This window comes from Pedobacter sp. (assembly GCF_041645105.1).
In the GTDB taxonomy this organism is placed as follows: Bacteria; Bacteroidota; Bacteroidia; order Sphingobacteriales; family Sphingobacteriaceae; genus Pedobacter.
In genome coordinates, this window is sequence record NZ_JBAZQQ010000005.1 from 346,030 (window position 1) to 461,372 (window position 115,343).

Annotated in this window: 85 protein-coding genes (2 of these 85 only partly in view); 66 read left to right on the top strand and 19 right to left on the bottom strand. The window is 37.1% G+C overall.

Annotated elements, in window-relative coordinates:
- On the bottom strand, nucleotides 1-715 hold the 5' portion of the coding sequence (locus WC623_RS17365) for a murein L,D-transpeptidase catalytic domain family protein (protein ID WP_372853385.1). Its footprint begins 35 nt before the window's first position; 715 of the gene's 750 nt are visible here — the first part of the coding sequence; the start codon lies at nucleotides 713-715; the stop codon falls past the left edge of the window.
- 331 nt (nucleotides 716-1,046) lie between these two features.
- Between WC623_RS17365 and WC623_RS17370 the strand changes: the two genes are divergently transcribed.
- The 8 genes from WC623_RS17370 to WC623_RS17405 all read left to right on the top strand — a co-directional run bounded on the left by WC623_RS17370 (nucleotide 1,047) and on the right by WC623_RS17405 (nucleotide 10,744).
- Nucleotides 1,047-2,003 carry a GDSL-type esterase/lipase family protein gene (locus WC623_RS17370; RefSeq protein WP_372853387.1) on the top strand — a complete coding sequence of 319 codons (957 nt, stop codon included), beginning with the start codon at nucleotides 1,047-1,049 and terminating at the stop codon, nucleotides 2,001-2,003.
- A 112-nt stretch (nucleotides 2,004-2,115) separates the two neighbouring features.
- Entirely contained in the window at nucleotides 2,116-2,715 is a 600-nt protein-coding gene (locus WC623_RS17375; RefSeq protein ID WP_372853388.1) for an RNA polymerase sigma factor, read from the top strand.
- A gap of 58 nt (nucleotides 2,716-2,773) precedes the next feature.
- Nucleotides 2,774-3,700, top strand: a complete 927-nt coding sequence (locus WC623_RS17380) for a FecR family protein (RefSeq protein ID WP_372853390.1) — start codon at nucleotides 2,774-2,776, stop codon at nucleotides 3,698-3,700.
- Nucleotides 3,701-3,843: 143 nt separating this feature from the next.
- Entirely contained in the window at nucleotides 3,844-7,275 is a 3,432-nt protein-coding gene (locus WC623_RS17385; protein ID WP_372853392.1) for a TonB-dependent receptor domain-containing protein, read from the top strand.
- A 19-nt stretch (nucleotides 7,276-7,294) separates the two neighbouring features.
- A complete protein-coding gene (locus WC623_RS17390) occupies nucleotides 7,295-8,083 on the top strand; it encodes a hypothetical protein (RefSeq protein ID WP_372853394.1) in 789 nt (262 codons plus the stop codon).
- Between the two features lie 15 nt (nucleotides 8,084-8,098).
- Nucleotides 8,099-8,845, top strand: a complete 747-nt coding sequence (locus WC623_RS17395) for a hypothetical protein (protein ID WP_372853396.1) — start codon at nucleotides 8,099-8,101, stop codon at nucleotides 8,843-8,845.
- Nucleotides 8,846-9,039: 194 nt separating this feature from the next.
- A complete protein-coding gene (locus WC623_RS17400; RefSeq protein ID WP_372853398.1) occupies nucleotides 9,040-9,636 on the top strand; it encodes a DUF1080 domain-containing protein in 597 nt (198 codons plus the stop codon).
- A gap of 22 nt (nucleotides 9,637-9,658) precedes the next feature.
- Nucleotides 9,659-10,744, top strand: coding sequence for a Gfo/Idh/MocA family protein (locus tag WC623_RS17405; RefSeq protein ID WP_372853400.1), 1,086 nt, complete (start codon nucleotides 9,659-9,661; stop codon nucleotides 10,742-10,744).
- A gap of 10 nt (nucleotides 10,745-10,754) precedes the next feature.
- On the opposite strand, the gene WC623_RS17410 is transcribed toward WC623_RS17405, so the two are convergent.
- The 6 genes from WC623_RS17410 to WC623_RS17435 are packed head-to-tail and all read right to left on the bottom strand — an operon-like array spanning nucleotide 10,755 to nucleotide 16,736.
- Complete coding sequence (locus WC623_RS17410; RefSeq protein WP_372853402.1) at nucleotides 10,755-11,726, bottom strand: formylglycine-generating enzyme family protein; 972 nt, start codon at nucleotides 11,724-11,726, stop codon at nucleotides 10,755-10,757.
- Nucleotides 11,727-11,737: 11 nt separating this feature from the next.
- Nucleotides 11,738-13,039: a Gfo/Idh/MocA family protein gene (locus WC623_RS17415; RefSeq protein ID WP_372853404.1), complete on the bottom strand. Its 1,302-nt coding sequence runs from the start codon at nucleotides 13,037-13,039 to the stop codon at nucleotides 11,738-11,740.
- Nucleotides 13,040-13,089: 50 nt separating this feature from the next.
- On the bottom strand, nucleotides 13,090-14,187 hold the full coding sequence (locus WC623_RS17420) for a dipeptidase (protein ID WP_372853406.1): 1,098 nt from the start codon (nucleotides 14,185-14,187) through the stop codon (nucleotides 13,090-13,092).
- Nucleotides 14,184-15,176 carry a 3-hydroxyacyl-CoA dehydrogenase family protein gene (locus WC623_RS17425; protein WP_372853408.1) on the bottom strand — a complete coding sequence of 331 codons (993 nt, stop codon included), beginning with the start codon at nucleotides 15,174-15,176 and terminating at the stop codon, nucleotides 14,184-14,186. The genes WC623_RS17420 and WC623_RS17425 overlap by 4 nt, the downstream gene beginning before the upstream one ends.
- Before the next feature lie 2 nt (nucleotides 15,177-15,178).
- Nucleotides 15,179-15,574 (bottom strand): RidA family protein, encoded by a 396-nt coding sequence (locus WC623_RS17430; protein ID WP_372853410.1) that lies wholly within the window; start codon nucleotides 15,572-15,574, stop codon nucleotides 15,179-15,181.
- A 52-nt stretch (nucleotides 15,575-15,626) separates the two neighbouring features.
- Nucleotides 15,627-16,736 (bottom strand): D-TA family PLP-dependent enzyme, encoded by a 1,110-nt coding sequence (locus tag WC623_RS17435; protein WP_372853412.1) that lies wholly within the window; start codon nucleotides 16,734-16,736, stop codon nucleotides 15,627-15,629.
- Between the two features lie 180 nt (nucleotides 16,737-16,916).
- Between WC623_RS17435 and WC623_RS17440 the strand changes: the two genes are divergently transcribed.
- The 15 genes from WC623_RS17440 to WC623_RS17510 all read left to right on the top strand — a co-directional run bounded on the left by WC623_RS17440 (nucleotide 16,917) and on the right by WC623_RS17510 (nucleotide 34,968).
- Nucleotides 16,917-17,789, top strand: coding sequence for an AraC family transcriptional regulator (locus WC623_RS17440; RefSeq protein WP_372853414.1), 873 nt, complete (start codon nucleotides 16,917-16,919; stop codon nucleotides 17,787-17,789).
- Nucleotides 17,790-17,852: 63 nt separating this feature from the next.
- Nucleotides 17,853-18,779 carry a DUF4886 domain-containing protein gene (locus tag WC623_RS17445; protein WP_372853416.1) on the top strand — a complete coding sequence of 309 codons (927 nt, stop codon included), beginning with the start codon at nucleotides 17,853-17,855 and terminating at the stop codon, nucleotides 18,777-18,779.
- Nucleotides 18,780-18,945: 166 nt separating this feature from the next.
- A complete protein-coding gene (locus tag WC623_RS17450; RefSeq protein ID WP_372853418.1) occupies nucleotides 18,946-19,530 on the top strand; it encodes an RNA polymerase sigma factor in 585 nt (194 codons plus the stop codon).
- Nucleotides 19,531-19,656: 126 nt separating this feature from the next.
- Nucleotides 19,657-20,865, top strand: a complete 1,209-nt coding sequence (locus WC623_RS17455) for a FecR family protein (protein ID WP_372853420.1) — start codon at nucleotides 19,657-19,659, stop codon at nucleotides 20,863-20,865.
- A 197-nt stretch (nucleotides 20,866-21,062) separates the two neighbouring features.
- On the top strand, nucleotides 21,063-24,458 hold the full coding sequence (locus tag WC623_RS17460) for a SusC/RagA family TonB-linked outer membrane protein (RefSeq protein WP_372853422.1): 3,396 nt from the start codon (nucleotides 21,063-21,065) through the stop codon (nucleotides 24,456-24,458).
- A gap of 9 nt (nucleotides 24,459-24,467) precedes the next feature.
- Nucleotides 24,468-25,901 (top strand): SusD/RagB family nutrient-binding outer membrane lipoprotein, encoded by a 1,434-nt coding sequence (locus tag WC623_RS17465; RefSeq protein ID WP_372853424.1) that lies wholly within the window; start codon nucleotides 24,468-24,470, stop codon nucleotides 25,899-25,901.
- A gap of 9 nt (nucleotides 25,902-25,910) precedes the next feature.
- Entirely contained in the window at nucleotides 25,911-27,203 is a 1,293-nt protein-coding gene (locus WC623_RS17470; RefSeq protein ID WP_372853426.1) for a DUF5689 domain-containing protein, read from the top strand.
- Between the two features lie 17 nt (nucleotides 27,204-27,220).
- The gene (locus WC623_RS17475; protein ID WP_372853428.1) at nucleotides 27,221-28,597 is read left to right on the top strand and encodes an IPT/TIG domain-containing protein; all 1,377 of its coding nucleotides are present in this window, start codon (nucleotides 27,221-27,223) and stop codon (nucleotides 28,595-28,597) included.
- Between the two features lie 125 nt (nucleotides 28,598-28,722).
- Nucleotides 28,723-29,505 carry a helix-turn-helix domain-containing protein gene (locus tag WC623_RS17480; RefSeq protein ID WP_372853430.1) on the top strand — a complete coding sequence of 261 codons (783 nt, stop codon included), beginning with the start codon at nucleotides 28,723-28,725 and terminating at the stop codon, nucleotides 29,503-29,505.
- A 65-nt stretch (nucleotides 29,506-29,570) separates the two neighbouring features.
- Nucleotides 29,571-30,104, top strand: coding sequence for a dihydrofolate reductase family protein (locus tag WC623_RS17485; RefSeq protein WP_372853433.1), 534 nt, complete (start codon nucleotides 29,571-29,573; stop codon nucleotides 30,102-30,104).
- 44 nt (nucleotides 30,105-30,148) lie between these two features.
- Nucleotides 30,149-30,601, top strand: coding sequence for a DUF2059 domain-containing protein (locus tag WC623_RS17490; protein WP_372853435.1), 453 nt, complete (start codon nucleotides 30,149-30,151; stop codon nucleotides 30,599-30,601).
- A 103-nt stretch (nucleotides 30,602-30,704) separates the two neighbouring features.
- Nucleotides 30,705-32,042 carry a BNR-4 repeat-containing protein gene (locus WC623_RS17495; RefSeq protein WP_372853437.1) on the top strand — a complete coding sequence of 446 codons (1,338 nt, stop codon included), beginning with the start codon at nucleotides 30,705-30,707 and terminating at the stop codon, nucleotides 32,040-32,042.
- Nucleotides 32,043-32,161: 119 nt separating this feature from the next.
- Nucleotides 32,162-33,019, top strand: coding sequence for an NEW3 domain-containing protein (locus tag WC623_RS17500; protein ID WP_372853439.1), 858 nt, complete (start codon nucleotides 32,162-32,164; stop codon nucleotides 33,017-33,019).
- Nucleotides 33,020-33,022: 3 nt separating this feature from the next.
- On the top strand, nucleotides 33,023-33,970 hold the full coding sequence (locus WC623_RS17505; protein ID WP_372853441.1) for an ABC transporter ATP-binding protein: 948 nt from the start codon (nucleotides 33,023-33,025) through the stop codon (nucleotides 33,968-33,970).
- A gap of 5 nt (nucleotides 33,971-33,975) precedes the next feature.
- On the top strand, nucleotides 33,976-34,968 hold the full coding sequence (locus tag WC623_RS17510) for an ABC transporter permease (protein WP_372853443.1): 993 nt from the start codon (nucleotides 33,976-33,978) through the stop codon (nucleotides 34,966-34,968).
- A gap of 20 nt (nucleotides 34,969-34,988) precedes the next feature.
- Here WC623_RS17510 and WC623_RS17515 read toward each other — a convergent pair whose 3' ends face one another.
- Nucleotides 34,989-35,768: a DUF4846 domain-containing protein gene (locus WC623_RS17515; RefSeq protein ID WP_372853445.1), complete on the bottom strand. Its 780-nt coding sequence runs from the start codon at nucleotides 35,766-35,768 to the stop codon at nucleotides 34,989-34,991.
- 130 nt (nucleotides 35,769-35,898) lie between these two features.
- Here WC623_RS17515 and WC623_RS17520 point away from each other — a divergent pair, with 130 nt between their 5' ends.
- Complete coding sequence (locus WC623_RS17520; RefSeq protein ID WP_372853447.1) at nucleotides 35,899-36,582, top strand: phosphoribosylaminoimidazolesuccinocarboxamide synthase; 684 nt, start codon at nucleotides 35,899-35,901, stop codon at nucleotides 36,580-36,582.
- Nucleotides 36,583-36,656: 74 nt separating this feature from the next.
- On the opposite strand, the gene WC623_RS17525 is transcribed toward WC623_RS17520, so the two are convergent.
- Entirely contained in the window at nucleotides 36,657-36,980 is a 324-nt protein-coding gene (locus WC623_RS17525) for a phosphoribosylpyrophosphate synthetase (RefSeq protein ID WP_372853449.1), read from the bottom strand.
- Between the two features lie 120 nt (nucleotides 36,981-37,100).
- Between WC623_RS17525 and WC623_RS17530 the strand changes: the two genes are divergently transcribed.
- Complete coding sequence (locus tag WC623_RS17530; protein WP_372853451.1) at nucleotides 37,101-37,268, top strand: hypothetical protein; 168 nt, start codon at nucleotides 37,101-37,103, stop codon at nucleotides 37,266-37,268.
- 24 nt (nucleotides 37,269-37,292) lie between these two features.
- Nucleotides 37,293-37,778 carry a YdeI/OmpD-associated family protein gene (locus WC623_RS17535; protein ID WP_372853453.1) on the top strand — a complete coding sequence of 162 codons (486 nt, stop codon included), beginning with the start codon at nucleotides 37,293-37,295 and terminating at the stop codon, nucleotides 37,776-37,778.
- A gap of 16 nt (nucleotides 37,779-37,794) precedes the next feature.
- Here the strand turns inward: WC623_RS17535 and WC623_RS17540 are convergent, their stop codons facing one another.
- Nucleotides 37,795-38,253, bottom strand: coding sequence for a hypothetical protein (locus tag WC623_RS17540; RefSeq protein ID WP_372853455.1), 459 nt, complete (start codon nucleotides 38,251-38,253; stop codon nucleotides 37,795-37,797).
- 91 nt (nucleotides 38,254-38,344) lie between these two features.
- Between WC623_RS17540 and WC623_RS17545 the strand changes: the two genes are divergently transcribed.
- From WC623_RS17545 to WC623_RS17565, 5 genes are all read left to right on the top strand, one after another.
- Entirely contained in the window at nucleotides 38,345-38,926 is a 582-nt protein-coding gene (locus WC623_RS17545) for a tRNA-(ms[2]io[6]A)-hydroxylase (RefSeq protein WP_372853457.1), read from the top strand.
- A gap of 84 nt (nucleotides 38,927-39,010) precedes the next feature.
- Nucleotides 39,011-40,009 carry a DUF1080 domain-containing protein gene (locus WC623_RS17550; protein WP_372853459.1) on the top strand — a complete coding sequence of 333 codons (999 nt, stop codon included), beginning with the start codon at nucleotides 39,011-39,013 and terminating at the stop codon, nucleotides 40,007-40,009.
- A 119-nt stretch (nucleotides 40,010-40,128) separates the two neighbouring features.
- Nucleotides 40,129-41,529, top strand: coding sequence for a DUF6794 domain-containing protein (locus WC623_RS17555; RefSeq protein ID WP_372853461.1), 1,401 nt, complete (start codon nucleotides 40,129-40,131; stop codon nucleotides 41,527-41,529).
- 71 nt (nucleotides 41,530-41,600) lie between these two features.
- Nucleotides 41,601-41,810, top strand: coding sequence for a hypothetical protein (locus tag WC623_RS17560; protein ID WP_372853463.1), 210 nt, complete (start codon nucleotides 41,601-41,603; stop codon nucleotides 41,808-41,810).
- Between the two features lie 304 nt (nucleotides 41,811-42,114).
- Nucleotides 42,115-43,134 (top strand): OmpA family protein, encoded by a 1,020-nt coding sequence (locus tag WC623_RS17565; RefSeq protein ID WP_372853465.1) that lies wholly within the window; start codon nucleotides 42,115-42,117, stop codon nucleotides 43,132-43,134.
- 68 nt (nucleotides 43,135-43,202) lie between these two features.
- Here the strand turns inward: WC623_RS17565 and WC623_RS17570 are convergent, their stop codons facing one another.
- Nucleotides 43,203-44,603 (bottom strand): alkaline phosphatase, encoded by a 1,401-nt coding sequence (locus tag WC623_RS17570; protein ID WP_372853467.1) that lies wholly within the window; start codon nucleotides 44,601-44,603, stop codon nucleotides 43,203-43,205.
- Between the two features lie 208 nt (nucleotides 44,604-44,811).
- On the opposite strand from WC623_RS17570, the gene infC reads away from it, so the two are divergent.
- On the top strand, nucleotides 44,812-45,378 hold the full coding sequence (gene infC / locus WC623_RS17575) for a translation initiation factor IF-3 (protein ID WP_372853469.1): 567 nt from the start codon (nucleotides 44,812-44,814) through the stop codon (nucleotides 45,376-45,378).
- 29 nt (nucleotides 45,379-45,407) lie between these two features.
- Here the strand turns inward: infC and WC623_RS17580 are convergent, their stop codons facing one another.
- Nucleotides 45,408-46,256 carry a prephenate dehydrogenase gene (locus WC623_RS17580; protein ID WP_372853471.1) on the bottom strand — a complete coding sequence of 283 codons (849 nt, stop codon included), beginning with the start codon at nucleotides 46,254-46,256 and terminating at the stop codon, nucleotides 45,408-45,410.
- A gap of 30 nt (nucleotides 46,257-46,286) precedes the next feature.
- Nucleotides 46,287-47,432, bottom strand: a complete 1,146-nt coding sequence (locus tag WC623_RS17585; RefSeq protein WP_372853473.1) for a pyridoxal phosphate-dependent aminotransferase — start codon at nucleotides 47,430-47,432, stop codon at nucleotides 46,287-46,289.
- 216 nt (nucleotides 47,433-47,648) lie between these two features.
- On the opposite strand from WC623_RS17585, the gene msrA reads away from it, so the two are divergent.
- A complete protein-coding gene (msrA, locus tag WC623_RS17590) occupies nucleotides 47,649-48,140 on the top strand; it encodes a peptide-methionine (S)-S-oxide reductase MsrA (protein WP_372853475.1) in 492 nt (163 codons plus the stop codon).
- On the opposite strand, the gene WC623_RS17595 is transcribed toward msrA, so the two are convergent.
- The 3 genes from WC623_RS17595 to WC623_RS17605 form a co-directional block, all read right to left on the bottom strand.
- Nucleotides 48,137-48,730 (bottom strand): pentapeptide repeat-containing protein, encoded by a 594-nt coding sequence (locus tag WC623_RS17595; RefSeq protein WP_372853477.1) that lies wholly within the window; start codon nucleotides 48,728-48,730, stop codon nucleotides 48,137-48,139. The two genes, msrA and WC623_RS17595, sit on opposite strands and share 4 nt — an antisense overlap.
- A 113-nt stretch (nucleotides 48,731-48,843) precedes the next feature.
- Nucleotides 48,844-50,796, bottom strand: coding sequence for a heparin-sulfate lyase HepC (hepC, locus tag WC623_RS17600; RefSeq protein ID WP_372853478.1), 1,953 nt, complete (start codon nucleotides 50,794-50,796; stop codon nucleotides 48,844-48,846).
- Nucleotides 50,797-50,809: 13 nt separating this feature from the next.
- Nucleotides 50,810-52,018: a glucuronyl hydrolase gene (locus tag WC623_RS17605; protein ID WP_372853480.1), complete on the bottom strand. Its 1,209-nt coding sequence runs from the start codon at nucleotides 52,016-52,018 to the stop codon at nucleotides 50,810-50,812.
- A 231-nt stretch (nucleotides 52,019-52,249) separates the two neighbouring features.
- Between WC623_RS17605 and WC623_RS17610 the strand changes: the two genes are divergently transcribed.
- The 10 genes from WC623_RS17610 (at nucleotide 52,250) to WC623_RS17655 (ending at nucleotide 68,819) form a co-directional block, all read left to right on the top strand.
- Complete coding sequence (locus WC623_RS17610; RefSeq protein ID WP_372853482.1) at nucleotides 52,250-53,896, top strand: sulfatase; 1,647 nt, start codon at nucleotides 52,250-52,252, stop codon at nucleotides 53,894-53,896.
- Nucleotides 53,897-53,906: 10 nt separating this feature from the next.
- A complete protein-coding gene (locus WC623_RS17615; RefSeq protein WP_372853484.1) occupies nucleotides 53,907-55,403 on the top strand; it encodes a sulfatase in 1,497 nt (498 codons plus the stop codon).
- Between the two features lie 7 nt (nucleotides 55,404-55,410).
- Nucleotides 55,411-56,805: a sulfatase gene (locus WC623_RS17620; protein ID WP_372853486.1), complete on the top strand. Its 1,395-nt coding sequence runs from the start codon at nucleotides 55,411-55,413 to the stop codon at nucleotides 56,803-56,805.
- A 10-nt stretch (nucleotides 56,806-56,815) separates the two neighbouring features.
- Nucleotides 56,816-59,443, top strand: coding sequence for a DUF4962 domain-containing protein (locus WC623_RS17625; RefSeq protein ID WP_372853488.1), 2,628 nt, complete (start codon nucleotides 56,816-56,818; stop codon nucleotides 59,441-59,443).
- A gap of 11 nt (nucleotides 59,444-59,454) precedes the next feature.
- Nucleotides 59,455-63,519, top strand: coding sequence for a two-component regulator propeller domain-containing protein (locus tag WC623_RS17630; protein ID WP_372853490.1), 4,065 nt, complete (start codon nucleotides 59,455-59,457; stop codon nucleotides 63,517-63,519).
- A gap of 101 nt (nucleotides 63,520-63,620) precedes the next feature.
- Nucleotides 63,621-64,538, top strand: a complete 918-nt coding sequence (locus WC623_RS17635) for an ROK family protein (protein WP_372853492.1) — start codon at nucleotides 63,621-63,623, stop codon at nucleotides 64,536-64,538.
- A 16-nt stretch (nucleotides 64,539-64,554) separates the two neighbouring features.
- Entirely contained in the window at nucleotides 64,555-65,808 is a 1,254-nt protein-coding gene (locus WC623_RS17640; RefSeq protein ID WP_372853494.1) for an MFS transporter, read from the top strand.
- 150 nt (nucleotides 65,809-65,958) lie between these two features.
- Nucleotides 65,959-66,603 carry a hypothetical protein gene (locus WC623_RS17645; RefSeq protein WP_372853496.1) on the top strand — a complete coding sequence of 215 codons (645 nt, stop codon included), beginning with the start codon at nucleotides 65,959-65,961 and terminating at the stop codon, nucleotides 66,601-66,603.
- Between the two features lie 141 nt (nucleotides 66,604-66,744).
- Nucleotides 66,745-67,398 carry a hypothetical protein gene (locus WC623_RS17650; RefSeq protein WP_372853498.1) on the top strand — a complete coding sequence of 218 codons (654 nt, stop codon included), beginning with the start codon at nucleotides 66,745-66,747 and terminating at the stop codon, nucleotides 67,396-67,398.
- Between the two features lie 80 nt (nucleotides 67,399-67,478).
- A complete protein-coding gene (locus WC623_RS17655; protein WP_372853500.1) occupies nucleotides 67,479-68,819 on the top strand; it encodes a S8 family peptidase in 1,341 nt (446 codons plus the stop codon).
- An 85-nt stretch (nucleotides 68,820-68,904) separates the two neighbouring features.
- On the opposite strand, the gene WC623_RS17660 is transcribed toward WC623_RS17655, so the two are convergent.
- Nucleotides 68,905-69,330 (bottom strand): lipocalin family protein, encoded by a 426-nt coding sequence (locus WC623_RS17660; protein ID WP_372853502.1) that lies wholly within the window; start codon nucleotides 69,328-69,330, stop codon nucleotides 68,905-68,907.
- 168 nt (nucleotides 69,331-69,498) lie between these two features.
- Here WC623_RS17660 and WC623_RS17665 point away from each other — a divergent pair, with 168 nt between their 5' ends.
- The 7 genes from WC623_RS17665 to WC623_RS17695 all read left to right on the top strand — a co-directional run bounded on the left by WC623_RS17665 (nucleotide 69,499) and on the right by WC623_RS17695 (nucleotide 83,655).
- Nucleotides 69,499-70,182: a response regulator transcription factor gene (locus WC623_RS17665; protein ID WP_372853504.1), complete on the top strand. Its 684-nt coding sequence runs from the start codon at nucleotides 69,499-69,501 to the stop codon at nucleotides 70,180-70,182.
- Between the two features lie 159 nt (nucleotides 70,183-70,341).
- The gene (locus WC623_RS17670) at nucleotides 70,342-73,080 is read left to right on the top strand and encodes an alpha-glucuronidase family glycosyl hydrolase (protein ID WP_372853506.1); all 2,739 of its coding nucleotides are present in this window, start codon (nucleotides 70,342-70,344) and stop codon (nucleotides 73,078-73,080) included.
- Entirely contained in the window at nucleotides 73,080-74,624 is a 1,545-nt protein-coding gene (locus WC623_RS17675) for a glycosyl hydrolase family 65 protein (RefSeq protein ID WP_372853508.1), read from the top strand. Before WC623_RS17670 ends, WC623_RS17675 begins: the two co-directional genes overlap by 1 nt.
- 22 nt (nucleotides 74,625-74,646) lie before the next feature.
- Nucleotides 74,647-76,254 carry a glycoside hydrolase family 28 protein gene (locus WC623_RS17680; protein ID WP_372853510.1) on the top strand — a complete coding sequence of 536 codons (1,608 nt, stop codon included), beginning with the start codon at nucleotides 74,647-74,649 and terminating at the stop codon, nucleotides 76,252-76,254.
- Nucleotides 76,255-76,297: 43 nt separating this feature from the next.
- Nucleotides 76,298-79,093, top strand: a complete 2,796-nt coding sequence (locus tag WC623_RS17685; RefSeq protein WP_372853512.1) for a glycoside hydrolase N-terminal domain-containing protein — start codon at nucleotides 76,298-76,300, stop codon at nucleotides 79,091-79,093.
- A complete protein-coding gene (locus WC623_RS17690) occupies nucleotides 79,090-82,608 on the top strand; it encodes a malectin domain-containing carbohydrate-binding protein (RefSeq protein WP_372853514.1) in 3,519 nt (1,172 codons plus the stop codon). The genes WC623_RS17685 and WC623_RS17690 overlap by 4 nt, the downstream gene beginning before the upstream one ends.
- Before the next feature lie 114 nt (nucleotides 82,609-82,722).
- Nucleotides 82,723-83,655 carry a dihydrodipicolinate synthase family protein gene (locus WC623_RS17695; RefSeq protein ID WP_372853516.1) on the top strand — a complete coding sequence of 311 codons (933 nt, stop codon included), beginning with the start codon at nucleotides 82,723-82,725 and terminating at the stop codon, nucleotides 83,653-83,655.
- Here WC623_RS17695 and WC623_RS17700 read toward each other — a convergent pair whose 3' ends face one another.
- Nucleotides 83,656-84,528: an AraC family transcriptional regulator gene (locus WC623_RS17700; protein ID WP_372853518.1), complete on the bottom strand. Its 873-nt coding sequence runs from the start codon at nucleotides 84,526-84,528 to the stop codon at nucleotides 83,656-83,658.
- Between the two features lie 241 nt (nucleotides 84,529-84,769).
- On the opposite strand from WC623_RS17700, the gene WC623_RS17705 reads away from it, so the two are divergent.
- From WC623_RS17705 to WC623_RS17720, 4 genes are all read left to right on the top strand, one after another.
- The gene (locus WC623_RS17705; RefSeq protein WP_372853520.1) at nucleotides 84,770-85,507 is read left to right on the top strand and encodes a DUF3826 domain-containing protein; all 738 of its coding nucleotides are present in this window, start codon (nucleotides 84,770-84,772) and stop codon (nucleotides 85,505-85,507) included.
- Nucleotides 85,508-85,809: 302 nt separating this feature from the next.
- Nucleotides 85,810-88,953, top strand: a complete 3,144-nt coding sequence (locus WC623_RS17710) for a SusC/RagA family TonB-linked outer membrane protein (RefSeq protein ID WP_372853522.1) — start codon at nucleotides 85,810-85,812, stop codon at nucleotides 88,951-88,953.
- A gap of 10 nt (nucleotides 88,954-88,963) precedes the next feature.
- Nucleotides 88,964-90,841, top strand: coding sequence for a RagB/SusD family nutrient uptake outer membrane protein (locus tag WC623_RS17715; protein ID WP_372853524.1), 1,878 nt, complete (start codon nucleotides 88,964-88,966; stop codon nucleotides 90,839-90,841).
- 41 nt (nucleotides 90,842-90,882) lie between these two features.
- Nucleotides 90,883-91,845 (top strand): hypothetical protein, encoded by a 963-nt coding sequence (locus WC623_RS17720; RefSeq protein ID WP_372853526.1) that lies wholly within the window; start codon nucleotides 90,883-90,885, stop codon nucleotides 91,843-91,845.
- A 68-nt stretch (nucleotides 91,846-91,913) separates the two neighbouring features.
- Here WC623_RS17720 and WC623_RS17725 read toward each other — a convergent pair whose 3' ends face one another.
- Nucleotides 91,914-92,804, bottom strand: coding sequence for an RNA polymerase sigma factor RpoD/SigA (locus WC623_RS17725; protein ID WP_372853528.1), 891 nt, complete (start codon nucleotides 92,802-92,804; stop codon nucleotides 91,914-91,916).
- Nucleotides 92,805-93,384: 580 nt separating this feature from the next.
- Between WC623_RS17725 and WC623_RS17730 the strand changes: the two genes are divergently transcribed.
- The 12 genes from WC623_RS17730 to WC623_RS17785 all read left to right on the top strand — a co-directional run.
- Nucleotides 93,385-96,474: a SusC/RagA family TonB-linked outer membrane protein gene (locus tag WC623_RS17730; RefSeq protein WP_372853530.1), complete on the top strand. Its 3,090-nt coding sequence runs from the start codon at nucleotides 93,385-93,387 to the stop codon at nucleotides 96,472-96,474.
- 11 nt (nucleotides 96,475-96,485) lie between these two features.
- The gene (locus WC623_RS17735) at nucleotides 96,486-98,264 is read left to right on the top strand and encodes a RagB/SusD family nutrient uptake outer membrane protein (RefSeq protein WP_372853532.1); all 1,779 of its coding nucleotides are present in this window, start codon (nucleotides 96,486-96,488) and stop codon (nucleotides 98,262-98,264) included.
- Nucleotides 98,265-98,399: 135 nt separating this feature from the next.
- Nucleotides 98,400-99,020: a porin family protein gene (locus WC623_RS17740; protein WP_372853534.1), complete on the top strand. Its 621-nt coding sequence runs from the start codon at nucleotides 98,400-98,402 to the stop codon at nucleotides 99,018-99,020.
- Nucleotides 99,021-99,636: 616 nt separating this feature from the next.
- Complete coding sequence (locus tag WC623_RS17745) at nucleotides 99,637-101,292, top strand: polysaccharide lyase (RefSeq protein WP_372853536.1); 1,656 nt, start codon at nucleotides 99,637-99,639, stop codon at nucleotides 101,290-101,292.
- Nucleotides 101,293-101,294: 2 nt separating this feature from the next.
- Nucleotides 101,295-102,923 carry a polysaccharide lyase gene (locus WC623_RS17750; protein WP_372853538.1) on the top strand — a complete coding sequence of 543 codons (1,629 nt, stop codon included), beginning with the start codon at nucleotides 101,295-101,297 and terminating at the stop codon, nucleotides 102,921-102,923.
- 40 nt (nucleotides 102,924-102,963) lie between these two features.
- On the top strand, nucleotides 102,964-106,149 hold the full coding sequence (locus WC623_RS17755; RefSeq protein ID WP_372853540.1) for a DUF6298 domain-containing protein: 3,186 nt from the start codon (nucleotides 102,964-102,966) through the stop codon (nucleotides 106,147-106,149).
- Between the two features lie 13 nt (nucleotides 106,150-106,162).
- Nucleotides 106,163-107,593 carry a glycoside hydrolase family 140 protein gene (locus tag WC623_RS17760; protein WP_372853542.1) on the top strand — a complete coding sequence of 477 codons (1,431 nt, stop codon included), beginning with the start codon at nucleotides 106,163-106,165 and terminating at the stop codon, nucleotides 107,591-107,593.
- On the top strand, nucleotides 107,593-108,531 hold the full coding sequence (locus WC623_RS17765; RefSeq protein WP_372853544.1) for a glycoside hydrolase family 43 protein: 939 nt from the start codon (nucleotides 107,593-107,595) through the stop codon (nucleotides 108,529-108,531). The genes WC623_RS17760 and WC623_RS17765 overlap by 1 nt, the downstream gene beginning before the upstream one ends.
- 2 nt (nucleotides 108,532-108,533) lie before the next feature.
- A complete protein-coding gene (locus WC623_RS17770) occupies nucleotides 108,534-110,381 on the top strand; it encodes an exo-alpha-sialidase (RefSeq protein ID WP_372853546.1) in 1,848 nt (615 codons plus the stop codon).
- 4 nt (nucleotides 110,382-110,385) lie between these two features.
- Complete coding sequence (locus tag WC623_RS17775; RefSeq protein WP_372853548.1) at nucleotides 110,386-111,831, top strand: sialate O-acetylesterase; 1,446 nt, start codon at nucleotides 110,386-110,388, stop codon at nucleotides 111,829-111,831.
- Nucleotides 111,832-111,843: 12 nt separating this feature from the next.
- Complete coding sequence (locus WC623_RS17780; RefSeq protein ID WP_372853550.1) at nucleotides 111,844-114,630, top strand: glycoside hydrolase family 2 TIM barrel-domain containing protein; 2,787 nt, start codon at nucleotides 111,844-111,846, stop codon at nucleotides 114,628-114,630.
- Nucleotides 114,631-114,695: 65 nt separating this feature from the next.
- Nucleotides 114,696-115,343, top strand: the 5' end (the start) of a protein-coding gene (locus WC623_RS17785; RefSeq protein ID WP_372853552.1) for a family 78 glycoside hydrolase catalytic domain. The gene runs 2,076 nt beyond the window's last position; 648 of the gene's 2,724 nt are visible here — the first part of the coding sequence; it begins with the start codon at nucleotides 114,696-114,698; the stop codon falls past the right edge of the window.

A 115,343-nucleotide genomic window follows, 5' to 3' on the forward strand; every position in this document is an offset into this window, starting at 1 on the left:
TAAGGTATTTTGAGGTATAGAACTGCGATGTATTATTGATGAATAATACTGTTTTTCCTTCCATAGCAGTAACCACTGTTTTAACAAGGTGCTGGGGAACTGCAGGACAACCCTGGCTGCGTCCTAATCTGCCAAGTACAGCGATTGTTTTCTGACTGACATAATCTGCACCGTGCACTACAATTGCTCTTTTTCGTGCATTTGAATTAAAATCCTCATCCATACCATCCAATCTTAAAGAAAGACCATGTTTGCCATAATACTTCTCACCTGTGACATAAAAGCCGATGCTGCTTTTTAAAGATTGTATTGCATTGGAGAAATGTGATGCTATATCACCACCGCTAAACTCACCATGTGCAACCCAGGTATTAAGAATCAATTCCTTTTTGTCCAGATCAATGATCCATAATCTTTTCTCAGTGCTGTTTTGGTCAAAATCTACAATGGATAAAACCGATTTATTTATTGTCGCTTTGCCATCGTTTCTTAAATTATAAAATCCATTTACAGCTTTTTCAAAAAGAGCGTAGGTAAGACCGGTTTCTGATAATCCAATACTATCATAGATTGGTTTAAATGATTCGTTTGTTGTTGAATCTGATGATGTGAAAGCGTATGGTGACGTTTCTTTTTCGATAGGTTTCCAGCTAATCAAGGTAAAGGCAAACACAATTGTAACTAATCCTACTCCTCCTAAAATTCTTCTCCCCATAAGTTATTTTTGGTGCTCTTGTTTATGATTTAACTTCTATTTGTTTAATGTTAATGTTTTAATCTTACACAAAGGTAATCTTAATAATTTTAAAATGTATTCATTTACAATGTATTACGTTTTTATGACTAAGTGGATCTTTTAAAAATGGATATGGTGATGATTCTGTTAGGTTAAGAGGTTTAATCATAAATTAGAAAAATGTATTTACCTGAAGCTTATAAAAATCTCAAATAAAAGAAAAAAATAATGTGTGTTGAAGAGATGATAAGGCACTATGATAAGTACCTGGAATAAATTATTATACAAACATTTTTAAAAAATAAATATAATGAAACATCAAATCAGATTACTATCAACACTTCTTCTATTATTATTTACCACGCAATTATATGCACAGCAAAGACTTTCTTTGAATTATTATTCCGATGAAGTATTAAATAAATTACAAGCTTCGGGAGCTCAAAAAGCTAATATTAAAGATATACGTTCTGAGCTTGATTTAAAATTGTCTGAAATTAAAAATAATCTTGATTTAGCTACAGAAGACAGGGCTCTTAAAAACCGAGAAGCATATAATAAAGCTTTCACAAAATATAATGCGACGCTTTCTGCGGAACAACAAGTAATTATTAAAAAGCTATTATATGATATTCAGGTTGAAAATGTGAAAAATGGTTTTGGAACATTTCATGAGAGTGCGCACTTTAAGAAGAGAATGGAGATTTTTAAGAATGATCCATTATCTAAGGGAGGTATTGTTTTTCTAGGAAATAGTATAACGGAGCAAGGAAATTGGAAGAATTTATTTCCCAATAAGAATGTTTTTAACAGAGGTATAGGTGGGGATAATACTTATGGCGTATTGGCTAGACTTGATGAGGTTATTTCCAGTAAACCTGAGAAAATATTTCTTATGATTGGCATAAACGATTTAGGAAGTCGTCAATGGGAGACTTCAGTAATTTTAGATAATTACAATAAAATAGTAGATAAGATTAAAAAGGGTACGCCTAAAACTAAATTGTATGTTCAGTCTATACTTCCATTAAATGATAATCTTTTAAAAGCAGGAACTTACAAAAACAAGGCGGACACTATTATAAAATTAAACAAGTCTTTAAAAAGTATAGGGAATAGTAAATGTGCTGGCTTTGTTGATGTTTATAATATATTTCATACAGGAGACAATGTGCTGAATGCCAAGTATACAAAAGATGGTATACACTTGCTTCCAGACGGATATCTCATATGGAAAGAGTTTCTAGAAAAGAATAAATATCTTTAGATATATTCCAGAAAATGACGTCCCCAAAAATAGTGTTAAACTCTCTTTGGGAGGCGTTTTTGTTTATCATAAATTAACAAAATGGTAACCTGAATGATGGTAAATTTGGCGTGTGAGCGAACGACTACTTACCGATCAGGATTTAATCAGTTCCATGAAAAGTGGCGACCATAAAGCCTTTGAGGAGTTGTATGGACGTTATTGGCCGGAAGTGTATACCATGATTTACCGGCGAATTGGCGACAGGGAGATAACGAAGGATATCGTGCAGGATATATTTATTAACCTTTGGCGTTATCGGGATAGGATTATTGCGGAAAGGTCATTAGCACCCTGGTTAAATGTTATTGCTAAAAAGCAAGCCATTTCATGGTATAGAAAACAGGTTGCAGGCAGACAAAGGGATCAGTTGTATCAGGAGAATGAGGCAATAGTAGTACCACCGACAACAGCACTTGAAACTAAGGAGCTTCAAGACTTGTTAGATCGAGAAATTGATCAAATGCCAGTTAATATGAAGCTGTCCTTTAGACTAAGTCGCTATGAAAACAAATCAATTAAAGAGATTGCAGCCGAGCTTTCTCTTTCCGAACAAACAGTAAGGAACAATATATCGATGGCTTTAGAACGCCTTAGACTACAAACACGTAAATTCTATGCTGAGCCAGCAAATCTTGCTGTAGTGATAGTTGTCTTGTTAATAAATACTTAACTTAATCATAGCTTTTTCTTAAAGTACATTTTGTCTTTCGCTGCGAAGAGCTTTATGTATGGCAAAGAAAAATGTATTCGCCGAAAGGCGCAAAATAAACCAACAAGCTGAAGCTTGGTTTAATCGCACAAACGATAGCATTCCTTTTGAAGCTTTTAATGATGAGGAAGAAAAAATAAGTACAGGAGAAAAAATGCTTGGCGAAATTCGTCGTAAGATTAACAAGCAGAAATTTTACAGACTTTGGTTAAACATTGCTGCGACTGCAGTAATTATTATTTCTGTAGGTACCTTCAGTTATCGGAGCTACATCAATTCTAGGGTTGAAAACACTGAGCATATCTGGCAGCATTATGTTACCCAGAAAGGTGAAATTAAACAAATTATATTACCAGATAGTTCCATTCTTCATTTAAGACCAGGTTCTAAAATAGCTATCACACATCCTTTTGTACAACAAACACGTCAGGTAAAGCTTGAAGAAGGTGAAGTATATTTTGAGGTGAAGCATGATCCAGAACACCCTTTTTTAGTAAAAACTTCACAAATTATAACAGAGGTATTAGGTACGAAATTTATCATTAACAATGACCCTTTAAGACCAGATATCCATGTGTCATTGTTGAGTGGAAAGGTATCCGTACGGAATCAAAAGGCCCATTTAGGTGTTTTATTGCCTAATCAACAGCTGTCTTTTAATAGAATTAGGGAGACCGTGAAGCTGGAAAACAACAGTGCTTATTCATCCGAAAATTGGCTGAATGGCGAGTATATATTAGAAGATGTACCATTGAAATCATTTGCAAAAACATTTGGTAATGCCTTTTCTATGGAAATCAAATTTAAACAAAAAGAGTTTGAAAACTTACACGTTTCTATTCAGTTTAATCGAGGTGATTACCCTAAAACAATTCTAGACCAACTGAAGCTCATTCACGGACTTAATTATCAAATCAAAGACAAGGAGGTAATATTGATGAGATAGTCTACTAAAGCAAAAACCGGCACCTATTGGATAGATACCGGATATTAAGGCTTTGCTAGTTGACAAAGAATTTCCGCTTCCTAGTCATCATCATTGCAAACGCCAGGTTCAACTTGTAAACACTATAAAAGTATTAAAAATTAATGTCTATAATTAAAATAGGTGTGAAAATATTACTAATCCTATATTTCATCTCCATCAATATCATGACTTCGCTGTTTGCCAGTGAGGCTCATTCACAAGTTCTGGAAACAAAAGTTGATGTCCGCTTTAAAGAAGGACAACCTTTATCCGTAGCATTACAGCAATTACGCTCTAAAACCAAAGTAAGATTTGCTTACGATCCTTTGCTTGCTAAAAACATATCAGTTAAGGCCGCAAATTATCATGAAGAAAAGCTAAAAAATATTCTTAACCAATTGTTGCAGCATAGTAATATAGCTTTTAAAGAGCAGGGTAGCGCCGTGGTGTTGTATACAAAGGAACATGAGCCAACCAAAGTTTCCTCGCAACAACCTGGTCGTGTTGGCGGTAAAATTATCGATGACCGCGGCGAGCCTCTCCCTGGTGCTAATATTAAGCTGATCCAAACAGGACAGAGTACCCAAAGTAAGGTGGATGGCAGTTATATCTTTAACCTCGCTGCGGGCTCATATACGCTGGAAGTTAGTTTTATCTCTTTTCAAACTAAACGCATTGCAGAAATAGAAGTAAAATCAGGGCAATTAACCAGCCTTGATGTGGTATTGAAACCTGTTACCAACAGCTTAAATCAAGTGGTAGTTACCGGAACTTTTAAAACAGAAAGCATCAATGCTTTGTATGCCCGACAAAAAAATGAGGCCAATATTTCAAATGGAATTAGTCGCGAACAGATTTCGGCGCTACCAGATAAGAACATTGGGGAGACCTTGAAACGCATTTCGGGAGTAAGCACGACTGATAATCGACGTGTAGTTATCAGGGGGATTGCCGAACGCTACAATCTGGCGATGATGGATGGAGCTGCGTTGCCTAGTACCGATGTGCAGGTACGGGATTTTGAGTTCGACATCATTCCAAGCAACCTGGTAGATAATGTAGTCGTGTATAAAACAGCCTCGCCCGATATGAGTTTTGGTTTTGGTGGCGGACTGGTACAAATGAACACCATGGCCATCCCTAACCAGAATTTCACTTCTTTAAACATTGGCAGTAAGTACATCAACGGAAGTACTGGAAAAGATTTCCTGGGGTATCAGCGTGGGAAGTATGATTACCTGGGCTTTGATGATGGCAGCAGGAGCCATTTTCCTAAGGACCTGGTCATTTTTACACAGTCAAATTACAATCCTACCAATCCATCCAACACTTTGCCGCCTCCAGGGGTTCCAAAGATTACTCCAGAAATGATTGCGGAACAAAACAAAAGGATAGGTGGTTTGGAGAGATTGGGTACCCGGACCTACCAAACTGCTCCCGGACAAAACTATCAGTTTAGCTTAGGTAGAACTTATGGTTTAAAGAACAGTCGTTTTGGTTTTGTAGGTTCGCTAAGCTACCGGAATGAACAGTCGATAGACAACATTTCTCATTTTGAACGTGGGGACTTTAACAAACTGTCTAACAACTTTTACGACCCGGCAACTAATAAGGAGCTCCAGGAAACAGCAGCCAGTAAGTATAATTTTACCACGAGTTTTGGCGCCTTGATCAACATGGGCTGGAATGATAAAAACCACAAGGTTACCCTACGTAATTTTTATTCCAGGGTATTTGCTAATCAGTTTTTCCGCATTTCCGGCTGGGGTGAGGATATCGGCTATGACGATAATCCAGCAGTCAACGAGTATGATCGTCCTAAATTTATTGACCTGTTACAGAATCGTGTAGCAGCTGAGCATACTTTTAGCAAGTTTAAGTTAGATTGGAGCATCGCCCGTAATAGCGTAAGCAACCATGAAAAGGATGCGGTAGATGCAAATCTGGCACCTGTTACTACGCTAAATGGTACGAGTTACATTTATCAGTTGGGTAATTTTACCAATAACCCCGGACCATTAAGTCGCTCTTCTTATAAGTATGTAGAAACTAATTGGACTGGAGATGCCGCATTAAGCTATAAGTTCAATGTCGGAAAACAAGGACAAGTAGTTAAGGCTGGTTATCAGTATTTAGAGAAGAAAGGCAACTTTGTCTGGAGCGTTTTACCTGTCGGAGTGGCTGCTAGTTTTAGCGATGGTTACAAGCGTATACAACAATGGAATATTGATTTTAAAGACCCATTGCATAATCTGTTCTATTATCCTTCAGATTTCAATAACAATAACTATACGGGAAAGAACAACAACCAGGCCTGGTATGGGATGATGGATAACCGTTTCAACAGCTGGCTTCGTTTGGTATGGGGGATGAGGGGAGAGTATTACCGGTACGACAAGATAAAGGATTCTGCTGCGGATAAGATAGCAAAATCTGAAATGCAGAATCTGGAAAAGAACCGTTATGTAGATCCGGAAACCGGTAATCTGGTCCACCAAACCCGTGATGGCAGTGCTGATGAAAAAAGATGGCTATACATGCCATCTGCGAACCTGACCCTCACACCTGTTAGCAATTTGAACATTCGTGCTTCCTATGCTAAATCGGCCATTAGGCCTGCGTTAATTGAAAACTCCAGTTTTGCACGTTACAATTATATGTATGGTCGGATACAACGTAATACTGGTGTGGTTTCCACCATCATTTCTCATTATGATTTAAGAGTAGAATGGTATCCCTCTGCCGGTGAGGTAATTTCAGCCGGCTATTTCAAAAAACATTTCAAAAATCCTGTTGAGATGTATTTGGATATCACCAATTCAAGTGGTAAGGTAGAGCTGCTTACAGCTAACTCAGATTATGCAGATGTGATCGGTTGGGAGTTCGATTTACGTAAGAATCTTGGGTTCATTAACGAGAACTGGAAATTTCTTGGAAATATATACTTCAGTGGTAACCTAACCTTGCAAAATTCAGAAGTACAGGCCAGCGCTTTCCGCTATAGTACGATGGGAGCAGGAGAGGATAAAGAAGGTAAAAAATATGCCTATAAAAACAAAACTTATCTGCGGGAGAAACGCCCCTTATATGGACAGGTGCCGATATTGTACAATGTTGCCATGCAATACGTAGGAAATCGTTTAAGTGCCAATGTAGCCTTTAACTATTCGGGATATAAGACTTTCACGGTAGGGATGCAGCCTCAATACTCAGAGATGGAAAGGCCACGTAACCAGTTGGATGCCCAGCTAAGTTATAAACTGCTAAAAAGTAAAAAAATGGAAGCCAAACTGAACATGAGCAATCTGTTAAACAGTCCTTACCGTTTCTTCATCAACTCTAAAGAAACTTATAAAATCAAGCCAGGTAGTGAAAGCATGACGATGAAGTTGTGGTCTGATGTTTACGAATGGAAAGATGGTTTTACGGATAAATATGAGGAAGGTTATTTTGAACCAACAGAAGATGGAAAAGTTAGGCGCATCGGTGATACGGATACTTTTATTCGTAAGGTGGGTAGCTCATTCAGTCTGAGCTTATCTTATAATTTTTAATAAAGATTTAAAACATTAAATGATGAAAACGAATAAACTATTCCTGGGCTTTATGAGCTTTATGCTGCTGGCACTGGCCGCCTGTGAGAAGTCAGAACAATTTTATAAAGATGAGCTGTATGGGATTAATCTTACCGGTTACAACGGCAGCGGCGATACCCTGATTACAAAACTGGGCGATATTACTTTCCCTGATGGAATATTACCCAATGCCAGATTTGAGCAAAATAATGCCTATATGTTCAAATCAGTTGAAAATAAAATCAAGCTTAAGGTGCTGGAAAAAGCTTCTGGAAAAGTCGTGTTAGAGAAAGAACTTCATAAAGAAGAGGGTGGCGCAAAGGTGAATTTTCTATATATGGATGGAAAGGTTGGTCCTATGCCAGATAAACCAGAGGTGGAAAAGGATAAAATTAGCCTGGTGTATATGTTCCAGCCAACCTTGACCAATTACACGGAACCCGTTGATTTTGTGATCGGGAAATACTTTGTGACTCCACAGGTTTTTGAAGAGCTTGCCAGATTGAAAAACGTAAAACCTTACGAATTTAGTACAGCGGTTAGTATTCCTACATTTTCTACAGCCAGACAAGAGTACAATGGGGTATTGACTTCAGTGTTCTTTAGTGTGCGTATTTGTAAAGCGGGTACCAATGTGCCTTACATTGATGGCACCAGCTATACCTGGAATGCATTAAACTCTACTGCGCCGAAACCTTCAGCATCTGCAGCATCGTCCAAACTTTACATCTTCTCTGAAAGTCCTTTGGGAAATATCATGAGATTCTCTACCCGATTAGAATTATAAAAAATGAAAAAAAACATGATGAATATAAAAAGATTAGCGCTTTTTACCGCGTTGGTAATGGCCCTTTCGGCCTGTAACAAAGACGAGCTAAGTACCAGGGCAGTAAGCGTACAGGTTAGAGGTTATAACATTGGCAATAGTGAATTAGAGATTGCCATTGATACTGTGGTTTATGATAAGTTTAAAACTGGCCCCAACACTTTGTTGAACTTTGGTAAGGTTTACACTTATTCTTCCAGCAAGGAACAGGCTTTGTTAAAGATCAAAGATGCTACGACAGGAAAAGAAGTATACCAAAGCCAGCTTGAACTCAATGCAGGAGGATTGGAACAGTTCTTCCCCTTTGTATATATCAATGGGGCTACTCTAGAGATCAAAGCTCCAGCAGCAGATCCTTCAACCAACAAAATGGCATTTTATATCTATTATCCGCAAAGTAATGATCCCATGGATATTTACATGAAGAATAAAAATGGAGATATTGTTTATATCGCCAAAAATGTTGTACCGGGTACCTGGGGCTATTCAGATTATGTAACTACAACGGGTTTTACGAGTGCCGAGGATAATTATGATTGGTTTTTTGTGAAAGCAGGCACTACAAATCAATGGGCCTTTAATGATAGCGAATGGATGAGCCAGTTTTCTACCGGTACACTTTTTATCCCTAAAAAAAGCGAAAAGGGTAGGGTTCAAACTTATTTTGTGACCCCGGCAAGTAATCAGTTGGATGTGGTTAGCTTGTTTAAAGGTATAAACTAAAAAGTTTGTATTTTTTATTCAGAGTCCTCAAACTTTATGATGGGGGCTCTGAATAGACCTTATTCCCAGTAAGATAGTACGGGTTATTTGAGAAATAGTACTATATTCATATTTCAGGTTTACCTAACTTAGGTTTTTAGTTATGTATTCTCAGTGATCATAATTTGTAACCTTGAAGGATAAAAAACAGAAGTATGAAAAAATACATTGTGATCATTTTGATATTTATAATTACTACTGAGGCTTATGCGCAGGGATATCAGAATTTGTTTAATGGCAAAGATTTAGCCGGCTGGACTATTCATGGTACAGAAAAATGGTATGTAGATGCTGGTGAATTGGTTTGTGAAAGTGGTACTGATAAAGCTTATGGTTATCTTTCAACCAATCAAACTTATAAGAATTTTATTCTTGACTTAAAATTTAAACAGGAAGCAGATGGTAACAGCGGAGTTTTTATACGTTCTGATATTGACGGTGTAAAGATCAAAGGCTGGCAAGTAGAGGTTGCGCCTCTTAACCTACATACCGGAGGAATTTATGAATCATATGGACGAGGTTGGTTAATCAAACCAGATCCAAAGGATGAAGTAATGTTAAAAGAAGGAGAGTGGAATCAATTAAAAATCCAAGCACAAAATGGAAAAATTACTACCTGGTTAAACGGGAAACAGATGGTGAATATTGATGACGAGAAAATAGGTGCTGCTAATGGTTTTATTGCTTTGCAAATTCACGATGGTGGTGGAATTAAAGTGAGATGGAAAGACATTAAAATTAAAAAGATATAGCAAATTCAAATTGTTAAATTCAATGGATGAAAATAAAAAAAGCATAAAGGTTTTAGTTGTTGGCTGTGGAAATATGGGAAGTTCTCACGCCTTAGCCTATCATGCTATGCAAGATAAGTTTGAAATCTGTGGATTGGTTTCAACAGGGAAGAGTAAAGAAGTTTTAAATGATCGACTAGGGAATTCTTATCCTTTATATGAAGATTACGAAAAAGCTTTGAATGATACAAACCCAGATGCAGTTTGTATCTCTACTTATCCCGATACTCATGAACAATATGCCATTAAAGCTTTTGATAAAGGTTGCCATGTGTTTGTTGAGAAACCCCTAGCAGATTCTGTGGAAGGTGCTGAACGGGTGGTTGAAGCAGCTAAAAAGGCAAATAAAAAATTAGTCGTTGGGTATATATTACGTCACCATCCCTCTTGGGAGAAATTTATTGAATTAAGTCAGGATTTAGGGAAACCTCTGGTGATGAGGATGAACCTGAATCAACAAAGCGACGGTAAAATGTGGACTTTACATCGAAATTTAATGAAAAGTTTAAGCCCAATTGTAGATTGTGGTGTGCATTATATAGATGTGATGTGTCAAATGGCCCGATCTAAACCTATACAGGTTTATGCAATTGGTGCACGATTAACTGAAGATATTCCTGAAGAAAATTATAATTATGGTCAGCTACAAATTCGTTTTGAGGATGGATCTGTAGGTTGGTATGAAGCTGGATGGGGGCCAATGATGAGTGAAACAGCTTTTTTTGTAAAGGATGTGATCGGACCAAAAGGTGCCGTGTCTATCGTAGCTAAAGATGCTGGTGGTGAAGGAAAATCAGATTCTATTGAGGCGCATACTAAAACAGAATCTTTACGGGTACATTATGCTGATTTAAATTCCGGGGAAAAATTTGCAAAGGAAGATACCTGGATTGATTTAAAAGATGAGCCAGATCATCAAGAACTTTGTAATAGGCAACAACAGTACTTTTATAAATCTATTTTGGAAAATATAGATTTAGATAATCACATGCAGGATGCGGTGGATAGTTTAAAGATTGCTTTTGCTTGTGATAAATCCGTTAAAACTGGCGAAATAGTCAGATTGTAGAACATTATTTTTAATAATCTGGAATTGGTTTGATCGCGTAATATTCATCAATCTCCTTTTTTGAAGGCTCTACTAATGGTCTAACTATCCTAAGACCAACATAAGGCTCTGTTAACCACCAGTTACTTTTTGGAGTTTGAGGATCCAGGCGTTTCCAGTCTGGAGAAGAAGCATTTCTACTTGCTGACCTTAACTTAGATGCATCTTCTTTGAAAGATCCACCACGTACAGAATGGGGGTATAGCTTTTTGGGAATCACTATTGGATTGTCAGCAAGTTTTCCTTTATTTTTTTGGTAAGTATCTGGAGAATATTGGTCAAATGTCCATTCTGATACATTTCCATACATATCATATAAGCCCCAGCTATTTGGTTTTTTTGTACCAATTGGATGTGTTTTGTTATTACTATTGACAGCATACCAGGCATAATCTTTAAGCATATCTTCATCATTTCCGAAATGATAAATTTCCTTTGCACCTGATCTACTTGCGTATTCCCACTCAGCCTCCGTAGGTAAACGGTAAAAATTACCAGTTCTGGAATATAACCATTTGCAGAACTGAATAGCATTATATTGAGTCATACCTACTGCTGGATGGTTTTGTTTTCCCATTCCGAAAGTCATGTCGAGATAAGGTGAGGTAGGACGTGTAACTCCATCTAGCTTATTATTTTGTCCATTATTCCGAGTTGGATCTAGAGAATCAAATACAAATAACTCGTAAATGTCCCATGGAATTTCGTACTTCCCCATCCAGAAAGCATTTAGTTTTACCGGGATTTGTGGTCCCTCATCATTTTTCCTGTTTTTTTCCTCTGCAGGACTTCCCATGGTAAAAGTTCCAGAGGGAATTGCTATCATTTCTATTTTAACGTCTACTTGAGGAATTGCCTGACTGTAATTTTTGAAATCTGGATTTTGACCATAACTGAAAAAGGAACTTAACAGTAGAAAACTTGAAGAAATTGTTATTCTCATTTTGAAGGATCTTATAATAATTTAGTAATTCCCGGCACTGCGATAGGAGCGTTCTTCCATTCTAAGTCCCAGTTATAGTCTGCTATATTTGGACCAATAGAGTGTTCTGAATTAAAAGCTTGCTCCCAGCTAACTTCTTGACCTGTATATGCAGCTAACGTGCCTAAAATACCTATCATAGTACTGTTTGCCATTCTCTCTCCATCATTAAATGGCTTTCCTGACCGGATAGAAGCAAAAAGAATATCATGTTCAGTTTGAAACATATTATTTTTTTCGCCAGTGTATTCCCAAGGGTTTTGCCCGGTTATGATATGCGATCTCCCCATGGTCATACTCGCATCTCCTTTTGTTCCAGCTACCTCTACTGTGTTTCGACTAGTTGTACCAGATTGCTGACGACAAAAATGAAAGCCTTTTGCGCCATTGGCATATTGGTATTCAATAGCAAAGTGATCATAGATATTTCCGAATTCTTCGCCCACCCGCACCTGTCTGCCGCCTGTTCCTATAGCCTTAATTGGCAGCTGATCATTCATTGCCCAACTCATCATATCTATACTGTGGACAGCTTGTTCAGTTAGCATATCTCCTGATAACCAATTTTGATAATACCAATTACGTAGTTGATGAGCAATTCCTTTTTCGCCACCTCTACTATATTGAGCTGATAATTCACCTCCATTTCTGAATGTTGTCACTGTTTTTATATCCCCAATTTCACCATTAATAATTTTGGAGAACGTAGCCATATTAGCAAAATCATGTCGGAAACAAAATCCAGATACTAAAGAGAGGTTTTTATCTTTTGCAAGCTTTGCTGCAGCTAATACCTTTCTTACTCCAGGAGCATCTACTGCTACAGGTTTTTCACAAAAAATATGCTTTCCGGCATTTACAGCATAAGTTAGGTGATCAGGTCGAAATGCTGGTGGAGTAGCTAATAGTACAACATCCACTCCTGAGTCAATTACTTTTTGATAGGCATCGAAACCAATAAATTTATGCTTAATCTTTGTCTGATCTGGAGCAACTTGTATCAAAGCCTTATAGGTTCCTTCTAATCGATCTTCAAATGCATCACCCAGCGCGGTGATAATTACATCTGGATCTGCTTTTAGAGCTTGTAATGCTGCACCAGTTCCTCTTCCTCCACAACCAATGAGGCCTATTTTTAATGTCTTTTTTCTATTTGCAAATGCTTCAGAAGGGAAACCTAGATTGTAAACAAGTGCACCGCCTAGCATTGCAGTTCCGGTGGTCTTTAAAAATGAACGTCGGTTGGTCAAGTCGGGTTTTAAAGTCTTTTTCATTGGAATATAGTTTGTTTTATGTTGTGTGCTATTTATCTTTTAGATAAGTTTTAACTCCAGGATTTTCTTAAAAACCTTAGCCAGTTTTTGTAATGTATATTTTCAATATCCTGAGAGGTATATCCACGTTTTGCTAGCATTCCCTTTAGCTTTTGTAAATCTGAAATAGTTTCTAAATCATAGGGAGATTGCTCTTTTCCATAACCTCCATCCAGATCACTACCAATTGCAATATGATTACTATTGCCAGCGAGTTGACATATATGGTCATAATGATCAACAATTTTCTCTAGATTTACGCCTCTTTCAAAAGGGTCATGAATTCCCCTTTTCCAGTCATTTGTAAGCATCCAGGTATCAAAAACCCCACCTATTACACTGCCTCTTTCCAACAGGATTTTAATCTGATCATCTTTTAATTGTCTTTGATTATCTACTAATGCACGACAATTATGATGACTTGCCCAGATAGGTCCTTTATACATTTTTGTAGCTTCCAAAAAGCCCTCATCTGTTAAATGTGTTACATCCAGAATCATGTTTAACTCATCCATTTTTTGAAGAAGTGCTTTACCTTGGCTAGTAAGGCTGCCAGTTATTCCCGTCCCAGGGGCATATCTGCCAGGGCCATAGTGGGCCGGACCACAAGCGCGCAAGCCGTAATCATATGCTTTTTCCAAATAGGAGAGGTTTACTAGAGAATCTGCTCCTTCTAAACTTAGGATATAGCCGATGGCTTTGTCAGATGAAGGAATAGAATCATCAAGCCAATAGTTAATATGATTATCTAAGGCAGCGCTATTATTAATCTGAATCATTTCGCCTTGTTCTTCCATCGCCCGGTACCAGGCTAACTGAGCCTGAGTTATCCCCCATGCAATTTCAGGAGAGTTCCAACCAGATAAGGCACTTCCAGGCTCAACATATCTTGCAATCTGAGTCGCAACTACCAAACCAATATTTCCTTTTCTCAGTTCAGGGATAGCTACAGTTCCTTTTCCTCTATCCAGTTTATCAGTCTTACCTTCTTCCATTTTCCGGATTTCTAAAACAGATTTCCGTAAATCTCTATTCCATTCAATGGCATTCATCGCTAAGTCGAGGTGTGCATCTATAATGAAAACGGGCGATTCCTCTACTTTAGTCATGCTTTTTCCTCCATTTTCCTTTTTACAACATCGGCTGGATATTTCAAAGCTAAACGACGTATGTCGTAGCTGAATTCTTCAAAAGTTTCCTTCCAAAGCTTAGCTTCTTCTGGTGTATAGTCATAAAAACCATGGGCATTTGATATTCCTTTAGCTCCGTTTTTTACTAAATCGTCAATCAGTTTCGGAACTTCAGTCTGGTTATTAAGTGTCGGAAAAAGATCTTTCATTACATTATGATAGGCTGGTACTCCAGTTAAATCCATCCACCTGAATATGCCGGCTATAGTCATCCAATATCCTGCATTATTTCGACAAGCTCTGTCAACATCCTCTACACTCGCGTAGCCATTTTCCACCAAGTGAAAAGCTTCCCTATATAAGGCATACATTAATCTGTTTGTTATAAAACCGCGAATATCTTTTCTAACTAAAGTTGGCTCTTTTCCCCAGAAATGTGATAGCTCATAAAGCCATTCAGCTTGAGACAAATCACTTTCATCACCACAAATTATTTCCAGAAAACGCGTCGTATGGGACGGTTCTGACCAATGTAAGCCTAAAAAACGAGAGGGAATTCTAACTTGTTTTTGCAATATACTTATAGGTATTGCCGAAGTATTACTGGTTATAATAGTTTCTTTAGAAATTTCATTCTCAATTTTATGATATACTTTTTTCTTTATCTCAATGTCTTCAATCGTACACTCAATTACTAACTTACAGTCTTTTAAAAAAGAGTAATCTTCAGTTATGATCAGATTGTTCAATACAACTGAGGGAGTCTGATTAGTTAACCCTTCCTGTAAAGACATTTTTAAATGTTCAGTGACTCTTGGCTCAGCCGTATCAATATCAGAAGGTATAGGAGCTATAGCAATTACTTTATGACCAGCCATTAATAAGCATGCAGTAATACTACAACCCATTAATCCTAATCCAATAACGGCTACATTTATCTCCCCGGGTTTTATAAGAGGGTTCTTCATAACTATTTGTTAGGGATTTTTGCAATAGCATCAATTTCAATCTTAATTCCATGTCCCAGACCAGATTGTACAGTAGTACGAGCAGGTCTGATGCCTTTGAAATATTCTGAATAGACGACATTATATTTATCGAAATCTTTCATGTCACTTAAATGAACTGTACATTTTACAATGTCATCTAGAGTACAACCTGCAGCTTCACATATTCTTTGAATGTTATGCATGGTAAGCTTCGTTTCGCTTTCTATAGTTCCTAATATAAATTTGCTACTCTTAAAATCAATGGCAGCCTGTCCGCTTACATATAACCAACCATCAACTGCAACACCGGCTGAATAGGCTCCTGTAGTAAAACCATCATCCACTTTATCCGGATGTCGTATTTCTTTTTTATTCATAATAACCCTTTCTAAATTTAAGTTTGATTGTATTCTGGTTTAACAGGTTGATTTAATAGTTTCTTTCTCTTGCAGTTACCTCCCAAAAATTTTCAACTCTATTTTTATTGACTACAGCCATTTTATTATAAAGTGCAACTGTAGGACAGATATGGTGGGGAACTGCATATAGTACGTCCCCAATTTTGTAAGTATGATCAGGACTAATATTTATTGTCATATGCTCTTCACTGTGGGATTTTATGGTCGCATCAGGTGCATTTAAGAAAATGGCTCTTTCTCCTAATGGCATTTCCGAAGCAATTGCTTTGTGTCCTAAATCAATACAAGCAGTAGTTTCGTCAAGCAAAGAAATAATTCGGGTAGCAATCACAGCTCCACAATCAAAATCTTGTTCATGAAGGATATTCTTATAACCTTTATCCCAAAAAATAAAAGTACCCGGACTACATTCAACATTGTCTCTTTTCACATGGATCGGAAAAGTAGGGGAACCGCCAACGACTATTTTTAGATCTTTTTTATTGATCTGATAAAGGAGGTTCTTAGTTTTTTCAAGTGAATCAAATGCTGAATCACATTTTATTTTTCGCTCTTTAAAATCTTTATCGTTGATATGTCCGTCGTAAGCATGAAGACCTATTATTCTAATACCTTTTAGATTTAGGCATTCCTTATATAGTTCAGCAGCATTAGTACCTGGAAGTACGCCAGTGCGGTTCATTCCAATATTGATATCCAGATATACATTTAATATGATGGAATTGTCAATTGCAGTTTTTGAAAGATCTTTTGCGGCTTCCAGATTATCTATCAGACAAGAAAATTCAGTAGAGTTGTACTTTTTAATTAAGGAAACAAGTCTGTTTACTTTAGGACCTACTGGCTGATATGCTAATAAGACATCGGGTACTAACAATGCTCCTAACATCTCTGCTTCGGAAATAGTGGCGCATTTAAACTTTTGAATGCCTTCGTTCAAAAACAATTTGGTTATGTCAGAGGATTTATGAGTTTTAACATGGGGGCGTAATACACTTACATTGGGAAGGTCATTTTTTATGGTTTTGATATTCTCGTTTATTCTCTCATTATATATTAATAAGGCAGGACTGTCTATTTCATCAATATTTTCTACCAGATACCAGGCGATGTGTTCCATTTTTTTTATTTAAAAAATCATTAGCTCTTTGAATTTTAAATCTATCAATACCTTCATGATATAAACATTACTTTTATTCCTATTGTCAGTACTATCTTTCAGAAATTAGATTTTAGGAAACATCATATATATTAAGAATATGTCTTATTATGTATCTTAATCTCATCAAGCAAAGAAACTATGAAGGCTGTTGAATATCGCTTACCTCAGGATTTAGATAAATCGTTTATTGTTTTTCAAGAAAAAGCTACATTTTTTCCATGCCCATGGCATTATCATCCCGAATATGAAATAGTACTAGTTAATAAAAGTTTTGGACGTAGGATGGTAGGAGATCATATTGGTTATTTTGAGGAAGGTGAAATTGCCATCATAGGGCCAATGTTGGCTCATGTATGGGTTAATGATCCTCATTATTTAAGTGGAAAGGCAGATGGTCTGGCAGATGCAACAGTTATCCATTTCCTGGATGATTTTCTCGGCAAGAATCTAGCTAAAGTCCCAGAAATGGAATCTCTTAAAGATGTCCTGAATCTCAGCAACAGGGGATTGGTAATTAATGGGGAAGCAAGAAAAAAGATTGCTGAAGTTATGAGCAGTATGTTGGATGCAAGCGGTTTAGTAAGATTATCTGGCTTGTTTATGATATTTGATATTTTAGCTAATACAAAAGAGTACAGTATTTTGGCAAGTCCAGGTTATGCTGAACATAATCAATTAAATACAACAGATCGATTTGATAAAATCAATACATACATTATCAATAATTTTGATAGAGAAATCTCTCTTCCTGAAATAGCCTCAATTGCTAATATGGGCATAACAACATTCTGTAACTTCTTTAAAAAGCATTATAGGGTCACTTTTATAGAATATGTAAATTCAATTAGGATTGGATACGCTTGTAGATTTTTAAGTGATAAGAATAAAAACGTAGCAGAAATAGCATATAGCTGTGGCTTTAGGAACTTGGTGAACTTCAATCGTCAGTTTAAGAAATTTAAGAATATGACTCCTTCTGAATTTAGAAAGGATATCACAGTCGAAATGTAAAAGTTTTGGCAGAAATCAAAGATAATATGCATTTTGCGGTAATTCAATTAAATTGAGCTCCACATGTTGAAACGAATTATGAGAAAAATTGCTTTAAATAGATTCAAGAGGATTTGTATACTAGTTTTATCAATTGCTGTTTTATTAGGCAACAATGACGCATTTGCTTTTACGCCGATACAGGGAAAGAGCCTGACTCGAATAAATAAAGACAGTGTGATTAGGATCCTGGCGATCGGGAATAGTTTTTCAGACGACGCCATTGAACATTATCTATATGGATTGGCAAAAGCTGGAGGCTATCGGGTAATCATTGGGAATTTATATATTGGTGGGGCACCACTAGATTTGCATTGGAAAAATGCCGAAGGCAACAAAGCAGCTTACAGCTATAGGAAGATTGGTCTGGATGGACAGAAAGAAATAAAGGCGAAGACATCCCTGGAAAAAGCATTGGCAGACGAAAAATGGGATTTTATCAGTCTCCAACAGGCAAGTCCTAAATCCGGACAGTTTGAAACTTATGTAGTGCCGCTTCCTTTGGTACTCAATTACGTTAAGCAAAGGGCAAGAAATCCAAAGGTAAAATATGTATTTCACCAAACCTGGGCATATGCGCAGAATTCAAATAATAAGAATTTCAGTAATTACGGGAATGACCAGATGAAAATGTACACTTCAATTATGGAAGCCTCGAAAAAAGCAAAAGCGCTAGGTAAATTTGATGTACTTGTGCCATGTGGTACAGCAATTCAAAATGCTCGTACTTCATTTATAGGCGATAACCTTTGTCGAGATGGTTATCATCTGAATTTGGATATTGGTAGATACATTGCTTCTTGTACCTGGTATGAGGCTATTTTTGGTAAAAGCCCTATCGGTAATCTTTACAGACCTGCTAAAGTTTCAGAAGAAGAGGCTAAGATTGGTCAATTGGCCGCTCATAAAGCCATTAAAAAGCCTTATAAAGTTACCAGGTTAAGCAAATAGGATAGGTGGTTTTGGTTAATTTACTAATACAAAGCTAATATATACTTAACATTATATCTGTTATTTTGCCGATGGTAATTTTTTATTACATTTACTAATGCAGAACGGTCTCAAAAGAAAGTTAATGGCAGTAAAATAACAAATCAAAATTTGAGTCTTTAATAATATGCTTCCTTTTCGAACTTTAAGTAATGAGCTGATACAGAGTTATCGAGAAGGAGATGAAGCTGCCTTTAAGGAAATTTATCAACTGTATGCACCCAGGATTAATAGGTTTGCTTACAGTTTTTTAAAAGATAAAGCACAAAGCGAAGAAATTGTACAAGAAACGTTTATTAGTCTTTGGGAAAACAGACAAAAGTTCAATCAGGATAAAGCGCTAGAACCCTACTTGTTTACAATCTGTAAGCGTTTAATCTTAGATGGTTTCCGGAAAGTAACCAGCACAAATGTATTAAGGGAAAAGTTACTGTTGAAAATCTCTCAGACACATAATGATACCGAAGATGGGATTATACTCTCTGATTTAATGGTATTCGCTGAAAGTGCAATCAAAGAATTACCAAAACAACAACAAATTGTTTTTCGGTTGAGCCGTTTTGAGGAGCTTTCCTATGAGGAAATTGCTGATCGTTTAAACTTGTCAAAAAATACGGTTAAAAATCATTTAGTAGTTGCAGTAAAAACACTTAGAGCTCAGTTCAGTAATCAGGAAATTATTTATCTGCTGTTTTTTTTATTGTTTTATTGAAATTATATATTTGATTGTTAGTGTTTTATGTGTTTTTTTTAAAAAAAAAGATAAAGAACTAGTCTTAAATTCTTCCTCGCACGTATTCTTATTATAAAGCTCTAATTGGAGAGCTTGAAAACCATTATGAACTTGGAAAATCATAGGCTGCAATTTCTTTTGAAATCGCTTGTAGATAATACAATTAGCAAGGAAGAACTAGATGAACTTGCTGAAATGTTGAATCAATCTGGCGATAACACTGATGTTCATTCTGAAATGAAGAGCATTTGGGAGGAAATGGATTCCTCAAACAACAATATCAATGAGGACCTTTATGCAAGTATTGTTTCTAATCCTCGATTTTTAAAATCTACTGAAAAGAAGGGTGTTAAAATTTTAGGGTTAAACCGTAATAATTTTATCTATTATGCTGCGGCTATACTGCTGGTATGTAGCTTTGGTTTAGGTCTTTTTTTCTACAAGTATCAAGCTTCCGACAGTGCTACAAAACATTATACTGCTAATTCCGGAGATAAGAAAGAGTATAATACAGAACATGTGGTATTAACACTTTCCAATGGAAAAAAAATAATCTTAGATCAAGCTGTGGATGGACAATTAACTAAGGATGATAATGCGGTAATTTCTAAAGTAAACAATGGACAAGTTATTTATAATCTGAGCAACCTGAATAATGAAAATAAAGATGGTAAATTAGTTTATAATACGATATCCACCCCCGTTGGTAAAAATTATCAACTCATTTTGGCCGATGGAACAAAAGTATGGCTAAATGCGATGTCTTCACTTAAGTTTCCTGTTTCATTTACGGATAAAGAAAGAAATGTAGAGTTGATAGGAGAAGGATATTTCGAGGTGGCTAGCGATAAGACGAAACCGTTTATGGTTGCAGCTAAAAGCATGAAAATACAGGTGCTCGGTACTCATTTTAACGTCTCTGCATACCCTGAAGATAACCTTGTGGAAGCAAGTTTGGTAGAAGGAGCTATTAAAGCTGATAATGGCACTTCTTCTCTTATTTTAAAACCGGGTCAGCAAGCTATACTTCGAAACGCATCTGGACAAATGAAAGTGCAAGGTTTTAATTCTGAGGAAGTGACGGATTGGAAAAGCGGCTATTTCATATTTAGGAATGAGCCTATTGATGAAATCATGAAGAAGATTAGCAGATGGTATAATATAGATGTTAAGTATCAAGGTGTTTTGACTGAAGAAGCTTTTGGAGGGAAGTATTTGAAGAGCAATTCACTTTCCGAGTTGTTAAGCAGTTTAGAGCTCACTGGTACCGTGAAATTCAAAATTGATGGAAGGAGGGTAACTGTAATGCAATAATTCTACTACCAAAAACAGTTACAACAAAATCAGGAGAGCTTGGACCCTCTCCCGATTAATTCAAAGCATGAAATGCTTTCAGGTAACTAAACTGAAACGAGAAGAGACAGATTAATTAAACCCGTATTCAAATGTATCAAAAATATACTTTTTTAATGCGTAGAATTTTCTATGCGCCCACAAAAATATTGCTCATAATGAAACTAACTCTTGTTTTATTACTTACGTTAGGTTTGCAAGTAGCTAGTGCAACTAGCTTTGCTCAGCAAATTACCCTAACCAAGACCAATGCAAAACTAGAAAGTGTACTTGCTGAACTGGAAAAACAAACAGGTTATAATTTTATTTATAACTCTGGGATGATTGCCAAAATTAACAACGTTACGCTATCCGTAAAAAATGCATCATTAACAGAAGTTCTTAATAAAGCTTTAGAAAATCAATCATTAAGCTTTACCATCAATGGAAATACCATTGTCATTTTAGAAAAACCGAAAGGTCAGAAACAGTTAAGAATTACCGGAACTGTGGTAGACAGAGACAATTTGCCTATGCCGAGTGTTTCGGTAATGATTAAGGGAACAAAGATTGTTGAACAAACAAAAGCCGATGGAAATTTTAGTATAACAGTGCCAAATGGCGATGCTATTTTAGTATTTAGCTTTTTAGGTTTTGAGACAGTTGAAGTTAAAGTTGGAAGTCAGACTAAATTAAGAGTTGTATTAAAAGAAGATGTAAAAGCCCTAAGTGAAGTTGTTGTTACAGCATTAGGTATCAAGCGTGAAGAAAAATCTTTGGGCTATTCGGTTACTCAGGTAAAAGGAGAAGAGTTAATGGACGCGGTTTCTAATAACTGGACTGACGCTTTAACTGGTAAGGTTGCAGGTTTAAATATGATTAAATCTGGTGGCGGACCTGCAGGATCAAACAAAATTATCTTAAGAGGGGAAAGTTCATTGGGCGGAGACAATTCAGCACTTATTGTGGTGGATGGTGTAGTCGTAAGTTCAAAAATTTCTGAAGGTAATGGCTCTTATTTAGGCTCAGAAAATCCGATAGATCATGGGAATGGTATTAGTGATTTAAACCCTGAAGATATTGAAAGTGTTTCAGTTTTAAAGGGGCCAGGTGCTTCAGCTTTATATGGTTCCAGAGGTTCTAACGGTGCTATTATCATCACGACAAAATCAGGTAAGGAAAGTCAGAAAGGTTTAGGCATTTCATTTAATTCCAATGCTACATTTGGTACGATAAACCGATGGCCAGATTTTCAGTACGAATATGGACAAGGAGCCATAGGTAGTGATCAATATTATTCCTGGGGTGCAACAGAAGATGGAGCTAATACGAAAAATACAGGTGCTGCCTGGGGACCTAAATTCGACGGACAGGAATATTATCAGTGGGATCCAAATTTGTTGACCAGAGGAACAGAGCGGACACCTTGGGTTCCTTATAAAAACAATAGAAAAGATTTCTTTGATGTTTCACAAACTTATACTAACAGTCTTTCTGTTAGTGGTGGTAATGCAAAGACTACTGCTCGTTTAAGTTTTACCAATTTGACTAATAAATGGATCATACCTAATACGGGGTATGACAGAAATACCATTGCTTTAAATGTATCTCAAAAAGTTAATGATAAATTATCTATTTCAACCAAATTAAGCTATAACAATAAGTATAGCGATAATTTACCCTCAACAGGATACAACAATCAAACGGTGATGTACAACATAATAGCTTTAGTGCCAAATGCAGATATTGATTGGTATAAACAATATTGGCTGCCGGGAAGTGAGGGCTTAAAGCAAATCAGACCTTTTTCTAATGGTTTAGATAATATTTATCTTTCTGTAAATGAAATGCTTAATAAATCTAGTAGGAATCAGTTAATCGGTACAATTAGTGCAACTTATGAGTTTACAAAGAATTTAAACTTAATGGTTAGAAGCTCTATTGACTGGGCTGCCGAGGCAAGAGCTCAACAAAAACCAAAAGATGCAGCTAGGTTTCCAGATGGGATGTTTCGTACGCAAGACATAGATCAAATGGAAACCAATACCGATTTCCTGTTAAATTATAAGCACAAGATTACTAATGATATTGAGGCTTCCTATTCAGTAGGTGGATCTACTATGATGAATAAGTATAAAATGGTATCGTTAAATGCGGATAGGTTAAGATATCCTGGTATTTACACTTTTGCAAACGTAAAGGATAAAGTCGAAGCAAGGTCTAGAACCGCTGAATATGCTGTGAACAGCGTATATGCTTTGGCGCAATTTTCTTATAAAAATCGCTTATTCTTAGATATTACAGGCCGTAATGATTGGGCTTCCGTTCTAGCAACAGAATTTTCTACAGAAAATGTATCATTTCCTTATCCATCAGTGAATTTAAGCGGTCTGGTTTCAGAGATGTTTACCTTACCTAAAGCGGTGTCCTTTTGGAAATTAAGAGCCTCATGGTCGCAAGTTGGTGGTGGTGGTGTTATTCCTTACTTAACAGGTTATGATTATGAGCCAAGAGCAACATACCCTTCGGGTATGGCAAATCCAATATATATCGCTAATGAAGATTTAAAGAATGAGCTCTCAACAACGCTTGAGTTTGGTACAGATATTCGATTATTTAATAGCAGATTTGGTATAGACGCCACATATTACAGAAGCAATATAAAAGATCAGATTTTAAGAGTTCCTTTAGATAGGGCTACAGGGTATAATTACAAAGTAATGAACTCTGGTTTAGTCCAAAACAAAGGTGTAGAATTGGCATTAAATGGCACTCCCCTTAAATCTCATAAAGGACTAAACTGGGACATGACCTTAACTTTTGCCGCTAATAGAAATAAAATTGTTTCGTTGGCAGACAGTGTAGACACTTATGTGATGCAAACTGGACCTCGTGGTTCTATGGAAGCAAGGGTAGGTGGTAGAATGGGGGATTTGTATGGCTTAGGCTATTCCCGTAATCCAGAAGGGAAAATTATCTATAACTCACAAGGATATCCTGTTATAACTGAAGAAGCTTTTTATTTAGGAAGGGCAACGCCAGATTTTAACTGGGGCTTTTCCAATAGTTTTAGGTATAAGCAATGGAGACTAAAAGTGCTGGTTGATGGTCAGTATGGTGCAGTTGCCTATTCTCATACGCATGTAGCGGCATCAGTTGCAGGTAAATTAACCAATAGCTTGCCTGGAAGATATACAGGTATTATTGGGGATGGGGTACAATTAAATCCAGATGGTACTTACCGCCCTAATGATGTGGTAGCCGAACAAATAGGTACTTATTATAATGAGCATTTTAAAGGTGATAACGTAGAGGCCAATACTTTCAGTACAGATTTTATCAAACTTAGAGAAGCCAGGTTAGATTATACCTTGCCATCCAAATTTGTAAAGAAATTGAAATTTCAGAAAGCAGTAGTTGGTATTTATGGTAGAGATCTTTTCGTATGGAGCGACTGGCCGGCCTATGATCCTGAGTTTGGAACGCTTGGAGGCAACGATATCCAAAGAGGATTTGAGGTAGCACAATTCCCTTCTACCAGAAATTTTGGCGTTAACATATCATTTAGCTTTTAAGGAGAAACCATGATGAAAAAAATTATAGCAGCATTATTAATAACAGGAAGCTTGGTTTCTTGTACTAAAGAATTCAGCGAGCTAAATACAAGTAAAGATGGAGCAAAATATACCACTCCAGAAACATTATTAGGCCCTGCTGTACACGACGTATTAAAGAGAAACCTGAATAGATGTTTAAGGTTAACACATGAGTTGATGCAGGTTCATGTTACACTTTCAGACGGAGACGAAATACATAGATATGTCATTAGACCACAAGAGTCTGATTATATGTGGAACAATTGGTACATACAATTAACCAATATTAAAGATATTTACAAGGGTGGGGATGTGATAAACAGTAATGCCTTTATGGGAATTTCATTAGTGTTGGATGCCTGGGTTTCTTCATTATTGACAGATGTTTATGGCGATGTACCTTACTTTGATGCCAATAAGGGACGAGAACTTATTTTACAGCCTCGTTTCGATAGACAGAAAGATATTTATGAAGACTTGTTTAAAAAGTTAGAAGAAGCTAATGAATTATTTAAAACAGCTACTTTAAACAATGATGAGGCAAAGTTAGATCCAATTTACGCTGGTGATCTGGTAAAATGGAGAAAATTTGGAAATAGCCTTTATTTAAGGCTGTTACTAAGAGTTTCAGGAACTGGTGAGTTAAATGCAACAAGTAAAATACTGGATATTGTAGAAACACGAAAATCTAACTATCCAATCTTTACAAGCAATAACGATTCAGCCATTTTAAAATTCCAGACCACGGCACCATATCTTTCTGAATTTGCAGAATATCGTCCTATTGATTTTCAAATTAACAATAGCTTAGGTGAGTTCTTTATCAATAACTTAAATGATTGGGGAGATCCACGTCGTGAAAAATGGGCTTCTAAAAAAGAAAACGCGTTTGTGGGTATTCAAAGTGGTTATCCTGTTGGGCAAGTTCCTGCTCCACAATCCCAGTATCTTGCGGTTTTAATGGATGAACCTTTATTGGGTAATATCATTAATTACCCGGAATTACAATTTATTTTGGCAGAATGTGCAGTAAAAGGTTATATCACCGGGGATGCTAAAACATATTACGAATCGGGCGTAACAGCAGCCTTAAGTATGTGGGGCTATACTGTGCCAACGGGATATTTGACTGAAACTACTGCGCAATGGTATGAAAATGATAATGCAGATCAGAAATTGCACCATATCATGCTACAGAAATATTACACTTTGTTCTTCACCGATTTTCAATCCTGGATTGAGTACAGACGTACAGGTTTTCCAGTTTTACCTCGTGGCACGGGCTTGCAAAATGATGGGATCATGCCAACCAGGTTAAAATATCCAGTAAACGTACAAAGGGTAAATCGAGAAAATTATAGCATTGCCGTAGCCAATATGGGTGGGGATGATTTGAAAACTAAAGTTTGGTGGAATAAATAAGAAATTTATATGAAAAAGGATATAAAATCACTTTTTGCATTTTTCATAGGTATAATAGTTCTCTCTTCATGTTCTAAAAACGAATATGAATCTGATGGTGCTGTTAGTCCTGTTATATATATGAGCTATGTAAAGGCTTTACACAATGGAGACGATGTGATATTAGCTAAAGAAAAATTAATGGGCGCTACACAAATTGCAGGTGTAGTCATTTCTGACAGAACTAGTGGTAATTTTAACGAAAATGAGCTTGTAGTACAAAACTCATCAAGAAATAAAATTTCTGGTATAGTGTTCAAGTTTACGGACAATAATACATCAATTAATTATGGGGATTCTGTTAAAATTGATATTGAGAATTGTGTGCTATACAGAGAAAATGGCTCGATGAAAATTAAAGGAGATGACTTAAGCTTTGCAAAAGTTAATAAGGTGGAATCAAATAAAGTAATTGCTCCTCGAAAAGTTTCATTAACCCAACTTTATAGCGATTTTTTTAATTATGAAAATACGCTTGTTGAGGTTGCCAATATAGCTTTCCCTGATTTAATTGGAGGGGAAGTGTATAATGGAGATGTGAAAATGGGTGAAGAAGCCAGCATATTGATCTATTTGAGCACAAAATCTACTGCTAATTTTGCACAGAAATCTTTACCATTACTTGCTTCTTTTAGGGGAATTCCAACTTATTATAACGCTACTTCTAATTATTATAATACAGCAAAGTTGCTATTTAAAATGAGAAACGAAGAGGATGCCTTTAACGAAACAGGTGCTACCTACGCAAGTTTCCCTGAAGACTTTGAATTAGCTGCAGCATCTACAAAAGCAAGTTATTTAATGTCAGCTACTAATGATATGGTTACGTTTAAAACAGGTAATTGGAGAATTTATCAGGGAATTATTGGTGACGTTGTAAATGTGGATAAGTTTAATCCAACTGGTAAACAAGCGATAAGGTTAAAAGACCAACTTTCAGAATCAGCATATATCGAAATGAATTTCGATTTAACTTCTGGTGCTTCTAAAGTTACTTTCTCGTACGGTGTTCCAGCTCTTGGTGCAATTACAGCAAGCACTTTTGATTTAGAATACTCTCAAAATGGGGGAACAACCTGGACAAAAGTAGGAAACAGTATTACAGATGCCGGTAAAAATGCCCAATTGGCAACATTTAATGTAAATGTTTCTGGACCAGTAAGGTTTAGAATTAACAAACTTGGCTTAGGGCCAAATACATCGTCAGTAAACAATGGGTTTCTAAATATCGATGATTTTAAAGTTTATCAAAATGTCAACTAAAACTAGTAATTAAAAAGATGAAGAAGATATTAATTGTTTTTTTTACAATTGCAGTGTTATTTACAGCATGTAAAGACAAGTCAGGAGATTTTGCACCTACTAATCCTTCAATTTCTGAAATTGTACCCTCAATGGCTTTGGCGAGCGAAACTGTTAGTATAAAGGGAAAGCGTTTCTCTACAGATGCTTCTGCTAATATTGTGAAATTTGCTGGGGTTAAAGCTGATGTTATTAGTGCTACGGATACATTGTTAGTCGTGATTGTCCCAGCTAATGGAAGTACTGGTACAGTAACCATTACGGTAAATGACCGTACCTCTAAAGGTCCAATGTTTACCTACGGTGCAGCACAAGTAGAATATGATTTTATTACTTCTACATATGCAGGTAATGGTGTAGCTGGTGATGAGTATGGACCAATCGAAAGCGCAAAATTTATGCTGCCAAATGGTGTATCTTATGATCCGACTACTGGAGATTTGATTGTAACTGATAGAACTGCACAGGCAATAAAAAGAATCTCAAAAGATGGTATAGTAACTAAGATTGCAGGAACAGGAGCAAGAAGTTCAGTTAATGGAGCACTTTCTGTTGCTACCTTCAATAATCCATATAAATCTGCGGTAGACAAAGATGGCAATATCTATGTGGTAGATAATGGGGCTAATCTTGTTAGAAAAATAGATTTAACTACTAATACAGTATCAACTTTAGCTGGTAATACCACTGCTGCTTTTTTAGATGGACAAGGGACAAATGCTCGTTTTAATATTCTCACAGGTATAGCTGTAGATGATGATGGATATGTTTATGTTGCTGATGCCGGGAATCATGCTGTTAGAAAAATATCCCCAACAGGAATGGTAACAACATTAGCAGGAAATGGTACTGATGGAGTTGTAGATGGGGACTGGCCAAATGTAAGAATGAACAGACCTACTGCTGTTTGTATCGGTAAAGATGGGTTTCTTTATGCGGCAGACAGATATGGGCAAAGGATCCGTAAAATAGATCGTCACACTGGTAGAACAGTTACAATTGCTGGTTCTGGAGGAAATACGAGTAACACGGGTGGACAGGTAGATGGGGAGGCACTAAAAGCGAGATTTAATAACCCCTGGGGAATAGAAATTGACAAGGATGGAACTATTTATGTATCGGAATTAGGAGGTAGTGGTTCCGCAACACACACTATCAGGATGATTAAAGACGGGATCGTAACTACAATTGCAGGAAATGCAAGTTTCAACGCTCCAGGTTTTGTAAATGGTTTGTCGGCTGTTTCCAGGTTTAATAATCCTACAGATGTTGCTGCGGATGAGGAAGGTAATATTTATGTTGGTGACATGAATAATTATGTAATTAGAAAAATAGTAAAAGTTCCTAAGCCTTAATTTTAAAAGTGTTTTATAGCCTTTAAATCAAAGATTTAAAGGCTATTTTGTTTTTGCTATCTTGGTAAATAACATGCAACTTGTTCTTTTAAAGAAGATATCTTTGAAGATATTTAACAAATTGTATGCGTCTACAGTTGTATGATATTATTCCAAAGCTAAGTCCCTACGTAAAAATGGTATGTACTATGGACTGTGAAGATGATGCGGATACGCGTCATATCCGAGTGCTACCAGATACTTGTGTTGAGTTGTTTGTGAATTACTCAAGTGAACCAGTGGCAATGATAGAAGATGAGTTACATCAAAAAAGTATTGCAACCTTTCGTATGAGCCGACCAATGGATGTTCAGATGCGTAAAGGGGCTGGTTGCATTGCCATCTGTTTTTATCCGGGAATGGCTTATCAGTTCTTTCATGTTCCGATGAATCTGTTAAGTGATCGAACTGTAGCTCTTTCTGATTTATGGCATGGACTTGCAGCGGAGCTAGAGGATAAACTAGCTGGTCTTTCTTCTAATGAAGATCGTGTACAGATCGTCCAAAAATATTTAATTCAACAATTGGCTTCAGATAGACGTGATTTGCAAGTAGATTATTGCCTGAACCAAATGCGGCTTTCCTCCGCTTCAATCTCCGTAGGTAGGCTCAGTGCCGAAATTGGGCTCAGTCAACGTCAGCTTTTAAGAAGTTTTCAGGAAAGGATAGGTTTGTCTCCTAAAGAGTATCTACGTGTCTCCAGGTTTACACATTCATTGGAACATCTAAAAAAATACCCTCGTATTTCTCTCACAGAAGTTGCCTGCCAGAGTGGATACTATGATCAGGCACATTTTATCCGTGATTATAAGGAGTATACAGGGTATTCTCCCCGTCAGGTTATAAATGAACAACACATTTTATTTTGATGTCCGTTTTGTACAATTCTGGACAATTGAATTTATGCAGTTTTGCTGTATAAAATATTATCGATATGAGAAAACTAATATTAGGATTGGCAGTAACATTAGATGGGTACATTGAAGGCACAAACGGTGAATATGATTGGTGCTTTACGGATCAGGATTATGGACTAAATGAATTCTTTAATCGTATAGATGCCATTTTCATTGGCCGTAAAAGCTACGAAATAGCCCAGCAGTATGCCGATAGCAATAATGGAGAAATGATTCCAGGAATGCCGGCAGTAACAGAATACGTATTTTCAAAGAGCTTAAAATCCGTTAAGGATGGTGCAGTCCTGATATCAGATGATAGTATTGCAGAGGCGAGAAGGATAAAAGAGCAACCTGGTAAAGACATTTGGCTGTATGGAGGTGCTTTACTTACCGCTGCCTTGATGAAAGAAGGACTGGTAGATGAATTGTGGATGTCGGTACACCCAATACTACTAGGTAGTGGTAAGCCATTGTTCCAGGAACAAAATATCCGTACCCAGCTTACGCTTTTAGATAGTAAAACATATGATACTGGCCTGGTATCGCTCCGTTACAGTGTTAAAAACTAATGTCTTTCCGCTATATTCGCGTCAACTTAATTTTGCGGTAAAACATGAAAAAATCTATCTTAACATTATTATTAGTATTGGTTGCAACATTCTCATTTAGTCAGGAAAATAGTACTTACAAATCTTCATTAAAGAAACTGGTCCAGATATCTGGTTCCGAAGCCGCATATAAAGGTGCCTTGGATCAGATGATTTCTATGTTTAAGCAACAACAATCAAATGTTCCCAAAGAATTTTGGGATGAATTTGCTGTTGAATTGAATAAAGATGCTATTGGTCAGCTTATTAATATGATATTGCCTGTATATCAGAAGCATTTAACAGAAGCAGATTTAAAGGGTGTAATAGCTTTTTACGAAACCCCTTTGGGTAAAAAATATGCTGAAAAAACTCCTTTGATTACTCAGGAATCAATGTTAGCAGGTCAGGAGTGGGGTAAACAAATAGGCGAAAAAGTAGTTGGTAAGCTTAGGGATAAAGGCTATTTAAAAGAATAAATGACCATTGATTTCTATGCTAAATAGTTTTGTATTAACGAGTTAATTTTATATTTTCGGGTACGTTACCGATTAGTATGCTGATATGAATTAATTAAAGTTTATGAAACATTGTATAGAACAATTGAAAATGGTAAAAAGCTTAATAGTATTATTAATGCTGATAGGCATTACTACAAATGCATCTTCACAAGAAAGAGCTTCTTTTGGGCAGGATTATTCCATCGCGGCTAAAGATGCAACATGGTGCTGGTATGCAGATCCCAGGGCAGTTTATCATAAAGGAAAACATGAAAAAATTTATTATGGTTACATAAGCAGTAAAGGAGATGTTGTTATCAGTTCCAGAGATGCTAATACTAAAGCTATAGAAACCTTTGTTCTGCACGAGAAGTTACAGGTTGATGATCATAATGTACCATCCATTTTGTTTCTGCCTGATGGAAAAATATTAACATTCTATACCGAGCATAATGGTAGATTTTTTATTCGTAAAAGTAAAAATGCTGAGAGCATAAATGAATGGGAGGAAGAAAGGACACTCACATTTGGCCTGAAAAACGAACTCATATGTTATTCTCATCCAGTAATGCTCTCCGCAGAGAAAAGCCGTATTTATATGTTTTTTCGAAGCAGAAATAAAAGAATGCCAGATAAGCCTGGCTATGCCAATTGGGGCCAGAATTATGCTTACAGCGATGACTATGGCAAGACTTGGTCTGATGCAAAATCTTATCTTATTTCTAATGGAGAACATGATAAAATACCTTATTTGAAAATCGTTTCTGATAATAAATCAAAAATCCACTTTTTGTTTACTGATGGTCACCCTAAACTAAGAGCATCTTCAGTATATCACATGTATTATGAAAATGGAAAATTTCATCAAACAAAAGGAGATGAATTAGCAAGTTTTCAAGCTGTTCCATTAAACATTAGTAAGATCAACAAACTATACGACGCGGAGAAAATGAAAGTTAAGTCCTGGATATGGGATATAGCATTAGATAAAAAAGGAAATCCAGTCGTGGCATATGCACAATATCCTTCTGTAAATGAACATATATATCATTATGCGAATTGGGATGGAAAGAAATGGATAGACCAGAAATTGATAAGTTCCGGTAAATACATAACTAAGCCTGAAAAAAATGGTAAAGTATTAGAAGAGCATTATTCCGGAGGGATTGTACTTGATCACAATAATCCTTCCAACGTTTTTATGTCACGACAAGTAAACGAAGTGTTTGAAATTGAACATTGGAAATTAAATGGAAAGAAATGGAAAACTACAGCCTTGACCAGTAATTCTACTTTAAATAATATAAGACCTTATGTAGTTGATCACTATACTGGAGGAAAGCCTATTCTATTGTGGATGAAAGGTGTTTACGAGCACTATACCAGATACAATACTGACCTTTTTATAAATGAAAAGTAATGTTAAAAAATGTTAAATCACTTTGAAAAAAATATTTTCTTTTTTTGATTTGTTCCCGCCTTACGAAAATATTGGATAGACATTTTTTAACTATTATAATAAATTTTAGTGTTTAGATCATGTTAGCAAAATTCTCCTTAACTAAGCCTTTTACAAGGTTCAAATCATTATTCGCTTTTTTATTTCTTTTTGCATCTTGCTTGGCCTTACAGGCCCAAAGTCCGGTTGCTATTGTTAACGGACCATCAGGCTTTACAGCAAAACTGATTAATATCGAGGCCGCTACGAATGAAACATTTCGTTATAACGCGAGCCTGCATAATGCTTCTGGAAAATTGACAGTATTCGAATTCAAGACAAATTTACCAATCGGCTGGATCATTAGTTATAAGGTTGATGGTAGCCAGGTTACCTCTTTAAATATGGATCCCGGGATCACTCGTGATGTAACTATAGAAATCAACGCATCAGCAACAACAAAACCAGGAAAATACAATATACCTGTAAAAGCAGTATCTAATGCTGATACGCTGTCTCTAAATCTGGAGGCCGTTGTAAAAGGTTCTTATGGAATAGCGTTGACAACTCCAACTGGAAAATTGAGTGAGGAGCTTAGCTCTGGGAGCCAAAAGGAAATACAATTGGAGATAAAGAACTCAGGTACATTACCATTGAACGATATTGATCTTTCATCGCAATTGCCGACCAATTGGGAAGCTACTTTTGAACCTTCAAAAGTTAAACAACTGGAGTCAGGAAAGACTATCGCTGTAACAGCAAAGCTGAAAGTTCCAGATAAGACAATAGCTGGTGACTACGCCGCTACTTTTACCGCAACAAATAGCAATGGGAATTCTCAGGCTGCCTTTAGAATGGTGGTGACTACATCATTGCTTTCTGGATGGATCGGTATAATGGTAATCTTATTGGCCGCTTTCCTGGTGTATTATCTTATCCGCAAGTACGGTAGGAGATAGACTATGAAGAATCCTATTATACAACTCAAGAGCCTGACTAAGTGTTATGGCTCTCAAAAGGCTGTAAATAATCTTAACCTAGACATTCAAAAGGGAGAGATCTTTGGATTGTTGGGGCCAAACGGAGCTGGAAAAACGACAACAATATTAATGATGTTGGGACTTACTGATCCAACCAGTGGTTCGGCGTTTGTCTGCGGTTATAATGCAACAAACAACCCTATTTCTGTAAAGAGAAAGGTAGGTTATATGCCCGATAGTTTGGGTTTTTATGATGACATGACCGCATTGGAAAACCTGATGTATATCGCAAGATTAAATGGTTTGACAGAAAAGGAAATCAAGATTCGTACAGCAGAGGTGATGGAGATAGTTGGACTTTCATCAGTTATGAATAAGAAAACCTCAGCCTTTTCTCGTGGGATGAAACAACGTTTGGGATTGGCCGATGTATTAATTAAAGAGCCTGAAGTAATTATCCTTGATGAACCAACCTTAGGAATAGATCCTAATGGTGTACGGGAGTTTTTGACTCTTATTAAACGCTTAAGTAAAGAGCAGGAACTTACGGTTTTACTTTCTTCCCATCATTTACATCATGTACAACAAGTATGTGATCGGGTAGGAATTTTTGTGAAAGGAGAACTATTAGCTCAAGGCAATATTGATACCTTATCTGGTCATTTATTTGGTAAAGCGGGGCACGTGGTATCCATTAGCTTGGTTAATGATATTCCTCAGCCTTGGACACTGGAACAAGAATTGCAAAAATTGGAAACCATTAAGCAGATCACGATAAATAAAAACACGGTAGAATTTGAATGTGAGCAAGTAATTACCCCTGAGTTAGTCCGTTTTTTTGTTGAAAAGGACTACGGTATTCTGGGTGTATACCAAAAGGATTATGGTTTGGATGACATCTATCAAAAATATTTTGAGGACATTAATTGAAGATAATGATGAGTCAATCTCTTTCTAAGACAGTAAAAAAAACAAGAGTTAACAGCCCTTTTAGTGTAATGGTTCACAAAGAAATGGCAGATCATATTAGAAGTTGGCGCTTCATCATTCTGATTGGGTTAATTATATTGACTTTTATTGCCTCTATGTATGTGTCTTTAGGTAATATAAGATCAGCAATTGGAAATGTTAATGATCCAGATCATACCTTTTTATATCTTAAGTTGTTAACTACCACAGATAATAGTACACCACCTTTTCATGTGTTTTTGAGTTTTTTAGCACCTTTATTAGGGATAAGTCTGGGATTTGATGCTGTAAATTCGGAGCAGAATAAGGGAACACTTACAAGGTTGATGGCTCAGCCTGTTTATAGGGATAATTTATTGTTGGCCAAATTTGTAAGCGCTCTTATGTTGGTAGCCGCACTATTTTTAGTTCTGGTTTTCCTGATGATAGGAGGAGGACTAGTCTTGACCGGAGTGAGAATGGAGCCGCAAGAGTTACTTCGAATAATAGGGTTTATTGTAATCAGTATAACTTATGTTGGTTTTTGGTTGAGCTTATCAATTGTTTTATCGATCAAATTCAGGCAAGCAGCAACATCGGCCCTTACAGCAATAGGAATATGGTTGTTTTTTACAGTCTTTTATCAAATTGTTGTTAACCTTGCAATCAGATCATTATTACCTGATCCGGCCTTCTTAACTCAAGATCAAATACTAGGTTACAATGAGTTAATTCTTAATGTATTACGTATAGCACCCAATCAACTTTACACAGATGCGAGCACTACCATGTTGATGCCCTCCGTTCGAAGTCTTGGTCCGATGACTATGGAGCAAATGGCTGGAGCAATTCCTGCACCATTACCTTTCAAAGAGAGTCTAATGATTGTGTGGCCACAGGTTAGTGGTATGATAGGGGCAACTGTAACTTGCTTTGCACTTTCATACTATTTGTTCATGCGTCGTGAAATTCGGAGTTAGTTATAAATTAGGGGTGCTTGTTAAGGCCAGCGATATAGATCTCCCTTTTTAAAAACCCATTCTGGTGTTTTTAATTCTGTTGAGATTTTATTGCTGTACCAGGGACTATTGGAACTAGGGTTTTTCAGAATATGGATGTTTTGAGCAGGCATATAGCTCTGGGCTAATAAGAAACGTTTCTCACCAACGTTGTTAATAGCCATATCCATTACCATAACAGCATGTCCAGGAGAACCTCCTTGTAAAAATATATCTCCTGGGCGAATATCATTGATGTCGGCAACAGGTCGTAATTGCTTAGTTAGAGAGAGCGTCCCAGCAAAACTAAATACAGTTTCCAGGTATTTATCAAAGGAAGTACGATCATTGGAAGGACTTGTCGATTTTACCTTATATAATCTTCCCTGGCGCAAAGCAAATCTATAGCCTTTTCGCCAGGAACTATAATCCATAACCGTCCCATCGGTTGCTAAGAATGAAATCTTATCATATTGCTTTTTCGCATATAGCCAATCTGCATATAAGCGCATACAAGCATCTGCACATTGTTGCAAATCCCTCTTTCCAATACTGATGTCTAATACAGCATATTGCGCTTGTTGGTTTGGTTTTATCTTACCATTGTAAAGGTAAACAGTATTATCCTTTTTAAGTTTTGTGTTCCGTAACCAAAAAGAAAATGAACCTGCCTCTGCATTTATTCTCTTAAAATTAGCGGGTGCAGGTATTTTTCCAGTCTGTTGAGCAAAGGCTGACAAGAATAAGAAAGATAAAATATTGATCAGGAATAATGTTTTCATAGAATTATAACGCTCATGAGAAGATAATATTGAAGATAAGATTATTTTGTTGAGAACTATTATTTGATAGGGATAGAGTGGTCAGAATATTGTGTTAGTTTTGCTGCCTGGAATCAATACATAATAATTTATGACATTAATTTACAAAGGCAAAACGAAAGATGTTTATAGCCTAGAAAATAACCAGGTGTTATTGAAATTTAAGGATGATGTAACAGGTACAGACGGAGTTTTTGATCCTGGAGCAAATACTGTTGGATTAACTATTGACGGTGCTGGTAAATCTGGATTGAAAATGACCAAACATTTTTTTGAACTTTTACAAAAGAACGGTGTAAATACTCATTATGTATCTGCGGATATTGATGATGTAAGTATGGTTGTGAAAACTGCTGACATGTTTGGTAAAGGTTTAGAAGTAATTTGCAGATACAAAGCTGTTGGAAGCTTCTTAAGAAGATATGGAGCGTACTGTGAAGAAGGACAAGAATTGGATTCTTTTGTTGAAGTAACTATTAAAGATGATGAACGTGGTGATCCAACTATTTCTGAGGATGCTTTAGCGATGTTAGGTATCCTTTCGAATGAGGATTATAAAGAAATCAAAGCTTTAACGAAAAGCATTTGTGGAACAATTAAGACAGAATTAGCCACCAAGAACTTAGAGCTTTATGATATTAAACTGGAGTTCGGAAAGGATAAAACTACTGGAGAAATTATGTTAATCGACGAAGTTTCTGGTGGAAATATGCGTGTTTATAGAGACGGAAAATATATTGTACCTCTAGAATTGGAGAGATCCTTTTTGGGATAACGAGCATATGAATATTTTAGCTCAGCATTCGCTGGGATAGGCCTTTAAATCATACGATTTAAAGGCCTAAATATTTACATAATTTCAGGATCGTTCTTTGAGATGTTAAGTGCTTTTACCATTTCATCAACTATGTTGTCACTATAAATTCCATAGCCGTTTATGAGTGTGCCTTTTATTCCATGCTTTTCGGATGATATAGCGTATATAATAGCCTCATCTGCAGGGTCAGAAAGTCCTTCGAATCGAAATGTTCTGTCCACCTCAAATTCTCCAGGCATTAGCTGCAAATAATTACCCTCGCATTCCAGGCAGCTTTCCTTTAAATTGAAGTCTACAGTGTATCCTTCATCTTTTAGTTTATTCAGTATTTCTGAAACAGTTGTCATTGGATTCATAGCAAAATCATTTATTGAATTTATTAAATTAACTGTTTTAAATGGATTTAGTTTTAAGCTAATTGAATAAAGCTTGTTAATAGGTATTATATTGCATTGATTCGATTATCAAATAAGCACATGGAAAAGAAATTGATATTAAATATTGCCGTATTTTTATTAGTTATATTAGGCATAGCCATAATTTATTTTGGGATGGCAGGGCCTAAAGTTATGTGGCCACCAGTTATTACTGGTGTCGGTTTCTTTGTGATCAGTTGGGTTTTTTATAAACTAAAAGAAAATTAGTTGCCCAAAATAATTAAGGGTATTATGATGTTTAAATTCAAAGCAGAAATAGCGATGATAGGAATCAATCCTTATGTACTATTGCCTGAGGATGTTTTAACCGGTATTTTTGAATTAGCGGGAAAAGATAAAGGTGCAATTCCAGTTTGCGGAATGATTAATGAAACTCCTTACAAACAAACTTTATTAAAATATAGTGGTTTATGGAGACTCTATATTAATGCTCTTATGCTTAAAAACTCACCTAAGCGTATTGGGGAAGTAATTAACATTTCTATTGAATTAGACCACTCAGATAGAACTATAAAGCCTCATCCTAAATTAATGGAGGCCCTAAATCAGAATCAAGAAGCAAAAGCTGCATATGAACGCTTAAGTCCTTCACTAAAAAAAGAAATAGTCAGATATATTGATAATTTAAAAACAGAACAAAGTATTAATAGTAATATAACCAGAGCAATAGATTTTTTATTAGGAAAAGGGAGATTTGTTGGCCGGAATCATCCATAACATTTCATTAGTGTTATTACAGCTTTTGAAATACGAATTTTGGGCTTTGATAATCGATGGGCCTATTCTTTTTAAAATAGTACATACCCATATAAATTTCCATCGCACCTTCGCCCATAATTAGTTTGTTGTCTTTTTTTAATAAGGCTATAGGCCTGGTATGCCAATTTTCTATTCCGTAACGCTGAAAACGAAATGTTCCTTTCAATGTATCACCTTTTACAATTCCACTTACATCGCCAGAGTCCTTATATAAACCACGGTAATTTATTTCAAATTGTCCGTAAAAATCTTTATCTGTCAATTTTATATTAAGTTTTGCTGTATCGATCTTATTTATAGCACTATACTGTGTTTTTACATCACTTTTATCTACATCTGAATTACTTCCACAGCCAGATGTTATTATGATAAGAATTAAACAAAGGGTTTTAACTATTGTTATTGCGGTTTGGAATTGAGCTTTTATCTTCATGAAATGGGGATATAGTTCAAATATACATTTCATGGGGAGATAAAATTTAAGGTTTCTTTGCTATTTTTGGCGAAAAGGAGATACCGATTAGATGCTTGGATTAAAATTATTGACAGACCCACGTTGGGCAAATATTGCTGAATCGAATTTAGAAGAGATTTTAACCGATCATGCCTGGTGCGAGCAAAAAGCAGCAACAAATGCCATCACTCTGATTGCCAATAACTCAGAACATATGGATCTTGTTGAAGAACTGACTGTTATTGCATTGGAAGAGATGCAGCATTTCCAGATGGTTGTCGACATCATTAAGCAACGAGGCTATACACTTGGTCGCGAACGTAAAGACGATTATGTCGGGCGTTTAGTAAAGTTTAGTAAAAGAGATGGGAGCAGAAACACTGCATTTATTGACAGACTATTATTTGCAGCAATGATTGAAGCAAGAAGTTGTGAACGCTTCAGGGTCCTTTCTCAAAATATTAATGATACTGAACTGGCTAAGTTTTATCATGATTTGATGGTTTCAGAGGCAGGCCATTATACTGTTTTTCTAAATTTTGCCAGAAAATATACCATAGATGTTGATGTAGATAAAAGGTGGAAAGAATGGCTTGAGTTTGAAGGAGAACTGATTCAAAGCTATGGTAATAAAGAAGCTATTCATGGTTAATATTCAATATTGACCTGTAAAAAAAATTACTATCTTGTCCTGCCAAAAGTTGGAAATCATTGCCAGCCATGGCCCTAAACACAAATGACTATTAAAAATAATTATTTTATGCGTAAAAAGTTTCTTGTATTTGGTATGAGCTGCCTTTTGATGGCTGGTTCTACTAATACTTTGTTTGCTTCTGCAAGCAAAGCTCCTGTTAATTTCCAATCATCTGCTGAACCAAAAGATCTGATTGGACGTTGGGACATTACCGTTGATGAAAATGGTAAATCTGCTCCATCATGGCTTGAAGTGAAGTTATCAGGCTTCAAAACATTGGTAGGACATTTTGTAGCTACTTCTGGTAGTGCACGTCCTGTTTCTGAAGTTAAATTTGACAATGGTAAATTCAGATTCGAAATTCCACCACAGTGGGAGAGTGGAAATCAGAATATGATTATCGAAGGCGAACTTACTGCAGCTGGAATACAAGGTACAATGACAGATTGTAATGGTAAAAAACATAGCTGGAAAGGTGTTAAAGCACCATATTTGAAGAGAACTAAGGCTCCAGTATGGGGCAAACCGATAGCTTTATTTAATGGGAAGGATTTAACTGGCTGGAAAGCAAGTGGTAAAAACCAATGGGTAGTAAAGAATGGTGTTTTAACTAGCCCTAAAGCAGGTTCAAACCTCATCACTGAGCAGAAGTTTAATGATTTTAAATTACATGTCGAGTTTAAATATGCAAAAGGTGGTAATAGCGGTATTTATTTAAGAGGTCGTTATGAAACACAAATCGAGGACAGCAATAAGGACGCACATCCAAACAGCGTATTGTTTGGTGGTATCTACGGATTTTTAACAGCTAATGAAATGGTAACATTAGGGCCAGATCAATGGCAAACTTATGATATTACGTTGGTAGGCCGTTTGGTAACGGTTGTAGCAAATGGTAAAACAATCATTAGTAACCAGGAAATTCCAGGTATTACAGGTGGTGCGCTAGATAGTAATGAAGGTGAACCAGGACCAATTTATCTTCAGGGTGACCACCAGCCAATTGAATTTAGAAAAATTATAATTACTCCAGCTAAATAGGCTGATAATAGTTAATAACCAGCATATATAGCTGGAGAATTTTGGCAGAGGGTATCTTTTTAGATACCCTCTTTTTTTTGAAAGGGATTTTTTAACTTACTTCGTATACATTTAAGGTGATGAAAATAAAATATCTTCTGATTTGGGTTCTCTTTTTACAGGTAACATCGCTGTTCTCTCAGACGAAAATACCCATCACTGAAACTTTCTCTATGAATGGAAAATATTCCCTCAAGTCTATAGCTTATTCAAATGAACATGGAAATACCCTTGGCAAATCTATTGTGCAGAAGGGGAAGAAGGTACTTTATGAAATCGATAGATCTTTTGATGTATTTAGCTACAACCCAATTTATTTAACCATATCAAATGATGGGAAAACTATTGCTTATTTTACTGAAAACTCTTCCGCTGGCCCAGGTTTTAAAAATGTCAGCATTTACAAAAATGGTAAGTTATTAAAAACATATACGCAAGCCGAATTTACAAGTTGTGACCCTGAACAGGATAATTGCAGGTTCCTTTATGATAATACCAATGTCGTTTTTGACTATAAGAAAAACTCAAAAAAAGGCTTGGATAAAGTTCGAAAGGAGGGGGTGAGCGAACAGGAACTGTTTCTAAATGCAAACAGTATTTTGAACCATAACGATATCATTTATTTCACTGATGCAAAAAAGATAGTCACTGTTTTTGATCTAAAACGGGTTAAAATAATAGCTAAAACACCATTTGATTCTCTTTATCATCGACTTAAAAACTATAAAAGGGTATCTCCTAAATTTGATGATGCAGATTTTTCTTATGAAAGAATTAATGATTTCAAGTTTAAAAATAGTGGTCAAAAATTATCTGATTCAATAGGTGAGATTGCCGGATTAAAGTTTGTTAGTGTTAATGAAACTGGTTTTTTTAAGTATAAAATTTACAGAATTCAGTTGACAGGCTACCTGGATCATAAGGGGCATTTTGAAATTGAGATGTTAAAATGTGATAAGAACTTTGATGAAAGTAGAATAAGAAAATTGATCACCGAATCGGTCTTTGAATCAGGTTTTATATCTGATAAAATTGAAAAACAACATTTCAAAAGTTTCTTCGGTGGATTTAGGAATCCAAATGATTCTTTAGCGTTAGAGGAAAAGGAATCAGAGAAGAAAGAGCAGGCAAGGGAGTTTGAGCGAAGGTTAAGCATGGATTCAGTTAATCATGTTTATATTCCTGCGAATATGGAGGAATGTATGGTTGAACTTGATAAAGTATTGAACCCTAATAGTAAGAAGCAAATTTTAGCTTACAAAAGTAGAGGTGATATGCTAGGATTACATCATGGATTAGGTATGTGGATCAGGAATAACTGGGGTCTTTGGGGTGGCTCTCGTTTGCTAAAATATTTTAGAGACAGAGGACCTTCTGAACCAGATGGATTATCTTCTATGATATTGTATAATTATTACGACTGGCTCAAAGGAAACAAAAATATTGCTGCGGAATGGGAAATGAAAACTTCAAAAAAATAAGGTGCTTTTCCAGTTTTTGTTAACTTAGATAATCAAGGAGTAGTTTGAAAATTATTAATTTATAATTGATTATGGAAAAGGAAGAGTCTAAAACTGGAATGAAATTTTCCAGAATGCGTGGTTTCTTTATTATGATTTTAGGAGTTGTATTTTTCTCTTTAGGAGTTGTAATCAGTAAACGTTCGGAACTTGGTGGTTTTAATTTAATAATGATTTGTGGTGCTGTCGCTATGTTAATCGGTTTTGGTCTCCAGGTCTGGGAGACAAGTCGGAAGAAATAAATAAAGTCTGGTTAGTGTCCAATTATTGTTCGGTCACGGTCTAGGACTCCCAGGGCTTTGACAGGACTCTCCTTTGACTGTGACATGACTTGCGTTCGATAAGGGATGCCTAGAAAAGTCCTGTTTAGCTCGTATTTGGGGCGAAGTATTTGTATGGGAAAGTAGTTAATGAATCTTAGTATTTATGAAGGGTATTGCCGTAATTTTGATATTTTAATATTTATCTATAATTTTTCGACTTTAAACTTCAAATAGTAAAAAATAGAAGTATGACAATGCTTCTCAACCGAAAGAAAACATACCAATGAAAAAAATTACATTCTTACTTGCAGGATCTTTATTAGCCTTATCATGCAACCAATCTAAAACTTCTGATGGAAATCAGGATGCTAATGTTCAGCATAAGGAAGCCTCTTCAACAACGGCTTCAGCACCAGCTTCAACAGGAAATAAAAAGTTCGACATTGAAAGTATTCCAGTCTCTACAACAGATGTAGGTGAATTCCCTTTCTTTACTGCTCCAAAAGGAGCAATGTATATTAATAATGTTAAAGTTAAACCCTTTGATTTTATAGTGGCAGCAACTGACGACAGTCTTTTTGAGGTTGAAGGAAAAGTGTTTAGAGCGTGGATACATGGGGATAAGAACAGTGGCATAGAAATCAGCAATCGTTACCTTTTGAAAAGCTATGAGGATGCTATCCTTGCTGCAGGAGGAGTTAAAATTTTTGAAGGTGAGTTAAATGGAGATAGGTTAGAACAATATAATAAATTAGTTACCTATGCTGGAGATGATGGTAGCTTTATTCCAAGTGATGGTCAGCAAATGTTAACTTATGTTATTCGCCGAAATGATGGTAATGTGTATATTATTTTAGAAAAAAAGGATTTTGCGACAACATCATTTCAAATCGTTCAGGAAAAACCTTTTCAACAAACCATTAAAAAGATCACAGCAGATGATATTGTAAAGGATCTTTCAGAAAAAGGGAAATCCATTTTATATATCAATTTTGCGGTAGACAAGTCTGATATCACAACAGATGGAAAAATAGTGGTAGATCAAATCGCTCTAGCATTGAAAAATGATACTTCTTTGAAAATTGCAATAGAGGGCCATACGGATAATACAGGAGACGGGGCGCACAATAAAAAGCTTTCAAATGATAGGTCTCTTTCAGTTATGAGTCAACTGATTACAAATGGAATAGACAAAACCCGTCTTTCAGCAAAAGGATTTGGAGCTGAACGTCCTTTGGTAGCCAATGATTCTGAAGAAAATAAAGCTAAAAACAGACGCGTTGAATTAATTAAAGTTAATTAGTCTATTATTCCCTTTTTTAAGAGGATGAAACAAGAAGGGCCAGATGCTTAAGTATCTGGCCCTTCTTGTTAAGCGATTACTCCACAAGCCTTCAGCATCAGGTTATGGAGTTCTATATTTTTAACAAAGGGTTTTAACAACTCACTACCCGGGCCAAACATAGCAAGTTCTACATAATCACCAGAGTGATCCATAGATCCCCATCCTACAGAGGTATATTTAGACTGTACAAGTGCCAGGTCTTTGTAAGGAAGGTTTCTCGGGTTGTATAACCCTTTCTCATCTATTTTGCCATAGTGAACCAATATTTGTTCTGCCTCAGCTTTGGTGATAGCATAACCTTGTGCAGCTTCAAGTTTTTCTATGAAAGAACTTACTGAAGTGTCCTTGTTTACACCATCAAGTACCCAATTATTGGTTTGTTTAAAATTAAAAATCTTTTCAAAATTGCGATCAGCATTTGCACCATAGAATAAACCAGGGTTGGCATTTCCATGGTCTGTAGTAATGACTACCAATGTATCTCCACTTTTTTCAGCGAAAGAAATAGCTTCAGCAACAGCTTCATCAAATAAAATCTGGTCATAAAGCAATCCACCAATATCATTGGCATGAGCAGCCCAATCAACCTTTCCACTTTCTACTTGTAGCACAAAACCATTCTTGTTTTTGCTTAAAGTCTTAATGGCATTTTTAGTCATTTCAGCAAGCGTTGGAACTTTTTCAATCAATTCCTTATCAGCTGAACGGTCTAATGCATAGGGTAGGGCATCATCTGTAAAAATTCCCAACAATGGTTTTGAACCATCCTGATTAAGCAGTTGTTTACGGTCTGTTACTACAGTATAACCCTTAGTCCTTGCCTGACCAAATAAATCCTTACCATCTTTCCTTAGAGAAGGAGAAAAATGCTTTAACCCGCCACCCATAACCACATCCATTCCAAGATCCAGATACTTTACAGCAATACCGGGCTCATCGCTACGTTTTTTACTGGTTACACTAAAACCGGCAGGGGTTGCGTGTGTGGCAGTTACAGTTGTGACTACACCAACTGATTTACCAGCTTTTTTAAATTTTTGGAGAATTGGCAGGTTTTCTGTTCCGTCAGCATTTACATTTAAAGAGCCATTAGGAACCCTTACACCACCACCCCATGAAGAACTTGCTGCTGCAGAATCTGTAACAATGGAACTTGCAGATGCGGTATCCATCAATGCTCTGGTCACTTTGTTTTCTTCATATAACGACATCCATTTACTGGATACACCATTTTTACGGTTTAGTAAAATATTGGCCATATTCAGCGTCCCAGTACTCATGCCATCACTAACCAGGAATATGATATTCTTTGCTTGTTTGCCCTTACTATCAGGCATTGTAACAGCTGCTAATGTCTCAAATGGTGATAATAACGAAGACCCCAGGATTGCCAGTGATCCGCCTTTAAAAAAGTCTCTTCTTCTCATTTGACGAATATAATAAATTGATTCTGTTAAGGACATTCTGAATTGGACGATTTTAATTTTTTAATCTTATAATGATTATTTCTTAATATAAGCTCAAAGTCATCAATTGAGTTATTTTCTTATAAAAACCTTTTTAAATGCTATATTATGGGGTAGGCATAAAAAAGCTTATAACATGATTTAATTATTCACTTAAATATTTTCAAATTTGGTATTAAAAAAAAGAGCAGGATTTAGGGGACGCTTACCCTTTAAAAAGAAAGAAGCGGAACATAAGATTAATGAGTTCATCACTTCACCTGAAGTGAGAGTAACTGGTGAAGATATCGAATCAGCTATATACCCACTGGCAAAGGCTTTGGAGTTAGCAGAAGAGCAAGGGTTAGACCTGGTAGAGATTTCACCGACAGCAATACCTCCAGTTTGCAGAATTATTGATTATAATAAATTCCTTTTCGAAAAGAAGAAAAAAGATAAGGAAATCAAGGCTAAAGCCAAGCAGACTATTATAAAAGACATACGATTCGGTCCGAATACTGATGACCACGATTTCCAGTTTAAGCTTAAACATGCGATATCATTCCTGGAGGCAGGAGAAAAAGTACGGGCATTTGTACATTTCAAGGGCAGAGCAATTGTTTTTAAAGATAGAGGAGAAATACTTCTTCTCAAATTTGCTCAGGCACTAGAAGAAGTCGGTAAAGTGGAATTGTTTCCTAAGCTTGAGGGCAAAAGAATGTTTCTCACCTTAGGGCCAAAAACTACTAAAAGGTAAAATTAAGGTGCCAGAACGGCACCTATTAATTAGTCTTTTCTGTCAAGTACAGTCTTTATTTTATTTGCATTCTCCATTAACTCGGTTAGGTATTCCCAGTTTTCTTTTTCAATGCAGGATTTGAATTTCCGGAGTTGAGTAATATGCTCGTTTAAAACATCGAGGACATTTTCTTTATTCTGCTTAAAGATCGGCATCCACATGGCCGGACTACTTTTAGCTAACCTCACAGTACTTTCAAAACCCGCACTGGCCAGTTCAAAAATAGCATTTTCTTCTCTCTCCTTTTCCAATACGGTATTGGCCAATGCGAAGGAAGTAATATGAGAAATATGACTGACATAGGCTACATGTACATCATGGTCTTTCCCTTCCATATAAACATTATACATACCTAGTAAGGTATATAAGTGTTCAACTGTGGCAAGTGCATCCTTATCACTATCAGAGGCATTACAGATCACATTTGCCCTACCTTCAAAAGCGTCATCAGTAGCCGCTTCCGGTCCGCTGAACTCAGTACCCCACATAGGGTGAGTCGCAATATATCTGCCACGGTTCACGTGCCCTTTTGCAGCATCTAACAGAGATGTTTTAGTGGAACCTGTATCCAGAACAATCTGATGCTGTATTTTGTCTAATACATGCGGTAACAAGGTAGTACAAACACTTACTGGTGCACTTAGAATAATCACATCACTGTTTTCTATGGCGTTATCCAAATCCGTTATCTCATCCGCAATTCCAAGTTCCAGTGCTTTGATTGCATGTTCCTCCAAATTATCCACACCATAAACTTTAGAAGCAAAACCTTTTTGCTTTAACATCAAGGCCATGGAACCACCAATTAGTCCGAGGCCGACTACTGCTATTTTCATTATATAAATCTAATATATATGCTATTAATGCTATTTACTAATCCTGCTTATCGCTTGTTCAAATCTGGAGAGGTCGCCACAGAGACTGATTCTGATATATCGGCTACCTTGACTTCCAAATATTCCACCTGGGGTAAGAAAAACACTTGATCCGTAAAGAATCTCATCACTAAGTGCATAAGCATCTTGATAATGATCCGGAATTTTTGCCCAAACAAATAAACCCACTTGATTAAGTTCATATTTGCAACCAAGGATATCCATGATCTGATATACTTTTTCCCTTCTTTCTGCATAGATGCTATTGATATGACTATACCAATCTGCGCCCAGACTTAATGCTTTTGCAGCAGCCAGTTGCAAGGGCATAAACATGCCACTGTCCATATTGCTCTTGAACCTTAGAACTTCTTCAATCCTCTCTTTTGATCCGCAAAGTACACCAATACGCCAACCAGCCATATTATGTGATTTACTTAAAGAGTTCAATTCCAAGGCCACATCTATAGCTCCAGGAGTTTCCAACAAACTGACAGGATTGTCGTTTAAAATAAAGCTGTATGGATTATCATGTACCAGTAAGATTTGGTTTTCTTTTGCAAAACGTACCAGATTTTCAAATAAACCAGGGGCTACCTGCTGACCTGTAGGCATATGAGGGTAATTCACAAACATCAGTTTTACTTTGCTCAGATCGGTTGCAGCAAGTGCTTTAAGGTCTGGATACCAGTTGTTTTCTTCCTTTAAAAGATAACTTACAGGTTTTCCTCCAGCTAATTTAACAGCACTACCATAAGTAGGATATCCAGGATCAGGAATCAATGCCTCATCACCTTCATCAAGATAAGTCATGCAGATATGCATAATACCTTCTTTTGAGCCAATTAGTGGCAATACTTCTGTATCAGGATTTAGACTTACCCTGTACCACTGCTGGTACCAATCAGCAAAAGCTTGTCGTAATGCAGGAATTCCTTTATAACCTTGATAGCCATGTATGGAAGGACTTACAACTGCTTCCTGTAATGTCCTGATTACATCAGGATGCGGAGGAAGATCAGGGCTGCCGATTCCTAAATTAATAATGCCTTTACCTTCTTTATTCAGGGCGTCAATTTCCCTTAGTTTTTGGGAGAAGTAGTATTCATTTATACCCTCCAGTCTTTTTGCAATCATGATTGAGATTATTTTTTATCTGTTGTTCTACTTTATAGTCCGGATTGCTTTCGTGCGATGTCCAAACCATAGAGCGCTCCAGGTAGATATTATTTAGTTTTTTTAATATTATCCCGAATATTAAAAACGGCCTAAAATAATAATTTTTATTGCAGCGTTTAACTTTTGAGTAATATTTAAAATATAGTACCTTTATTTTATTAAAAAAGGAAATTTATGAATACGGAAAAAGCCATTTTAGCTGGCGGTTGTTTTTGGGGAGTAGAAGAGTTAATCAGACATTATCCCGGAGTAATTTCGACGGTAGTAGGATATACAGGAGGGGATGTTGTCAATGCAACTTATAGGAATCATGGTACGCATGCTGAAGGTATAGAGATCATATATGATCCTTCAACATTGTCATACCGTAAGCTCCTGGAATACTTTTTCCAGATTCATGATCCAACCACGCGTAACAGACAGGGCAATGATATAGGTACTTCATATCGCTCTGCTATCTTTTATACGGATGAAACACAACACGAAACTGCTAAAACATTAATTTCAGAGATGGAAGCATCTGGTGTTTGGCCAGGCGCAATCGTTACAGAAGTAGTACCTGCAGGTGATTTCTGGAACGCTGAAGAAGAACATCAGGATTATTTGCAAAAGAACCCTTATGGCTATACCTGCCACTTTGAAAGACCGGAATGGAAAATGAATTAGATGTTGTGGTCAATGTCCAGATTAAAGTGATAAAGCAAGCCAGCGAGGTTTGAAGCCGAAAATTTGGCCTGTTTTACCTTATTAACTGCTGGATCGAAACCAAAATTACGCGCTGTACGGAAATCTACTTTTTCTAAAACAGTGCGTACAAAGCTGGTGCCTGCCAAATCACAGTTTTCAAACACACTACCTGAAAGATCAGTTTCTTCAAAATCAGTTTCTTTAAGTGAGCAATCTGTAAACCTGGTTTTCTTAAGTTTTGTCCCATAAAAAGTGCTGTAATCCAGCTGACTTTTCTCAAACTTAAATGAGAACAAAAACTTATTGCATTTTGAGAAGTCAATACCCAGTATTTTACAACCACTAAAAGTCACATCCCTAAAGCCAGTACCAACAACTATGGTTAATGAGAAGTTACACTGTTTAAAATGACAATCAACAAAGTCGTTATGACTCAGGTCGCTTTTGGAGAAATCACAGCTAACGAATTCACAGTTGATAAATTCTCTGTTTTTAAGCTGTTTTTCAGCATAATCAATGCTGGTAAATGTTTTATCCTGGTGTATGGTGGTTTCAGAAGATTCGCTCATAGTTTCTATGCACAAAGATACCGAACAAAGGATTGTATTCAAATAAAAAAGCTTCTCAAAATGTTCAGAATTTCTGAACATTTTGAGAAGCTTGATACTCTAATAAAGGTGTTTTACTTGTCAGTTAGTTGTGCACTTATCTCGCGCTTTTTGCCATCAATAGTTAAGGATATATTAAGATTGCCCTTTATATAATCATTGCCATTATTTTCTTTGATGCTGATTTTCGGTGCTTTCTGACCATCAAAAGGATAAACAACAGTTACAAAAGCCTGGGTTTTATCATCAGCCTTCTGTTTTTCAAAAGCTAATGCAGGACGTGGGATTTCTTTATTGTAGAAATAGGAAACACTTGTCTGTTCTTGTAATAAGCTTACTTTATCTGTGTTTAAAGACTGGATCAATAAATTGTTCCCATCATCATAAGAGGTGGTAACTCTGTTATTGTTTTTGTCATAAACAGGTTTACTATCTTCTTTAAGGTGGAAGCGTACATCGAGTTTTCCTGTTGCTTTACCCATAGCTAAATCGATGATAACAAAGTATTTCTGGTCAATAAAAAGCACACTGCGCTGATGGTCTAATCCATTATAGCTTGGATTAATATAACTTAATACATCAAGATTCTGATTAGCAGACCATTTATTTACCTTTGCCTTTGTAATAATCATGTTCTCATCATTTAAGGTTAAAGTATTATGAACGCGGGTTTGGCGAAACCAATTTCTCTTTTTCATAATTTCTTCATCGCCACTATAAACATATACACCCGCATCTGGAGTGAAATTACGTCCCTTTACCCAAAGCTCAAAGGTACCATTGTCGGGCTGAGCATGAAATTTTCCAGGAGGGCTAGCTTTTAATACCATGACAGTTGAATTATCTGCCCATCCGTTTCTAAATGAATAGAAACCAGCGGTAGTCAAGCCTTTTGATAAGTAATTTGGTAGAGTGCCTTTTTTTCCATCTGTTGCGTAATATTGAATGACTTTGTTGTCGGGAAAAGCTTTTGACCAATCATTATATTGCTTTATCATCTCTTTTTTCTTTCCTATCCAGGCATCTCCAAACATTGGAAATGTATAATCAGGAAAAGAGAAATTGATGGTCGCCATAATCATATTTTCAACTGTATTCTTATAGCTTGAAGGAAATTCCTTTTCTACGCCTGTTAATTTTGCCGCATTGTATGCATTTAAGAAAATGTTGATGGCTGCATTGTGATAATTCGGCGATAATTCAAATTGTAGTCCATCTGGATAAACTTGCTTTACAATTTCAGCATTAAGTACCTCAATACCAATTTTACGCCATTTTTCGGAATTTTTATATTCAGGGAAGTTAGCACCAGCTGTTAATGTACGTTGTGCCTCAAACAAACGGTGATTTCCTATAGCAGCAAAATTTCCAGACAGATGGTCTGTTTGTTGATGGTAGCTTTTTAAGAATTCCATTAAGAAAGCAGGGCTGAAATTCGGAGAGTTTACAAACAAATTAAAAGTGCCTACTAAACTTTGAATGCGTTCAGAAATCTCTAAAGGTCTCCAGGCATAACGATCATTTTCTGCAGATAATCCCAAAGGATTTTTTCTCACCCAGTCACGGAATTGGAAGACCCATTCTTTCGCGTATTTTTCATCACCACTATTGCGATAAGCCAGGCCCATCGGTTGCCACCAATATACCCTGTGCAATTGCCAACGTACCTCATTGTCTTTTACTGGCCAGTAACTCCAATTTATGTCTTTTCCATAATCAAAAAATCCATACCCTTTTTGTGGCTTAAATTTGTGTAACAAAGCATTGTCTGCTTTCTCCTGGTCCTCAGCACTAATTGCCTTGTCTCCTTTTTTATTTGCAGCTGGTTTACTACGATAATATTTAAGTAATTGGGTTGCAGCCTCAGTATACTTTCCTGCAGTATACAATTTATTTACTTCTTCTAAACCTGGATAATTCAGGTTTAGATTGTTGAAGCTTTCTTTTGTAACCGGATTGCTTGATTCCTGTGCAAATAGAAGCGTAGGTGTTAACACAAGCAAAAGGATAATCTTTTTTAGATTCATAATTTCGATTTCGTTATGACTGACTAAGTGTTTTTAAGTCAACTTTTTTAATCTCAGCATATCTTTTTAATGCTTCCATAAAATAATAGTCCGCATAGTTTAATGGCGTATCTATCTCTGAATTATATAGGAAAGCACCTACACTGTGTTTAAGAATGAAAAACTGATTCTCACCTGGTTTAGCTAAATACTCATCTGATGAAAGGGTTTTTAATATATCCTCTGCAAACTTAAAATATTTTTGACCGTCTTTTACCTGCGTACTCAAATCTAATAGCGCAGACGCAATTACAGCTGCTGCAGATGCATCTCTTGGCGTACGTTCTTCTGTATGTACGTCGAAGTCCCAAAGTGGAATTTTATCCTTAGGCATTTTAGGATGATTCATTATAAAAGCAGCAATACGCTCAGCCTGATCAATAAACTTTTTGTCTTTAGTATCTTTAAAGCTCATCGTATAACCATATAATCCCCAAGCCTGACCTCTGGCCCATGCAGACTCATGAGTAAGGCCCTGGTGAGTTTCTCTTTGTAAAACTTTACCTGAAAGGGTATCGTAACTAATTACATGATATGAACTATAGTCTTTTCTAAAATGGTTTTTCATAGTAGTAGCAGCATGTGTTTTAGCTGCATTAAACCATTCTGGTTTTTTAAACTCATTTCCTGCCCAATATAAATACTCCAGATTCATCAAATTATCAATAATAACAGGGAATTGCCAGTGACCAAAATCCCATGAACGGATAGCACCTACTTTTTTATTGAAACGTGCATATAAGTTAGCTGCACCATTTTCTAAAGGCTTACGGTAAATCTGATCGCCAGTCAAACGGTAAGCATTACCATAAGAACAGTAAATCATAAAACCAAGATCATGTGTATCCTTTATGTACTGCATAGTATCTAAGCCTAGTGTAAACCTCTTTGCTTCAGCAGCCAGGTTCTTATCACCAGATAGCTCATATCCGTACCATAAAGTACCAGGGAAAAATCCAGTAGTCCAGTCGCGCGGTGGTGCTAATCTTACTGTACCATTATTATTGATGGATCTTGGGTTCATACCCGGAGTAAAAGTTTGCGCAGCTTTGGTCAATTGATATACCGCCGTTTTTGTAGATTTCTTTAACCAATCCTCCCCGTTGTCATTCGTGACTGCCATACTATTTGTTGAACCCATCAGTGCGATGGAAGCAACAAATGCACTTATTAATTTTTTCATTAGCTTAAGTTTTTGTTCGTTTTATATTCTTTTATGAAGGTAGGACACATAAAAAATACTGGCTTTAGGAATTGAGCTAATTTATTCAGGATTTGATGAATTTTGATGAAATACCTGGTTTTGATACATGTATTCATCAAAACTGATATTATTTTAAACAATACCTAAATCTATTGTTATCCTACTGGTCTAAATTCGTTCTTATCAATTAACCAAATAAGTAAAACCAAAATGTTATTGAAACGATTTTTACTGCTATTAGTTTTTGTTGGAGGTATAACATTAACTTCATGTCAGCAATCAAACACAAAACAAAGTGTTAAAAAACCGAATATTGTGTTCATTATGACAGATGATCACACCATTCAGGCCATGAGTGCTTATGGTAGTAAGCTTGTCAAAACTCCCGGTCTGGATAGGATTGCAAAAGAAGGTATGTTGTTTAATAACTGTTTTGTAACCAATGCAGTTTGCGGACCTTCAAGAGCTACCATTCTTACAGGAAAATATAGTCACCTGAATGGATTAACGGACAATTCAAAAGTGTTTGACAGTACGCAGGTGATATATCCGCAATTGTTAAAAAAGGCAGGTTACCAAACCGCAATGATAGGTAAATGGCACCTTGGCTCAACTCCAATGGGTTTTGACTATTATAGTATTTTACCAAACCAGGGACAATATTATCAACCAGAATTCTTTGAAAACGGAAAAGTTGTTAAAGAAAAAGGCTATGTAACTGATGTGATTACAGATAAAGCAATTGGATTCTTAGAGAAGAGAGATCATGATAAGCCTTTTATGATGATTTATCAACATAAGGCACCACACCGTAACTGGCTGCCAGCACCAAGACATCTTGGTATGTTCGATAATACAGTTTTCCCGGAACCTGATAACCTTTTAGATGATTTTAAAAACAGGGGGAAAGCTGCAAAAGAACAGCTAATGAATATTTCCACAGATATGTGGGAAGCATGGGATCTTAAACTACTCTCCTCAGCTCAATTAGATTCTATGGGAAAATTACCTATAGAAACAATATTTAAGGATGCAAAAGGGGATGATTATAAACAAGCTAATGACCCTACATTGGATAAAGCTCGTTTTTATGAAGTTTATAACCGTATGACAGATGCTGAAAAGGTAAAATGGAAAAAGGTATATGATAAACGGGTTGCCGAATACAGAAAATTAAATCCTAAAGGTGCTGACCTCGTTCGTTGGAAATATCAACAATATATGCGTGATTATTTAGCATGTGTAGTTTCTGTTGATGAAAATGTAAATAGATTAATGGATTACCTGGAAAAAATAGGAGAGTTAGATAATACCATTATTGTGTATACTTCAGATCAGGGATTCTTTTTGGGAGAACATGGTTACTTCGATAAACGCTTTATGTACGATGAATCTTTTAGAACACCTTTATTGGTACGTTATCCTAAATCCATCAAAGCGGGATCGGTGAGTAATGCCTTTGCTATGAACCTTGATTTTGCTCCAACATTTTTAGATTATGCAGGAGTAAAAATACCTGATGATATGCAAGGTGTTTCTTTACGTCCACTATTAGATAATGCAGGTAAAGCACCAGAAACATGGCGTAAGGCTGTTTATTATCATTATTATGAATATCCTAGCTGGCATATGGTAAAAAGACATTATGGTATCAGAACTGAACGTTATAAACTAATTCATTTTTATAATGATGTTGATGAATGGGAATTATATGATATGCAAAAAGATCCAAAAGAGATGAATAACTTGTATAACAATAAAACTTATCAGCCAGTTGTAAAAGAATTAAAAGAACAACTTGTAAAACTCCAGAAGCAATACAAAGACACTAATCCAACTGAAGCCGTTACTAATTAATTTAATAAAGATGAAGTTTAATAATTTGAAATACATTCCAGCTGCAATGATCATGGTGCTCACCTGGGCTTCTTGCTCACCAGAAAAGAAACAAGATCGCCCTAATATTTTGATGATCATGTCTGATAACCAATCCTGGAATCATGTTGGTAGTTATGGTGATAATGTAGTTCGTACGCCTAATATGGATTTGATTGCCAGTCAGGGTGTACGCTTTACCAATGCCTTTTGTAGTTCGCCATCGTGTACACCTGCAAGGGCAGCAATGCTGACAGGGCAGGATATTTGGAGATTGGAAGATGGTGCAAACTTATGGGGCGTTTTACCAGTTAAATACAAAGTATATCCAGATCTGTTGGAAGAATCAGGCTATGCTATTGGCTTCCAGGGTAAAGGATGGGGACCTGGTAGTTTTGAAGCAAATGGTCGTCCGAGAAATCCGGGCGGAGATAAGTATACCAGTTTTGCTGAATTCTTAAAAAATAAAAAAGATGGGCCCTGGAGTTACTGGGTAAGCAGTTTACATCCACATAGACCTTACGAAGTGGGTTCTGGTGCTAAAGCCGGTATCGACTCAAGTAAAGTAACTGTTCCAGGATATTTACCTGATCATCCTGATATACGTCAGGATATAGCAGACTATTATGCTGCTATTGAGACCTTTGATCGTGAGTTGGGTGAAATTATGGCAGAATTGAAAGCAACTGGACAACTTGATAATACAGTTATTGTAGTATGTAGCGACAACGGATGGCAAATGCCAAGAGGTTTGGCCAATTTATACGATTTTGGAACTCGTGTACCTCTAATCATTTCATGGCCGGGTAAATTCAAGCAAAACGTAATTAGTGATAATATGGTTACTTTAAATGATCTTGCTCCAACATTTCTGCAGTTAGCAAATATTGCTGTTCCTGCAGTCATGACTGGTAAAAGCTTGTTGCCGATTGTAGAAAAAGGGAAAGAAGAAAAATCAAGAGATTTTGTTGTATTAGGTCGTGAACGTCACGCTTTTGTGCGTCAGCATGGTTTAGGCTATCCGGGCAGAGCAATTCGCACTAAAGATTATCTTTATATTAAAAATTATGAGCCAGGTAGATGGCCTGCAGGAGATCCACCGTTTTATGGAGACATTGACCCTTATATGTTCAATTGGCCAGGTGAAACTAAATATTATCTGATAGAACATAAAGATGACCAGAAAGTGAAACCATTTTTTGAACTGGCCATGGGGAAACGTCCTGCAGAAGAATTGTTTGATGTTAACAAAGATCCAGATCAGGTACATAATCTGGCCGCACTTCCTGCTTATCAGAAGATAAAGCAGGAATTAGTTAGTCAAATGCGTAATTATTTGGTAGATACGAAAGATCCGAGGGAAACTAATGGTAATGTAAAGATTTGGGATACTGCTGATTATTTTAGTGAGGTAGATAAAACACCTAAGCCAAGTAAAGAAATGCAAAAACGCTTTAACTTGGATTCTAGCTATAATTATTTAAAATAAGTAAGAAATGAGGATGTATAAAACAAAAGGGTGGCTGCTTAGTGCGGCCTTACTTGCATTATTAGGGAGTAATGAAGTACATGCGCAAAAAGCAAATGCTTCAAAGCCTAATATTATTATCATTATGACCGATCAGCAAACTGCTGATGCTATGAGTAATGCAGGAAATAAAGATCTGCATACACCCGCAATGGATGTACTTGCTGCTAATGGAACTCGTTTCACACGTGCATATTGTGCGCAGCCACTTTGCACGCCATCAAGATCTGCCATATTTAGTGGTAAAATGCCACACGAATCTGGCTTTAGTGGGAATGCTCCAGAAAAGGACGGACAATGGCCTGATTCGGTATTAATGATGGGTAAAATATTTAAAAATGGCGGTTATAAAACTGGTTATGTAGGAAAATGGCATTTACCAATCCCAGCGGGAAAAATAGAACAACATGGATTTGAAACTATACAAAATACTGCTACCGGAGATTATACAGATGCAGCAACGCCATCATATTGCGCTAATTTTATCAAAAAAAATAAAAGTAATCCATTTTTACTTGTAGCCTCTTTTTTAAATCCTCATGATATATGTGAATGGGCCAGGGGTGATTATTTGAAAATGGATTTGATAGGTACGCCTCCTGATCCTTCTCTTTGCCCAGTAATGCCAAAAAATTGGAAAATATCTCCAAATGAACCGGAAATTATAAGAGAGCAACAGAAAGTGAATTTACGGACATACCCAACAATAGGATGGACTGAATCGCAATGGAGACAGTATCGTTGGGCTTATAATCGCTTGGTAGAAAAGGTAGATGATTATGTAGGTATGATTTTAGGGTCTCTAAAAAAACACGGATTAGAAGATAATACCATAATCATCTTTACAAGCGATCATGGAGATGGCTATGGAGCTCATGAATGGAACCAAAAGCAGGTATTGTATGAAGAATCTGCCAAAGTACCTTTTATCATCTCTAAAATCGGACATTGGAAGCCTAAAACAGACGACCAGTTACTTTGTAATGGTATAGATATTATTCCAACAATATGTGGATACGCAGGTATTGAAACTCCAGCTTATTTAAAAGGGGTGGATTTAAAAAAACGCATGGATAATCCTAAGGTTAGTTTGCGTGATACTTTAGTAATTGAAACAGATTTTGCTGATAACGATGTCATGCTTGGTATTAAAGGTCGGGCAGTATTGACAAAAGATTTTAAATATATCGTATACGATAAAGGAAAAATCAGAGAGCAGCTGTTTGACCTGCAAAATGATCCTGGAGAAATGAATAACCTTGCGGTGAAGTCTACACATAAAGCAAAACTAAATCAAATGCGTGCATACTTGAAAAAATGGTGTATACAACACCAAGACTCATTTTATGCACTAAAAAAATAAACCAGAGACTATGAGCTTTGCTATTATCCTTCAATCGGTCTTATTGTTAACACCTGTAAAACAACAGGCTGTACAACAACTCGATACTGGAATGTTGCATCCCCGTATTCGTGAGTGGGCATATCCGGTTAACCAGGTTGAAGTTGCTGATGATAGTCCGGTTTTGCTTTGGCCTGGTGTAAAGGGTAAAACAGTAAAATATAAAGTGTTGCTGTCAAGTGATAGCCTGTTTAAAAGCAACTTAATTGTGGGAAATGAGCAGCGTTGGGCAATATACCCTTTACATCAAAGTTTAAAACCAGGGCGCTGGTTCTGGAAATATGCCGCTTTAAATAAAGTTGGTGGTAGATGGAATTGGTCACCTACCTACGATTTTATTGTTAAAAAGCAGGCTAAAAATGTAGGTACATCTCCAGCCGTAGCTACTGTATTAGAAAAAGGAAGAGCCGCACATCCCAGGTTGTGGGGGATGAATAAAAATGCAGAAGTTTTTTATGTCAATAATAAGCAAAACCCAGAGGCTAAGTCTTTTATAGCGGCTTCAGCTAAGTTATTGGGGCAGCCGCTTCCAGAAGAAAAGCCAACAAGGCCAAGGGATACAACCGGAATGAATGCCTTGCAACGCAAGCAAATGGTTGAATTCATGTATCATGGCTTTGGCGAAAAAGTAGGTTCCCCCATCCGGAATCTTTGTATAGCTTTTCAATTGACCAAAGATGAACGGTATATCAAAGAAGCTATAAAACAAGCTTTGCATGTTGCTAAAATGAACCCAGATAGTTATGCAACACGTGACGATTTTAATAATGGAAATATTCTTGAATCTCTTGCCTGGCTTTACGATGCAGGTTTTAAATATTTAACAGCAGCAGAAAAAAGTTTATTAAGAAATATAATTGCAATTAGAGGGAAACGCATATATGAAGATTTGCCTAATCGCTTTGAATTGCAAATGTGTGATAATCATGTTTGGCAGCATATTTTACGTAATTTCTCCATCGCTGCGGTAGCTGTTGCCAGCGATTTACCAGAAGCAGATGAATGGCTGACTTATGTATATGAAGTGTGGTCTGCTCGTTTTCCTGTTTTAGGTTCAACTGATGGCGGTTGGCATGAAGGTAACGGGTATTTTCGGACGCATTATGAAACACTGATTTACTTACCCGAACTTTTTGGTAATATATCTGGAATGGATTATTTCAAGCAAACATGGATGCAGAATCTTCCTTATTACATGTTATACAGCTATCCGCCAAATTCTACCTCAACAGCAGTAGGTGATATGCATGAGAACCTTGCCAATACAGTTAAAATGCAGGCTAAATTTGCAGAGGCTTTAGCATTAAAAGTTGATAACCCATTTTTAAACTGGTATGTTGCTGAAATCAGGAAAACTAAACCTGATTTTTTTAAAGGAACAGATGATTTCTTGCTTTTCAGGTTACTAAATTATAATCCAAACACAGTAAGAATATTGTCTGCGCCTACTACACTTCCTAAGGGCCGGGTATTTAAAGATATCGGATTGGTAGCCATGCATTCCAATTTAGCAAATCCCGCAAAAAATCTGGGAAGTTATTTAATGTCTAATCCTTTTGGTGCAGCTGGACATGGCCATGCGGCACAAAATGCATACACCATTAATTATAATGGAGAAAAAGTATTTGGTGGAACTGGATTTTACAGCAATTTTAGTGATGCGCATAATTTATTGGATTATCGTTCATCAAGAGCCTATAATACTATACTGGCCGATAGTTTGGGACAAAGGATAGGAGAGGACGGTTATGGATGGATCCCGCGTTTCATGACTGGCAATAGAATTCAGTATGCGTTAGGAGATGCTTCAAATGCGTATGGGAATGTTACCACCGGTTTTTGGTTAGATCGATTTAAACAAATAGGTTTAAAAGCTGATAAAAGTAGTGGTTATGGGGAATCTGGCGTAAAATTATATAGAAGACATATGCTGCAACTAGATAGTAATTATGTAGTTTTATATGATGAACTCGAAGCTGTGAAACCAGTAAAATGGACCAGCCAGATGCATAGTCCGTTTATGATGGATGGCAAAACAGTTAATGGTGCATCGGAACAGAGTTTTAAGCTAAAAACCAATCTTGCTCATGTTAGCACAACAGTTTATGCACATACCCCATTAAAAATGGTATTGCATGATAAGTATAATTTCCCTGCTAAAAACTGGAAAGGTAAAACAGATGATGAAGGTAATATTATAGAATTTAAAGATCAGTGGCATGCAGGAATTACTACTGTTAATTCTTTAAAGACTAACCGTTTTTTAACTATAATCCAGCTAAAGGATAAAAATGTTAATGTAATTAAGGTAATTAGCGATAAGAATGGTTTGTATAATGTGAAGGTTGGGCCATGGGAAATAAAAGCTGAATTAAATCCATCCAATTCAGCTAACTTAACCGTAAAATTAACGAATGAGAATGCCGTGTTTAGCTACGGTGCTGATACTGTGAAAATTAAGGGTAAGGTATACGAACACAACCAAAAAGGCAGTTCAATACTTATAGAAACTAAAAATAATTCATTTAATAAGCAGGAAGTAGTGGATAGTTTGCCAGATGTAGTTAATTTTGACTCTGGTTTTAAGCGTAAAAAATAAACTGTAAAGCAATGAAGCGGAGGATTACCATTTTTTGTCTGTTTGCCTCTCTATTATTTGTTGGGCATATTGTAGTTGCTCAGCTAAAGTCTGAACAGCCTGTAAAACGGTACTTTAGGGGTATATCTGTAGAAAATGGTTTGTCGCAAAGCACTGTTTTTACGATGGTACAAGATACATTGGGCTTTATGTGGATGGCAACCCAAGATGGTCTGAATCATTACGACGGAGAAACTTTTAGTGTCTATCGTCCCTCCAAGGCTGATAAAAATAGTTTACAGTCCAACTATATCAGGAGTCTTTTTCTTGACCATAAAGGTTTACTATGGGTTGGAGGAAATCAAGGTGTAAGCCGTTTTGATTATACTAAAGAAAACTTTCAGAACTATAAATTTCCACGCAAATCAGGTGAATGGTACATTTCTTCTATTGTAGAAGATGCCAATAAAGTGGTTTGGGCGAGTTCAAGTTCTGGTGAGATCTTTCTACTAGATGCTTCATCAGGACAGTTTAAACAGGTTAATTTTGATGCATCTGCTTTTGATATAAAAAGTGTTACTCGTTTGGCTTTAGTAAAAAGTAGCTTGTTTGTAGGGACAGACGTAGGTTTATTTAAAATGAACACGGCCACCAAAAAATTGACTGCTTTAAACTTAAGTTTAGGAAAGCCAAGGGTTAATGAGCTTTTTGTAGATGGAGAATTGTTGTGGATTGGAACTGAAGGCAAAGGCTTATTTCAATATAACCTAAAAAAGGGCACTACGGTTAATTATAAACATTTTGCAGGACAAGAATCTAGTTTGGCAGATAATGATGTACGGGGGATAAGTAAGGATGAACAAGGTAATTTGTGGTTGGGAACTTTTAATGGCCTTTCAATTCTAGATCTTAAAGCCAACATTTTTCAGAACTATTATCACAGGGCCTCTGTGCCTTATACTATAAATCAGAATTCAGTTCGTTGTGTGTATCGTGATAAACAGAATGGTATGTGGATGGGGACTTTTTATGGTGGGATAAATTATTATCACCACAATGATATTAAGTTCAATTTGCTAAATCAGAGTACAGGTGCATTGTCACTAAATGATCAGGTGGTAAATGTGATAAAGCAAGACGGTAAAGGCGATTTCTGGATTGGTACAAATGATAAAGGACTTAATTACTGGGATCGAAATGCAGGTACTATTAAGTATTATACTTTTAAGGAAACAGGAAATGGTTCATTGAGTTCTAATAATATCAAATCTATAGCTTTTGACGAGGCTGGTAAGCTTTTGGTAGGAACACATAATATGGGCTTGAATTATCTTGATCCCATAAGCAGAACAAGTAAAGTGTTCAGGCATAATCAGGCAGATTCTAAAAGTATTGCTGGTGACATGGTCTATGCCTTATTAAAAGACCATAAAAGTCGTATTTGGGTAGGTACAAGAACTGGTTTCGATCAATTTAATACTTCTGATCAATCCTTTAGCCATATTTATATGGATAAAGCTGGAAAGCGTTTAACATCTGATGAAATCAGTTATTTGCTGGAAGATTCTAAGAAACGTATTTGGATAGGTACTACGAATGGTGTGAACTTGTTTTACCCGGATAATATGCTCTTCGATAATTTCCCGGGTAATTTGCTGAGCAATGACGTAGTAAGTTGTATTGCTGAAGATGCTAAAAAGCGTATCTGGATAGGAACAAGGGATGGACTTAACTTATTTGATGAAAATACCCGTAGTTTCGTAACGTTCAATATCCGTAAAGATTTCCTTAAAGGTACGATTTATGGCATACTGCCTGATGATGAAGGGAATTTATGGATTTCGACCAACAAGGGCCTGGTGAAATTTAACCCTGATAGCCGTAAGTTGCAGGTTTTCGATAATAAAGATGGATTGCAAAACAATCAGTTTAATCTTTATGCTTTTTGTAAAGCAGCAGATGGGATGATGCTTTTTGGTGGGATCAACGGGATTTCTTATTTCTATCCGAAAGCTTTAAAGCAAGCTCCCTTAAAATTAAAAGTAACCTTTACAGGACTCGAAGTTTTTAATAAAAGAGTTGTACCCGGGGATGGATATGATGTTGTAGATCAACATATAGACCAAGCTAAAAAGCTAACATTTAAACATGAATTTAAACAGTTTACTATCTTTTTTAATGCCTTCAATTATATTTCCCCCAATAAAACAAAATATTGGTACAAGCTAGATGGTTTTGATAAAGAATGGCAGATTACTGAAGATATTTCTAAAGCCAGTTATACAAATTTACAACCTGGTAAATATGTTTTTCATGTTAAAGCTGTTGGCCCACAGGGTGAGAGTAGTGAAGTGAAAACTCTGGATATAGTCGTTACACCACCCTGGTATAACAGCACCTGGTTTTACTTGCTGATGACTGCATTTGCAATTGGAGCTGGTTACTTCGTTTACAAGGTTATTTCAGAGCGTATCAGAACATTACACCAGTTAAAAATGGAAAGGATGGAACGCGAGAAGGTCAATTACATCAATCAGATGAAAATGGACTTCTTTACCAATATTTCGCATGAATTCAGAACTCCATTAACATTAATATTAGCACCACTTGAAGAAATTCTGAGTAAGCCAATAGCTGATAAAAGCTTAAGAAAAAACCATGAGCTGATGATGCTGAATGCGAAACGACTTTATCATTTAGTAGATCAGCTTTTTGAGTTTAAAAAAACAGAAAGAGGTACCAAAAAACTTAAAGTGGGTAAGGGCGATATGGTTAGTTTTATCCATGAGGCATATAGTTCCTTTAATTCACTCTCTGAAAAGAATAAAATCAAATATACATTCCGTTCAACAGAAGCAAAATTGTCTTTTTACTTCGATAAAGATGCAATAGAAAGAATCTTATTTAACTTGCTTTCCAATGCCTTTAAATACACAGAAGAAGGTGGTTCTATAACGGTTGAATTTGCAAGAAGAAATAATGATGCCGTGATCAAAGTAACAGATACCGGGATGGGAATTGATGTGCAACACCAGGAAAGGATTTTCGATAGATTTTACCAGGTAAGCGGTCAGGAAATGAACCTTGGTTCTGGTGTAGGTCTGGCATTTACGAAGCGACTGGTGGAGTTACATCACGGTAATATAACTGTAGAAAGTGCTCTGGGTAAAGGGAGTGCGTTTGTAGTAACAATTCCTCTGGGCGATGATAGTTATGATACCGATGACCATATTGATGGTCAGCATTACGCCCTTTCAGTTGAAAATGATTTGTCCAATGATGAAGACAATATAGGGGAGGACGGGATTGGAAAAGTTGATGGTCCGGAGAAAGAAAAATTACTCGTGGTTGATGATAATCCTGAAATTGTTACTTACTTGAAAAATTATTTTAGCAAAATTTATGAAGTAAGTGTAGCATATGATGGAAAGGAAGCGCTTGACCTGCTGGAAGAGCAACAGGTTGATCTGATCATTTCTGATGTAATGATGCCTGAAATGGACGGTATACATTTCTGTAAAAAGATAAAGCAAAATATCCAGACCTGCCATATCCCGGTAATCCTGTTAACGGCTAAAAATGAAACTAATCAACAGATAAAGGGTTTAGAAGTTGGAGCAGATGATTATGTCACCAAGCCATTTTCTATTGCCCTTCTTGAAGCAAAACTGCAAAATATAACCCGTTCGCGCAAAAGACTTAAAGAATACTATTCAAGCTCAAAAGAAATTATTCCCGAAAACATTGCTTTCAATACACTTGACGAAGACTTTTTAAGGGATGCAATTGCTATAATTGAAGCACATATTACAGAATCTGATTTTTCAGTAGATAAATTCAGTCGGGAGATTGGCATGAGTCGTTCCAATCTTTATTTAAAACTGAAAGCTATAACCGGCGAATCTGCGACAGATTTCATCAAGCGTATCCGATTTAAGAAAGCAGTAGAATTAATGGAATCCAGACAATATACCATCGCACAGGTTGCCTATATGTCGGGTTTTAATTCTCCTTCATATTTCTCAACAGCATTTAAGCAATATTATGATTGCATGCCTACAGAATACCTTGCAAGGAAAGATGGGGAAGATATTTAATTGAATTAGCACAAAATCTAAATCATTAAAGACATTATTAAAACCCCTTAAAAAGCTTTAAAGTTAATTTCGGTAATTAAATAATTGAAATCTTTAAAGAATTGACAGAATCTTACGCAATTGGAATTGATGTGGGCGGCTCCTCATTAAAATGTGGACTGGTAAGTAACACAGGAAAGGTGATTTATTCATTTTTGTTTCCCCTGGATAATATTTTTACAGAGGGAGAGGTGATTGCATTGATTAATGCTGCCATCCGAAAGTGTGTAGAACATGCACCAGAAAAGGTGAGGGGTGTTGGAATTGGCTTCCCTGGCATTGTTGATCAGAATATAGTTATAGGAGGTGCAGATAATTTGCCCGGCTTTAAAAATGTGGATTTAGGCAGCATTATTTCGGCTTCAACAAGTTTAAATGTGGTGATCGACAATGATGCAAACCTGATGGGCCTGGGAGAACAGTCTTATGGTGCAGCTGCAGATTGTACAAATGTCGTTTTCCTTACTATCGGAACCGGAATAGGTGGTGGTTTAATCATTGATGGAAAACTCTACGGAGGATATAAGAATCGAGGTACTGAGCTGGGACACATCACTATACAACAAGATGGTGCTCAGTGTTCATGTGGCTTAACGGGCTGTTTAGAAGCTTATGCTTCTACAACCGCATTGATTAATCACTATGCTGAATTACGAGATATTGATGCCGAAAATATAAATGGAAAAATGATCGTCAATAACTATCTGGCTAAAGAACCTGAAGCGCTAGAGGCTATGCATAAGCATTTTGATCATTTGGCTACGGGTATAGCCAGTATGATTCACGTGTTCAGTCCTCAAAAGGTAGTGCTTGGAGGAGGCATCAGCGAGGCTGGACAATTCTATATAAGTGAGATTAAAAAAAGAGTACTTAAAAGGACAATGCCTGATACAGTACAGCATACCCAAATTGTGGCTGCACAGTTAGGGAATAAGGCAGGGTTGTTAGGGTGTGCAGCAAGAGTTTTTTCCAAGTTTTAATTTTAAATGAGTTTATATGCAGCGTAATAATTTTCTGGTAGGTGTTATTTTATTGATCTGGTTTGTCATATCATTTGTGACTAATATTCTTGGACCTTTAATGCCCATTATTATTCAGACTTATAATTTGAGTCTTACCATGGCAGCATTTTTACCTTTTTCATTCTTTTTAGCTTATGGGATTATGTCTATCCCATCAGGGATAATGATTGAGCGTATTGGAGAGAAAAAGTCTATGTTAATTGCTTTTACACTTAACTTTGTTGGTGTAACCGCATTTGGCTTGTTTCCACAATATGGAATAGCATTGGCATCCTTGTTTATCATCGGTATAGGAATGGCGATGTTACAGGTTATCATTAATCCATTAATGCGTACTGCAGGTGGCGAAGAGAACTTTGCTTTCTTTTCAGTATTGGGACAACTTGTATTCGGATTGGCTTCATTTATCAGTCCTTTTGTGTTTTCTTACCTGATGGCCGAGCTTTCAGCAAGTCCGATCAATAATCCTTTAATCGGGGCATTGGCCAGCTTGGTAAAAGATAATTTATCATGGACTGCATTGTACTGGTTGTTTAGCTTTATATTCATTTTAATTTTACTGTTACTTTCTTTTATCAGGATACCAAGAGTAGAACTAAAAGAAGATGAGAAAGCAGGAGCTACGGGGATTTATATTGGTTTACTTAAAAACAGAGATGTTCGGTTATTTTTCATTGGCATTGTTGCTTATGTAGGTACTGAACAGGCCCTGGCTAATTGGATGTCTGAGTTTTTGAGAAGCTATCATGAGGTAGATCCAAATAAGGAAGGTGCACAGGCTGTAGCATGGTTTTGGGGACTGATGTCATTAGGTTGTTTACTAGGGCTGGTTTTACTGAAACTATTTGATTCAAAACTTATCCTTAAACTAGCTGCATTAGTTTCAATGATATTTGTTACTGTTGCTTTGTTTGGTTCTAAAGACATAGCATTGTACGCTTTTCCTGCTACAGGATTTGTGATTTCTGTGATGTTCTCTATTATCTTTTCTCTAGCATTGAATTCAGTTGCGCAGCATCATGGTTCTTTTTCAGGAATTTTATGCTCAGGTATTTTTGGTGGTGCATTGGTACCATTAATAATAGGATCATTGGGTGATGCCATTGGATTGAGATATGCACTCATGTTTCTTTATGTTACATTAGCCTATATTCTTTTTCTGGCTTATTATGCAAAGCCAATGATTAATAATAAAACCATCAGCATTAAAGAAATGTTTAATAAATAGCTGTTCAGATAGGCATTAAAACTCCAAAGAGTTCTAATGCCTTTTCGTCGGGTGGAAATGCCTTTCTACCTATTCTTCATTTCGGGGTTGGATAATGCGTCATACTTTTGAATCATCAACCAATTAAAAAAATAAATTTGAATCCCTGTTATGAAAAATTTAAAAAACATCTCTATCGCAATCGCTCTTTTAGTATCTGTTCAATTCAGCTACGCACAATCTGTTATGAAAGCACCTGTTAGTTACAAGTTAAAAAGTGGAATGACTGTAATAGTTGCTGAAAATTCTGGAACACAAAAAGTATTCTCAGTTTTAAGTTTTGAAGGTGCCAGCAAGTATGTTGATGAAAAAGCATCTGTACAAGAACTGGTAAATACCATTTTAACTCAACAATTACCTGAAGTAAATCAATCTTTAAGCTTTACGGATAAAGGGATTAATGTGGCTGCAGCAAATGCCGATCAGTTTGAAGATGCTTTAGCTGCTATGTCTTCTTATATCACTGCTCCTCAATTTACTGATGAAGCTTTAGCTAAAGCAAAGGCAGAGATATTATCACACATTACTGCTCAAGATAAATATTATACTAAAAGCATTACAGCTTTATCAGTTCAAAACTTAAATCTAAACGATGTAAATGCTTATTACAGTGCAATGGCTAATCCTGCAACGGCTTATTTAACAATTGCTGGCAATATAAAACCTGCTAAAATTAAGTCTTATGCAAAAGCAATAAATCAGATTAAAGTTACAGATGATCAAAGTTCAAAAACATATTTTGTAGCTAATTATTAATCAATAAAATAACTGAAATTAAACAGGGTGTTTGGGACTTCGGTCCTGGACACCCTTTTCATTTTATGAATTTCCATTCTTTCTATATTCTGATGATAAACATTTTTATAGTTTAAGTGTTTAGACTATAAAGTACTAATTATGAAGACACTTAAGTTGTTTGTCATTCTGCTTGGGAGCGGGATGATATTGTCCTGCAGCCCTATAACAAGGATAACAGGTTCCTGGGTTGAACCATCTTCAAAAGGAAAAGTATTAGATGGACAAACCATATTTATTTCTTCATTAACAAAGAATATCAAAGTCAGAACTGAATTAGAAAATGGATTTACAAGTCTGCTGGCAATGAATAATGTAAAAACTGTAAAGGGGAACGACTACTTCAATCCGGAATTTTATAAAAAGATACCCACAGAACAGGTGCTAAGAAATCAAATTGTAAATTCTGGGGCAAACTATATCATGACAATCTCAATGATCAACAAAGATAGTGAGACAAGATACGTTCCAGGAACTAGAGGCTATGCACCCTATCCATATTACAGGTGGTATGGGGGCTTCTATAGTTATTATAATTATTGGTATCCGATGTTTTATGAACCCGGTTATTATGTGACAGATCGTACTTATTTTATGGAAACCAATCTTTATGATTTAGAAGGTCGTAAATTGATCTGGTCGGCACAATCGGAGACTGTAAATCCAGGTTCTATAGATAATTTTGTAAGAACTTATCCAAAAGTATTGGTTGATCAATTGGTGAAAGATGGTCTTTTAAGCACGACCGGGAGGTAATCGCAATAAAAATGCTACTAAAAGTATAAAGGCAATTTCCGGAAATATACGTATGTTGCGGCAACTAATTAAAAACATACATGAAAAGACTTACTATGGTACTGGGACTGCTAGTCCCGGTATTAAGCTTTGCACAGCAGCAACCGCAAAAAAATCAAAACTGGCATTTACTATCTAAAGATACAGATAAAGTATACGGAACAAATGTTATTAAAGCCTACAATGAATTATTAAAAGGTAAAATACCTAAAACAGTGGTCGTAGCAGTATTGGATGGAGGTATTGATACCTTACATGAAGATTTAAGTGCTAACCTATGGCGTAATGCTAAAGAATTACCGGGGGATAAAGATGTTGATGGTAATGGCTATAAAGGAGATACACAAGGCTGGAATTTTATTGGCGGCCCGACAGGTCAGGTAACTAAAGAGAGCACTGAATATCAACGTATATATTTTAAGTACAAAGATCAGTTCGCAAATGTTACTGATGAAACACAAGTAAAAAAGAAAGACTTACAAAACTATAAATGGTGGATTCTGAGTAAAAGTCTGTTGAAAAAGGCCGATACTATTGCTCCAGTTGACTATAGAGGGCAGCAAGTAAAAGATGATTACACAGACATCAAAGACCGTTTTTATGGAAATGCTAACCTAATGGGGGATCCATATTTTCATGGAACACACGTAGGAGGCATTATTGGAGCAGTCCGCAACAATGGAAAAGGAATGGACGGTATTGCAGATGCTGTTAAACTTATGGGTGTACGTGTTGTTCCAAATGGCGATGAGCATGATAAAGATGTAGCTTTAGGTATCCGCTATGCTGTAGATAATGGTGCACAGATTATCAATATGAGTTTTGGAAAAAGAATCTCTCCTGACCGTAAAATGGTAGAGGATGCAATCCGTTACGCAGAGAAAAAAGGCGTGTTACTTGTTAATGCAGCTGGAAATGAAGGTATGGATATTGATACCTATCCACATTACCCCACTCCATTCTTTATGAAAGGAGGTAAAAAAGCAGCCAATATGATTACAGTAGGAGCCAGTGGATCTACAGAAGCTGGACTAATTGCCCCATTCACAAATTATGGTAAGCAGACAGTAGACGTATTTGCTCCGGGAGTTGGTATTTATGCAACTATGCCTGAGAATAAATACAGCCCTTTATCAGGAACAAGTATGGCAACACCAGTAGTTGCAGGAATTGCTGCTTTAATTAAAAGTTATTATCCTGGGTTGACTGCAAAACAGATTAAGTATATCATTGAACAAACAGTTACCAAAATTGATATTCCTGTTACTAAACCAAAATCAGGTGGTCAGAAAGTTGCGATGACAGAACTGTGTAAAACAGGAGGAATCGTTAATGCATATAATGCCTTGGTAATGGCAGACAATATGTCGAAGAAAAACTAAGCACAAATTCTGTTAAATAGTAAATCCTGGCAACTTTTAGGCTGCCAGGATTTTTTTTGAGTGCACAATTTAGAAAGAAGAGCTTTTACTTCTTTGTAAAGGTATATTCGGTAATGTATTTAAAAGTGTCATTTCCTTCAGTATAAACATCTTCTTCAGATAAAACCAATTCATTTGAGGTGATTTTTATGATGTCTTGTATGTAGTCCTCATCGTCTTCATTGTATCGCATGGTTATCTTTGAATTGGATATTTTGTAATTAAATTCATCCCCCCATAAATCAACAGCAGTTCCATTACTTCTGAATTCCACAAATTTTTTATCATCATTAATCGGAGTTGTTTGCTGATTAGTTGATGTTCCATTTTTTAAGTTTTTTTCGGTAACAGATTTTAAGAACCATTTGCCAATAAGGTTTTTCGCATTTTTTTCTTCTGTACTTGGATCTTTTTTGCAGCTAGAAAAAGATATTGCTGTGATTAGTAATAATAGTAAAGAGAAATTTCTCATTTTGTTTGTTTAAAATTATGGTTTAGAAGAATTAATTAATAGTTTTTATTTCACTATTATAAGTGAAATTGAAACTATAGCAAAAAAACATATTCACAATAATTTGGGCAATACCCAATAATGGGTATTTTTACAATTAATGATCTTTATTAATAATTAAATTTCAAAATGACCGAATATAATCTAGTCTTGTCTGATAAAATCAAACAAGCAATTGCAGAAATTGCAGTCATAGCCGATAAACTACCGGCGGTAGTGATTATTCATAATATCAATGGTACAGTAGCCTGGATGTCTGAAAATGGCTTAAAGAACTTGGGAATCACATTGGATGTAATTACAGGTTTAACACCTGATGAGTATTATTATGTTTATTTTAATGCTGATGATGCGAAAGATTATGTGCCTAAAATATTAGGCTTGTTGGAAAGAAATAGGGATGATGAGTGTGTAACTTATTTTCAACAAGTAAGATTATCTGGACATGCTGAATGGAAATGGTACATGAGCAGTACTAAAATCCTTTTAAGGGATGAAAACCAATTACCCTTACTTACAATCACTACCTCATCACCAATTGATGCCATGCACCATATGACTGCTAAAGCATCTCGTTTGCTCGAGGAAAATAATTTTTTAAGACAGAACCTCAACACCTTTACTAAATTGTCGGCCAGAGAACGAGAAATACTCTCATTAATGGCATTAGGTAAAAGCTCAGCAGAAACCGCAGAACAGTTATTTATTGCACAAACTACTGTCGAAACCCATAGAAAGAATATCAAACAGAAACTGAACACGAGTTCTTACTATGAAGTCTGCCAGTATGCAAGAGCTTTTGACCTAATATAACAGCTTTTTTACAGCATTAAAACGCTGATGATAATATTGTATAGCATTTTGGGGAAATGCTACATTAAAGCCATAATGGCGGTCGCTATATTTGAAATTCACACAAAAACCAAATATAGTCTGAACCTTTCATAAGCTTTAAGACTTGTGACCTGTACAATGAAAAATCTCCCCATAATTACTCTTATTTGCCTTTTGTTCCTCAGCTCAGCTGAAGTTAAAGCTACTGGTGTATTCAAAAAAAATAGCCGGACCATAGTGATTCCGGCACAATCCAACTCAAGGGTTAAATTTGGAGCAGAGAAAATATCAAAAGCTTTATCATTAATTGGTTACGATGTTAAGATTGTACAGAAGAATAAATTACCGAAGGGTAAAGGATTCATAGTAATCGGAATTAAAGGAGATCAATTATTAGCAGGCGTATCAAATCCCGCCCAAAAGCAAGTTGGTAAAGAAGGCTTTAATATTTCATATAATAAAAATAATAACCTGGTTATTGAAGGAACAGACCATTCGGGTGCATTATACGGTTGTATGGAGCTTGTTGATGAAATTAAGTTAAAAAATAAATTGCCAGAAAATATCTCCGTCTCCGATCAGCCTCAAATGGTTTTACGTGGTACTTGTATTGGTCTGCAAAAGACTGAATTTTTGCCTGGCAGAGAGATTTATGAGTACCCCTATACACCTGAGAGTTTCCCATGGTTTTATGATCGAGATCATTGGATCCGTTATCTGGATATGATGGTTGAAAACCGTTATAATTCACTTTACTTATGGAATGGACATCCTTTTTCATCACTGGTACGACTTAAAGATTATCCATATGCTGTAGAGGTAGATGATGAAACTTTTAAAAAGAACGAGGAAGTTTTCAGATTCTTAACAGAAGAGGCAGACAAAAGGGGAATATGGGTAATTCAGATGTTCTATAACATTTTAATACCAAAACCATTTGCTGACAAACATGGTTTGGCAACACAAGACAGAAACCGTCCCATTATTCCATTGATAGCAGATTATACCCGAAAATCTGTCGCGGCCTTTGTAGAAAAATATCCTAACGTTGGATTGCTGGTTGCATTGGGTGAAGCTATGGAAGGAGTAGGGCAAGATGATATAGACTGGTTTACAAAAACGATTATTCCAGGTGTAAAGGATGGCCTAAAAGCTGCAGGGATTAAAAACGAACCACCAATTGTATTGAGGGCTCATGATACACATGCTCCAAGTGTGATGGCAGCCTCATTGCCACTTTATAAAAACCTGTACACAGAAAATAAATTCAATGGCGAAGCTTTAACCACTTATGAACCAAGAGGTAGCTGGGCAGAATTACACAGGGAGTTAAGCAGGGTAGCCCCGGTACATATTTCTAATGTACATATCTTAGCTAACCTGGAGCCTTTCCGTTATGGTTCAGCAGATTTTATTCAGAAATCTGTACAGGCTATGGATAAAATCTATGGTTCCAAAGGTCTGCACTTATACCCGCAGTCGGGTTATTGGGACTGGCCATATACGGCAGATAAAATTAAAGATAGACAGTTGCAGATAGATCGTGATTGGATTTGGTATAAAGAATGGGGCAGGTATGCATGGAATTCTTACAGAGATAGAAACGAAGAGATTAATTATTGGGGACAAGAGCTTGCTGCTAAATACGGTACAGATCTGCCTGCTGGAAAAGCAATTCTTAATGCCTATGAAGAATCAGGAGAGATCTCACCAAAATTGTTACGCCGTTATGGAATTACAGATGGTAACAGACAAACGCTGACTTTAGGAATGTTAATGACGCAGCTGATCAATCCTTACCGTTATGGTTTATTTACTTTATTGTATGAATCTGAAGCGCCAGAAGGAGAAATGATTATTGAATACGCTGAAAAGGCATGGAAAAAGCAAGGACATATTGGAGAAACACCAGTTCAGGTAGCGAGGGAAGTTATTGAACATGGAAAAAAGGCATTGGCATCAATAAATGAAGCGTCACCATCAGTTACTAAAGATACCGAGGAGTTCCGAAGACTAAAAAACGACATGTATTGCTACGATGCTATGGCTAATTTCTATGCAGAAAAGGTGAAATCAGCATTATGGGTTTTACGTTACAAATACTCCAATGATGTGGCGGATCTGGAAAAAGCATTGCCATTCCTTGAAAAAAGTGTAGCGCATTATACAGATCTGGTTAAATTAACAGAAAACGATTATTTATATGCCAATAGCATGCAGACCAAACAACGTAAAATACCAATGCGAGGGGTAGATAAAACATTTATCCATTGGACTGAAATGCTGCCGGTATTTACCAAAGAATTGAGCCACTTTAAAAGAAGTATAGATTCATTGAAATCTGCAAATTCAGGAACAGCAAATGCGATCAAACCATTTAAAAATGCAGTAGTTAAAGTGTTATCAGGTAATGAAAGTTATATTTTAGCTAAAAATGCTCGAATATTTACCGATTCTACTGCCGTTATTAAAGATGTTACCGAGCAATTGATAGGGCTTAAAGGAGTGAAATTAAATAAAGCACAACAAATTAAGTCAGGGACGACTATAAGATTCAGTAATACTAGTCCTGTAAAAGTTCTGGTAGGCTTTTTTAATGTAAAGGGACCTTTGTACCTAAAAGCTCCTGAATTGGAAACAGATGCCAGTGCAAACAATTACGGACAATCGGAAATCAAGATCATGAATTCGATGATTTTAGACGGTTATCCTCCTGTAAATGTGCATGCTTATTCTTTTCCGGCAGGTATAAATACACTAACTTTAGGAAAGGGAGCTGCTATGGTCCTTGGTTTTATTAGTGAGGGACAGGAAATGCGCATTTATAATGCTGGACTAGATGGTAAAGGAAAAGATATAGATTGGTTATTTGAATAATGATGAATAGAAAGAGACTAATAATAACAGCCTTATCGCTGATTATGGCGACTGGAGCCTTCGCTCAATCTGCAAATACTGCAAAGCTGAAGAAATATGTGGATTACTTCAATTCAATAGACAATGAAGCAGTTAAGAACCATGTGAATAACGCGCAGTCATTTGATTGGTTATCGCAAAATGTACCGTTGCTGGAATGCCCGGACGAAGTATTGGAACAAAATTACTATTACAGATGGTGGTCGTTCCGTAAGCATCTGGTAAAAACACCTGAGGGTTTCATATTCACAGAGTTTATTGAACCTGTAAAACACGCAGGCAAATACAACTCTATCAGTTGCGCATTGGGACATCATATCTATGAAGGTCGTTGGCTTAAAAATACCGAGTATCTAAAAGAATACGTAGACTTTTGGTTGTATCACGCAGATGTAGGGCAGACTAAACAACGCTTTCATCAATTTAGTAGCTGGGTAGATGATGCAGTGTACCAGAATTACCTGGTACATCCTGATAAAGCATATCTAAGTAAAATTGTACCGGCATTAGACGCTGATTACAGTAAATGGGAAAAAGAGAGGCAATTAAAAGGTGGTTTGTTTTGGCAGTTTGATGTGAAAGATGGAATGGAAGAGTCGGTCAGCGGATCAAGAAAAGACGAGAACAGAAGACCTACTATTAGCAGCTATATGTATGGAAATGCAAAAGCATTGGTTCAAATAGGTACAATCATTGGTGATAAAGCATTAGTGCAGAAATATAGTACCAAAGCAGCGAGTCTTAAAAAATTGGTTCAGGACAGTTTATGGGATAGTAAGGATAGCTTTTTTAAAACAAAACATCCCAACGCAGAATTCGCTCGTGCCAGAGAAGCAATTGGTTATATACCCTGGAATTTCGATCTGCCGGCAGATCAACCTCAATATGCAAAGGCATGGGATCAATTGTTAGATACTGCCGGATTTAAAGCGCCATGGGGTTTAACAACAGCGGAACGGAGAGAGCCAACATTCAGAACCCGTGGATCCGGACATGGATGTGAATGGGATGGGGCATTGTGGCCATTCGCAAGCTCACAAACTTTAAAAGGATTGTCGAACCTGCTGACCAATTATAAGCATCATGGTAAAATGACTCCAAAGGTATTTTATGATGAACTTCATCAATATGCCAAATCTCATCAAATGAACGGTAAGCCTTATTTGGGTGAATACCAGGATGAAAAAACAGGAGAGTGGCTAAAAGGAGATCATCCAAGAAGCAAATTTTACAACCATTCTACATTCTGTGATTTAGTGATTAATGACCTGATTGGAATAAAGCCAAGGTTAGATAATGCTTTTGGATTTTACCCGCTAATTCCTGATGGAAAATGGGATTGGTTCTTATTAGATAATGTCACTTATCATGGTAAAACGCTAACCTTATTATGGGATAAAACCGGAAAGAAATATAACAAAGGTAAAGGCCTGCGTGTATATGCCGATGGTAAAGAGATCTATCAGTCTGCAAAGCTAAAACCTGCAGTAATTAAATTTAAGTAATCAACCACAAACATAAATAAAAATGAAGTTTTATAGCCCTATCCCTAAATTTTTAACTGTTATAGCCCTGAGCTGCTGTTCAATGCTCTTTAGCATAAATGCAAAAGCACAGTCTTATTATAATGTACTTAAATATGGCGCTAAAAATGACAGTAGTAAATTGGCTACCCAGGCCATAAAAAAGGCTATAGATGCAGCATCAAAAGCAGGTGGTGGAACAGTTTACTTCCCTGCAGGTAAATATCTTACTGGTTCAATACACCTGAAAAGCAATATTACCATATTCATTGATGCTGGTGCAGAACTTCATTTCAGCGACAATTTTGATGATTATTTGCCTATGGTGAAGAGCAGGTATGAAGGGGTTGACGTAACGAGTTTTTCTCCACTATTTTATGCTTATGAAGCTGAAAATATTGCCATAACAGGCAGAGGTATTATTGATGGACATGGCAAAAAATGGTGGGATTTTGTAGAGGGATATAAAGCAGATCAGCCGCGTTCCAAATGGCAGTATATGTTTGATGAACTGAATAAGAATATTCTTTTACCTGATGAGCCCAAACAGATGACTCGTGGCTTTTTACGTCCGCCTTTTATACAAACGATGTATTGTAAAAATGTATTGATACAAGGTATAACCATTCGTAACTCACCGTTTTGGACAGTAAATCCGGAGTTTTGCGAAAATGTAACCATACATGCGGTGACCATTAACAATCCGGCCAGATTTGCACCTAATACAGATGGAATAAATCCTGAATCTTGTAAAAATGTACGCATTTCTGATTGCCATATCAGCGTAGGGGACGATTGTATTACCATAAAATCAGGTAAAGACGGACCGGGTAGAAAAATGGCTGTTCCTGCAGAAAATTATACCATCACCAATTGCACCATGCTTTCTGGCCATGGTGGTGTAGTAATAGGTAGTGAGATGTCTGGCGATGTACGCAAGATTACCATTTCCAATTGTGTGTTTGATGGAACAGATCGTGGCTTACGTATTAAATCTGCACGTGGAAGAGGTGGCATAGTTGAAGAGATCAGGGTAGACAACATCATCATGAAGAATATAAAACAACAGGCTATCGTATTGGATTTACAATATGCAAAAACAACTGTTGAGCCTGTCTCAGAGCGTACACCAAGATTTAGGAATATCCATTTCAGTAATATTACTGCCTCGAATGTAAATCAGGCAGCTTTCTTAAATGGATTGGAGGAGATGCCTATAGAGAACATCACCTTTAATGACATCAATATGGAAGCGAAAACTGGCTTTGACATCCGCAATGCTAATCGTATTGAATTTCATAACGTAGAGGTGAATACAGAGATAGGTTCGTCAATAAAAGCTGATAGAGTTGGTTCTTTAACTATTAATAATGTAAAGACCTATACACCACTTAAAAATGTACCTGTACTTGATCTGAAAGATGTGAACAACGCATTTATCTATAATGCATTTCCTGTATCTGGTACAGATACTTATTTGAAAATTAGTGGAGAGAAAACTAGTGGTATATCGCTGGGAAACAATAACTTTAAGCAAGTTAAAACTCCAGTTGTAACAGTCGGGAAAGTTACAGAAGCAGTTCGCGTTATCTCAGGAGATCCGATTAAGTAATTTAATTTGTATCGTAATGAAATTCAGCAGTTTTTTTACCTGCATGAACTTAATGTTCATTGGCAGCCTAATCACTACAGATGTTATTGCCCAACAACCAGCCTATCAGCTTTGGTATACCAAGCCAGCTGAACAATGGACGGATGCTTTGCCTATTGGGAATGGACGGATTGGTGCCATGGTATTTGCCGGGGTAGAAAAAGACAGGATTCAGTTTAATGAGGAAACGCTGTGGACAGGCGGACCCAGGGATTATAACCACAAAGGCGCTGCAAATTATCTTAGCGAGATCCGAAAGCTGCTATTTGAAGGTAAACAGGCAGCGGCGGAAAAACTGGCTGCCGAGCATTTTATGGGGACTCAAAGTATTGCTGGTGATAGAGCAAAATGGGTTGTAGAAATGAAAACCCTAAAAGGAATGTCAGGCAATCCTGCAGCAGAAAACTATGATGACCTGCAATGGGGAACGATTAAAGTCCCCAGTTATGAAGGTTGGGAAGCTGTAGGACTAAAAGACTTTGATGGCGCAATATGGTTACGTACTACCTTTGAAGTTCCTGGAAACTGGAAAGGTAAAAACCTTATGTTGGATTTAAACAGGGTTCGTGATCAGGATTTTAGCTATATCAATGGGACGCTGGTGGGCAATACAGATGGCACAGCACCAAGAAAGTACATTATTCCGGCAAACCTGATTAAAACAGGGAAAAATACCATAGCTGTACAGGTTTTAAATTACTTTGATAAAGGAGGAATTGCAGGATATAAAGATACAAGTCGCCCCATTTCCATATATCCTGAAGGAGGTAAACCAGAAAATGGCATATCACTGGTTAAGGAATGGAAGTATAAGGTTCAAAATGACGAGCCTCCTATGGTATCTCAGTTTCAAGCCAGTTACCAGGCATTTGGAGATTTACATTTAAACTTTAAAAATCATAACTCAACAGTAACAAACTATAAGCGTAAACTTGATTTAAATACAGCAGTTAGCAGTACGACATATACCTTAAATGGAGTCAATTATCAACGTGAGTACTTTGCAAGTCAGCCAAATCAGGCTGTAGTAATTAGATTAACAGCTGAAAAAAAAGGCAGCATTAGTCTGGATGCAATTTTGTCGAGCCCACATAAGTATCATCTGGTCAAAAAAATCAATGAAAATACCTTGTCGATTAGTGTCCGAGTAAGAGCTGGAGCTTTAAAAGGAGAGAGTCAGCTTAAAGCAGTAATTACAAAAGGTAAACTATTGGTGAGCCAAGGTAAAATAAGCATCAGCAATGCAGATGATGTAACATTGTATTTGACCGCAGGAACAAATTTTATCAATGATAAAAATGTTAATGGTATCCCCGCTACGGCATGTATAAAGGCTAATGCAAGTTTGCTGGGCAAAACCTATGCACAGGTAAAAGCGGCGCATATAAAAGAATACCAGAAATACTATAGCCCATTTACAGTAAATTTTGGAAAGGGCGAAAATGAAAACCTTCCTACAGATGAACGTATAGAGAGATTTGCCGGCTCAAAAGATGCATCCTTTGCAGCATTATTTATTCAGTACGGACGTTACTTGCTCATTTCAAGTTCTAGACCAGGCACGCAACCTGCAAATTTGCAAGGTATCTGGAATGATCAGCTTACGCCACCTTGGGGTAGTAAGTACACTACAAACATCAATCTGGAAATGAATTATTGGCCTACCGGAACATTAAATCTTCCGGCTATGAACGAGCCTTTATTTAAAAAGATTACATCCTTGGCTAAAAATGGTGCATTGACTGCAAAAGTTCATTATAATGCCAATGGTTGGGTATTGCATCATAACACTGATTTATGGAATGCTACAGCCCCGATAAATGCTTCAAATCATGGTATTTGGGTTGGTGGTGGAGGTTGGTTAAGTCAGCATCTATGGGAGCATTTTCAGTTTACTCAGGATTATACATTTCTTAAAAATGAGGCTTACCCGATCATGAAACAATCAGCAGTTTTTTATGTTGATTTTCTTATCAAAGACCCGAAGACAGGCTGGTTGATCAGTACACCATCTAACTCACCTGAAAATGGCGGATTAGTCGCAGGTCCGACAATGGATCATCAGATTATTCGTACCCTTTTTAAAAATTGTATTGCAGCTTCTAATTTATTGGGCATAGATGCAGAATTTAGAAAGACACTAGAACAGAAAGTTACACAACTGGCGCCCAATCAAATCGGGAAGTATAATCAGTTGCAGGAGTGGCTGGAAGATAAAGATGATACCACCAATAAACATCGACATGTATCACATTTATGGGGAGTGCATCCTGGCAATGATATTAGCTGGGACACACCGGATATGATGAAAGCTGCACGTCAGTCCCTCATTTATCGTGGCGATGAAGGTACAGGCTGGAGTTTAGCCTGGAAAATCAATTTTTGGTCCAGGTTTAAAGATGGAGATCATGCCATGAAAATGGTGAAAATGCTGATCAGTCCGGCGGCAAAAGGAGGAGGTGCTTATGTAAACTTATTCGATGCACATCCGCCATTTCAAATTGATGGCAATTTTGGTGGTGCTGCAGGCATTGCTGAAATGCTTTTACAAAGCCATACCCAGTTTGTTGAGGTATTACCAGCTTTACCGGCAGATCTGCCAGAGGGAGAAGTGAAAGGAATGTTGGCCAGAGGAGGTTATGAACTCAGTTTAAAATGGAGTAAAGGTGTGTTGACAGCACTTGAAATACAATCAAAAGTAGGTGGAGTTTGCTTACTGCGTTATGGAAATAAAATTACAAGCATCGCCACACAAAAGGGCGAAATCTATAAATTGAACGGAGATTTGGAGAGATTATGAATAAAAGGAAAGTAGTCGCTTTTCTGATTGGCCTTTTTTTTACAAGTACAGGGTTTACACAAACAGGATTACGCAAAAACATCACATTAAATGAGAATTGGCAGAGTATTGCCGACGACAATAATATCAATGCTTATCAAGGTTTTGAAAAACAGGGCTTTAATGACAAAGACTGGAAAAAAGTAAATGTACCACATAACTGGGATCAGTATGAAGGGTACAGAAGGATGTTACATGGCAATCGCCATGGTTATGCCTGGTATAGAAAAAGCTTTAGTACTTCAGAAAAAAAAGAAGGTAAACGCTTCTTTCTATATTTTGAGGGAGTTGGTTCATACGCCACAATCTGGTTAAATGGTAAAAAAGTAGGGTATCATGCAGGTGGACGTACCACATTTACAATAGATGTAACTTCCGATGTTAAGTTAAATAATCAACCCAACCTGCTGGCCGTGCGTGCGGATCACCCTGCAAACATACAAGATCTGCCTTGGGTAGACGGTGGATGTTCTACAGAAAGAGGCTTTTCTGAAGGCTCACAGCCTATGGGTATTTTCAGACCTGTTCATTTGGTGGTAACCAGTGATGTCAGAATAGAGCCTTTTGGCGTGCATATCTGGAACGATAATAAGGTGACAGAAAAGTCAGCACAGCTAAAAATGGAAAGCACTGTCAAAAATTATAGCGCAGTAGTACGAAATATAACTGTTGTTAACCAGTTGTTCAATAAAGCAGGTAAGAAGATAGCAGAACTGAAACGTATAGAAAAAATATTTCCTGGAAAGACAATTGCTTTAAAACAACAGACTGAAGAGCTAAAAAACGTGCAACTCTGGTCAATCGAAAATCCTTATTTATATACGATGAAGACGAGTATAAAAGAGGGAAATAAAACCATTGATGAACTGAATACTCCGTATGGAATTCGTTGGATTAGCTGGCCTATAGGTGAGAATCCGGCAGATAGTAAGCGGTTTTTACTTAATGGTAAACCGGTATTTATCAATGGAATAGCAGAGTATGAACATCTGATCGGTCAAAGTCACGCTTTCAGCAATGAGCAGATCCATTCAAGAGTGATGCAGATTAAGTCTGCAGGATTTAATTCATTCCGTGATGCGCATCAGCCACATAACCTTTTATATCAGGAGTATTGGGATAAGTTAGGCATTCTGTCATGGACACAAATGGCAGCTCATATCTGGTATGATACTCCTGAGTTCAGAACCAATTTTAAAAACTTACTGATAGATTGGGTAAAAGAAAGACGGAACAGTCCCTCGGTAGTGTTATGGGGATTGGAAAATGAGAGTACTTTACCAGAAGATTTTGCAAAGGAATGTACAGAATTAATTCGGAGCCTGGACCCTACAGCATCATCGCAAAGAAAGGTGACCACCTGTAATGGCGGAAAAGGAACCGATTGGGATGTGCCGCAAAACTGGACAGGAACTTATGGTGGAGACCCATTAACTTATGCAGAAGATATACAGCGCCAGGTATTGATTGGTGAGTACGGAGCATGGCGTACACTTGATTTACATACAGAAGGTCCATTTAATCAGAAAGGTGTTTATAGTGAAAACAACATGACCCAACTGATGGAAACAAAAGTACGGCTGGCAGAGTCTGTAAAAGATAAAACAGCAGGACATTATTTCTGGCTATACAGTTCGCATGATAATCCGGGAAGGGTACAAGGAGGTGAAGGATTAAGAGAATTAGACCGTATTGGCCCGGTAAATTATAAGGGACTATTTACCCCATGGGAAGAACCTCTGGATGTCTTTTATATGTTCAGATCCAATTATGCACCAAAAGAAACAGAACCAATGGTCTATATTGTTTCACATACCTGGCCGGAAAGATGGCTTACAGCAGGTAAAAAGGACAGCATTACCATTTATTCTAACTGTGATGAAGTAGAACTTTTTAATGATGTTAATTCAACTTCATTGGGGAGAAGAAAACGTGCTGGAATAGGTACGCATTTTCAATGGGATGGAGTAAATATCAAGTACAATGTGTTGTATGCGGTTGGATATGTAAATGGAAAAGCAGTAGCAAAAGATTATATTGTTTTAAATCATCTGCCAAAAGCACCTAATTTCAACCAATTTAATAAGGAAGCAAAGAACATTACAGCAGCTGCAAATCATTATAACTATTTATACCGTATCAATTGCGGTGGACCAGCGTATAAAGATGAGAACGGCCAATTATGGTCGGCCGATAGACAACTGACGCCAGGTGGTTATGGTTCTAAATCCTGGACCGCCAATTTTGCAGGTATGCCAGCATTTTTTGCTAGCCAGCGACGCACTTTTGACCCGATAAAAGGAACTACAGACTGGAAGCTATTTCAGACATTTAGATATGGACGTGATCAGCTAACCTATCATTTCCCTGTGCCAGATGGTGAATACTTGGTCGAGCTATACTTCATTGAGCCATGGTTAGGTACAGGAGGAGGAATGGATGCTACAGGGATGCGTTTGTTTGATGTAGCTGTAAACGGAGAAACTTTACTTAAAAATGTAGATATCTGGTCAGCAGTCGGACATGATTCGGCCTTAAAGAAAACAGTAAAAGCTCAGGTAAAAGGTGGAATGCTGGTTGTTTCATTTCCACAGGTAAGAGCTGGGCAAGCCCTTATTTCAGGGATAGCCATTGCATCAGCTAATAAAGCTATTAAACCTGTAAAGGAAAGTCTATCTATTCTAAATAGCGTAAATATAAAACCCTTAGCATGGATGGATTTAGGCGATCAGCAATATAAAGATGACTTGGTGTATTTTACTGCGCTACCATCATCTTTATATGGCGCAGAATGGATTCAAACCAGTGTTAAAGAAAATACTGTAGCACCATTTAAACTTACTGGAGATGCCGATGTTTATATTGCTGTGGACGCAAATATTAAAGGAAGGTTAAGCTGGTTGTCTGATTATGAAGACACGCAAACCACCATTAAAAATAGCAGGGGGCATACCTATAATGTATTTAAAAAGGCATACTTGAAAGATGCGACGATTGCAGCAGGACGAAATCAAGCAAACACAGAGATGTATACCATTGCTATACTACCAAAAACGAATATGCAGCCAGCATACGACCTGAAAACTGTTACTACTTATAAAGCAATTGAAGCCAAAAAGATAGGGCAGGGTATGGTGCAGGAAGAGCTGATGGGAAGAGATCGTATAACTTTCAAAAAGCAATCAGGTGATGTATTGGAGTGGAATATGGTAGTTGGAGTAGCCGATACCTATTCGCTCACTGTAAAATATCATAATCCATTTGAGCGCTCCTTAAAAGGGAAAATCGAAGTTTTAACCTTAGATGGTACAGTATTAAAAGCGGCAGAACCAATAGAGTTTAAACAGACAAGAAAGGGAAAATGGAATTACTTTAACACAACTACCGGTACCATGATCAACGCAGGAACTTATAGGGTGCGTCTGATAGCTGAGGATGTAGAAGGATTAAGTATAGATGCCCTGGATGTACAGTAATGTGATTAATATTAGGAATAGATCAAAATAAGGTAAGATGTTATAATATATAGAGAAAATCTTATATGAATACAGTGCATTGCGGGTAGATCTTTGCTTAAGATTAAACATAAAATGGAAAACTCAAGAAAAGGGTTCATCCCTGTCATGCTAACTCCTTTTTCGGACAATGGAGAGATAGATTATAAAGCACTTACAGAGCTTACAGAAGTTTATTTAAAAGCAGGTGCTTTAGGATTATTCGCGAACTGTTTATCGAGCGAAATGTTCGAATTGACGGATGAAGAAAGGCTAAAAGTAATCAGTCATGTTATAAAAGTAGCAGGAGGAACTGTGCCCGTAGTAGCTACAGGTACATTTGGCGGAGACATCAGTAAGCAAGCAGATTTTGTTAAAAGAGTAAATGACCTGGGTACAGAAGCCGTGATTATAATCGGAAGCTTATTGGCCGAAGAGCAGGAGTCAGATCAGGTATTTAATGATCGTGTATTAGAATTGTTTGAACAGACTGCTGATGTTCCCTTTGGTTTTTACGAATGTCCGGTGCCTTATAAAAGAACATTAAATGCTGGTCAGCTAAAGCAATTTGTTGAAACAGGAAGAGTGATATATCATAAAGATACCTGTTTGGATCTTGCACAGATTAAGGAAAAGCTGGCAGTAACTGCAGACAATCCTAAATTCGGCTTATATGATGCTTACATGGTACATGCGGTAGACTCTTTAAAAGCCGGTTCTGCAGGTGTATCATGTATACAGGGAAATTACTTTCCGGAATTGATTGTTTGGTTGTGTGATAATTATAATGATCCACAATTAGAAGAAGAGATCAAAAGAGTACAACAATTCCTGATTAGTAATATGGATGTGATGCACAATGTCTATCCAGTTGTATCAAAGTATTTTCTGCAGAAAAGAGGATTAAATATATCCACGTTTACCCGCAGAGATGTAGGTGTTTTCGATAATAACATTGTTAAGGAAATAGAAAGCCTTTACAGTAATTACAATGTATTAAGGAGTGATTTAAATATTCCGGTTCTTTAATTATTCCATCAGGTATTTACGTTTATAATCCAATGGGGTCATGCCTGTAACTTTTTTAAAGTGTCTATAGAAATTAGATACATTGTTAAAACCACAATCAAAACAGATCATCTCTGTTGGTAGTTTGTTTTCAATTAAAAAGCGACAGGCATGACTAACTCGAATTTCGATCAGGAAGTCGTAATAAGTTTTCTTGGTCATCAACTTAAAGTATCTGCAAAAAGAGGTGATGCTCAGGTTACTTAAAGAAGCGATTTCCTCTAATGTAATATCATTCTTATAATTAGTCATAGTATAATTGCAGATTCTGTTAATTCTTGCAGTTTCTGATTCGCTGCTTTGGTAAAAGTTAGCTTTCGCAGTAACTATGGTTTCAAATTCATCCGTTTCTGCCAAAGTTTTCAAAATGTTAAGCATGATAATGATGCGATCCAGATTGGTGGCCTCTATCGATGAATGCATTAGTTCCGCTAGTTTGTCCTTCGACTTACCATGAATCATCATGCCGCTCTTGGCTTTCTCAAAAAGCTTAGGGATCAAATAGGCTTCAGGTAAATTTAAAAGATACTTGCCTAAACAGTCTGGAAGAAACTGTATGACCATCGCTTCCACATTCATATCTGGGTTACTCTGGAAATATTCATCCTTACATCGCCAGGTATGAGGTAGGTTTTCTCCTAATAAGATCATTTCTCCTTCAGTAAAGTTACTGATGTTGTCGCCAATAAATCGGACCCCTTCACCTTTGATCACATAGTGAAGTTCAAGTTCAGGATGATAATGCCAAACGTTTCCGAAGTCAGGTTTAATATCATGGCGGATACTAAAAGAACTTTGGAGCGTAGGTGGAATTTTGTGAAAATGAGGCTTCATTTTATTTTTATATTTGAATATTATATTTATATTTAATTATTGAAAACGATGTTTTAGCAAATATTGCATATAATAATACTAAAGTTAATACATTTTGCGATAATATCCTACAATAAGTTGCTAATAAATAACAGGAAATAAGAAGCACTATTGTTGAGTTTTGTATAAAGCAGAGTAAGTTGTAACCAAATTATAAACTGACAAATTATTTTTATATGAATAATTTGTTTATAAGTGAATTATGAAACGAGGAAAAAAAATGGAAATTTCATTGGTTTCCAATGAAGATTTAAGGTTAAAAGGTTTCTACCTTTTAATGGTAATCATGCTCTCATTTACAAATGTTTTATTCGCACAAAATGGTACGTCTTCGAAAGATATTTCAGAAGAGAAAGCTAAATATGTAAAGATGATTACAGAGCGGGCTGAAAAAATCACAGCAGTTCTTGATATTAATGATGCAGCCAAAAAAGAAAAGGTTACTCATATCATTCGTGATCAATACAGCAATCTGAATGACATCTATGCAGCGCGTGATGCGAAATTTAAGGCTATAAAAGAAGAAAATGCAGATAATAAAGCAGCATTTGAATCAGCGAAAGCAAAAGAAGAGGCTAATGTAAATGCCAAATTAGCTAAACTTCATAAAAAGTATCTGGCAAAACTATCAGGACAATTAAGTGCAGAGCAGGTAGACCAGGTTAAAAATGGGATGACCTATGGGGTATTGCCATTAACATATAAAGCCTATCAGGAACAGATCTTAACTTTAAGTGAAGAGCAGAAAAAGCAGATCCTGATTTGGCTTACGGAAGCACGTGAGCATGCAATGGATGCAGAGTCTTCAAATAAAAAACATGCCTGGTTTGGAAAATATAAAGGCAGAATCAACAATTACCTGTCTGCAGCAGGTTATGATTTGAAAAAAGAAGGAAAGGACTGGGAGCTACGCAGAAAAGCGGCAGCGAAGGGCAATTAAAATACAAAACGCTTTATTTGGTTAGTCAAACGCTCTCAAATCGTTCTTTATTTGGTTAGAAAGAATCCCCGTTACTGATTAAAGTAACTATTGGTAACGGGTTTCTCTTAATTAATTGACCATAAATTGTTTAATATAAACCATAATCTAAAACAAAAGTATTCGATAAAACATTTACATTAAATAGAGCAGTTAACAATCTCAATCAACTAAACAATATACCTATTATCAAGAAGAACAGTTAATTACAATTTACTAAGTAGCTAGATAGTAAAAAAACCATTTATATAACAAAACCAAGTATGAACTTTAAACTTTTACGAGTGTTAAAAGGGATAATAATTTTATCCTTGCTTTTCTGCGTATCGTCGTATGCGCAGGTAAAGAAAATTACAGGTAAAGTTACTGATGCCAGTGACGGAGGGCCAATGCCCGGCGTTAACGTCAGCATTAAGGGTAAACCAAGTAATGTAGCCACCAATGCTGATGGTATTTATACTATTCAGGCAGACCCTGCAACAGATGCGCTGGTGTTTTCTTACATCGGTTTCAAAAGACAGACCCTGGTATTGGCAGGGAAATCTACGTTGAATGTTTCATTGGCATCTGATAACTCAGATCTGGATGAAGTTATTGTTGTAGGTTATGGCACCAAGAAAAAATCAGAGATATTGGGGTCTGTTGCAAATATTACAGGGGAGGAAATTGCAGATATTCCTGCGCCAAATATTGCAGGAGCTTTAAGAAACCGGATAGCAGGTGTTGGTGTTAATCAAACCTCAGGTCGTCCGGGTTCTCCTATTCGATTAAACATCAGAAATTCAACGGTATCTGAAACGGCAAAGACAATCGGTGTTTCTGATGAACCCCTTTATATTGTAGATGGAATTACGGTAGACAGAGAAGCCTTTGATAATATTGATGCATCAATGGTTGAGAATATTTCCTTTTTAAAGGATGCCTCAGCTGCAATTTATGGAGCGGCAGGTGCGAAAGGTGTTGTTTTAATTACGACTAAGAGAGGTAAGATTGGGAAAACAACTTTATCTTATAGTGGATATGTTGGAGTTTCTGATGCCACTAGGTCCCCTGACATGTTATCGGCTTATGATCAGGCTTTATTGTTAAATGATGGCTGGCGCCAGTCAAGCGCTCCACTTTCTAGCTTTTTCTTACCAGAAGATCTGGAGATCCTTAGGGGGCAGAATTTTAAAAGCTGGTATGATGAAATCTGGCAGGCTTCAACTACACAGCGCCATAATATCAATATCTCAGGCGGTAGTGATAAAATTACATTTTTTGCCGGAGGTAGTTTCCAGAACGAGGATGCCAACTTTAAAGGCATGAACTTCGATAAGTACAGTTTCAGAAGTGGTGTTGTAGCTACTATTGTTAGTGGCTTAAAAGCAGATGTAAATTTTAACGTAGATTGGAATATTAGAAATGCACAACATAATCTTACGGATCAGGATGATGTATTTATGGAGCGAATGATTACGGTACCAAGATGGGTTCCAAATAGCATTGATGGGAAATTTGTAAACTTCAACAATACTGTCAACCCAAATGCCTTACTGAACTCTGGGTTTTATAATAAACGTAAATCAAAAGGATATAGAATAAATGCAAATTTAACTTATCAACCTATATTCCTGAAAGGTTTAACTGCAAAATTGCAAGTTTCCCAAGGAAGTAATTCAACAAATAGCAGAACTTATTCTCCACCATATCAAACTTATAATTTCGCTAAAATTGGTAACAATGCTCAAGTGTATACCGATCAATTGGATGCGGTTACCCCTATTGTCGAACAGGTGAATACTGCTAACCAGAGAATTAATCCCGGCTTGGCTGAAAATAATAGCTATCAGGCATTTTTTACACTTCAATATGGTCGATCTTTTGGTAAACATACATTTGATGTCCTTGCTGGTGCTGAACAATCTGAATCGAATTACGAGAATTTATCTGTATATAGATCAAATCAGTTGATACCGGGAAGTGAAGATTTATGGGGCTTTGATGTAAATACACTTATTCTACAAAGTGCTGAGCGTGGTGAAACTGCAAAAAGATCAGTATTTGGTCGTGCATCATATGATTTTGATAAAAAATACCTTGTTGATTTTGTTATCCGTTCTGATGCTTCTTCAAATTTTGCACCAGGTAAACGTTGGGGTTTATCCCCTAGCGTAGGTTTCGGCTGGATTGTAAGTCAGGAGAGTTTCTTTAAAAACACTCAGTTTCTGAGTTTTATTAATTATTTGAAGTTTAAAGTGAACTATGGCGTTACCGGTGATGATCGTGTGACTGCAAGATTATGGCAGGCTCGTTACACCATTGATACCAATAATGGCTACATGTATGGTAATGCAAATGCCAACGGTTTAAACCCGTCATTTTTCCCTAATCCAGACCTTACCTGGGAGAAGAAAAGAACGCTTAATGTTGGTATAGAAACAAGTATGTTCAATAATAAAGTTGATTTAAGTATTGAGGCATTTCAAAATCGTAACTACGATGGAATTGATAGGGGTGGTAATAATCTATATCCATTATATGGCGGATTCACCGCACCAATTGTTAACTATAGGGAAACCTATAACTGGGGATCAGAGTTCACCGTGGGGTACAAAGCAAAGTTGACGACTGATCTGAGCATGAACGCAAGCGTAAACTTTGCGTATGGTAATTCTGTAAATACACGATTGATTTATGGAGCAGGTGATTTAATAAATAACGTAGCTCCGGATTGGGTTACTTCATTCGGTACTGATCCGCGTAAATATAATTCCAGCAACATTGGTTTACGAACATTAGGTATGTTTAGAACTCAAACTGAGGTAGACGCTTTTATGGCGAAAAATCCAAATTATAGGATATACAATAGAATTCCCGAAGCGGGCTTTTTATATTACGAAGATACCAATAACGACGGGGTGATTACTGATAACGATATGGTTCCTCTTTATGATAAAACAAACTCATGGTTTGCAGGAGGTTTTAATCTGAATTTTGCTTACAAAGCATTCTCTTTACAAACTAATATCGTTGCAAGACTTGGAGGTAAAGCATTTTACGATAGTAAGGCCCGAAACCAACCATCCCTTACAAGAAACGTATTAGCTATCTGGAAAGATCGTTGGACACAGGAAAATCCTATGGAAGGAAAATACCCTCGTTTTGATGATCCTTCAGTAGCTAAAAATTCTGATTTCTGGGCTGTTGATGGTACAACAATTCGCATCAATACGATGACTTTGAGCTATAAGGCACCTACTAAGTTTGTAAATAAGCTTGGATTATCCGGAGCAAGATTCTTGCTTACCGGTAACAATTTGTGGACTTTGGTAAACCCATTAGATTATAAAGATCCGTATTCGTCAAACGCATACGATTATCCAATCTTGAGAACAGTTTCTTTAGGTTTAAATGTTAACTTATAATTTTTGAATCATGATTAAGCAATTTAAAACTAATATAAAAAGATCTTTAATTATTCTTTCTTTGGCAGCTTGTCTGCCAGGTTGTAAAAAGGGTTTTTTCGATCTTCCAGATCGTGGTGGGGTTGATAATGCCATATGGAGCACAGATGGGGCCGTCCAACTACACCTGAATAGAACATACGATGTTGTTATCCCAACATTCCCATTTCAGATAATTATTAACGAACGAAATGGTGTCCACTTGGCAAGTGACGAGAACTACTTTGCAGAGACAGATCAATACACGCGTGCAGCCTTAGGTTTGCAAGGCCTTTTGACTAATAATGACGTGAGATGGGCAGGGAATCGGTACAATAATAATAGTGTGGCGGGTGAAAATAAATATTTTGACATTCAAAGATGTAATGAGGCTATAAAGTTTCTTCCAGAGGGTACCTTAGCTGAGAACAGAAAGAATGAGTATTTAGGTCAGTATTATGCATTGAGAGCCATGACTTTTTTCGAATTGGTTAAAGTGTATGGAGGTATTCCTTTACCGCTTGAACCACAAGCTCCTGAAAGTGTATATACAGGAGGTAGAAAAAGTGCCAAAGAGTGTTTTGATCAGATTATTTCAGATCTGGATAAGTCAATTGCCATGCTTGAAAATTTTAATCCACAAGATGATAATGGTCGTGGAAAGATCACAAAGCTGATTGCTGTTAACCTTAAAGCTAAAGTATTGTTTTATTGGGCTAGCCCACAATTTAATCCTACTAATGATGGAAAGCATCCTTTTCAATCGAGCAGGTGGACAGATGCTTTAAATGCGAATAAACTGGCTTATGATATGAGCATTGCAGCCGGAAGAAAGTTACTGCCTAATTATGCAGATATTTTTAGGGTAGAAGGCACAACGAACACAGAAGCAATTTTAGTTAGAACGCATTCAGCTGCAATCGAAAGAAGGGGGCACGATACAGAATATAGATCCCGACCTACTTCTGAGAGTGGTGGTCCTACAACAGGTTTTATGCCTTCTTTTAAAATGCTTCAGGCTTATCCGATGAAAGATGGACGTCCGAGAGGAACCTCTGTAGATTATCCTTATGATGACATCATGTTCTGGCAAAATAGAGATCCAAGGTTTGAAGCTACAATAGCCTATAATGGTGGTCCATGGGCTTTAAGCGGTAAAGCTACAAGAAGACAATGGACATATAACCAGGCTGCTAGTGAGACTAATGGCAATGGTGTTTATTGTAAACGTTTTACTTCTCCTACTTTAGCTGCAGGAAATGTAAGATATGCAAATAATGTTGGTGGAAATGGGTTTGACTGGATCGAACTTCGATTAGCTGAAGTGATGTTGAATTATGCAGATTGCTTGAATGAAACTGGAAATTTAAACGGAGCAAAGGACATGGTTAGACAAATCAGACAGCGGGCAGGAATAGTGCAGGGTACTGCAGATTATGGATTGGATCTGGCAAGTAGCCCTAGCGCAATGAGAACACTTATCCTAAATGAAAGAATGATCGAGTTTGCTTTCGAAAATAAGCGTAACTCTGATTTGAGAAGATCACGTACCATGCATGAACTAACTGGAAACATGCAAAAGATTGAAATCACTTTAGTCAATCCACCTGTTGGTGCCGATTTGAAAGATAAAGGTGTTTTAGAGGCAGTAACTAATGGCGTAATGTTTAGGGAAACACTAAACACCAACGACAAAACAGTATTTACCAAGTATTTTAGAGTGAATGTGACTACAAATGGTAGTTATTCTCCTTATAATGTTCCGGTGTTTCACTATTTCTATACATTCCATGATGACTTTGTAAATAATGGTTTTAACATAGCACCAACAATTGGATGGTCTGGAGGCACTTTTGATCCACTTGATTAAGCTGAGAGTTATAGAAAATTGTATTTTAAAATATTAAGGAAATGAAAATTAAAAATATATCAAAGTTCTTGCTTCTGGCCTCAAGTGTATTTATTTTGACGTCTTGTAAGAAAGAAGCCGATAGTATTTTCGACATGTTTGAAGATGTTACGGTTACATTTAATAATAGCGACCCTAAAGCTGTAGTTGACTATAAAGAGGTAGATGATAATACTGAAGTCTGGGTTGATTTTACTATCAATTCCGCGAAAGAGGATATGTATACTGTTACAGTCGAAAGAACAACAGGTACCGGTTTCGATCGCTCCACAGTATACACATTGACCAATGACCAGCGCAGAAGTTTTTCTACTGTTTTCAAGTATAAAGTACAACGTGATGGGCAAACTAGTTTCCGTGTATTTGCAAGGAACCAAAAGGGCGTTTATATTGGTGATGGTTATAAAAAAGTTGTTGTTGAGGGAAAACCAAGCTATAAAGTTTTTGCAAATAGAGTTATTTACTTGCCTGATACCATCGCAAAGGTATTGCCATCTTTCTTTTCGCTAAACGAGGGGACATCCTTTAGTTATGGCAATGGCGCAGCAAATGCAGCTAAAATTGATTTTGGTATTTATAGAAAGATGTATCTTAATAGTAGTAATCAGATAGAATATGCTGTAAATCTGTACTCAATTAATACTCCTGTGAGTCCATTAACTGTTTATGACGTGAGCGCCTGGAATCCAAAAAGAACTACTAAATTCAGTGCTCCGGTGGCATCTCAGGCAACAGCATTTGTGAATAATGCGGTTTCAGGATCTGCTATTGAAACATTAGCTAAAGCAAGGACCATAAATCTTGATGCAACTGTGGGCGCCACTGCGTCTACGGGGTTAGCTTCAGGAAGTGCCGTGTTTTTTCTAACGCCAGAAGGTAAATATGGTATGATGCTTATCAATATAGTTACGTCAGATTATGAAAAGAAACCAATTATAAATGTAAGTGTAAAAATGCAAAATTAAATATGATAATAAAGGGAGTATCTCGAACTGAGTTTACTCCCTTTTCCTTGAAATCAAATGAGTATTGACTATTGCGCAATACGCCAGGAATAATTACTTTCTGTGATATATTCCTTTAAGTGAGTTAGTTTATGATCAGCGTTTAAACGCTTAATGGCAATAGTTTTACTCCTTCTGATCGACTCTTTGCTCAATCCTAAATTGACAGCAATATCTTCCAGTAACATAGGCGTATCATTATCTAAGCCATAATACATACGAAGAATACTAGCCTCGCGATCGGTCAAGTTCTGAACCATAGCAGCCAGCGACTGTTGTCTGCCTTCTAACTCAATCTGTGCATCAGGAGCCTTAAAAGTATGATCCTGTAAATAAGTGGAAATACCTGGTTTCTCATCCTCATCATCCGATTCTAAAGGAATACCAAATGGAGAATCCATCAGATAATCTTTAACCTTTTCTACTGCAATCCCGGTATGGTCTGCAAGCTCATCAGGTGTTGGAATACGCTCTAATCGCTGCTCCAGATAATCCTGTGCTTTATAAACTTCGAAAATATCATCCCTCTGGTTTGTCGGCCTGCGAATTATACGTCTTTGTTCACCAATCGTATGCATAATAGATTGCCTGATCCACCATACTGCAAATGAAATGAATTTAAATCCTTTCGTTTCATCGAAGCGTTCAGCAGCTTTAACCAAACCCAGATTTCCAATCGAAACCAGATCGGGTAGGGAAAGACCCTGACCTTCATATTTTTTTGCTACAGAAACAACGAAACGTAAGTTGGCATTAATCAACCTGTGAAAGGCAGCTTTGTCGCCAGTTTTTATCTTCTTGGCCAGAGAGATTTCTTCCTCAACAGTCAATACGTTATATTTTGATATATCACTTAAATAACGCTGTAAAGAAGCATGACTACGGTTTGTAATTGATTGACCGATTTTTAAAGCTCTCATAATAATCCTTCCTTTAATTCTGGAATAATAGATACGTTTAACATACTGATTAAATATTTGGTATGTCAAAAATGAAGAATAGTAGATATATCTTCTATTAATATAATATAATCAGGAAAATATTCTTTTTTATGATTATTTGTCAGTTGTGTTAACTGATTTGTGATCCTTAATCATTCTGTTATAGGAAAAAACACTTTTAGAGTATGAGATCTAAATAGAACCGGAAACGGCTCCATCACAAAACATCTTAAATTTTGTGTTTTTAGTTAATCTATTGTAAAATTCTAGAGACTAAAACCGTTATTTTGACGTTTAAAAAATGAAATGGTAATATTGTACAGTTGATTGAGAAAATGCTATAGTAAATACATAGCTATTGATTGCATTTTTGAAGCCTATTAAATAACCTAAACATTATAAATTAAATAAAAAGCACTGTCAGACCTAACCCTGTCTGACCAGATAAACTATCTATGATGACACGCCGTCTTCAGATGAAATAATCATCAATTCCGCACTCCTTAATTAGAAAAATTAACAAAATCAACCAAATTTTTAAATCATTTGACGAGCAAGTATGAAACGAAAAAAGCTTTTTAAAAGCAAGGGATTAAAAGAGACATGGGCTCCCTTAATTATGGCTCTCTTTTTACCTGTATCAGGGTTTGCAGTGATGCCAACTATTAAAAAAACTCAGCACAATGGTATTGTTTCTCCTCTGGTAAATATCACCGGAACTATAAAAGATAGCAATGGCCAACCTTTACCAGGTGCTAGTGTTAAAATTAAAGGTACTACGACTGGTACATCAACTGATGGAAGCGGAGTTTTTAGATTAAATCTTCCTACAGGAAATGAAACAATAGTTGTCAGCATGATGGGGTATAAAACCCAGGAAATATCAATGACTGGCAAAACAACGATAACAGTTACCCTAATAGACGAAGCATCAGATCTGGATGAAGTTGTTGTGGTGGGGTACGGTACAGTAAAAAAACGTGATTTAACTGGTTCTGTGGCTTCGGTAAAAGCAGATGATATTGTGCTTACGCCAACAGGAAATGCAATGAATGCTTTACAGGGTAAGGTAGCAGGTATGGATATCATGACTACTTCAGGTAAGGCGGGCTCCAGCCCGACCATCAGACTTAGAGGAAATCACTCTGCTTCTGGTAGTAATGACCCTCTGTATATTATTGATGGTATTCCAGGTAGCTATTCTGATTTAAACCCAAATGATATTGAATCTATTGATGTTTTGAAAGATGCTTCTTCTGCAGCAATATATGGTTCAGCCGGATCAAATGGGGTAGTAATGATTACTACTAAAAAGGGAAAAGTAGGAAGTATGAATATCAACTTCGATTCTTTTTTTGGATACAATGGTTTTCCTAAATATCCTCATGGATTGATTGGAGATGATTATATTAAGCTAAAACGCGAAGCATATCGTGGTGAGAAAGGGAATTATCCCGAATTCAACAGCGAGATATTTATCAATAACGCGCAACAACAGGCAGCTTATGAAGCTGGGAAATGGGTAGACTGGGTAGATCTTGCAATGAGAGATGGATTACAGCAAAATTACAATGTATCTGTAAATGGTGCGACGGAAAAAACAGCTACTTATCTGTCTTTAAATTACAACGATGAGCAAGGTTTGATAAAAAATGATCAGAATAAAAAGTATGGTGCACGTGCGAATATAGACCATACACTTTCTAAACTATTTAAGGTGGGAACAAATCTGCAGTTGACCTATACAGATAATGATGCAGCTGCCCAGAATATTTTTGGCAACAGTTTAACTTTTGCCCCTTTTGGAGATCCTTTCGATGCAAATGGAAATATTAATCATGTTCCAATAGAGAATGTGACTAACCCTTTATCTGATCAAATTCCAAATCAATATGTAAATAATACTTTAAATACCTATTTCGCTGGTAATGCTTATTTGGAGGCTAAACCTTTTAAAGGCTTAACTTTCCGTTCTGTGATTGGAACAGTTCTGGGATCATCCAGAACAGGTAGGTATTTTGGCACTCAATCTATAGCTAACCCTGTTGCTGGCTACAAAGTACCGGCTGCGGTAATAGATAATCAAAGAATTGTTAATTATCGTTGGGAAAATATACTCACTTATGACTTTGATCTGAATGATGATCATCGATTTAGCCTGACCGGGGTAACTTCAATGGCAAAAAACCGCGCTGAATCTTCTTCGGCTGGTGGCTCTGGATTTGATCTTGATTCTTATTCTTTTCATAACCTTGCTGCAGCGTCATCGACAATCATCAGTTCTGCATTTGTACAGGATCAGTCTACCTCTTTTGTTGGAAGGATGAATTATAACTATAAAGGTAAATACCTGTTATCAGTCTCTAATCGCTGGGATGGAGTGTCGCGGTTGTCTGTAGGTCATAAATGGGACTCATTTCCAGCCGCTGCTGCTGCCTGGAGAATTAGTGACGAGGGATTCTTTAAAGACATTAAAAGTGTAACGAGTTTGAAACTTCGTGTTGGATACGGTATAACAGGGAACTCTGGAGGTGTAGGTGCATATGGTACTCAGGCAGGAGGTTACAATGCCCCACGTCCGGTCGGTTTTGGAGATGTTGCTGCTCCTGCTTTTATCTTAAACCAGTTGTTGGCGAATAGAGATCTGGGATGGGAAAAGTCATACAATACAAATGTGGGTTTAGATGCTGAGTTTTTTAAAGGCATAGTAAACCTGACTGTAGATTGGTACAATACAGATACAAAGGATATGTTATTCCAGCGTGAACTCCCGGGTTCTTTAGGTGGGTCTTGGGGTGCACCATTTAAAATATGGCAAAATATTGGTGAAATGAACAATAGAGGTTTGGAGATACTCATCAATACAAGAAATATTGAAAGAGATAATTTCTCATGGGGGACTACCTTTACTTTTGCTGCGAATAAAGAACAAATTACTTCATTACCAGGAGGTAAAGATTTGGTGTCTGGTAATTATTTTTACGGACAACCACTCAAAACATATTTTAACTATAAGTATTTGGGTATCTGGCAGGAGAATGAAGCAGCGGAGGCAGCAAAATACAATTCCGTTCCAGGGGATATTAAACTACAAACAGATGGAATATTTAATGGTGATGGTAAACATCCTTATGGTCCAAATGATAGGGTGGTATTAGGTTCCGAGGTCCCTGATTGGACTGCGGGTTTGCAGAATAACATTAAATACAAGAATTTTGATGCCAGCCTGATGCTGACTGCCAGATGGGGTCAAATGATTTCCAGCAATCTGATTACCCGTTATAATCCAATTAACGGAACTACAGCAAACAGCCCTGATGACGTCGATTACTGGACGCCGGAAAATCCAGGAGCTTATTTGCCAAGACCGGGAATTCACAGTAGTACAGGTGGGTATATTGGTTTTGATGCTTTGAAATTCGTAGATGGTTCTTTCTTTAAAATAAGAAATATAACATTAGGGTATACGCTACAAGAGGGGATATTGAAAAAAATGTCAATGAAAAAACTTCGCTTTTATGCAACAGCTAATAACCCGTTCATTTTTACTAAAAGCGATTTGTTAAAATATCAGGATCCAGAATCAAATGGATCGGATAACTTCCCTTTAACCAAACAATTTGTGCTCGGATTAAACGTGACATTCTAATTTTTGAAAACATGAAAATAAAAAATATATACATAGCTATATTGGGGCTGGGACTTTTTTCAAGTTCTTGCTCATTGGAAGAGGTAAATCCTTCAGGTGTAACTATCGACAAAATGACCAATACAAAATCAGGCTTTCAAAAAGTTGTAGCCAGTTGTTATTTTGATTTGTCAAGGTATTTCTATGGACGTAACTTAATCCTGGTAACAGAAGGAGGAACTGACATCTGGACTGCTGATTTTAATTCCACCAACAATCAGAATTACATGAAATATGCTTCTGGAGCAGTAATGGATGTTAATATGGCCAAAGACTATTGGAATGGTGCCTATGATGCAATAAACTATTGTAACATAGTTATCTTAAGAGCAGATCAGGTGACGGATTTTAGTAGTGAACAGGAAAAGAATGCACTGGTTGCTGAAGCCCATTTTTTAAGAGCACTATATTATTTCCATCTTGTAGAACAATTTGGAGCTGTTCCACTAACAATTACAGAAACCGAATCTCCCATTTTTGAATCATTTAGAACCCCAGCATTAGAAGTTTATGAAAAAGTAATCCTTCCAGATTTGCGTTTTGCAGTTGATAATTTACCTTTTGAAGCTGCTGTAGCTGGTCGTCCTGCTAAAAAAGCTGCAATTGGCCTTTTGGCTAAAGCAGCTTTGCAAACTAAAGAATACGGAACAGATAAATACCTGGAAGAAGCGATCATTGCGGCTAAAAAGTTAATCGATGGACAAGCTACTTATAAAGTTCGCCTGTATGATAATTTTGTAGATAACTTCAATGCTGCTAACAATAAAACGAATCAGGAAGCTCTTTATCAGTTAACCTATTCACAGAACTACGGTTCTACCAATACGCACGACCATAATAATGACTTTAAAAGATTTTATGCAACACCAACTGCATTTGGAGCAATTTTATCCGCAGGTTTTCAGACTGTTGTAGGTCGTTGGTCAGGTGGTAATTTTATGCCAACCAAATATTTGATGGATGTATTTAAAAACCCTGATGGAAGTTTGGATCCAAGGTACGCGCTATCATTTCAAACTACCTGGACAGCTAATACAAATTATAATTGGACAGCCGATGCCATCAGACAGTTTGATAGGGTAGGATCTGCAGTATCAGTAGGAACAGCAGTCGCAAATAACGCAACCGCAATTAAAATTATGCGCCAAGAAGAGGCGACTTATGCTGCTGAAAAAGCAACAAAATTATCTCAACCTTATATCTGGGTAGATTTCGCTGATTTGTATGGTAATGACCAAAAAGTTAAAATGAAATATACTAGGGTAAATCAGGCACCGGGAGAAGTGGAGAATCCTTTTATTCGCTTTTATCCTTCATTAACTAAATTCAATTCAGGCTCATTAGTTAATCCAAGAACGAATGGGTATACCAGTGATGCTTATGCAACAGTAATGCGTCTTGGTGAGGTGTATCTGATTGCCGCTGAAGCAGAGTTTTATCTTCGTGGCGCAAATGGCGTTGCTGCAGGTTATGTAAATGCATTGAGAACAAGGGTTTCAGGACAGCAGATTGCTGCGGGTGATTTATCTGTTCAGTTTATACTGGACGAAAGAGCTAGAGAACTTTGTGGTGAGTATACCAGATGGTATGATTTGAAACGTACCGGAAAGCTAAATAAAACTTACCTGATGCAGAGTAATCCTGATGTAGGTCAATATTTTGTAGATGGAAGACATGGCGTAAGACCAATCCCACAAGGTCAGATAGATGCGATCAGTAATCCTGCTGGATTTCAGAATCCAGGCTATTAAGATAATACATGGTTTGATAAACAGGAAAGGCTGTAACCGAAAGGTGCAGTCTTTTTTTTCATTTATGCATTTTTTTTGCTAATAAATTAATGTTGATTTATATCTTCACTTAATCTTAATTAACGAAATCAATATATGAAGAAATTATTAGCCGGTTTACTACTAACCGGAAGCTGTTTGACAGGCTTTTCACAAGAAAAAGGAAAGTTTGAATTTGGAATCAATGCGGGTTATAATCTGGCAACTGCAACAAGCGGCACAAAGACCAATAGCTCATACAGAAGTGGAATTGCTATTGGTGCTTTTGGTGATTATTTTATTGCCAATGACTGGAGTATTAAAGTTAAATTGACATATGACCAAAAAGGCTGGGATAAAGGTTTCATATTAAATACAAATAACGGACAGAGTTATGTTACTAATTATCGGATGGACTATTTGAGTATTCCTGTAATGGCAAGTTGGCATTTTGGTAGGAAAAGAAACTGGTATTTACATGGAGGACCTTATGTAGGGGTACTATTAAATTCTAATGAGACAACATTTAATGAGGACTTAAAGGAATATACGAACTCCACTGATGTGGGTCTTGATGTTGGAATAGGAGTTAAAATACCTATTGGCAAAAAGGCTAAGATTCTATTTGAACTTGACGGACAAAGTGGCTTTACAAATGTATTTAATAATAATACTCAGAGTACAGATGCTAAGCATTCAAGAACAAGTTTTAATACAGGCTTAGTTTTTGATTTATAATCGATTCTTACCAACAGATCTTAACTAACAGTTAAGATCTGTTCTATTAGCTCGGAATTTCTATGAGCACTCTCTTTTTTCACAGGGAAATAACAGGGGAATAACAGGGAGTTAACAGGGACATAACAGGGACAAATGTTTGTTAATTCCTTGTTATTTCCTTATAATAATACTGTTCTTTATTTTTAAATAATATTTCTTCTCTATCTTTGGTAGTTATTCTTTCCGACTTACCTAAATATTAGTCTTCCGGATATTAATTTCTCTTCCAAAGTTTCAGCCAAGGTATCATTAACTCCTCCCAAAAAACAGGTAAACATCGATGAAATGAAAATGTTATAACTACATTTTTTAAGACCATCCTGTAACATACCTGCGACATAAAACGTTATTTTGACGTATAAAAATTCAATCAGATAATATCGTACAATAGATTGAGAAAATTCTATAGGAAATAGCATTTATTAGGTTGCATTTTTGAATAAATATACAATCTAACCAAATTTTTTTCACCTAAAATATCAAAAAATAACGACCGCGACCTTATAGAAACTGAGTAGATTTTATATCTATAAAATAATTGCGTACTTTTTGGTATACCTATTATTCGAGACAAATGAAAAAGAGATTTTTACAGTTCGTATTTTCTGCAGCACTAGTTGCTACAGCGCCCTCTGCTTTCGCTCAATATCCAAAAATTCCTGCTGATGTTAAAAAGGCTTCAGATGATATGATGAGTGAAGCTTATCGTCAGTCAGATATCGCCTGGCAAAAAGCCAAGCCAATTATAGAAAAAGAAGCCAAGGAAGGAAAACCTTATATTCCCTGGGCGGGTAGACCTGTGGATCTTCCTCAGTCTGAACTGTTGGCTTTTCCTGGTGCTGAAGGTGGTGGTGCCCATAGTTTCGGCGGTAGAGGTGGTCGTGTAATAGTGGTAACGAATTTAAATGATAGCGGCCCCGGGTCTTTAAGGGATGCCTGTGAACAGGGCGGTGCCAGAATCGTGGTGTTTAACGTAGCGGGTATCATTCGCATAAAAACTCCTTTAATTATACGTGCGCCTTATATCACAATAGCTGGGCAGACTGCTCCAGGTGATGGTGTTTGTGTTGCCGGTGAGTCAGTTTGGTTAAATACACATGACGTTGTAGTACGTTTCATGCGTTTCAGAAGAGGGGAAACCTTTGTTGGTCGCAGAGATGATGCTATTGGTGGAAACCCGGTAGGTAACATTATGATTGACCACGTTTCTGCAAGTTGGGGACTAGACGAAAATATGTCCATGTATCGCCATATGTATAACGATAGTACCGGGAAAACAGAAGTAAAACTGGCAACGGTAAATATTACTATCCAAAATTCTATTTTCTCTGAAGCATTGGATACTTGGAACCATGCTTTTGGCAGTACTCTGGGTGGCGAGAATTGTAATTTTATGCGAAACCTGTGGGCTGATAATGGTGCACGTAATCCATCAATTGGATGGAACGGTATTTTTAATTTCGCCAATAACGTGATTTTTAACTGGAACAACCGTTCTACAGATGGTGGGGATTATACTGCTATGTACAATATCATCAATAATTATTATAAACCTGGTCCGGTAACTTCGCTGAAAGATCCGATCAGTTATAGAATATTAAAGCCAGAATCTGGTCGTAGTAAATTGCCTTATGTTGTATTTGGAAGAGCATATGTGGAAGGAAACATTATTGAAGGGAATGAAAAAGTAACGAAAGATAACTGGAATGGTGGTGTACAGCTTGAAGATAAAAAAGGTGAATTGATGTCTTATGAACAAGCCAGTTCTTATTTTGCTGCAATGCGCGTAAAGAAACCTTTTCCTATGGCGCCGATGACCATTTTGCCAACTATGGATGCACATAAATATGTATTGGCTAACGTTGGTGCAACTTTACCTAAACGGGATCCTGTAGATACACGTGTAATTGAACAAGTGAGAACTGGAAAGATTGTTACTCCATCAAATGTTAAATTATCTGATGCTCCGGATTTTGAACACCGCAGGTTACCTAAAGATTCCTATAAGCTGGGTATCATCACTGATGTAAGTCAGGTAGGTGGTTATCCTGAATATAAAGGAACGCCATATAAGGACTCTGATAATGACGGTATGCCTGATAGTTACGAAATTAAAAACGGACTAAATCCTAATGATGCGTCTGATGCCGCTAAGATTACCAAAAGTGGTTATGCAAATATTGAAGTTTATTTAAATAGTGTAGTTCCGGTTAAAACGGTTAAACCATAATTATGAAAACACTTTCTTTATTATTTATAGTTGCTACTGCTGGTATAACGCAGAATGCTATTGCACAGTATCCTGTTATCCCAAGAGCAATGGAAGCTAAAGCAGATTCTCTTTTAGCGGCTATCCAGCACAAATCTGATCTTCAATTTGAAAAAGTAAAGCACATTATAGACCGTGATGCGAAAAATGGTAAGCCTTTTATTCCATGGGCTGCCAAGCCTTCGGATTTGCCCCAGGCTAAATTACTTGCTTTTCCCGGAGCAGAAGGGGGAGGAGCCTATTCATTCGGCGGGCGTGGTGGCCGGGTATTCGTGGTCACAACAACAGCTGACGATGGTCCAGGTTCTTTACGTGAAGCTTGTGAGCAAGGTGGAGCAAGAATAATTGTTTTTAATGTTGCTGGTATCATCCGCCTGAAAACACCATTGATTATTCGTGCACCATATATAACTATAGCAGGACAAACAGCGCCGGGTGATGGTGTGTGTATTGCCGGAGAATCGGTATGGATCAATACGCATGATGTAGTAATCCGTTACATGCGGTTCCGCCGTGGTGAAACTGACGTAACCCGTAGAGATGATGCCATTGGTGGTAATGTGGTAGGTAACATTATCATTGACCATGTCTCTGCAAGCTGGGGGCTTGACGAAAATATGTCTATTTACAGGCATGTTTACGATCCTAAAGATGGATCAGCTCCTCAAAAATTGCCTACAGTAAATGTAACAATACAAAATTCTATCTTTTCTGAAGCTTTAGATACGTATAACCACGCTTTTGGTAGTACCCTTGGTGGATTAAACAGTACTTTTATGCGTAATCTATGGGCAAACAATATCAGTCGTAGTCCTTCTGTAGGAATGTATGGTGATTTTGGTTTTGTGAACAACGTGGTGTTTAACTGGTGGAACCGTAGTGCAGATGGAGGGGATAACAATTCCTTTTATAACTTTATCAACAACTACTATAAACCAGGGCCAATTACACCATTAGATCAACCTATCGCTTATCGTATCTTAAAACCTGAAACAGGAAGAGATAAAAGGTTCTCACATTTGTTTGGTAAGGCTTATATCCATGGAAACATTGTTGAAGGTAATGAGAAGGTTACTAAAAACAATTGGGACGGTGGTGTTCAGGTGGAAGGCCCGGCAGATAAACAAAAGACATTGGATTCTATGCGTGTAAACAAACCTATGCCAATGGCTAAAGTAAGTATTATGGAAACGCGTAAAGCTTTTGACTATGCTTTAACCAATGCCGGAGCAAATTTGCCAGTGCGTGATGCGGTAGACAAAAGGATAATTGAGCAGGTAAAAACAGGTAAAATTGTTAATGTTGATGGAGGTAAAACGAGCCTGGGTAAAGCCTATATCAAACGTCGTTTGCCTGAAGATTCTTATAAAAAAGGAATAATTTCAGACATCAGTCAGGTAGGCGGATATCCCGAATACAAAGGAACACCTTATAAAGATTCAGATAATGACGGTATTCCTGATACATGGGAGATTAAGAATGGCTTAAATCCTAACGATGCATCAGATGCAGCTAAAATCACTAAAAATGGTTATTCGAATATTGAAAATTACATCAATAGCGTAGTGCCTTTGTCGGCCGTGAAACCTTAATTATCGTTAATTATTTTAAATAACATCAGTTTTAAGTAATATGATACTGACTATTAAACATACTTCTAAACAGCAAAATTGGTTTAAAAAACTACCAGTTTTGATTGGTGTAATTTGGGTTTGTTTACAAGTCGGCAATTTGTATGCGCAGAAAGTGAAGGTTGTTGAACCTCCTAAACCAGTATTTAAAGGGAAGGATGGTAAATTAAATTATACCGCTGATGAAAAAGGGAACCGAGTTCCTGATTTTTCATATGTAGGTTACATGGCTGGTGAACAAGCTATTCCGGATGCGGTAATTAAAGTAGTAGTACCTGTGAAAACTGGGGATGCTACATCAAGCATACAAAAGGCATTGGATTATGTTGCCTCCTTACCACTAGGTAAAGACGGACTGAGAGGTGCTGTTCTTTTAGAAAAAGGAAAGTACGAGATTGCTGGAACACTAAAGATTAATGCTTCGGGTGTAGTTTTAAGAGGTAGTGGTATGACTGAAGATGGAACAGTTGTGTATGCGACTGGACTAGACCGGCTAGGGGTATTGCGTATTTTTGGTAGGAATGATCAGGTAAAAGATAAGCCAGTTAACATTACAGACCAATACGTGCCTGTAAATGCCATGAAAATTACTGTTGCCAATGGAACTGATTTTAAAAAAGGTGATCAGGTAATTGTACAGCGCGGTTCTACAAAAGAATGGATTGATGCAATAGGGACCGATCATTTTGGTGGTGGTATTACTTCTTTAGGTTGGAAACCCGGACAACGTGATATTTATTGGGATAGAAAAGTTCTTGCCGTAAATGGCAATGAGTTGATGCTGGATGCTCCCTTAACTACAGCTCTTGACGCAGCATTTGGTGAATCTTCAATAGCTAAGTACACTTGGAAAGGGAGGATTTCCCATTCTGGTGCAGAAAATATGAGGATTGTATCCTCTTTTGATAAAAGCAATCCTAAAGACGAGTATCATCGCTGGACGGGGATTTCATTAGAAAATATTTCTGATGCCTGGGTAAGACAAGTCGTATTTGAACATTTTGCCGGTTCGGTAGTCAACGTTCAGGAAACAGCAAACAGAGTAACTGTTGAAGACTGTAAGTCGTTGGCCCCAATTTCAGAAATTGGTGGCGAACGCAGAAATACTTTCTTCACTATGGGTGGACAAACCTTGTTTCAACGTTTATATTCAGAATATGGTTATCATGATTTTGCGGTAGGATATTGCGCCCCCGGACCAAATGCTTTTGTTCAGTGCCAGGCTTATTTGCCATTTAGTTTTAGTGGAGCAATTGACAGCTGGGCCTCTGGTGTATTGTTTGATATCGTAAACGTGGATGGACAAGCTTTGAGCTTTATGAACAGAGGAATGGACGGAAAGGGTGCAGGATGGGCGGCAGCAAATAGTGTATTCTGGCAGTGTACTGCTGCAAGGATAGATTGTTATCAGCCACCTACAGCACAAAACTGGGCTTTTGGTAACTGGGCTCAGTTCGCTGGTGATGGATATTGGGGGATGTCAAATGAGCAAATTCAACCACGTAGTTTGTATTACGCGCAATTAAACGAAAGGGTAGGATCGAAAGTAGAGGCGCGTACTTTTATAATGCCGGTAGAAACAGAAGCTTCAAGTAGTCCGCAAGTAGATGTTGCATTGAAATTAACCAAAATGGCTGTTAATCCTGCATTACAACTCACAGAATATATCGATCAGGCTGCAGTAAGACAACCTATATCTGTTGAGAAACGGGGCGCTAAAAGTATTGATCAGATTAGTTTAAAAACTAAATCAATTGAAGAAAAACAGTCAGGAGCTATGAAAGTTAGCGATGGTTGGCTTACTCGTAATCAGTTACTTATAACTGGTAACAGACAAGATGTTCAATGGTGGAATGGTAGTGCCAGACCCTATGGTTTAAAAAATGCCAAACCACATATTACACGCTTTGTTCCTGGTCGCTCGGGTAAAGGTTTAACAGATGATTTAGAGGCTACAACTGATTCCATGCAAAATGGAAAAGTAAAGATTTTGGATCATAATTATGGATTGTGGTATGACCGGAGACGTGATGACCATGAACGTATCCGAAGAATGGATGGTGATGTATGGGCTCCATTTTATGAATTACCTTTTGCCAGATCCGGACAGGGGACTGCATGGGATGGTTTGAGTAAATATGATTTAACGAAATATAACCTTTGGTATTGGGATAGATTAAAACAATTCGCAAATCTTGCTGATCGTAAAGGATTGGTATTGATACACCAGAATTACTTCCAACATAATATTATAGAGGCAGGAGCACATTATGCTGACTTCCCTTGGCGTACAGCAAATAACATTAACAGCACAGGGTTTCCAGAACCAGTACCTTATGCGGGCGATAAGCGAATATTTATGGCCGAGCAATTTTATGATATCAGTAATCCTGCCCGTAAAGAATTGCACCGTGCTTATATCAGGAAATGTCTGGATAACTTTGCTGACAACAGTAGCGTAATCCAAATGATCGGGGCTGAATTTACCGGGCCTTTGCATTTCGTGCAATTCTGGATTGATACCATTAAGGAATGGGAGAAAGAAACTGGTAAACATCCAATCATTGGCTTAAGTGTTACTAAAGATGTACAGGATGCTATTCTGGCAGATAAAGATAGAGCAACTGTTGTAGATCTGATCGATATCAGGTATTGGCATTACCAGTCAGATGGTACTGCTTATGCTCCAAAGGGTGGCGAAAATCTGGCACCTCGTCAGCACGCCCGCCTATTGAAACCTAAGAAAACCTCTTTTGAACAAGTGTATCGAGCGGTAGCTGAATACAGAACAAAATACCCTGAAAAAGTGGTAATCTATTCAGGTGATAACTACGATGCCTTTGGCTGGGCTATTTTTATGGCTGGAGGTTCGTTGTCTAATGTTAAGGCTAATACACCTGGATTAGAGCAGGTGTTGAATACTACTGGATTAAAACCTTTTGAGTTAGCTGGCAGGCCTAAAGATCAGTACGCTTTGGCAAGCCCAGGTAAATCATATATATTATATAATAGTTCAACAACGACTGTAAAGCTGGATTTGGGTGGAGTTACCGGAAATTATACAGTTAAGCGAATAAACCCCGGTACCGGAGCTATAATTAAAGAAGAAAAAATCAAGGCTGGATCAGCTGTTGAATTCAATAAACTTTCATCTGGAGACGAGATCGTTTTCATCAACAAAAATTAAAATCATTATTGTCATGTATCAAAAGATAGTCTTATTTGCTATTATTTCGTCAGTGCTGTTTGGTTGTGCATCAAACAAGAAGCCTGATGCGTTAAAAAAGGGTTTACACGTTTCAGAAAATGGAAGATATCTTATTGAAGATGGCAAACCATTCTTTTGGCTAGGGGATACTGGCTGGTTACTGTTTAATAAAACTACACGTGAACAAGCGGAACAATATTTAGAAGATCGTAGACAAAAAGGATTTAATGTGGTGCAGGCTATGGTCTTACATACTGTACCATCTGTAAATGTATATGGTGATTCTTCTTTGGTAAAAGGAGATATATCTAAGCCTGCAGTAACTGATGGCAATTCTTTTCAGGATGCTGCGCAGTACGATTTCTGGGATCATATAGATTATATCATCGATAAGGCTAAAGAAAAAGGTATTTATATGGCATTGGTGCCAGTTTGGGGAACTAACGTTAAAGAAAATAAAGTGACTAAAGCTCAGGCAAAGATTTACACTGAGTTTCTGACCAGCAGATATAAAGATAAAAGCAATATCATCTGGCTCAATGGTGGTGATATTAAAGGTTCTGTTAAAAAAGAAGTTTGGGAAGTTATTGGCAATACACTAAAAGCTACAGATTCGACGCATCTGGTTACCTTCCACCCGAGAGGCAGAACAGGTTCTTCTGAGTGGTTTCAGGATGCTAAATGGATGGATTTTAATATGATACAGTCGGGCCATCGTCGTTATGATCAGGATACCTCTGCTAAAGAGAAATGGCACTATGGTGAAGACAACTGGAAGTATGTTGAAAAGGACTACAACCACAAACGAATCATGCCAACTATAGATGCAGAACCATCTTATGAGGGGATACCACAAGGTCTTCACAATCCAAAAGAGATACGTTGGAATGATGCCGATGTAAGAAGATATGGCTACTGGTCGGTTTTTGCAGGTGCATTTGGTTATACATACGGTAGTAATTCTGTAATGCAATTTTATAATCCTGCGGCTAAAGACCCTGCTTTTGGTGCAAAAGAACCATGGCAAAAAGCTTTGAATGATCCGGGGGCAGGACAAATGGTTCACCTGAAAAATCTGATGTTGTCGCGTGTTAAAGGAGATGGAACTGCAGCAGATGCCAGTGGTTATTTTGATAGAGTTCCAGATCAATCGGTTATTGCTGGGGATGTAGGCGAAAAGTACAATAGGTTACTGGCTACACGTGCTAAGGATTACATCTTTGTATATACTTACAATGGCCGTAACATTTCTCTGAAAATGGGCCTGATTGATGGAGATCAGGTTAAAGCATCCTGGTTTAGTCCACGTGATGGAAAAACTACCGAAATAGGTTTGATAGATAATAAAGGAACTCATGATTTTGATCCTCCAGGTGATCTGAAAGATGGTAATGATTGGGTATTAATTATAGATAAGAAATAATGAAAGATTTTAAATATAGCATTCGTTTGTTTTTGCTTCTGACACTGGTTGTTACGTTCAGTGCCTGTTCTAAAAAAGCGTATGTATTTACTTCTTTTCATGAACCTGCAAATGAAGGTCTAAGAATGTTGTACAGCTATGATGGCTATAAATGGAATGACCTGAACAAAATTTTTTTGAAGCCGGAGATCGGTAAAGAAAAGATCATGCGGGACCCATCAATGGTGCAAGGTCCAGATGGTGTTTTTCATTTGGTGTGGACTTGCGGTTGGAAGGGAGACAGGGGATTTGGGTATGCGAGTTCCAAAGATTTGATCAATTGGTCTGAGCAGCAGTTTATTCCTGTACTGAAGAATGAGCCAACAACCGTAAATGTATGGGCACCTGAGTTATTTTATGATGATGTGAAGAAAGAGTATATCATTATCTGGGCATCAACCATCCCACATCGTTTTGCAAAAGGTATTGAAGCTGAAGATAACAACCACAGGATGTACTCAGTAACTACTAAAGATTTTAAGACTTTCTCTGAAGCAAAACTATTTCTGGAACCAGGATATAGTGTCATTGATGCGGTAATCGTAAAGAAAGCTAAGGATGATTATGTCTTGGTATTGAAAGACAATACACGTCCAGCCAGGAATTTGAAGGTCGCTTTTAGCAAACAGGCTTTAGGACCTTATAATGGAATCTCTGAGCCTTTTAGTGGTTTACTTACAGAAGGCCCTTCGGTAGTTAAAATAGGTAAAGACTGGCTGATTTATTATGATGCCTACGGCGAAAAAAGATATGCAGCTATAAGAACAAATGACTTTAAGAGTTTCAAAGATGTTTCTTCAGAAACTGTAATCCCTGAAGGACATAAACATGGAACCATAGTACCTGTAGATAGAAAAGTGATTAAAGGCCTTCGTCAGGATGGCAACAAACAGAATTAATAATGAAGATATACAATAAAATATGGCTGGCCTCAATGCTGTTTGTAACAGCACAGGTTTCACAAGCACAAGACACCTTACGTTATACCGGTACAACAATCTCAAATACCGATTATCATCATGGTCAGCTTGTGCCTGCAATTGGCGTACATAATATCCAGACATTAAGAGCAAATCGTGAACATCCTGAATTATCTGACGGTTTAGACTGGACCTATAACCATGCACCGATGCTGGCTTATTGGAACAATACTTTTTACGTGGAATTTTTAAGTGATCCGGTAGGAGAGCATATCCCGCCGAGCAGAACTCTGTTGCAAACCTCTAAGGACGGGTACAATTGGTCTAAACCAGATATTATTTTTCCCCCTTATAAAATCCCTGACGGATGGAAAAAAGAAGGAGTTGAAGGTGCCGCAAAGGATTTATATGCAATTATGCATCAGCGTGTTGGCTTTTATGTTTCTAAAGCCGATCGACTTTTCGCATTGGCTTATTATGGTATTGCAATGGATAAAAAGGACGATCCTAACGATGGAAAAGGAATTGGCAGGGTGATCCGTGAAATTAAAAAAGATGGTACCTATGGGCCAATCTACTTATTGAGGCCCAACTCTACCTGGGATATGAAACACACGCTTTATCCGCTATATACAAAAAGTAAGGATAAAGGATTGCTGACAGCTTGTAAGGAGATCCTGGCGAATCCATTGATGATGCAACAAATGGTAGAAGAAGCAGATCGTAATGATCCTTTAATTCCATTCCACAGACCTGTAAAGGCATTTAGTTATTATCATCTGCCAAACGGAAAAGTTGTGGGTTTGTGGAAACATGCTTTAACATCTGTGAGTAATGATGGGGCAAAAACATGGCAGTATACGCCATTAAGAGCGCCGGGAGTAGTGAATAGCAATGCGAAAATATGGGGACAACGTACTTCAGATGGTCGTTTTGCAACCGTTTACAATCCCTCAGAATTTCGTTGGCCTTTGGCTCTTTCTACAAGTGAAGATGGTTTGAATTATAAAAACCTTTTGTTAGTGAACGGGGAAATTTCGCAAATGCGTTATGGTGGTAATTATAAATCATACGGCCCACAATATATCCGAGGAATAATTGAAGGTAATGGTAAACCGGCCGACGGCAATATGTGGCTAACTTATAGTATGAACAAGGAAGATATCTGGATCGCTAAAGTGCCTGTGCCTGTGATTTCTGTAGCACCAGGTCCGGTAAATGAAACATTTAATACGCTTCCGGACGGACAAGAATTGAAGTTCTGGAATACATTTAGTCCGCTTTGGGCAACAGTTAAAATTGAAAAAGCAGCTGATGGAACCAAAGCACTTACGCTAAGAGATAAAGATCCATACGACTATGCTAAGGCAGAAAGAATGATGCCGAAAGGTAGAAAAGTAAATGTGGAATTCACTGTTACTCCTGCTCAAAACAATACAGGTTCGTTGCAGGTAGAGTTTCAGGATGCAAAAGGAACTGCAGCTTCAAGATTGATATTCGATGCTAATGGCGAATTAAGTGCTAAAGTTGGGTATAGGAATTCAGGAATCATGAAATATGAGGCTGGGAAAACTTATAACATCCGCGTAGAGTTAGATATGGATAAACGGATGTTAAATGTTTTTATAAATGGAGAAAGTAAAGGTGCCCGCTTGATGTTTGAACCGGTCCTGAGTTTCGAAAAGGTAACATTCAGAACAGGTGATGTGCGTCGTTTTCCGGATGTAGACACCCCTACAGATCAGGATTATGATCTGAAAGATCCGGGAACGCCCGTTGCAGAGGCTGTGTATTACATTAAATCATTAAAGACTGAATTGATAAAATAAAGAGATGAAGGGTCTAAAAGGTTATTTCTTGTTGATGCTATTGATCATGACTGCTGTTTCTGCTGATGCGAAAATACTTTTACCCCAGATTTTATCCAGTAATATGGTTTTGCAGCGCGATAAACCTTTAAACATATGGGGTTTTGCTGCTGTTGGTGAAGTTGTTACTGTAAGTTTCGCAGGCCAGGTTAAAGAAACCATAACCGATGCAAATGGTAAATGGATTGTGGTTTTGTCAGCGCTGAAAACTTCTGCTGTTCCTTCAACAATGACTATTAAAGGTTCAAATACTATTGTTCTTGATAATATTTTGGTTGGAGAGGTATGGTTGTGTTCCGGACAATCAAATATGGAATACGCAATGCGTAAGCTCGAAAGGGTAAAAAAGCCACTGAATGAAAAACTAGGATATCCGGTTGATGAATTAAAGAAAGCCAATAATCCACAGATTCGTATTTTCCTGGTGAACAGAAAGCAATTGAGCAAGCCAGATTCCTTACATAAAAGCTGGAATATAGCTCAGGATTCTGCATTAAAGAACTTTTCGGCAGCGGGGTACTTTTTTGCAAAGGAACTTCAGAAGAAGTTGAATATCCCTGTCGGAATGATTTCTTCTGCTGTAAGTGGTAGCGCAATAGAGCCCTGGATTCCAAGGGAAAGTCTGGAGACCGGTTATTTCTCTGGTCAAAAGGTAGGAAATGACCCTGGTAAGTTTTATACCCCCATGATTGAACCATTAACTCCTTTCGCTCTGCGTGGTTTTTTATGGTATCAGGGAGAAACCAATTGCTTTTTAAAAGAAAACATCAGCTATAGCTATAAAATGAAAGCGTTGATCAATAGCTGGAGAACTGCCTGGAAGGATAAAGATATGCCATTCTACTATGTGCAAATCGCACCGTTTAATTACTCTACTTCTAAAGGTAAAATAGCCTTGGATGAATATACAGAGCCTGAGTTCTGGGAAGCACAGGCGCAGTTGCTGAGAATGCCAAATACGGGTATGGTTGTGACGACGGACCTGAACGATTATCCGGATGACCTACATCCCAATTATAAATGGGAGATAGGAAGAAGACTGGCATTATGGGCTTTAGCCAAGGATTTTAATCAGCAATTAACCTGGTCCGGACCTATTTATAAATCTGTAAAATTTAAAGGGAATACCGCCAAACTCGAATTTGAACATATAGGAAAAGGCCTGATCAGTATAGATGGTAAACCTTTGGATTGTTTCAGTATGGCCGCTAAAGATGGGAAATTCTTTCCCGCTGAAGCGATTATTAAAGACAATAAAATCATCGTATCTGTCAAAGGGTTAAAAAAGCCTGTAGCTGTTCGCTTTGGATGGAATGAAGCCATGCGACCAAATCTTTACAATAAAGATGGTTTGCCAGCATTGCCTTTTAGAACAGATAATCCATTAACAACACAATTTAAACCTATATAAGATCCCTTATTTATGAAGCTTAGATCGATCCTTTCTTTTATTTTGCTGATACTTTTTAGCACCGTTTATGCACAACAGACGGAGCATTACTACCTGTCGGGGACAGGAAACGACAATACTGTAAAATGGGATTTCTTTAGTACGGGAGGGATGAATTCCGGTAAATGGTCTACCATTGCTGTACCTTCAAACTGGGAACTGCAAGGTTTTGGTAAATACGACTATGGTTTTGCGAAAGACAGCGTAAGGGGTAAAGAGCAAGGCTTATATAAATATAAATTCAAAGTTCCGAACGGCTGGAAGGGCAAAAAGATAAATATCGTATTTGAAGGATCGATGACTGACACGGAAGTGAAGATCAATGGTAAATCGGCAGGACCGATACATCAGGGGGCATTTTATGTGTTCCGCTACGATATAACCAACTTGTTAAAATATGGCACAGATAACTTGCTTGAAGCGAAGGTTTCTAAACACTCTGCCAACCAATCTGTAAATGAAGCAGAGCGTAAAGCAGATTTTTGGATTTTTGGAGGGATATTCAGACCAGTCTTTTTAGAAGCTTTACCAGTGTCCCATATAGATAGAGTGGCTATTGACGCAAAGGCAGATGGACAATTTAAAGCAGAAGCTTTTGTAAAAGGTAATGCAGATAAATTAACGGTTCAGTTGTATGCCGCTGATGGTAAGAAATATGGAGCAGCATTAAGTGCTGATCTGAATAAAACTGCTTCAAATAAAAATGGATCAGCATTAATGAATATTTCAGGAACGTTCTCAACGCCAGAATTATGGTCGTCAGAGTTTCCGAACCTTTATACTGCAACTTTTACTTTATATCATAAAAACAAAGTAGTTCACACCCTATCTAAAAAGATTGGTTTCAGAACTATAGTTGTAAAACCAAGGGATGGAATCTTTGTAAACGGAGTTAAAATTAAGTTCAAAGGTGTAAACAGGCATTCATTCCGTCCGGCATCAGGAAGAACTTTAAGTAAAAAGAACAGTATTGAAGATGTTGAATTGATAAAAGCAATGAATATGAATGCGGTACGTATGTCGCATTACCCGCCAGATGGCCATTTCCTTGATGTATGTGATTCACTTGGTTTGTATGTGATGGATGAATTAGCGGGTTGGCATGGTCATTATGATACACAAACAGGAACCAAATTGCTTAAAGAAATGATGAGCCATAATGTGAATCATCCATCTATTGTCATCTGGGCAAATGGAAACGAAGGCGGGCATAATCGTGATCTTGATCCTTTATTTGCACAGTTAGATATTCAGAAACGTCATGTAATTCATCCCTGGGAAGATTTTAATGGCTTTGATACACAACATTATCGTGAGTATAATTATGGTATTGGTAATTACAGACACGGACATAGCATTGTAATGCCTACCGAGTTTTTACATGGTATGTTTGATGGTGGACATGGTGCTGGACTAGAAGACTATTGGAATGATATGTTGTCGAATCCTTTATCTGCCGGTGGTTTTTTATGGGATTTTGCTGATCAGGGTGTAGTAAGAACCGATAAGAATAACATCATAGATGCAGACGGTAGTCGCGGAGCGGATGGAATTGTTGGTCCTTATCACGAAAAAGAAGGAAGCTATTTTGCTATTAAAGAAATATGGAGTCCAGTGTTTTTTGAGCGCCGTGAAATGACACCTGGCTTTGATGGTGTATTCAATATAGAGAACCGATATCACTTTGCGAACTTAAATGCCTGCACGTTCGACTGGAAACTAACTAACTTTAAAACTAAGGAAACGCTTAAAGGAAAAGCGTTGGCACCCGATATTAAACCACTGGAAAAGGGTAAGTTAAATGTTGCTTTGCCTGCAAACTGGACTGCTTTTGATGTTTTGTATATTAAAGCAACTGATTTTCATGGTAAAGAATTATATACCTGGAGTTTCCCGATTACGCTTCCTAATAAAGAAGCTTTAGCGCTCGTTAAAAAAGAGGGTGTGTCGGCTGTAAAAATTCAGGAGAAGGACTCTTTGTATGTGACGACCGTCAATGGCATTACTGTAAGTTTCAGTAAGAAAACTGGTGTTCTTCGGGAAGTAAAAAACGAAAAGGGTATTATTCCTTTTAGCAATGGACCGATCATACAGCAAGGTGCAACAAATTTCAGGAACATCACACACCGTATGGAAGGAAAGAACCTTGTTATCGAATCATCATTTGATAGAAAAGAAGCCTATAACACTTTACAGTGGACCATTTATCCATCTGGGATGTTAAAGTTAAACGTGAAGTACTTTCCTGCTGAATACCTGACCAACTTTATTGGGATAAACTTTTCTTTTCCCGAAGATCAGATCAAAGGAGTGGAATATATGGGGCGCGGACCGCACAGAGTATGGAAAAACCGTATGAAAGGCAATGAGTTTGGTATATGGAAAAAGGATTATAACAATACTGAAACTGGAGAATCCTGGGTATATCCGGAGTTTAAAGGCTATCATTCAAATATGTATTGGTGCAAATTTATTACCAAAGACCAACCTTTTACAGTGATTACAGAGAATGAGGATATCTTTTTAAGGCTTTTTAGTGCGGCCTGGAAAACCGATCAATGGCACAATTATGAGCCTCATTTTCCATCGGGTGATATTTCATTTATGCATGGGATTCCTGGAATAGGTACAAAAACACAAAGAAAGGACAGAACAGGGCCTATGTCGATGCAGAATATCTTTTACGATTATGAGAAAGAACCTGCAAGAGCATTGGATATGACACTGTACTTTGATTTTTCAACAAGTAATTCAAATTAATGTTTATATTTATATGAATAAAGTATTCATATATAAATATTTTATAGATAAAGCTGCGCCAAATCATGCTTAAACGATGTGTTATTCTTTCAGTTTTTCTGACGTTTAGTCTCAGTTGTGCTTTTGCGCAGGTATCATTGCAAAACCTGCGTTGCGAGTTATTGCAGGAGCCTGTAGGAATTGATGTGTTAAAGCCAGGGCTAAGCTGGGAGATTCATTCTGCTCAGCATGATGTAAAACAAACTGCTTATCATATTTTGGTCGCCTCTTCAATAGATAAATTGACAGAAAAGGATGCTGATATCTGGAATTCGGGTTTGGTCAACTCTTCCATGTCACTTTATAACACATACGCAGGGCAGGTATTAAAGAGTAAAACTAAATACTATTGGAAAGTTAAAGTATCGACAACCCAGGGTAAAACAGAATGGAGTAAACCTGCTTCATGGTCAATGGGTTTACTGAACTACAAAGATTGGGAAGGACGTTGGATTGGTTTCGACCGCTTTTTTCCATGGGATAGTCAAGTTGAAGGTCGTTTATCCGCCCGCTATTTCAGAAAAGAATTTACCACAGAAAAAACGGTAGCATCGGCAACGGCCTACATTATGGGCATGGGGCTTTATGAACTATATGTTGACGGTAAGAAAATAGGTGACCAGGTGTTGGCTCCTGCACCAACAGATTATACTAAAAATATAAATTACAATACT

Excerpts from the sequence above, each read along its gene's own strand:
- WC623_RS17465 (WP_372853424.1), top strand. The coding sequence starts at position 24,468 with ATGATGAAAAAAATTATAGCAGCATTATTAATAACAGGAAGCTTGGTT.
- WC623_RS17705 (WP_372853520.1), top strand. The coding sequence starts at position 84,770 with ATGAAACGAGGAAAAAAAATGGAAATTTCATTGGTTTCCAATGAAGAT.
- WC623_RS17595 (WP_372853477.1), bottom strand. The coding sequence starts at position 48,730 with ATGAGCGAATCTTCTGAAACCACCATACACCAGGATAAAACATTTACC.
- WC623_RS17420 (WP_372853406.1), bottom strand. The coding sequence starts at position 14,187 with ATGACTAAAGTAGAGGAATCGCCCGTTTTCATTATAGATGCACACCTC.
- WC623_RS17505 (WP_372853441.1), top strand. The coding sequence starts at position 33,023 with ATGAAGAATCCTATTATACAACTCAAGAGCCTGACTAAGTGTTATGGC.
- WC623_RS17660 (WP_372853502.1), bottom strand. The coding sequence starts at position 69,330 with ATGAGAAATTTCTCTTTACTATTATTACTAATCACAGCAATATCTTTT.
- WC623_RS17715 (WP_372853524.1), top strand. The coding sequence starts at position 88,964 with ATGATTAAGCAATTTAAAACTAATATAAAAAGATCTTTAATTATTCTT.
- WC623_RS17745 (WP_372853536.1), top strand. The coding sequence starts at position 99,637 with ATGAAAAAGAGATTTTTACAGTTCGTATTTTCTGCAGCACTAGTTGCT.
- WC623_RS17425 (WP_372853408.1), bottom strand. The coding sequence starts at position 15,176 with ATGAAGAACCCTCTTATAAAACCCGGGGAGATAAATGTAGCCGTTATT.
- WC623_RS17735 (WP_372853532.1), top strand. The coding sequence starts at position 96,486 with ATGAAAATAAAAAATATATACATAGCTATATTGGGGCTGGGACTTTTT.
- WC623_RS17700 (WP_372853518.1), bottom strand. The coding sequence starts at position 84,528 with ATGAAGCCTCATTTTCACAAAATTCCACCTACGCTCCAAAGTTCTTTT.
- WC623_RS17645 (WP_372853496.1), top strand. The coding sequence starts at position 65,959 with ATGAAAAATTTAAAAAACATCTCTATCGCAATCGCTCTTTTAGTATCT.
- WC623_RS17475 (WP_372853428.1), top strand. The coding sequence starts at position 27,221 with ATGAAGAAGATATTAATTGTTTTTTTTACAATTGCAGTGTTATTTACA.
- WC623_RS17615 (WP_372853484.1), top strand. The coding sequence starts at position 53,907 with ATGAAGTTTAATAATTTGAAATACATTCCAGCTGCAATGATCATGGTG.
- WC623_RS17490 (WP_372853435.1), top strand. The coding sequence starts at position 30,149 with ATGAAAAAATCTATCTTAACATTATTATTAGTATTGGTTGCAACATTC.
- WC623_RS17650 (WP_372853498.1), top strand. The coding sequence starts at position 66,745 with ATGAAGACACTTAAGTTGTTTGTCATTCTGCTTGGGAGCGGGATGATA.
- WC623_RS17535 (WP_372853453.1), top strand. The coding sequence starts at position 37,293 with ATGATGTTTAAATTCAAAGCAGAAATAGCGATGATAGGAATCAATCCT.
- WC623_RS17560 (WP_372853463.1), top strand. The coding sequence starts at position 41,601 with ATGGAAAAGGAAGAGTCTAAAACTGGAATGAAATTTTCCAGAATGCGT.
- WC623_RS17550 (WP_372853459.1), top strand. The coding sequence starts at position 39,011 with ATGACTATTAAAAATAATTATTTTATGCGTAAAAAGTTTCTTGTATTT.
- hepC (WP_372853478.1), bottom strand. The coding sequence starts at position 50,796 with ATGAATCTAAAAAAGATTATCCTTTTGCTTGTGTTAACACCTACGCTT.
- WC623_RS17510 (WP_372853443.1), top strand. The coding sequence starts at position 33,976 with ATGATGAGTCAATCTCTTTCTAAGACAGTAAAAAAAACAAGAGTTAAC.
- WC623_RS17555 (WP_372853461.1), top strand. The coding sequence starts at position 40,129 with ATGAAAATAAAATATCTTCTGATTTGGGTTCTCTTTTTACAGGTAACA.
- WC623_RS17435 (WP_372853412.1), bottom strand. The coding sequence starts at position 16,736 with ATGGAACACATCGCCTGGTATCTGGTAGAAAATATTGATGAAATAGAC.
- WC623_RS17640 (WP_372853494.1), top strand. The coding sequence starts at position 64,555 with ATGCAGCGTAATAATTTTCTGGTAGGTGTTATTTTATTGATCTGGTTT.
- msrA (WP_372853475.1), top strand. The coding sequence starts at position 47,649 with ATGAATACGGAAAAAGCCATTTTAGCTGGCGGTTGTTTTTGGGGAGTA.
- WC623_RS17770 (WP_372853546.1), top strand. The coding sequence starts at position 108,534 with ATGAAGATATACAATAAAATATGGCTGGCCTCAATGCTGTTTGTAACA.
- WC623_RS17395 (WP_372853396.1), top strand. The coding sequence starts at position 8,099 with ATGATGAATATAAAAAGATTAGCGCTTTTTACCGCGTTGGTAATGGCC.
- WC623_RS17680 (WP_372853510.1), top strand. The coding sequence starts at position 74,647 with ATGAAGTTTTATAGCCCTATCCCTAAATTTTTAACTGTTATAGCCCTG.
- WC623_RS17370 (WP_372853387.1), top strand. The coding sequence starts at position 1,047 with ATGAAACATCAAATCAGATTACTATCAACACTTCTTCTATTATTATTT.
- WC623_RS17695 (WP_372853516.1), top strand. The coding sequence starts at position 82,723 with ATGGAAAACTCAAGAAAAGGGTTCATCCCTGTCATGCTAACTCCTTTT.
- WC623_RS17765 (WP_372853544.1), top strand. The coding sequence starts at position 107,593 with ATGAAAGATTTTAAATATAGCATTCGTTTGTTTTTGCTTCTGACACTG.
- WC623_RS17730 (WP_372853530.1), top strand. The coding sequence starts at position 93,385 with ATGAAACGAAAAAAGCTTTTTAAAAGCAAGGGATTAAAAGAGACATGG.
- WC623_RS17625 (WP_372853488.1), top strand. The coding sequence starts at position 56,816 with ATGAGCTTTGCTATTATCCTTCAATCGGTCTTATTGTTAACACCTGTA.
- WC623_RS17485 (WP_372853433.1), top strand. The coding sequence starts at position 29,571 with ATGAGAAAACTAATATTAGGATTGGCAGTAACATTAGATGGGTACATT.
- WC623_RS17725 (WP_372853528.1), bottom strand. The coding sequence starts at position 92,804 with ATGAGAGCTTTAAAAATCGGTCAATCAATTACAAACCGTAGTCATGCT.
- WC623_RS17450 (WP_372853418.1), top strand. The coding sequence starts at position 18,946 with ATGCTTCCTTTTCGAACTTTAAGTAATGAGCTGATACAGAGTTATCGA.
- WC623_RS17580 (WP_372853471.1), bottom strand. The coding sequence starts at position 46,256 with ATGAAAATAGCAGTAGTCGGCCTCGGACTAATTGGTGGTTCCATGGCC.
- WC623_RS17685 (WP_372853512.1), top strand. The coding sequence starts at position 76,298 with ATGAACTTAATGTTCATTGGCAGCCTAATCACTACAGATGTTATTGCC.
- WC623_RS17605 (WP_372853480.1), bottom strand. The coding sequence starts at position 52,018 with ATGAAAAAATTAATAAGTGCATTTGTTGCTTCCATCGCACTGATGGGT.
- WC623_RS17470 (WP_372853426.1), top strand. The coding sequence starts at position 25,911 with ATGAAAAAGGATATAAAATCACTTTTTGCATTTTTCATAGGTATAATA.
- WC623_RS17610 (WP_372853482.1), top strand. The coding sequence starts at position 52,250 with ATGTTATTGAAACGATTTTTACTGCTATTAGTTTTTGTTGGAGGTATA.
- WC623_RS17655 (WP_372853500.1), top strand. The coding sequence starts at position 67,479 with ATGAAAAGACTTACTATGGTACTGGGACTGCTAGTCCCGGTATTAAGC.
- WC623_RS17740 (WP_372853534.1), top strand. The coding sequence starts at position 98,400 with ATGAAGAAATTATTAGCCGGTTTACTACTAACCGGAAGCTGTTTGACA.
- WC623_RS17385 (WP_372853392.1), top strand. The coding sequence starts at position 3,844 with ATGTCTATAATTAAAATAGGTGTGAAAATATTACTAATCCTATATTTC.
- WC623_RS17415 (WP_372853404.1), bottom strand. The coding sequence starts at position 13,039 with ATGAAAAAGACTTTAAAACCCGACTTGACCAACCGACGTTCATTTTTA.
- WC623_RS17755 (WP_372853540.1), top strand. The coding sequence starts at position 102,964 with ATGATACTGACTATTAAACATACTTCTAAACAGCAAAATTGGTTTAAA.
- WC623_RS17380 (WP_372853390.1), top strand. The coding sequence starts at position 2,774 with ATGGCAAAGAAAAATGTATTCGCCGAAAGGCGCAAAATAAACCAACAA.
- WC623_RS17670 (WP_372853506.1), top strand. The coding sequence starts at position 70,342 with ATGAAAAATCTCCCCATAATTACTCTTATTTGCCTTTTGTTCCTCAGC.
- WC623_RS17500 (WP_372853439.1), top strand. The coding sequence starts at position 32,162 with ATGTTAGCAAAATTCTCCTTAACTAAGCCTTTTACAAGGTTCAAATCA.
- WC623_RS17620 (WP_372853486.1), top strand. The coding sequence starts at position 55,411 with ATGAGGATGTATAAAACAAAAGGGTGGCTGCTTAGTGCGGCCTTACTT.
- WC623_RS17690 (WP_372853514.1), top strand. The coding sequence starts at position 79,090 with ATGAATAAAAGGAAAGTAGTCGCTTTTCTGATTGGCCTTTTTTTTACA.
- WC623_RS17515 (WP_372853445.1), bottom strand. The coding sequence starts at position 35,768 with ATGAAAACATTATTCCTGATCAATATTTTATCTTTCTTATTCTTGTCA.
- WC623_RS17390 (WP_372853394.1), top strand. The coding sequence starts at position 7,295 with ATGATGAAAACGAATAAACTATTCCTGGGCTTTATGAGCTTTATGCTG.
- WC623_RS17570 (WP_372853467.1), bottom strand. The coding sequence starts at position 44,603 with ATGAGAAGAAGAGACTTTTTTAAAGGCGGATCACTGGCAATCCTGGGG.
- WC623_RS17540 (WP_372853455.1), bottom strand. The coding sequence starts at position 38,253 with ATGAAGATAAAAGCTCAATTCCAAACCGCAATAACAATAGTTAAAACC.
- WC623_RS17495 (WP_372853437.1), top strand. The coding sequence starts at position 30,705 with ATGAAACATTGTATAGAACAATTGAAAATGGTAAAAAGCTTAATAGTA.
- WC623_RS17675 (WP_372853508.1), top strand. The coding sequence starts at position 73,080 with ATGATGAATAGAAAGAGACTAATAATAACAGCCTTATCGCTGATTATG.
- WC623_RS17480 (WP_372853430.1), top strand. The coding sequence starts at position 28,723 with ATGCGTCTACAGTTGTATGATATTATTCCAAAGCTAAGTCCCTACGTA.
- WC623_RS17445 (WP_372853416.1), top strand. The coding sequence starts at position 17,853 with ATGTTGAAACGAATTATGAGAAAAATTGCTTTAAATAGATTCAAGAGG.
- WC623_RS17565 (WP_372853465.1), top strand. The coding sequence starts at position 42,115 with ATGAAAAAAATTACATTCTTACTTGCAGGATCTTTATTAGCCTTATCA.
- WC623_RS17520 (WP_372853447.1), top strand. The coding sequence starts at position 35,899 with ATGACATTAATTTACAAAGGCAAAACGAAAGATGTTTATAGCCTAGAA.
- WC623_RS17780 (WP_372853550.1), top strand. The coding sequence starts at position 111,844 with ATGAAGCTTAGATCGATCCTTTCTTTTATTTTGCTGATACTTTTTAGC.
- WC623_RS17585 (WP_372853473.1), bottom strand. The coding sequence starts at position 47,432 with ATGATTGCAAAAAGACTGGAGGGTATAAATGAATACTACTTCTCCCAA.
- WC623_RS17405 (WP_372853400.1), top strand. The coding sequence starts at position 9,659 with ATGGATGAAAATAAAAAAAGCATAAAGGTTTTAGTTGTTGGCTGTGGA.
- WC623_RS17430 (WP_372853410.1), bottom strand. The coding sequence starts at position 15,574 with ATGAATAAAAAAGAAATACGACATCCGGATAAAGTGGATGATGGTTTT.
- WC623_RS17525 (WP_372853449.1), bottom strand. The coding sequence starts at position 36,980 with ATGAATCCAATGACAACTGTTTCAGAAATACTGAATAAACTAAAAGAT.
- WC623_RS17630 (WP_372853490.1), top strand. The coding sequence starts at position 59,455 with ATGAAGCGGAGGATTACCATTTTTTGTCTGTTTGCCTCTCTATTATTT.
- WC623_RS17530 (WP_372853451.1), top strand. The coding sequence starts at position 37,101 with ATGGAAAAGAAATTGATATTAAATATTGCCGTATTTTTATTAGTTATA.
- WC623_RS17665 (WP_372853504.1), top strand. The coding sequence starts at position 69,499 with ATGACCGAATATAATCTAGTCTTGTCTGATAAAATCAAACAAGCAATT.
- WC623_RS17720 (WP_372853526.1), top strand. The coding sequence starts at position 90,883 with ATGAAAATTAAAAATATATCAAAGTTCTTGCTTCTGGCCTCAAGTGTA.
- WC623_RS17545 (WP_372853457.1), top strand. The coding sequence starts at position 38,345 with ATGCTTGGATTAAAATTATTGACAGACCCACGTTGGGCAAATATTGCT.
- WC623_RS17400 (WP_372853398.1), top strand. The coding sequence starts at position 9,040 with ATGAAAAAATACATTGTGATCATTTTGATATTTATAATTACTACTGAG.
- WC623_RS17775 (WP_372853548.1), top strand. The coding sequence starts at position 110,386 with ATGAAGGGTCTAAAAGGTTATTTCTTGTTGATGCTATTGATCATGACT.
- WC623_RS17760 (WP_372853542.1), top strand. The coding sequence starts at position 106,163 with ATGTATCAAAAGATAGTCTTATTTGCTATTATTTCGTCAGTGCTGTTT.
- WC623_RS17460 (WP_372853422.1), top strand. The coding sequence starts at position 21,063 with ATGAAACTAACTCTTGTTTTATTACTTACGTTAGGTTTGCAAGTAGCT.
- WC623_RS17710 (WP_372853522.1), top strand. The coding sequence starts at position 85,810 with ATGAACTTTAAACTTTTACGAGTGTTAAAAGGGATAATAATTTTATCC.
- WC623_RS17440 (WP_372853414.1), top strand. The coding sequence starts at position 16,917 with ATGAAGGCTGTTGAATATCGCTTACCTCAGGATTTAGATAAATCGTTT.
- WC623_RS17455 (WP_372853420.1), top strand. The coding sequence starts at position 19,657 with ATGAACTTGGAAAATCATAGGCTGCAATTTCTTTTGAAATCGCTTGTA.
- WC623_RS17410 (WP_372853402.1), bottom strand. The coding sequence starts at position 11,726 with ATGAGAATAACAATTTCTTCAAGTTTTCTACTGTTAAGTTCCTTTTTC.
- WC623_RS17750 (WP_372853538.1), top strand. The coding sequence starts at position 101,295 with ATGAAAACACTTTCTTTATTATTTATAGTTGCTACTGCTGGTATAACG.